General features: G+C 53.0%; 109 protein-coding genes, 2 pseudogenes and 1 other annotated feature. Of the genes and pseudogenes, 63 read left to right on the top strand and 48 right to left on the bottom strand.

Translation table 11 applies throughout. The annotated features are described in order from the left end of the window. Positions 1-79 precede the first annotated feature (79 nt). The 7 genes from SBO83_RS18830 (at position 80) to SBO83_RS18800 (ending at position 7,879) form a co-directional block, all read left to right on the top strand. Positions 80-949, top strand: a complete 870-nt coding sequence (locus tag SBO83_RS18830; RefSeq protein ID WP_396132620.1) for a LysR substrate-binding domain-containing protein — start codon at positions 80-82, stop codon at positions 947-949. 86 nt (positions 950-1,035) lie between these two features. Beyond that, a complete protein-coding gene (locus SBO83_RS18825; protein ID WP_396132552.1) occupies positions 1,036-1,713 on the top strand; it encodes an epimerase in 678 nt (225 codons plus the stop codon). Positions 1,714-2,183: 470 nt separating this feature from the next. Further along, positions 2,184-2,429, top strand: a complete 246-nt coding sequence (locus tag SBO83_RS18820; RefSeq protein WP_396132551.1) for a hypothetical protein — start codon at positions 2,184-2,186, stop codon at positions 2,427-2,429. A 330-nt stretch (positions 2,430-2,759) separates the two neighbouring features. Further along, positions 2,760-5,465, top strand: a complete 2,706-nt coding sequence (mgtA, locus tag SBO83_RS18815; RefSeq protein ID WP_396132550.1) for a magnesium-translocating P-type ATPase — start codon at positions 2,760-2,762, stop codon at positions 5,463-5,465. 98 nt (positions 5,466-5,563) lie between these two features. Further along, complete coding sequence (locus SBO83_RS18810) at positions 5,564-5,818, top strand: hypothetical protein (protein ID WP_185687983.1); 255 nt, start codon at positions 5,564-5,566, stop codon at positions 5,816-5,818. 17 nt (positions 5,819-5,835) lie between these two features. After that, on the top strand, positions 5,836-7,488 hold the full coding sequence (locus tag SBO83_RS18805; RefSeq protein WP_396132619.1) for a Na/Pi symporter: 1,653 nt from the start codon (positions 5,836-5,838) through the stop codon (positions 7,486-7,488). Between the two features lie 43 nt (positions 7,489-7,531). Next, positions 7,532-7,879 carry a DUF2493 domain-containing protein gene (locus SBO83_RS18800; RefSeq protein ID WP_396132549.1) on the top strand — a complete coding sequence of 116 codons (348 nt, stop codon included), beginning with the start codon at positions 7,532-7,534 and terminating at the stop codon, positions 7,877-7,879. Here SBO83_RS18800 and arsC read toward each other — a convergent pair. The 3 genes from arsC to SBO83_RS18785 all read right to left on the bottom strand — a co-directional run bounded on the left by arsC (position 7,854) and on the right by SBO83_RS18785 (position 10,002). After that, positions 7,854-8,285: an arsenate reductase (glutaredoxin) gene (gene arsC, locus SBO83_RS18795; protein ID WP_396132548.1), complete on the bottom strand. Its 432-nt coding sequence runs from the start codon at positions 8,283-8,285 to the stop codon at positions 7,854-7,856. The genes SBO83_RS18800 and arsC overlap by 26 nt on opposite strands. A gap of 11 nt (positions 8,286-8,296) precedes the next feature. Continuing rightward, entirely contained in the window at positions 8,297-9,580 is a 1,284-nt protein-coding gene (locus tag SBO83_RS18790) for an arsenite/antimonite efflux transporter (protein ID WP_396132547.1), read from the bottom strand. Between the two features lie 83 nt (positions 9,581-9,663). Then, positions 9,664-10,002, bottom strand: coding sequence for a metalloregulator ArsR/SmtB family transcription factor (locus SBO83_RS18785; protein WP_396132546.1), 339 nt, complete (start codon positions 10,000-10,002; stop codon positions 9,664-9,666). Positions 10,003-10,193: 191 nt separating this feature from the next. Here SBO83_RS18785 and SBO83_RS18780 point away from each other — a divergent pair, with 191 nt between their 5' ends. Next, the gene (locus SBO83_RS18780) at positions 10,194-10,643 is read left to right on the top strand and encodes an MEKHLA domain-containing protein (RefSeq protein ID WP_396132545.1); all 450 of its coding nucleotides are present in this window, start codon (positions 10,194-10,196) and stop codon (positions 10,641-10,643) included. A gap of 89 nt (positions 10,644-10,732) precedes the next feature. On the opposite strand, the gene SBO83_RS18775 is transcribed toward SBO83_RS18780, so the two are convergent. Continuing rightward, complete coding sequence (locus tag SBO83_RS18775; protein WP_396132544.1) at positions 10,733-10,987, bottom strand: type II toxin-antitoxin system ParD family antitoxin; 255 nt, start codon at positions 10,985-10,987, stop codon at positions 10,733-10,735. Between the two features lie 270 nt (positions 10,988-11,257). On the opposite strand from SBO83_RS18775, the gene fhuE reads away from it, so the two are divergent. Both fhuE and SBO83_RS18765 read left to right on the top strand, forming a co-directional pair. Continuing rightward, a complete protein-coding gene (gene fhuE, locus SBO83_RS18770; protein ID WP_396132618.1) occupies positions 11,258-13,324 on the top strand; it encodes a ferric-rhodotorulic acid/ferric-coprogen receptor FhuE in 2,067 nt (688 codons plus the stop codon). Positions 13,325-13,641: 317 nt separating this feature from the next. Further along, a complete protein-coding gene (locus tag SBO83_RS18765; RefSeq protein WP_396132543.1) occupies positions 13,642-14,811 on the top strand; it encodes a cupin domain-containing protein in 1,170 nt (389 codons plus the stop codon). A 59-nt stretch (positions 14,812-14,870) separates the two neighbouring features. Here the strand turns inward: SBO83_RS18765 and SBO83_RS18760 are convergent, their stop codons facing one another. Next, on the bottom strand, positions 14,871-15,791 hold the full coding sequence (locus tag SBO83_RS18760; RefSeq protein ID WP_396132542.1) for a LysR substrate-binding domain-containing protein: 921 nt from the start codon (positions 15,789-15,791) through the stop codon (positions 14,871-14,873). A 124-nt stretch (positions 15,792-15,915) separates the two neighbouring features. On the opposite strand from SBO83_RS18760, the gene SBO83_RS18755 reads away from it, so the two are divergent. Then, a complete protein-coding gene (locus SBO83_RS18755) occupies positions 15,916-16,845 on the top strand; it encodes an alpha/beta fold hydrolase (protein ID WP_396132541.1) in 930 nt (309 codons plus the stop codon). A 36-nt stretch (positions 16,846-16,881) separates the two neighbouring features. Here SBO83_RS18755 and SBO83_RS18750 read toward each other — a convergent pair whose 3' ends face one another. Beyond that, positions 16,882-17,586: a DUF2461 domain-containing protein gene (locus SBO83_RS18750; protein WP_100936742.1), complete on the bottom strand. Its 705-nt coding sequence runs from the start codon at positions 17,584-17,586 to the stop codon at positions 16,882-16,884. 221 nt (positions 17,587-17,807) lie between these two features. Between SBO83_RS18750 and SBO83_RS18745 the strand changes: the two genes are divergently transcribed. Further along, complete coding sequence (locus SBO83_RS18745) at positions 17,808-18,725, top strand: EamA family transporter (protein WP_396132540.1); 918 nt, start codon at positions 17,808-17,810, stop codon at positions 18,723-18,725. A gap of 58 nt (positions 18,726-18,783) precedes the next feature. On the opposite strand, the gene SBO83_RS18740 is transcribed toward SBO83_RS18745, so the two are convergent. Continuing rightward, positions 18,784-19,167: a tautomerase family protein gene (locus SBO83_RS18740; RefSeq protein WP_396132539.1), complete on the bottom strand. Its 384-nt coding sequence runs from the start codon at positions 19,165-19,167 to the stop codon at positions 18,784-18,786. A 176-nt stretch (positions 19,168-19,343) separates the two neighbouring features. Here SBO83_RS18740 and SBO83_RS18735 point away from each other — a divergent pair, with 176 nt between their 5' ends. Continuing rightward, positions 19,344-19,925 carry a TetR/AcrR family transcriptional regulator gene (locus tag SBO83_RS18735; RefSeq protein WP_100936743.1) on the top strand — a complete coding sequence of 194 codons (582 nt, stop codon included), beginning with the start codon at positions 19,344-19,346 and terminating at the stop codon, positions 19,923-19,925. Positions 19,926-19,957: 32 nt separating this feature from the next. On the opposite strand, the pseudogene SBO83_RS18730 reads toward SBO83_RS18735, so the two are convergent. Beyond that, positions 19,958-20,050 (bottom strand): annotated as a pseudogene (locus SBO83_RS18730) (ash family protein); the annotation flags it as partial. Between the two features lie 332 nt (positions 20,051-20,382). Between SBO83_RS18730 and SBO83_RS18725 the strand changes: the two are divergent. Beyond that, complete coding sequence (locus tag SBO83_RS18725; protein ID WP_396132538.1) at positions 20,383-21,282, top strand: DHH family phosphoesterase; 900 nt, start codon at positions 20,383-20,385, stop codon at positions 21,280-21,282. Here the strand turns inward: SBO83_RS18725 and SBO83_RS18720 are convergent. Beyond that, complete coding sequence (locus SBO83_RS18720) at positions 21,279-22,145, bottom strand: aldo/keto reductase family oxidoreductase (protein WP_396132537.1); 867 nt, start codon at positions 22,143-22,145, stop codon at positions 21,279-21,281. The two genes, SBO83_RS18725 and SBO83_RS18720, sit on opposite strands and share 4 nt — an antisense overlap. Before the next feature lie 75 nt (positions 22,146-22,220). Here SBO83_RS18720 and SBO83_RS18715 point away from each other — a divergent pair, with 75 nt between their 5' ends. From SBO83_RS18715 to umuC, 3 genes are all read left to right on the top strand, one after another. Continuing rightward, entirely contained in the window at positions 22,221-22,874 is a 654-nt protein-coding gene (locus tag SBO83_RS18715) for a TetR family transcriptional regulator (protein ID WP_396132536.1), read from the top strand. Between the two features lie 142 nt (positions 22,875-23,016). Beyond that, a complete protein-coding gene (gene umuD, locus SBO83_RS18710; RefSeq protein ID WP_396132535.1) occupies positions 23,017-23,451 on the top strand; it encodes a translesion error-prone DNA polymerase V autoproteolytic subunit in 435 nt (144 codons plus the stop codon). Next, on the top strand, positions 23,435-24,700 hold the full coding sequence (umuC, locus tag SBO83_RS18705; protein ID WP_396132534.1) for a translesion error-prone DNA polymerase V subunit UmuC: 1,266 nt from the start codon (positions 23,435-23,437) through the stop codon (positions 24,698-24,700). Before umuD ends, umuC begins: the two co-directional genes overlap by 17 nt. Before the next feature lie 268 nt (positions 24,701-24,968). On the opposite strand, the gene SBO83_RS18700 is transcribed toward umuC, so the two are convergent. After that, positions 24,969-25,970, bottom strand: coding sequence for an AraC family transcriptional regulator (locus tag SBO83_RS18700; RefSeq protein ID WP_396132533.1), 1,002 nt, complete (start codon positions 25,968-25,970; stop codon positions 24,969-24,971). Between the two features lie 60 nt (positions 25,971-26,030). On the opposite strand from SBO83_RS18700, the gene SBO83_RS18695 reads away from it, so the two are divergent. Further along, on the top strand, positions 26,031-27,218 hold the full coding sequence (locus SBO83_RS18695) for an MFS transporter (protein WP_396132532.1): 1,188 nt from the start codon (positions 26,031-26,033) through the stop codon (positions 27,216-27,218). 76 nt (positions 27,219-27,294) lie between these two features. Here the strand turns inward: SBO83_RS18695 and SBO83_RS18690 are convergent, their stop codons facing one another. From SBO83_RS18690 to rluF, 3 genes are all read right to left on the bottom strand, one after another. Continuing rightward, positions 27,295-27,477, bottom strand: coding sequence for a hypothetical protein (locus SBO83_RS18690; RefSeq protein WP_396132531.1), 183 nt, complete (start codon positions 27,475-27,477; stop codon positions 27,295-27,297). Positions 27,478-27,556: 79 nt separating this feature from the next. Then, positions 27,557-29,734, bottom strand: a complete 2,178-nt coding sequence (katG, locus tag SBO83_RS18685) for a catalase/peroxidase HPI (RefSeq protein WP_396132530.1) — start codon at positions 29,732-29,734, stop codon at positions 27,557-27,559. Between the two features lie 656 nt (positions 29,735-30,390). Further along, positions 30,391-31,260 carry a 23S rRNA pseudouridine(2604) synthase RluF gene (gene rluF / locus SBO83_RS18680; RefSeq protein WP_396132529.1) on the bottom strand — a complete coding sequence of 290 codons (870 nt, stop codon included), beginning with the start codon at positions 31,258-31,260 and terminating at the stop codon, positions 30,391-30,393. A gap of 243 nt (positions 31,261-31,503) precedes the next feature. Here rluF and SBO83_RS18675 point away from each other — a divergent pair, with 243 nt between their 5' ends. From SBO83_RS18675 to SBO83_RS18665, 3 genes are read left to right on the top strand one after another with little or no spacing between them, the layout of a single operon-like run. Beyond that, the gene (locus SBO83_RS18675) at positions 31,504-32,082 is read left to right on the top strand and encodes an NAD(P)H-dependent oxidoreductase (RefSeq protein WP_396132528.1); all 579 of its coding nucleotides are present in this window, start codon (positions 31,504-31,506) and stop codon (positions 32,080-32,082) included. Positions 32,083-32,085: 3 nt separating this feature from the next. Further along, a complete protein-coding gene (locus SBO83_RS18670; RefSeq protein ID WP_154147579.1) occupies positions 32,086-32,241 on the top strand; it encodes a XapX domain-containing protein in 156 nt (51 codons plus the stop codon). A 3-nt stretch (positions 32,242-32,244) separates the two neighbouring features. Next, complete coding sequence (locus SBO83_RS18665; protein WP_396132527.1) at positions 32,245-32,805, top strand: NAD(P)H-dependent oxidoreductase; 561 nt, start codon at positions 32,245-32,247, stop codon at positions 32,803-32,805. Positions 32,806-32,807: 2 nt separating this feature from the next. On the opposite strand, the gene SBO83_RS18660 is transcribed toward SBO83_RS18665, so the two are convergent. Continuing rightward, complete coding sequence (locus tag SBO83_RS18660; protein WP_396132525.1) at positions 32,808-33,599, bottom strand: AraC family transcriptional regulator; 792 nt, start codon at positions 33,597-33,599, stop codon at positions 32,808-32,810. Positions 33,600-33,738: 139 nt separating this feature from the next. Then, positions 33,739-34,206 (bottom strand): hypothetical protein, encoded by a 468-nt coding sequence (locus SBO83_RS18655; RefSeq protein WP_353501772.1) that lies wholly within the window; start codon positions 34,204-34,206, stop codon positions 33,739-33,741. Positions 34,207-34,351: 145 nt separating this feature from the next. Here SBO83_RS18655 and SBO83_RS18650 point away from each other — a divergent pair, with 145 nt between their 5' ends. Beyond that, positions 34,352-34,747: a GNAT family N-acetyltransferase gene (locus SBO83_RS18650; RefSeq protein ID WP_185687947.1), complete on the top strand. Its 396-nt coding sequence runs from the start codon at positions 34,352-34,354 to the stop codon at positions 34,745-34,747. Between the two features lie 54 nt (positions 34,748-34,801). Here the strand turns inward: SBO83_RS18650 and SBO83_RS18645 are convergent, their stop codons facing one another. The 3 genes from SBO83_RS18645 to budA form a co-directional block, all read right to left on the bottom strand. Further along, positions 34,802-35,200: a RidA family protein gene (locus tag SBO83_RS18645; RefSeq protein WP_396132524.1), complete on the bottom strand. Its 399-nt coding sequence runs from the start codon at positions 35,198-35,200 to the stop codon at positions 34,802-34,804. 195 nt (positions 35,201-35,395) lie between these two features. Continuing rightward, entirely contained in the window at positions 35,396-37,072 is a 1,677-nt protein-coding gene (gene alsS / locus SBO83_RS18640) for an acetolactate synthase AlsS (RefSeq protein WP_396132523.1), read from the bottom strand. Positions 37,073-37,102: 30 nt separating this feature from the next. Beyond that, on the bottom strand, positions 37,103-37,906 hold the full coding sequence (budA, locus tag SBO83_RS18635; RefSeq protein WP_353501775.1) for an acetolactate decarboxylase: 804 nt from the start codon (positions 37,904-37,906) through the stop codon (positions 37,103-37,105). Between the two features lie 104 nt (positions 37,907-38,010). Between budA and SBO83_RS18630 the strand changes: the two genes are divergently transcribed. Beyond that, positions 38,011-38,892 carry a LysR substrate-binding domain-containing protein gene (locus tag SBO83_RS18630; protein WP_396132522.1) on the top strand — a complete coding sequence of 294 codons (882 nt, stop codon included), beginning with the start codon at positions 38,011-38,013 and terminating at the stop codon, positions 38,890-38,892. Between the two features lie 4 nt (positions 38,893-38,896). Here SBO83_RS18630 and SBO83_RS18625 read toward each other — a convergent pair whose 3' ends face one another. From SBO83_RS18625 to SBO83_RS18600, 6 genes are all read right to left on the bottom strand, one after another. Next, on the bottom strand, positions 38,897-39,793 hold the full coding sequence (locus tag SBO83_RS18625; protein WP_396132521.1) for an oxidoreductase: 897 nt from the start codon (positions 39,791-39,793) through the stop codon (positions 38,897-38,899). 303 nt (positions 39,794-40,096) lie between these two features. Next, positions 40,097-40,711, bottom strand: a complete 615-nt coding sequence (locus SBO83_RS18620) for an ATP-dependent Clp protease proteolytic subunit (protein ID WP_396132519.1) — start codon at positions 40,709-40,711, stop codon at positions 40,097-40,099. A gap of 24 nt (positions 40,712-40,735) precedes the next feature. Further along, positions 40,736-41,065: an SRPBCC family protein gene (locus tag SBO83_RS18615; RefSeq protein ID WP_396132518.1), complete on the bottom strand. Its 330-nt coding sequence runs from the start codon at positions 41,063-41,065 to the stop codon at positions 40,736-40,738. Further along, a complete protein-coding gene (locus tag SBO83_RS18610) occupies positions 41,065-41,376 on the bottom strand; it encodes an ArsR/SmtB family transcription factor (RefSeq protein ID WP_353501781.1) in 312 nt (103 codons plus the stop codon). The genes SBO83_RS18615 and SBO83_RS18610 overlap by 1 nt, the downstream gene beginning before the upstream one ends. A gap of 38 nt (positions 41,377-41,414) precedes the next feature. Continuing rightward, positions 41,415-41,798, bottom strand: a complete 384-nt coding sequence (locus tag SBO83_RS18605; RefSeq protein WP_396132517.1) for a tautomerase family protein — start codon at positions 41,796-41,798, stop codon at positions 41,415-41,417. Positions 41,799-41,801: 3 nt separating this feature from the next. Continuing rightward, positions 41,802-42,104 carry a carboxymuconolactone decarboxylase family protein gene (locus SBO83_RS18600; protein ID WP_396132516.1) on the bottom strand — a complete coding sequence of 101 codons (303 nt, stop codon included), beginning with the start codon at positions 42,102-42,104 and terminating at the stop codon, positions 41,802-41,804. A 101-nt stretch (positions 42,105-42,205) separates the two neighbouring features. Between SBO83_RS18600 and SBO83_RS18595 the strand changes: the two genes are divergently transcribed. Further along, positions 42,206-43,087 carry a LysR substrate-binding domain-containing protein gene (locus SBO83_RS18595; protein ID WP_396132515.1) on the top strand — a complete coding sequence of 294 codons (882 nt, stop codon included), beginning with the start codon at positions 42,206-42,208 and terminating at the stop codon, positions 43,085-43,087. Position 43,088: 1 nt separating this feature from the next. Here SBO83_RS18595 and SBO83_RS18590 read toward each other — a convergent pair whose 3' ends face one another. Beyond that, the gene (locus SBO83_RS18590; RefSeq protein WP_396132514.1) at positions 43,089-43,760 is read right to left on the bottom strand and encodes a DUF1345 domain-containing protein; all 672 of its coding nucleotides are present in this window, start codon (positions 43,758-43,760) and stop codon (positions 43,089-43,091) included. A 337-nt stretch (positions 43,761-44,097) separates the two neighbouring features. Between SBO83_RS18590 and SBO83_RS18585 the strand changes: the two genes are divergently transcribed. From SBO83_RS18585 to SBO83_RS18575, 3 genes are read left to right on the top strand one after another with little or no spacing between them, the layout of a single operon-like run. Beyond that, positions 44,098-44,892 carry an IclR family transcriptional regulator domain-containing protein gene (locus tag SBO83_RS18585; RefSeq protein ID WP_396132513.1) on the top strand — a complete coding sequence of 265 codons (795 nt, stop codon included), beginning with the start codon at positions 44,098-44,100 and terminating at the stop codon, positions 44,890-44,892. After that, on the top strand, positions 44,885-46,297 hold the full coding sequence (locus tag SBO83_RS18580) for a YfcC family protein (RefSeq protein ID WP_396132511.1): 1,413 nt from the start codon (positions 44,885-44,887) through the stop codon (positions 46,295-46,297). Before SBO83_RS18585 ends, SBO83_RS18580 begins: the two co-directional genes overlap by 8 nt. Before the next feature lie 19 nt (positions 46,298-46,316). Further along, positions 46,317-48,176, top strand: a complete 1,860-nt coding sequence (locus SBO83_RS18575) for a CocE/NonD family hydrolase (RefSeq protein WP_396132510.1) — start codon at positions 46,317-46,319, stop codon at positions 48,174-48,176. A 58-nt stretch (positions 48,177-48,234) separates the two neighbouring features. Here the strand turns inward: SBO83_RS18575 and SBO83_RS18570 are convergent, their stop codons facing one another. Next, positions 48,235-49,383: a NupC/NupG family nucleoside CNT transporter gene (locus SBO83_RS18570; RefSeq protein ID WP_353501789.1), complete on the bottom strand. Its 1,149-nt coding sequence runs from the start codon at positions 49,381-49,383 to the stop codon at positions 48,235-48,237. 315 nt (positions 49,384-49,698) lie between these two features. On the opposite strand from SBO83_RS18570, the gene SBO83_RS18565 reads away from it, so the two are divergent. Together SBO83_RS18565 and SBO83_RS18560 are read left to right on the top strand one after the other, a co-directional pair. Then, positions 49,699-50,007, top strand: coding sequence for an antibiotic biosynthesis monooxygenase (locus SBO83_RS18565; RefSeq protein WP_396132509.1), 309 nt, complete (start codon positions 49,699-49,701; stop codon positions 50,005-50,007). Then, positions 50,004-51,005, top strand: a complete 1,002-nt coding sequence (locus tag SBO83_RS18560) for a Gfo/Idh/MocA family oxidoreductase (protein WP_396132508.1) — start codon at positions 50,004-50,006, stop codon at positions 51,003-51,005. Before SBO83_RS18565 ends, SBO83_RS18560 begins: the two co-directional genes overlap by 4 nt. A gap of 57 nt (positions 51,006-51,062) precedes the next feature. Here SBO83_RS18560 and SBO83_RS18555 read toward each other — a convergent pair whose 3' ends face one another. Further along, a complete protein-coding gene (locus tag SBO83_RS18555; RefSeq protein ID WP_396132507.1) occupies positions 51,063-52,058 on the bottom strand; it encodes a helix-turn-helix domain-containing protein in 996 nt (331 codons plus the stop codon). A 125-nt stretch (positions 52,059-52,183) separates the two neighbouring features. Here SBO83_RS18555 and SBO83_RS18550 point away from each other — a divergent pair, with 125 nt between their 5' ends. The 7 genes from SBO83_RS18550 (at position 52,184) to SBO83_RS18520 (ending at position 61,326) form a co-directional block, all read left to right on the top strand. Then, positions 52,184-53,686, top strand: coding sequence for an MFS transporter (locus tag SBO83_RS18550; protein ID WP_396132506.1), 1,503 nt, complete (start codon positions 52,184-52,186; stop codon positions 53,684-53,686). 267 nt (positions 53,687-53,953) lie between these two features. Then, positions 53,954-55,855 carry a PTS beta-glucoside transporter subunit IIABC gene (gene bglF / locus SBO83_RS18545; protein ID WP_396132505.1) on the top strand — a complete coding sequence of 634 codons (1,902 nt, stop codon included), beginning with the start codon at positions 53,954-53,956 and terminating at the stop codon, positions 55,853-55,855. Between the two features lie 15 nt (positions 55,856-55,870). Further along, a complete protein-coding gene (locus tag SBO83_RS18540) occupies positions 55,871-57,268 on the top strand; it encodes a 6-phospho-beta-glucosidase (RefSeq protein ID WP_396132504.1) in 1,398 nt (465 codons plus the stop codon). Between the two features lie 153 nt (positions 57,269-57,421). Continuing rightward, positions 57,422-58,273: a transcriptional antiterminator BglG gene (bglG, locus tag SBO83_RS18535; protein WP_396132503.1), complete on the top strand. Its 852-nt coding sequence runs from the start codon at positions 57,422-57,424 to the stop codon at positions 58,271-58,273. A gap of 394 nt (positions 58,274-58,667) precedes the next feature. After that, entirely contained in the window at positions 58,668-60,149 is a 1,482-nt protein-coding gene (gene ansP, locus SBO83_RS18530; RefSeq protein ID WP_396132502.1) for an L-asparagine permease, read from the top strand. A gap of 164 nt (positions 60,150-60,313) precedes the next feature. Beyond that, positions 60,314-60,511: a hypothetical protein gene (locus tag SBO83_RS18525; protein ID WP_353501797.1), complete on the top strand. Its 198-nt coding sequence runs from the start codon at positions 60,314-60,316 to the stop codon at positions 60,509-60,511. After that, a complete protein-coding gene (locus tag SBO83_RS18520) occupies positions 60,511-61,326 on the top strand; it encodes a hypothetical protein (RefSeq protein ID WP_396132501.1) in 816 nt (271 codons plus the stop codon). The genes SBO83_RS18525 and SBO83_RS18520 overlap by 1 nt, the downstream gene beginning before the upstream one ends. 16 nt (positions 61,327-61,342) lie before the next feature. On the opposite strand, the gene SBO83_RS18515 is transcribed toward SBO83_RS18520, so the two are convergent. The 3 genes from SBO83_RS18515 to SBO83_RS18505 all read right to left on the bottom strand — a co-directional run bounded on the left by SBO83_RS18515 (position 61,343) and on the right by SBO83_RS18505 (position 63,934). Beyond that, a complete protein-coding gene (locus tag SBO83_RS18515; RefSeq protein WP_396132500.1) occupies positions 61,343-62,032 on the bottom strand; it encodes a fumarylacetoacetate hydrolase family protein in 690 nt (229 codons plus the stop codon). 110 nt (positions 62,033-62,142) lie between these two features. Then, on the bottom strand, positions 62,143-63,048 hold the full coding sequence (locus SBO83_RS18510; protein ID WP_396132499.1) for a helix-turn-helix domain-containing protein: 906 nt from the start codon (positions 63,046-63,048) through the stop codon (positions 62,143-62,145). A gap of 94 nt (positions 63,049-63,142) precedes the next feature. Continuing rightward, on the bottom strand, positions 63,143-63,934 hold the full coding sequence (locus SBO83_RS18505; protein WP_353501801.1) for an SDR family NAD(P)-dependent oxidoreductase: 792 nt from the start codon (positions 63,932-63,934) through the stop codon (positions 63,143-63,145). Between the two features lie 165 nt (positions 63,935-64,099). Here SBO83_RS18505 and SBO83_RS18500 point away from each other — a divergent pair, with 165 nt between their 5' ends. After that, positions 64,100-64,549 carry a winged helix-turn-helix transcriptional regulator gene (locus SBO83_RS18500; protein ID WP_185687911.1) on the top strand — a complete coding sequence of 150 codons (450 nt, stop codon included), beginning with the start codon at positions 64,100-64,102 and terminating at the stop codon, positions 64,547-64,549. A 6-nt stretch (positions 64,550-64,555) separates the two neighbouring features. Here the strand turns inward: SBO83_RS18500 and SBO83_RS18495 are convergent, their stop codons facing one another. The 5 genes from SBO83_RS18495 to SBO83_RS18475 are packed head-to-tail and all read right to left on the bottom strand — an operon-like array spanning position 64,556 to position 71,614. Then, positions 64,556-66,583 carry a CocE/NonD family hydrolase gene (locus SBO83_RS18495; RefSeq protein ID WP_396132497.1) on the bottom strand — a complete coding sequence of 676 codons (2,028 nt, stop codon included), beginning with the start codon at positions 66,581-66,583 and terminating at the stop codon, positions 64,556-64,558. Next, positions 66,580-68,232, bottom strand: coding sequence for a nickel ABC transporter ATP-binding protein NikE (locus SBO83_RS18490; protein ID WP_396132496.1), 1,653 nt, complete (start codon positions 68,230-68,232; stop codon positions 66,580-66,582). Before SBO83_RS18490 ends, SBO83_RS18495 begins: the two co-directional genes overlap by 4 nt. After that, on the bottom strand, positions 68,229-69,071 hold the full coding sequence (locus tag SBO83_RS18485; RefSeq protein ID WP_353501804.1) for an ABC transporter permease: 843 nt from the start codon (positions 69,069-69,071) through the stop codon (positions 68,229-68,231). Before SBO83_RS18485 ends, SBO83_RS18490 begins: the two co-directional genes overlap by 4 nt. Positions 69,072-69,083: 12 nt before the next feature. Then, positions 69,084-70,031 carry an ABC transporter permease gene (locus SBO83_RS18480; RefSeq protein ID WP_034789813.1) on the bottom strand — a complete coding sequence of 316 codons (948 nt, stop codon included), beginning with the start codon at positions 70,029-70,031 and terminating at the stop codon, positions 69,084-69,086. Beyond that, positions 70,031-71,614, bottom strand: a complete 1,584-nt coding sequence (locus SBO83_RS18475; RefSeq protein WP_396132495.1) for an ABC transporter substrate-binding protein — start codon at positions 71,612-71,614, stop codon at positions 70,031-70,033. The genes SBO83_RS18480 and SBO83_RS18475 overlap by 1 nt, the downstream gene beginning before the upstream one ends. A gap of 328 nt (positions 71,615-71,942) precedes the next feature. On the opposite strand from SBO83_RS18475, the gene SBO83_RS18470 reads away from it, so the two are divergent. Next, a complete protein-coding gene (locus SBO83_RS18470) occupies positions 71,943-72,218 on the top strand; it encodes a CBU_0592 family membrane protein (protein WP_353501806.1) in 276 nt (91 codons plus the stop codon). Positions 72,219-72,293: 75 nt separating this feature from the next. On the opposite strand, the gene SBO83_RS18465 is transcribed toward SBO83_RS18470, so the two are convergent. Beyond that, the gene (locus tag SBO83_RS18465) at positions 72,294-73,187 is read right to left on the bottom strand and encodes a LysR substrate-binding domain-containing protein (RefSeq protein WP_396132494.1); all 894 of its coding nucleotides are present in this window, start codon (positions 73,185-73,187) and stop codon (positions 72,294-72,296) included. Positions 73,188-73,217: 30 nt separating this feature from the next. Next, positions 73,218-74,636 (bottom strand): aminotransferase class I/II-fold pyridoxal phosphate-dependent enzyme, encoded by a 1,419-nt coding sequence (locus SBO83_RS18460; RefSeq protein ID WP_396132493.1) that lies wholly within the window; start codon positions 74,634-74,636, stop codon positions 73,218-73,220. A 166-nt stretch (positions 74,637-74,802) separates the two neighbouring features. On the opposite strand from SBO83_RS18460, the gene SBO83_RS18455 reads away from it, so the two are divergent. Next, a complete protein-coding gene (locus SBO83_RS18455) occupies positions 74,803-75,075 on the top strand; it encodes a DUF1127 domain-containing protein (protein ID WP_396132492.1) in 273 nt (90 codons plus the stop codon). A gap of 159 nt (positions 75,076-75,234) precedes the next feature. On the opposite strand, the gene metG is transcribed toward SBO83_RS18455, so the two are convergent. After that, the gene (gene metG / locus SBO83_RS18450) at positions 75,235-77,268 is read right to left on the bottom strand and encodes a methionine--tRNA ligase (RefSeq protein WP_353501810.1); all 2,034 of its coding nucleotides are present in this window, start codon (positions 77,266-77,268) and stop codon (positions 75,235-75,237) included. A 185-nt stretch (positions 77,269-77,453) separates the two neighbouring features. Here metG and apbC point away from each other — a divergent pair, with 185 nt between their 5' ends. The 4 genes from apbC to asmA all read left to right on the top strand — a co-directional run bounded on the left by apbC (position 77,454) and on the right by asmA (position 81,865). Beyond that, on the top strand, positions 77,454-78,551 hold the full coding sequence (gene apbC, locus SBO83_RS18445) for an iron-sulfur cluster carrier protein ApbC (RefSeq protein ID WP_353501811.1): 1,098 nt from the start codon (positions 77,454-77,456) through the stop codon (positions 78,549-78,551). A gap of 146 nt (positions 78,552-78,697) precedes the next feature. After that, entirely contained in the window at positions 78,698-79,339 is a 642-nt protein-coding gene (gene udk, locus SBO83_RS18440) for a uridine kinase (protein WP_353501812.1), read from the top strand. A 54-nt stretch (positions 79,340-79,393) separates the two neighbouring features. Then, a complete protein-coding gene (dcd, locus tag SBO83_RS18435) occupies positions 79,394-79,975 on the top strand; it encodes a dCTP deaminase (RefSeq protein ID WP_034789874.1) in 582 nt (193 codons plus the stop codon). 48 nt (positions 79,976-80,023) lie between these two features. Further along, positions 80,024-81,865: an outer membrane assembly protein AsmA gene (gene asmA / locus SBO83_RS18430; protein ID WP_396132491.1), complete on the top strand. Its 1,842-nt coding sequence runs from the start codon at positions 80,024-80,026 to the stop codon at positions 81,863-81,865. Between the two features lie 76 nt (positions 81,866-81,941). Here asmA and SBO83_RS18425 read toward each other — a convergent pair whose 3' ends face one another. Then, positions 81,942-83,525, bottom strand: coding sequence for a TerC family protein (locus SBO83_RS18425; RefSeq protein ID WP_396132490.1), 1,584 nt, complete (start codon positions 83,523-83,525; stop codon positions 81,942-81,944). A 449-nt stretch (positions 83,526-83,974) separates the two neighbouring features. Here SBO83_RS18425 and galU point away from each other — a divergent pair, with 449 nt between their 5' ends. The 13 genes and pseudogenes from galU (at position 83,975) to wzzB (ending at position 98,466) form a co-directional block, all read left to right on the top strand. Beyond that, positions 83,975-84,862 carry a UTP--glucose-1-phosphate uridylyltransferase GalU gene (gene galU, locus SBO83_RS18420; RefSeq protein WP_353501815.1) on the top strand — a complete coding sequence of 296 codons (888 nt, stop codon included), beginning with the start codon at positions 83,975-83,977 and terminating at the stop codon, positions 84,860-84,862. 520 nt (positions 84,863-85,382) lie between these two features. Then, on the top strand, positions 85,383-86,408 hold the full coding sequence (wecA, locus tag SBO83_RS18415; protein WP_396132489.1) for a UDP-N-acetylglucosamine--undecaprenyl-phosphate N-acetylglucosaminephosphotransferase: 1,026 nt from the start codon (positions 85,383-85,385) through the stop codon (positions 86,406-86,408). A gap of 122 nt (positions 86,409-86,530) precedes the next feature. Next, positions 86,531-87,616, top strand: a complete 1,086-nt coding sequence (rfbB, locus tag SBO83_RS18410) for a dTDP-glucose 4,6-dehydratase (protein WP_396132488.1) — start codon at positions 86,531-86,533, stop codon at positions 87,614-87,616. Next, positions 87,616-88,515, top strand: coding sequence for a dTDP-4-dehydrorhamnose reductase (gene rfbD, locus SBO83_RS18405; protein WP_396132487.1), 900 nt, complete (start codon positions 87,616-87,618; stop codon positions 88,513-88,515). The genes rfbB and rfbD overlap by 1 nt, the downstream gene beginning before the upstream one ends. A 52-nt stretch (positions 88,516-88,567) precedes the next feature. Beyond that, the gene (gene rfbA / locus SBO83_RS18400; protein WP_396132486.1) at positions 88,568-89,446 is read left to right on the top strand and encodes a glucose-1-phosphate thymidylyltransferase RfbA; all 879 of its coding nucleotides are present in this window, start codon (positions 88,568-88,570) and stop codon (positions 89,444-89,446) included. Between the two features lie 3 nt (positions 89,447-89,449). Beyond that, positions 89,450-89,980 (top strand): annotated as a pseudogene (gene rfbC / locus SBO83_RS18395) (dTDP-4-dehydrorhamnose 3,5-epimerase); the annotation flags it as partial. Positions 89,981-90,071: 91 nt separating this feature from the next. Beyond that, positions 90,072-91,301, top strand: a complete 1,230-nt coding sequence (locus SBO83_RS18390; protein ID WP_396132485.1) for an oligosaccharide flippase family protein — start codon at positions 90,072-90,074, stop codon at positions 91,299-91,301. Beyond that, positions 91,288-92,430, top strand: coding sequence for an oligosaccharide repeat unit polymerase (locus tag SBO83_RS18385; RefSeq protein WP_396132484.1), 1,143 nt, complete (start codon positions 91,288-91,290; stop codon positions 92,428-92,430). The genes SBO83_RS18390 and SBO83_RS18385 overlap by 14 nt, the downstream gene beginning before the upstream one ends. Then, the gene (locus tag SBO83_RS18380; RefSeq protein ID WP_396132483.1) at positions 92,427-93,515 is read left to right on the top strand and encodes a glycoside hydrolase family 99-like domain-containing protein; all 1,089 of its coding nucleotides are present in this window, start codon (positions 92,427-92,429) and stop codon (positions 93,513-93,515) included. The genes SBO83_RS18385 and SBO83_RS18380 overlap by 4 nt, the downstream gene beginning before the upstream one ends. Before the next feature lie 5 nt (positions 93,516-93,520). Next, positions 93,521-94,396 (top strand): rhamnosyltransferase, encoded by an 876-nt coding sequence (locus tag SBO83_RS18375; protein ID WP_396132482.1) that lies wholly within the window; start codon positions 93,521-93,523, stop codon positions 94,394-94,396. A gap of 97 nt (positions 94,397-94,493) precedes the next feature. Then, entirely contained in the window at positions 94,494-95,582 is a 1,089-nt protein-coding gene (locus tag SBO83_RS18370) for a glycosyltransferase (protein ID WP_396132481.1), read from the top strand. Between the two features lie 229 nt (positions 95,583-95,811). Beyond that, complete coding sequence (gene gndA, locus SBO83_RS18365; RefSeq protein WP_396132480.1) at positions 95,812-97,221, top strand: NADP-dependent phosphogluconate dehydrogenase; 1,410 nt, start codon at positions 95,812-95,814, stop codon at positions 97,219-97,221. Between the two features lie 252 nt (positions 97,222-97,473). Then, the gene (wzzB, locus tag SBO83_RS18360) at positions 97,474-98,466 is read left to right on the top strand and encodes an LPS O-antigen chain length determinant protein WzzB (RefSeq protein ID WP_396132479.1); all 993 of its coding nucleotides are present in this window, start codon (positions 97,474-97,476) and stop codon (positions 98,464-98,466) included. A 64-nt stretch (positions 98,467-98,530) separates the two neighbouring features. On the opposite strand, the gene hisIE is transcribed toward wzzB, so the two are convergent. The 9 genes from hisIE to hisL all read right to left on the bottom strand — a co-directional run bounded on the left by hisIE (position 98,531) and on the right by hisL (position 105,903). Continuing rightward, positions 98,531-99,172, bottom strand: a complete 642-nt coding sequence (gene hisIE / locus SBO83_RS18355) for a bifunctional phosphoribosyl-AMP cyclohydrolase/phosphoribosyl-ATP diphosphatase HisIE (RefSeq protein ID WP_396132478.1) — start codon at positions 99,170-99,172, stop codon at positions 98,531-98,533. Beyond that, a complete protein-coding gene (hisF, locus tag SBO83_RS18350; protein ID WP_396132477.1) occupies positions 99,169-99,942 on the bottom strand; it encodes an imidazole glycerol phosphate synthase subunit HisF in 774 nt (257 codons plus the stop codon). The genes hisIE and hisF overlap by 4 nt, the downstream gene beginning before the upstream one ends. After that, entirely contained in the window at positions 99,924-100,661 is a 738-nt protein-coding gene (gene hisA / locus SBO83_RS18345; protein ID WP_396132476.1) for a 1-(5-phosphoribosyl)-5-[(5-phosphoribosylamino)methylideneamino]imidazole-4-carboxamide isomerase, read from the bottom strand. Before hisA ends, hisF begins: the two co-directional genes overlap by 19 nt. A 5-nt stretch (positions 100,662-100,666) precedes the next feature. Then, positions 100,667-101,257 carry an imidazole glycerol phosphate synthase subunit HisH gene (hisH, locus tag SBO83_RS18340; protein WP_034789911.1) on the bottom strand — a complete coding sequence of 197 codons (591 nt, stop codon included), beginning with the start codon at positions 101,255-101,257 and terminating at the stop codon, positions 100,667-100,669. Beyond that, positions 101,257-102,339: a bifunctional histidinol-phosphatase/imidazoleglycerol-phosphate dehydratase HisB gene (gene hisB, locus SBO83_RS18335; protein ID WP_396132475.1), complete on the bottom strand. Its 1,083-nt coding sequence runs from the start codon at positions 102,337-102,339 to the stop codon at positions 101,257-101,259. Before hisB ends, hisH begins: the two co-directional genes overlap by 1 nt. After that, positions 102,336-103,472: a histidinol-phosphate transaminase gene (gene hisC, locus SBO83_RS18330; protein ID WP_396132474.1), complete on the bottom strand. Its 1,137-nt coding sequence runs from the start codon at positions 103,470-103,472 to the stop codon at positions 102,336-102,338. The genes hisB and hisC overlap by 4 nt, the downstream gene beginning before the upstream one ends. Further along, positions 103,469-104,785, bottom strand: a complete 1,317-nt coding sequence (hisD, locus tag SBO83_RS18325; RefSeq protein ID WP_396132473.1) for a histidinol dehydrogenase — start codon at positions 104,783-104,785, stop codon at positions 103,469-103,471. The genes hisC and hisD overlap by 4 nt, the downstream gene beginning before the upstream one ends. Before the next feature lie 4 nt (positions 104,786-104,789). Further along, the gene (gene hisG, locus SBO83_RS18320; protein WP_353501837.1) at positions 104,790-105,689 is read right to left on the bottom strand and encodes an ATP phosphoribosyltransferase; all 900 of its coding nucleotides are present in this window, start codon (positions 105,687-105,689) and stop codon (positions 104,790-104,792) included. A gap of 68 nt (positions 105,690-105,757) precedes the next feature. Continuing rightward, positions 105,758-105,880 (bottom strand) — a sequence feature (His leader region). Next, entirely contained in the window at positions 105,856-105,903 is a 48-nt protein-coding gene (gene hisL / locus SBO83_RS18315) for a his operon leader peptide (RefSeq protein WP_128124630.1), read from the bottom strand. (Overlaps the previous feature by 25 nt.) Positions 105,904-106,253: 350 nt before the next feature. Between hisL and SBO83_RS18310 the strand changes: the two genes are divergently transcribed. The 7 genes from SBO83_RS18310 (at position 106,254) to cheW (ending at position 114,243) form a co-directional block, all read left to right on the top strand. After that, positions 106,254-107,084: an SDR family oxidoreductase gene (locus tag SBO83_RS18310; RefSeq protein WP_353501838.1), complete on the top strand. Its 831-nt coding sequence runs from the start codon at positions 106,254-106,256 to the stop codon at positions 107,082-107,084. A 1,313-nt stretch (positions 107,085-108,397) separates the two neighbouring features. Then, entirely contained in the window at positions 108,398-108,742 is a 345-nt protein-coding gene (flhD, locus tag SBO83_RS18305) for a flagellar transcriptional regulator FlhD (protein ID WP_353501839.1), read from the top strand. A 2-nt stretch (positions 108,743-108,744) separates the two neighbouring features. After that, positions 108,745-109,374 carry a flagellar transcriptional regulator FlhC gene (flhC, locus tag SBO83_RS18300; protein WP_396132472.1) on the top strand — a complete coding sequence of 210 codons (630 nt, stop codon included), beginning with the start codon at positions 108,745-108,747 and terminating at the stop codon, positions 109,372-109,374. A 197-nt stretch (positions 109,375-109,571) separates the two neighbouring features. Beyond that, complete coding sequence (gene motA / locus SBO83_RS18295; protein WP_353501841.1) at positions 109,572-110,459, top strand: flagellar motor stator protein MotA; 888 nt, start codon at positions 109,572-109,574, stop codon at positions 110,457-110,459. Next, positions 110,456-111,631, top strand: coding sequence for a flagellar motor protein MotB (gene motB, locus SBO83_RS18290; protein ID WP_353501842.1), 1,176 nt, complete (start codon positions 110,456-110,458; stop codon positions 111,629-111,631). The genes motA and motB overlap by 4 nt, the downstream gene beginning before the upstream one ends. A 10-nt stretch (positions 111,632-111,641) precedes the next feature. Beyond that, positions 111,642-113,669, top strand: a complete 2,028-nt coding sequence (gene cheA / locus SBO83_RS18285; RefSeq protein ID WP_396132617.1) for a chemotaxis protein CheA — start codon at positions 111,642-111,644, stop codon at positions 113,667-113,669. A gap of 76 nt (positions 113,670-113,745) precedes the next feature. Further along, positions 113,746-114,243: a chemotaxis protein CheW gene (cheW, locus tag SBO83_RS18280; protein ID WP_034789926.1), complete on the top strand. Its 498-nt coding sequence runs from the start codon at positions 113,746-113,748 to the stop codon at positions 114,241-114,243. Positions 114,244-114,390: the final 147 nt, after the last annotated feature.

Genomic DNA, 114,390 nt, shown 5'->3' with positions numbered 1-114,390 from the left:
ATAAGTTTTATCCATTCGCCATCTTCTCACAAGCGACAAGAATTTCAGGGAGCCTAAAGGAAAACTTATGCCACACGCCATGCGCAACCGACTACCATTAAACGCCTTACGAGCCTTCGAGTCTTCTGCACGTCATTTAAGTTTCACCCGCGCCGGGTTGGAACTGTGCGTGACACAGGCCGCCATCAGCCAGCAGGTCAGAAGTCTCGAAGAGCAGTTGGGCATCGTGCTGTTCCGCCGTCTGCCACGGGGATTAGATTTGACTGAGGAAGGTCAGGCGCTGTTTCCCGTTCTCAGTGACGCCTTTGAGCGCATCAGCGCGGTGCTGCATCAGTTTGAGGACGGCCATTTTCACGAGGTGCTCACCGTGGCGGTGGTCGGCACCTTTGCCGTAGGCTGGCTAATGCCCCGGCTGGCCTCATTCCGCGAAGCTCATCCGTTTATCGATCTGCGCATTCTGACCAACAATAACGTTGTGAATCTGGCCTCTGACGGCATGGATTTAGCCATCCGTTTCGGCAATGGCCAGTGGCCGATGACGCAAAATCTTAAGTTGCTGGACGCGCCGCTGACCGTGCTCTGTACCCCTGAGATTGCCCGCCAGTTGCAGACGCCAGAGGACCTGAAACGCCATCCGCTGATGCGCACTTATCGCAAGGATGAGTGGGATCAGTGGCTCAGCGCCGCGCAAATCACGCCGTGGCGCATTGGCGGCCCGGTATTTGACTCCTCGCGGCTAATGGTGGAAAGCGCCATTCACTGCGGCGGCGCGGTGCTGGTTCCAGCCAACATGTTTAGTCGCGAAGTGCAGAGCGGCCAGCTGGTGCAGCCATTCCCGTTAGAAGTAGATCTTGGCAGTTATTGGCTGACCCAGCTTAAATCGCGCGCCAAAACCCCGGCGATTAAAAGCTTTGAGAACTGGCTGATACAGCAGGTGGCGGCGGGCTAAGCCACGATTAGCCACTCACAACGCACCTGAGATCTCAGTATGCTGGGTCATCATCGCCATACCGGCGACATTAAGGACATCGCGTAATGAAAATTATCATCTTTGGAGCTTCAGGCATGGTCGGGCAGGGCGTATTGCGCGAATGCCTGCTGGCGGCGGATGTCGAGCAAGTCACCACCGTCGGGCGCAGCCGCTTAAAAGAAACAAACCCCAAGCTGCGCCAGGTGGTGCTGCCAGACCTGCTGCAACCTGAAACGCTGGATGAAAGCGAATGGCAGGGCTTTAATGCCTGCTTCTTCTGCCTCGGGATCTCCGCCTCGGGCCTGAGCGAAGTGCAGTATCGCCGCCAAACTTATGACCTGACGCTGGGTATCGCCAAAAAGCTGGCGCAGCACTCGCCAAATCTGACCTTTACTTATGTCTCAGGCACCGGGACCGACAGCAGCGAGAAGGGCCGTGTAATGTGGGCACGGGTGAAAGGCAAAACCGAGAATGACCTGCAAAAGCTGCCGTTCGCTAGCGTCTATTTATTCCGCCCTGGGGTGATTGTGCCGCTGCACGGTATTGAGTCGAAAACCGCCAGTTATCGGGCGTTTTATCGCTGGACCAAGCCCGTCTTGGCGCTGTTCCGCCAGTTATTCCCCAATCGCTTAGTGACCACGGAGAGCCTCGGCAACGCCATGCTGAACGCGGCGCGGGGAGCTAAAGGCCGCTATGTGATTGAAGCTAAACAGATCAATGCGCTGGCCAAGGCTCCGCGCTAATAGTCCGTTTTCTCTGCTTAACCCTCGCGCGGGGACTGAACCGCGCGGGAAAACGCCGGACCAGCGGAGAAGGGGGATGAGTTCGCCAAGGGGGAAATCGCCGTGGCTAATAATCATCTGAGTGAAATGTAATGTAATAACCTTTCTATTTGAGTTTAATGTTTTCCAGCAATGAGGTCGCGAATATCACCAGAATATAAACAAACCTATTTATTATTACTTTGCGGGTTGACAATATTATGGCTCATGGGTAGATTGCACGGGCCGGAAGTTGAGGCCTTTCCTAACTTAACATAAGAGAATAATGGACACTGTATCTAGTCACTTGCCGAATGACGCTTTCTTAGCGGTTCGGAATAATAAACATGAAATTGATTGTGATCATTTCATCGTTCGGGTGTGCCTCGCCAGAGCTTAGTCTCTTGTGTCTTAGCACCTCAACCTGAAGTATCACGGTCCCGAGGTGTGTTATGAACTTCAAAATGACCCTTTTCCCTGATGTCAAAGCACTGACATCCACTTTGCGCGTTCGCCCGTCCCGCGATCGGACTTTGGCTGCGCGTAAAAAACATTCCAATTCGATTTTTTCAAACAAAATCAATGAATTGAATCAGCGTGTTACTAATTGGCGCGTCAGTCCTGTCACCGGCCAGCTGGAGCAACGCTGCACCTTTTCTGATACCGAAGACCCACAAAGTCGGACCTTCTCTGCCTGATATCACCCCTGGCGGTGTTGCGGCGTCGTGGCGTTAATCCCTGAGCGGATTAAGGCTTAACGCGTCACGCAATCTGTCACCGAGGTGCCATCAGTTATTATTTGCGTATTTTTTGATTGCCTGAGTTTATTTAAATATTCAGGCCGGCGAAGCTATGCGTAAATAAATAAAACCAAAATGTTTTACTCCGTTCATTAATTGAATGGCGGGAACGCTTGCGCAAAATTAATTAAAAACCGATCGCATAAACGATACGGACTATTTCCGGCTGCCTGCAACTCTGCTTATGCCGTGAAGAGTTCCCTATTGTCTGGCGACAGGAGCACTACCATGACTGTAGAACACAAAACCCGGGATAAAAAAAATCCGAAGGCCAACGCGCTGTCAATGCGTGCCGCCCAGGAAGCCAAAAATGGCGTGGCGACCACGCTGATTAACATGGGAGCCACCAAAGAGGGGCTGCTGCACGCCAACGCGGCGTCGCGACTGGAAAAAGATGGCTATAACGAAGTGGCGCACGATAAGCCGCCTCACGCGCTAGTGCAGTTGATCAAGGCGTTTAACAACCCGTTTATTTACATCCTGTTAGCCCTTGCCAGCATCAGCTTCTTTACCGATTACTGGCTGCCAACCCACAGCGGCGATGAGGGGGATTTGACTACCGTTATCATCATCGGCGCGATGGTTAGCCTTAGCGGATTACTGCGTTTTTGGCAGGAGCATCGCTCGGCAAAATCCGCCGAAGCGTTGAAAGCGATGGTCAGAACCACCGCCACCGTGTTGCGTCGCGACAGCGTCAGCAAGCCGGGCAAGCTGTGTGAAATCCCAATGCGCGAACTGGTGGTAGGGGACATCGTGCAGCTCTATGCTGGGGACATGATCCCCGCCGACGTGCGGCTGATTGAGTCTCGTGACCTGTTTATCAGCCAGGCGGTGTTAACCGGCGAAGCCTTGCCGGTGGAGAAGTACGACACGTTGGGCGACGTGGCGCAGAAGTCAGCCAGCGAAGTGGCAATGGATAATGACAGCCTGCTGGATATGCCGAACATCTGCTTCATGGGTACGAACGTGGTCAGCGGCACGGCGCAGGCGGTGGTGGTAGCGACCGGGCCGCGAACCTACTTTGGTTCACTGGCGAAAGCCATCGTCGGCACCCGCGTGCAAACCGCCTTTGACCGTGGCGTGAACAGCGTGAGCTGGCTGCTGATCCGCTTCATGCTGGTGATGGTGCCGGTGGTGTTCATGATTAACGGCCTGATGAAGGGAGAGTGGTGGGACGCGCTGCTGTTCGCGCTGGCGGTGGCGGTCGGCCTGACGCCAGAAATGCTGCCGATGATTGTTAGTGCCAACCTCGCCAAAGGCGCGGTGGCGATGGCGAAACGCAAAGTGGTAGTTAAGCGTCTGAATTCCATCCAGAACTTAGGCGCAATGGACGTGCTTTGCACCGACAAAACCGGCACGCTGACTCAGGATAAAATCATTCTCGAGCACCACATTGATACCGCCGGGCAGAAGAATGAGTCAGTGCTGTCACTGGCGTGGCTGAACAGCCATCACCAGAGCGGCATTAAGAACCTGATGGATCAGGCGGTGATCTACTTCTCCGAAAACGAGGCGAACTTCGTCAAACCGGAGGGGTATAGCAAGGTTGACGAGATGCCGTTCGACTTTATCCGCCGCCGCCTGTCGATCGTGGTGAAGGATAAACAGGCTAATCACCTGCTGGTGTGCAAAGGCGCGGTGGAAGAGATGTTGAGCATTTCGACCCACATGCATGAAAACGGCAAAGTCGTGGAGCTGGATCAAACGCGTCGCGATGAGCTGCTGGCGATGGCCAACGACTACAACAAAGACGGTTTCCGCGTGCTGGTGGTAGCCACCCGCGACATTAAAAAGGGTGATACCAAGCCTCAGTACAGCACGGCAGATGAGCACGACCTGATTATTCGCGGGTTCCTGACCTTCCTGGATCCGCCGAAAGAGACCGCAGGCCCGGCCATTGCCGCACTGCAAAATATCGGCGTGGCGGTGAAAGTGCTGACCGGGGATAACGCGATTGTCACTACGCGCATCTGCCGTCAGGTGGGGCTGGAGCCGGGCGAGCCGGTGCTCGGTCCGCAGTTGGAGCATCTGGATGACGCCACGCTGCAAATTTTAGTGGAAGAGCGCACGGTGTTTGCCAAGCTGACGCCGTTGCAAAAATCGCGGGTGTTGAAAGCCTTGCAAGCTAACGGCCACACCGTCGGTTTCCTCGGCGATGGGATTAACGATGCCCCGGCGCTGCGCGACGCCGACGTGGGGATTTCCGTCGACAGCGGCACGGATATCGCCAAAGAGTCTGCCGATATCATCCTGCTGGAAAAGAGCCTGATGGTGTTGGAGGAGGGGGTACTCAAGGGGCGCGAGACCTTCGGCAACATCATGAAGTACCTGAACATGACCGCCAGCTCCAACTTCGGCAACGTATTTTCGGTGCTGGTGGCCAGTGCGTTTATTCCGTTCCTGCCGATGATGGCGATTCAGTTGCTGCTGCAAAACCTTATGTACGATATTTCACAACTTGCTCTGCCTTGGGACAAAATTGATAAGGAGTTCCTGAAAAAACCGCGTAAGTGGGACGCGAAAAACATCGGCCGCTTTATGGTATGGATTGGTCCAACCTCGTCGATTTTCGACATGACTACCTTCGCGCTGATGTGGTTTGTGTTTAGCGCCAATAGTGAACATATGCAGACGCTGTTCCAGTCCGGCTGGTTTGTCGAAGGACTGCTGTCACAGACCCTGGTGGTGCATATGCTGCGTACCCAGAAGATCCCGTTCATTCAGAGCACGGCGGCGCTGCCGGTACTGTTAATGACCGGCATGGTGATGGCGATTGGTATCTATGTGCCGTTCTCGCCGTTGGGGCCATTGGTCGGGCTGCAGGCACTGCCGTGGCAGTACTTCCCATGGTTGGCAGGCACCTTACTGGCCTACTGCTGCGTGGCGCAGGGCATGAAAACCATTTATATCCGTCGCTTCAAACAGTGGCATTAAGATTGAACAGAAATAATCTTTATTGATGTGACCTCAAACGGGTGTCGTCTAATCACGGCACTCGTTTGAATAAAGGAAAAGAGTTATAGGAAGTTACCATGAAACACGCTTATTTAATTAGACCTAAGCGTGGCGTTATTTTGCTGATTAAAAATAAGATCATCATTTTGGTGGTGTTATTTTTAATGAAAATAACCCGCATCCTGCGCGTTAATTCTCTGAAGTGGTACAGCAAGGAGAAAATAAGTTATACCCAAACTAAAACTGTTTTAGATTTCGCCAGCGCTATTAATCGAATTTCGATCAGGTTACTGCGTTTTACCAAAGCACCATCCCTGAATAAGGGGGAATAATTATGTTCGGAACTACTCTGTCTGGAACCACCCTGTTAATTAACCTGGCTGGCGCCATTGCCCTACTGTTGTGGGGCAGCCATATGATTTCCACCGCGCTACAGCGCGGATTCGGCACCCAACTGCGTCACTGGATGGGCCGCCATTTGAGCAACCGCTGGATGGCGCTGCTGTCCGGCATCGGCATCACCGGCATTCTGCAAAGCAGCACCGCCGTGAGCCTGATGGCAACCTCCTTTACCGCTGCCGGGACGCTAAGCCTTTCCCCCGCGCTAGCGGTGATGCTTGGTGCCAATATTGGCTCCACGCTGGTGGTGCAACTGATGAGTTTCAACACCGCGATTGCTATCCCGCTGCTGATGCTGGGGGGCTTTGTGGTGTTCAAAATGCGCGACCACTCCAGCTTTGAAAGTGCGGGCTGCGCCATGATCGGGCTGGGTTTGATGCTGCTGGCGCTCAGCCTGTTGGGCAGCACGCTTGAGCATATTGAGTCGACTCCGGTGTTTCACGCCGTGATGCAAGGGCTACAGGGCGATACCCTGATTGCCCTGATGGTCGCCATCATTTTGACTCTGATTTGCCACTCGAGCGTGGCGGTGATTTTGCTGATTGCCTCGCTGGCCACTACCGGAGTGATGAATCAAGAAACCGCGCTGGTGCTGGTGTTGGGTGCCAATATCGGCGGCGCCTTGCCACCGGTGTTGAGCGCCGGTACGCCGGTAGCTCGCCGCCTGCCGATTGGCAATCTGCTGGTTCGGGTATTGGGCAGTCTGGTGGCGTTACTGCTGTTGCCGCTGCTGGCCGACGGCGCGAGAAGCCTGGCGCTCACCACGCCGCAGCTGGTGGTGTGGTTCCACACGGCATTTAGCGTGGTGCTGGCGCTGGTGTTTATCGGGCTGATTTCCCCACTGGCGCAGGTACTGGAGGCGCTGTTCCCGGAAGAAGAGCGCGTTGGCGATCCGGGTATGCCGATGTATCTCGACGAAGCCGGGCTGGACGTCGCCTACCTCGGGCTGTCTAACTCGGTGCGGGAATCACTGCGGGTAGCGGACATGCTGACCATTATGCTCGACCGGCTGTTCGTGCTGTTCCAGCATCTTGAGCAGGGCGTCGCCGACGAAATTCGTCAAGTCGATCAGTCGCTTGATCTGCTCAGCGCGGCGGTTCGCGCCTATCTGGCGGATCTCGGGCAGGACGGTTTGAGTGACTCGGATGCCGACCGCGCGCAGGAGATCCTGATGTTCGTGATCAACTTCGAGCACGCTGGCGACATTCTTTCCAGTAATCTGACCCAGCTGGCGACCCGCCGTTCGCGCCGTGGCGAGCAGTTCAGTGAGTTCGAGCTGAACAACATTCGGCTGCTGCACTGGGAAGTGCTCACCAGTTTACGGCTGGCGGTGACGGCGTTTCTGGGGGAAGACCTCTCGGCGGCGCATCAGTTGGTGGCGCGCAAAGAGTCGATTCGTCAGTTGGAGGCATCGGCCAGCCGTGAGCATTTTAAAAAGTTGCGGGAGGATAAAAATGCCTGGGCGGAATCTGGAGATATATTCCAGCGCGTATTACGTGATTATCGTCGCGTGCATCATCATATCGCCGCAATTGCTTATCCCGTTATTGAACGTTTAGGCAATGACAATATTCTGATCAGTGAAAACAGACCTGAAATTTAACCAAGATAATAACAACAACCTATTTATATAAAGGTGAAGAAGGATGAGAGTATTAATTTGTGCCGGTCGGTTTTATGCCGATATGCATTCCGTCACGCGGGTACTGGATTTATATCATCAGTCGGTGGCGATTTCGGTGGTTATTCACGGCGGCCACCAATCGCTGGGCGGGGTAATAGAGGGCTGGGCGAGGGAAAACAGTGCTCACGTGGTGCGTTATCCGGCCAACTGGTCACTGTATGGTAAATATGCCGAAATCCGCCGCAACCTCTTTATGCTTGAGGATAGCCAACCGGAGTTGCTGCTGGCTTTCCCCGGCGGAGAAGACACGGCGGAGTGTATCAAGCTGGCGAAAAACGCCGGAATTAAAGTGATTGAGGTGGAGATTTAGGGGCGACCACCTCGCCATCTTCTTTGATAAATGGCTCGGGCAGCGGGTGCGGCAGGATAGCCAGCACCTGCTCCGACGGCCTGCAAAGCCGCGTGCCCAGCGGGGCGACCACAATAGGGCGATTAATTAAAATCGGCGCGGCCAGCATGAAATCAATCAACTGGTCGTCGCTGAACTTATCCTCGGCCAGCCCTAACTCGGCATAAGGCTCAACATTCTTACGCAGCAGCGCGCGGGGAGTAATGCCCATCGCGGCGATCAGCTGTACCAATTCATTGCGCGACGGCGGCGTATCGAGATACAAAATTATCTCGGGTTCAGTGCCGGTAGCGCGGATCATCGCGAGCGTGTTGCGCGAGGTGCCGCAGGCCGGGTTGTGATAAATCTTTACAGTCGATTTCGTCATAACATTTTTCCTTAGAAAGAGAGGCGTAAGGCCAATGCGGAGAGTGTCACCAGTAATACCGGCAGGGTCATAACGATGCCGACGCGGAAGTAGTATCCCCAGCCGATCTTGATGCCTTTTTGACTCAAAACGTGCAGCCAGAGCAGAGTTGCCAGGCTGCCAATCGGGGTAATTTTCGGCCCTAAATCGCTGCCAATCACGTTGGCGTAAATCATGGCTTGTTTGATCACGCCGCTGGCGGTGCTGGCGTCAATGGACAGCGCGCCGACCAGCACCGTCGGCATGTTATTCATTACCGAAGAGAGCAAGGCGGTGAGGAAACCGGTGCCCAGCGTGGCGGCCCACAGACCGTGTTCGGCAAAGCGATTGAGCAGGGCAGAAAGCATGTCGGTCAGCCCCGCGTTGCGCAGCCCATAGACCACCAGATACATGCCCAGCGAAAACACCACTATCTGCCACGGCGCGCCGCGCAGCACTTTACCGGTATCAATAACGCGTTGTTGTTTAGCCACCGCCCACAGTAACAGTGCGCCAACCGCCGCCACCGCGCTGACCGGCACGCCCAGCGGCTCAAGCCCAAAGAAGCCGACTAACAGCAGAACCAGCACCAACCAGCCAGTTTTGAAGGTCCTCGGGTCGCGAATGGCCAAGCGCGGTTGTTGCAGTTTGCCAAGGTCATAACTAGCTGGGATATCGCGGCGAAAGAACAGGTGTAGCATCACCAGCGTGGCGACTATCGAGGCGATATTCACCGGCACCATCACCGCCGCGTACTCGTTAAAGCCGAGTTTGAAGAAGTCGGCGGAGACGATATTCACCAGATTGGAGACAATCAGCGGCAGGCTGGCGGTATCGGCAATAAAGCCCGCCGCCATCACAAAGGCCAGCGTGGCTCCCCGGCTGAAGCCCAGCGCCAGCAGCATGGCAATCACGATAGGGGTTAAGATCAGCGCCGCGCCGTCGTTGGCAAACAGCGCCGCCACCACCGCGCCGAGCAGCAGGATGTAAGTGAACAACCAGCGGCCTTTGCCGCCTCCCCACCGCGCCACGTGCAGCGCTGCCCATTCAAAAAAGCCCGACTCATCAAGTAGCAGGCTGATGATGATCACCGCGATAAACGTCGCGGTGGCGTTCCACACGATATTCCACACCACCGGCACATCACTGAGTTGCACTGCCCCCGAAACCAGCGCCAACGCCGCGCCGAGCAGGGCGCTCCAGCCGATACCCAAGCCTTTGGGCTGCCAAATCACCAATATTAGGGTGAGAACAAAGATTGCCACCGCCAAAATCATACTGCCTCCACTAGGGTTTATATATGTAATTTCATATATGTTTAAATAAATTTTTTCTGCGCATGGGCAGATGAAAAGGTCAATTATTCCGTCGGGACGGCGCAGTTCTGCGCGGCGCGCAGGGCCAGTTGGGCAATGTGCTGCTGTTGGCTCATCAGGGCCTGATCGATAATGGCGGCGGCCCACGCCGGCATGTGTGGCGACAGGCGATAATGCACCCATTTCCCACTGCGCCGGTCTTGCAATAGGCCGCTTTCACGAAGCATAGCCAGATGTCGTGAGATTTTGGGTTGCGAGAGTTCAAGGGCGGCAGTCAGTTCACATACGCAGAGTTCGCCCGCCTGTTTCAACAACAAAATAATGGTCAAACGGGTGTCATCTGACATATTTTTAAACAGCTGTAGCGCGGTAAGTGATGACATGCTCATGCCTTTAGTTGCAAACCATAACGGCAGCATAGCGCTGAAAACACATTCAGTAAAGCATATGTGTTTATGACTGAGGAGGTTCACCCCCAACGGGAACTTTTTTCCTTTTGCCGTCACAAAGCTTAATTAGACTCTATTTCGAGCTTAACTCATATTTCGACAGGTTGAATTTTAGGGGGGTGAACATGGTGTTGTCCGACGATTTAGAAAATCTAAAAAAAATCGATACATGCTACAAACAGCTGACGGGGCAGGGATTGTTCTGCCCAGAGGAGGTGGAAGATCGCTACCAGTGGCTGCATAACGAAGCGCCGTACAGCATTCTGGCCCACGGCCGCGGGCCGGACCCGGTGTTCTTCTATGCCAACCAGTGCGCGCTAGACTGCTTCAAATACAGCCCCGAAGAGATGGTGCAACTGCCGTCCCGTCTCAGCGCAGGGCCGATGGATCGCGCCGAGCGTCAGCTGCTATTAGACACCGTAACCCGCGACGGTATCGCCAAGAACTATCAGGGGCCGCGAGTGGATAAATTCGGCGAGACGTTCATCATTTATGACGGTGAAGTGTGGCAGTTAGGCTTCAACACGGACGATGTGTGGGGTCAGGCCGCGCTGTTTTGGCCATTTCCCCGCTAATAATATCGTCAAAGTGGCCCCATTTTTGCGCCAAGGCTGAGTTTAAGTCGCGCACATCAAAGCTCCGTGGTGGTTTAAGCGGGGCTTTTTTATTGTTTATCAGCCTTTCCCTTCATTCTTTTTAAGAATGCATCTTTGTCCCACACCTCGGGTTCTCCACTGCTCAATCCTTCGGCCAGCAGATCGCGCAGGGTTTGCAGACGAGATTCTGCTTGTTTCTCGCGGAGCAGCCGCAGCGCGTCGCGTAATACTTCACTTTGCGTTCGGTAATCGCCTGATTTAACGAGGCTGTCGATGAATTCCCGCAACTCATCCCCAACGTCAACGGTCATGATTCTTGGCATAAAACCCCCTGTAAGATTATGTCTTACACGTGTCTAGGTCTTTTTAAAGCCTGTCGCTAGTGGATATTTAGAGCCTTGTTGGGCTTAGGATTTTTAGTGTGTTTAATTGATTTACTGATCAAAACGCAATGCGTATGATTCTCATTCTTTTTATTGTTTGGGGTTTGCGCAGTGAAAATAAAAAATACAAAGGTAGGAATAAAGACCTCTGGCGGACGCTTTTCTCTCTCCGTGATGGCGGTTTTTGTGGCTTCATCATACCAAGGGGTGATGGCAGAACAGGTAGCGCCGACGAAGGCGGCGGATGACACTGTGGTGGTTAGCGCCACCGCCCCCGCGCAGGGTGAGGCGGGCGTGCAGGATTACAGCGTGCCGGTGACTACCGCAGGCACCAAGATGCTACTGGTGCCGCGCGATATTCCTCAGTCGGTGAGCATTATCAGCAAGCAGCGCATGGCGGACCAAAACCTGCAAACCTTGGGTGACGTGCTCAACAACACCGTGGGCATTACCGCCAGCAACATCGACTCAGACCGTTCGACCTACTACTCGCGCGGCTTCTTCATTAATAACTTCCTGTTTGACGATATCCCAACCACCCTCAGCCCGGTGTGGAACTTCGGCGACGGCGGCTCAGATACGGCAATTTATGATCGAATCGAAGTGGTGCGCGGCGCAACCGGCCTGCTGACCGGCGCGGGCAATCCGTCGGCGGCGGTGAACATGGTGCGTAAGCATGCCGACAGCAAAGAGTTTCAAGGCTCCGTGACCGGCAGCTACGGCAGCTGGGACAAGCAGCGCATCGTTGGCGATTTCTCCGCGCCACTGACTGAATCGGGCAGGGTTCGCGGCCGCGTCATTGCTGGCTATCAGGATAACGACACCTGGCTGGACCGATATCACTACCGGAAAAAATTCCTCTACGCCGTAGTGGATGCCGACCTGACGGACTCCACCCAGCTCTCTCTCGGCTACGACTACCAGCAAAACGACACCACCAACCCAACCTGGGGCGGTATTCCAACCTGGTATAGCGACGGCAGCCGCACCCATTTTGACCGCAGCTTTAACGCCGCGCCTGACTGGGCTTATTCCGATATCGAGTCAAAAAAGGTGTTCGCCAACCTGACGCAAAAGTTTGATAACGGCTGGCAGGCGCGCCTCAACGGCACTCATGCTGAAACCGATTTCGATACCAAAATGATGTACGGCTCAGGCTACCCAGATAAGCAGACGGGCGCGGGCGTGATGGGCTACGGCGGCTGGAACATCGGTACCCGTAAAGTGGATTCGGTGGATGCCTTCGCCAACGGGCCGTTCGAGCTGCTGGGGCGTGAGCACCAGCTGATGGTCGGCACCAGTTACAGCCGCCAGCGCAATCAGTATCGCAATACTCAGGCGACGCTGAGTGAAGCAGATATTGGCAATTATAATAACTGGAATGGTCACACCGGCGATCCGCAGTGGAGTGACTGGGCCGATCTTTCCAATGATACTATTCGCCAGAAGTCGGCCTATACCGCCGCGCGCTTCTCGCTGGCTGACCCGCTGTCGCTGATCGTTGGCGCACGTTACACCGACTGGCGCGCCGACGGCACCACGGCCACCAGCTATAAAACCGACGTCACCCCATACGCGGGCGTGGTGTATGACATTGACGATACCTGGTCGGCCTACGCCAGCTACACCTCGATTTTCCAGCCGCAGACCCAGCGCGATAGCAACAAAAACTACCTCGATCCGATTCAAGGCAAAAACTACGAAGCAGGCGTGAAAGGTGACTGGAACAACAGCCGCCTGACGGCGTCCATCGCGGTGTTCCGCATCGAGCAGGATAATCTGGCGCAGGAAGACGGCACTTATATTCCGGGCACCACCGAATCGGCTTACCACGCGGTTAACGGTACGGTGAGTAAAGGCGTGGAGTTTGAGGTCAACGGCGCAATGACCGACAACCTGCAAATGACCTTCGGCGGCTCGCGCTTTGTTGCCAGCGATAATAATGGTAATGCGATTAACTCAGACTTGCCGCGCACCACCCTTAAGCTATTTACCCGCTATCAACTGCCGATGCTGCCGGACCTGAGCGTCGGCGGTGGCGTGAACTGGCAAAACACCACCTTCCAGTATGCTGATGGCCCGCAGGGCAATATGCGCGCCGAGCAGGGGAGTTATGCGCTGGTCAACCTGTTTAGCCGTTATCAGGTAACGCGCCAGCTCTCCGTGCAGGCCAACGTCAATAACCTGTTCGACAAAGAGTATTACGACTACCTCTCGTCTTACGCGGTTTATGGCGCGCCGCGCAGTGTCTCCGTTACGCTCGGATATACTTTCTAACCTATTAATATTGAGAATTAATCTCAGTGAGTAAACTAGCGATATATAATTTAATATATATCGCTAGGTTTTAATTCTCATTCTCATGTTTAGTCTGGTAAATATGAAGGCGGGCTTAGGTGATTGCCTGCTTTTTTAATGTGATATAAATCCAAAAAAATAGTTGCCACCCGAAACTGATAGTTGTTATTTGATCGCTATTTATCAACGGTTTATCGTTGTAACTTTTTAGTCATAAAACAACAAAATGTAATAAACAAAATACCAATAAATAATTAAATTCTGTTTATGCTTTGTATTCTTTAAGGAGAATATAAATGCTTACACGTCGTGATATGTTGAAGATGTCTGCCGCTGGCGCGGCGACAGTCAGCCTGGCCAGTGCCATGATGAATACTGCCTCTGCGGATGAAAACCGTAATATCGTTCCGCCAACCTCTTTTGTACCGAAAAAAGATGCCAAAGGACTTTATAAATATAAATTTTCCGACAGTGAAAAACGCTCTCTGCCCGGTGGCTGGGCGCGTGAAGCGACGGTAAAACAATTCCCTATTTCTGAAGGTATTGCCGGGGTAGATATGACCCTCGAAGCGGGCGCAGTGCGTGAATTGCACTGGCACGCCATTGCCGCTGAATGGGCGTATATGATCTCCGGTAAAGCGCGGATCACCATTATTGACCCGGAAGGCACGTCAGAAGTGGCTGACTTCGGCGAAGGCGATGTATGGTATTTCCCGAAAGGCTACGGCCATTCCATTCAGGCATTGGAAGGCGGCGCGCACTTTATTCTGACTTTCGATAATGGCCATTTCTCCGAATTCGGTACTTTCAGTATTACCGACTGGATTGCCCACATGCCGAAAGAAGTCTTGGCGAAAAGCACTAACATGCCGTCGTCTATTTTCTCTAAAGCCAAGCAGGGCGAGGCCTATATTGTCGCTGGCCGCGTACCGCCGGCACTGCCACTGCCGCACGACAACGGCGGCAGAGATGACTCCAAGCTGAAGCACCACTACCCGTTGTTAAGCGAGCCACCGTTCTTTGAAAGTGAGGACGGCAGCGTTCACATCGTCTCTTCCAAAGAGTTCCCAGTTTCGACCACCATGACCGGCGTGATTGAAATTATGAAGCCGGGCGCGGTGCGCGAACTGCACTGGCACCCGAACGCCAACGAGTGGCAATACTACATTTCAGGCAAAGGACGCATGACCGTCTTCGGCTCACACGGCCACGCGCAAACCGAAGAGTTCGTCGCCACCGACGTCGGCTATGTGCCACAGGGCTTTGGTCACTATATCGAGAACACCGGTGACGAAGACCTGAAAGTGCTGGTGGTGCTGGATAACGGCATCTATCAGGATATTTCCCTGTCCGACTGGCTGGCGAAAACCCCGTCTTACGTGCTGGCGCAAAACTTCGATACCACCGAAGAAGAGTGGAATTCTCGCCCGGCGGAGAAGTTAGTTATCTCCAAAGGCGCGAAATAATCCGCCCGACTCGCCATCTCCCACTGCCGCCTCGTGCGGCAGTTTTTTTATACAACAGTTTATAAATTTGGAAGATGCCAAGGCACGCCGTCGGCCCAGCGCTCTACCAGCAAATCAATAAACCCGCGAATGCGCGGCGAGAGGTGCTGCTTGCTCGGGTAGAGCAGGCGGATAGGCTCCGGATCCATGTTGAAGGCCGTCAGCAGCGGCACCAGTCGGCCCGCTTTAATGTCTTCAGCAGTCAGATAAGTCGGCAGATTAATAATGCCGAATCCCGCCAGCGCCGACTCGCGCATCGCCTCCGAGCTATCAATATTCAACCTTCCGGGGCAGTCAAAACTGTAAATTCCCTCTGGCGTTTTAAACTTCCAGTCGCGGCGACGCATCACGCCCGACAGAAACAGATTGTCGTGGTTGAACAGGTCTTCCGGGCGCTGTGGAATGCCTTTGCGTTGCAGGTACTCCGGCGAGGCGCAGGTCACCACCTGCAGCCAGCCGATGGTGCGCGACAGCAGCCGCGAGTCGTCGCGCTCATCGCCAATGCGAATGGCAATGTCGTAACCTTCCTCAATGATATCGACATAGCGGTCGGAGAAGGAGACGTCAGCCTGCAGCTCGGGCCACTGGCGCAGGTATTCGCCGACCAGCGGCAGAATGTGGCGCTGACCAAACGACAGCGAGGAGGTGAGCTTTAACCTGCCGGTCGGCACCACCCGGCGCAGCGCCATGGTGCTGTCCACTTCCTCCAGATCTTCTAAAATCTGCCGACAGCGCTCATACATAATTCGGCCTTCGTCGGTCAGGCTCAGGCTACGGGTAGTGCGATTCAACAGCCGCACGCCGAGCCGGGTTTCTAAACGCACGATACTCTTGCCGACGGCCGAACGGGTCAGCCCCAGAGTGACCGCCGCGCGGGTATAAGTTCCTGCTCTGACCGCAGCCACAAAGGCGGCGATATCATTGATACTGTTCAGCTCCACGCTGTTCTCCCAGCCGCGATTTGTGGCTATTTGCTTCCCCAAGTGGGGAAACACATTCCCCAATGTTTTCTATAGCATCCCTTTCTGTCGTGAATCAACGCTAATCACATTAAGAGGAAAGATCATGCTGAATCAAAAAACACAGGCCGCGCTGGCGGAAAGTAACCAGATTTTATCGGCGCTTGGGCCAGTGCTTAGGGGCGACAACTCGGCGTCGGATATCCATCAGGTGCGCGCGGCTTATAATGCTATGCAGGCCAAACAGCCGCACCCCGAGGATGTCAGCCTGACGCCGGTAAATATGGGCGGCGTGCCGGGCTTGCTCATCACGCCGGACGAACTGAAAACCGACGCGGTGGTGATGTATATTCACGGCGGCGGATATCTGGTCGGTTCCCCAGAAGGCTATGTGGGAATTGGTGGCAACTATGCCCAGCTGGTGGGGGCGCGGGTCTATCTGCCGGACTATCGGTTGGCGCCTGAACACCCATTCCCTGCGCCGATTGATGACGTGCTTCGCGCCTATGAATGGCTGCTAGAGCAGGGCCTTGAGGGGGACAGCATCGTGCTGGCCGGTGAGTCGGCGGGCGGCGCGATGGTGGTCAGCGTGATGGTGGCGGCGCGCAACAAGGGGCTGGCGCTACCTGCCGGAGGTGTGGCGATCTCCCCTTGGGCTAACCTTGAACACACTGGCGCGTCAATGTTCAACCGCGATGGCTATGACCCGGCCTGTAGCCGTGAAAGCCTGAACCTGCTGGCCCGCAGCTTCTTGGGAGACGCCTTGCCAAACCATCCGATGGCGTCGCCGGTTTTTGCCGACGTCACCGAGTTGCCGCCGATCATGATTCAGATTGGTGAAAACGAAGTGATGCTCAGTGACGCCATGCGTCTGGCGACGCACCTTGGCGACCATCGGGTGCGTGTCACGCTGGAGGTGTGGCCGGGCATGTTCCACGCCTGGCATTTTTACGCCACCATTTTGCCCGAGGCAATGCAGGCCATGACCAACTCCGCGCACTTTATCGAGCAAGTGTTGCAAGACGCCGCGCACTAAATCGCCCGCCTAACCAGTCAGCCTCGCTGGCTGGTTTTACTCATCAAACTGCATCTGATTCTTCTTCATGCCTTCAATCTTCATCAGCATATCGTACAGCGGTGCCAGCTTGTGGAAGTCTTGGCTGAGCTGGCTTGCCAGCTTGCCGGAGAACAGCGGCTCCATATCCTGATGATGGCTAATCAGCGCGAAGGACTTTTTGTTGTACCAAGTGGCGATTTCAGCCGGCTGATCCTTCACCAGCGGGCGCTTGTAGCTGTCACCTTCCACCGTGAAATGCGACGGAATGCGGCGCGCCAGCTTGAGAAACTCCTCGGGTTTTTGATTCAACTGCTGGCGGAACAGGTCCATGGTGACGCGCGTCGCGCTGTAGTAGCCCAGCCCGTAGCGCCACCAGTCAGGACCCAGTTCGAAGAAGTAAGTCGGGGCGTCGGTCCAGTTCTTGCGCGAACGCTTAAACGACAGCCACATATTGCTGCGGTAAATCGACTTATCGTTGGAGAAGCGGGTGTCGCGGTGCATTCTCGACAGGGTTTTACCAATCGACGGGCGCACTTCGAACAGCTCGTCAATCACCAGCATATCTTGACTTAGATCCGATACCAGATGGCGAAACGGGCTGAGTACGTTCTCTTGATATACCTCGCGATGCTCTTCAAACCACTCTTTATTGTTGTTCTGGCTGAGTTGCAGCAGGAAGGTCAAACCCTGCTGATTGAAACCGGAAAACGCGCCCATGATCGTCCCTCGTGGTTAACTGTCGCAGCCTGTGCGTTTACACAGGCTGTTCATACACCCAGTATTACTGAAGACGGCGGCAGATTAAAGCAGCAATCAAAAGTGTCTCCCTATTATTTGTGCAAAGTGTGTCTATATTTGTGTCGCGCGGCGTGGAAAATGGTGGCCGGAGCAGTTCAATCACCTTTTAAAATTTTAATAAAAATCAGCGGGGCAGTCTGGGAATGGGAAGTCAAACGGCAGGGGTAGAGCATCGCGGCGGGGCCGAGGGCGCAGAGGGAAAACGCGCAACGCAGGGTTGGATTAACGGTTTCTTGGGCATGGTGATTTTTAGCGGATCGCTGCCCGCCACGCGGGTGGCGGTGCTGGAGTTCGACCCGCTATTTTTAACTGCGATTCGCGCCCTGATTGCCGGAGTGCTGGGCGCCGCCATGCTGCTATTGACGGCGCAAAAGCGCCCGCAGAAGCAAGACATTATTCCATTGATGCTGGTGGCACTCGGCGTAGTGATTGGCTTCCCGCTGCTCACCGCGCTGGCTTTGCAGCACACCACCTCGGCGCACTCGCTGGTGTATATCGGCCTGCTGCCTCTGGCGACCGCCTGCTTTGGCGTGTTGCGCGGCGGCGAGCGTCCGCGCCCGGCATTTTGGGCTTTTTCAGTGTTGGGAAGCCTGCTGGTGGCGGCTTTCGCCCTCAGCCAAGGCTCGGGCAGTTCGTGGCTGGGTGACCTGTTTATGCTGGCCGCCGTGGTGCTGTGTGGGCTGGGCTATGCCGAAGGCGCGGTCCTGACGCGCAAGCTGGGCGGCTGGCAAGTGATCTGCTGGGCGCTAGTGATTTCTCTGCCGGTAGCTTTGGCGCTGGCGTGGTACGCCGCACCCGCAAGCTGGCCGGTCGCCAGCCCGCAGGCGTGGGCTTCCCTCGGCTATGTGTCGATTTTCAGCATGCTGATTGGCTTTATCTTCTGGTATCGCGGCCTGTCGATGGGCGGGATCGCCGCCGTCGGCCAGCTCCAGCTGCTCCAGCCTTTCTTCGGGCTGGCGCTGGCAGGGTGGCTGCTGCAAGAGACCATTCAACCCTCAATGATCGCCGTCATGGCCGGGGTTCTGGCCTGCGTATTTGGCGCGAAACGCTTCTCGCGTTAAGCCTTTCATACGCCATGACACATCTGTCGTCATGGCGTTTTCACTATTTCTTCCTCTGTTACTCGACGTACTGTGCGATGCCGTTGCCGAACGACCAGTTCTCTTTCTTCACTTCAACCAGACTGATAAACACGTCGCCTTTCGGGATGCTTAACTGCTGCGCAAGCTGGTCGGCAATGGTCTTGTAGAGCGCCTTTTTCTGGTCGACAGTTCGGCCTTCATTGAGGGTGATTTGAATGATCACCGTCTGGTCCGTGCGCTGAATGCCCAGATATTCCGGGTCATAGACGAAGTGATCCCGCGCGTGCTCGTTCAAGATTTGGAAGTTGTCCTTGTCCGGCACATTAATGGCGGTGCGCATCGCCTGATAGATTATCTTGCCAATTTTCCCGATATAGCTGCTATCGGCGTTTTTGATGATATCAACGCGTACGATCGGCATGGTCAGTCTCCAGTTTTATAGGGGAAGGGTTGAGTGCTCTACTGCTTGAAGAATAAATTACGACTATAATTTATTTTTGACAAGGGAAATTTAATCCGCCACCAGCCGTAGAGCAATGGCGCAAATTGTAATATGATGCATATCATCTATTGCCAAGTTTAGCAGGAGTCTGTCCTATGCCACGGGTATCTAAAGCCGAAACCGAGCGCAACCGCGCGCTGATCGAGGAAGTCTCCTCAAGGCTGTTTCGCGAGCAGGGGCTGAAAGTCAGCGTCGCCGACGTGATGTCCGCTGCCGGGCTGACCCACGGCGGCTTTTACGGCCATTTCAAATCCAAAGATGAGCTGATCGCCATTGCCTGCGCCAACGCTTTCGACACGGCGGTACACAACTGGCAAGAAGAAGCGGCGTCCGGCGAGACGCTAGCCGAAAAACAGAAAGCGCTGGTGGAGCACTATCTCTCATCGTCCAATATCAAGAACATGGGCGACGGCTGCCCGCTGGCTTCGCTGGCGAGCGATGTGGCGCGGGAAGATGAAGATAAGCCGGTGCGCGAGGCGTTTCATCAGGGCACTGAGAAGCTGGTAGAGATTTTTGCCGCCGGGGAGAGCAACCACGCGAAGGCGCTGGCGGCGGTGTCGACCATGGTCGGCGCGTTGATCCTAGCCCGCGCTAACAGCGGCTACTCGGTGGCGGATGATTTTATCTCGGTGGCGAAAGCGCAGCTGTTAGCTGAGATTAAAAACGCCGAGTCCTAAAATTTAGCTGCCACCTAAGCTGCGAAAGTTTTGGTGGTAGCCCAGACAGGGTTCGCAGTACCGGCAAACAAGGATACCGGCCAACCCGAAGGTTGCCCTGCCTGAGCCACCATAGATATGGTCGCAACATGGCGTGTTGCGAGAACAATAGGCGAACAAAAGCATTAAAACTCAGTGTTATACCACTAAGTGATCCTCATAAGTTAACCTGGCTGCGAAACCCGACTGCGGATTTTGCCGCAGCGGGGCAACTATAGTTAAGTCAGAAGCCTTAACCAAGCGGCTAAATTCTATTCTGCGGCATGCTTTCCAAGAAAATTGTCTATATTGCAAAGGGTTACATTGAGCGGATGAATGATTAGGGCGGCGAGCCTCTACCCGTGGGGGATTATTGCCTGCGCCAGCTCAGGGTCTGCTACTCTTTCGCCATTGCCTCCGCACACTCAAAGGACGATTTATGATTTCGGTTTTTGGTCATCTCAACCCCGACAGCGATACGATTTGCAGCGCCCTGGTGACGGCCGACTGGCTCAACGCCTTGGGGAAACCCGCGCAGGCTTTTCGCCTTGGCGAGCTAACGCCAGAAACCCTTTATATCCTGAAGCAGGCCAACAGGGCCGCGCCGTCGCTGTTAGTGGAGGATTTAACAGACAAACCCGTGTGGCTGGTGGACTTTACCGAGTTCGAGCAGGGGCCAGTGTCGCTGCCCGCCAGCAACATTCTTGGCATTATTGATCACCATCGCCTTGGCACGGTAATGACCAAGAACCCGCCGGATATCTGGGTTCGCGCGGTGGGCTGCTGTGGCACCATCATCTGGCAGATTATGACTCGAGAGTGTGAAATGGCCGTGAGCCCGAGCCAGGCGACGCTGCTGTTGGGGGCGATTCTGAGTGATACCGTGGGGCTGACGTCGCCAACCACCACGGCGCAGGATCAGCAGGCGGTAAAAGCCCTGCTGGCAATTAACGGGTTGAATTATAAGGATTTCCTCGATGGCTTGCTGGCGGCGAAAACCGATATCAGCGGCAAAACGGCTGCGGAATTACTGCAAAAAGACGCCAAAAATTACACCATTAACGGTGTGTCACTGCTGTTGGCGCAAATTGAAGTGAGCGCCTTCGCCGCCGTGACGCCGCTCTTGCCGCAGCTGCTCGAAGAGATAGAGCGCGAGCGGCAGGCCAGGGGATTGGACATCGTGGTGCTGATCCTGACCGACATTTCCCTGCGCAACTCGACGCTCTACTTCTCTCACAACGCTATTATGCCGCAGGGCGCTTGCTCGCTGCCGGGGGCAATGAGCCGCAAAAAAGAGATCCTGCCTTATATCACTGACTTACTGACTAAGGCCCGTTAGCCCGCCAGCTGGTTCAGTTTATCCATCGCGGCCTGTGGAATAACCAGCCCGGCGGCGGCGAGGTTGTGCTGCAAATGGCTCACCGACGAGGTGCCGGGGATCAGCAAAATGTTTGGCGAACGGCGCAACAGCCACGCCAGCGCCACTTGGATGGTTGAGGCATTCAGCTCATCCGCCACCTGCTGCAAACCCGCTGACTGCAAGGGGTTGAAGCCGCCGAGCGGGAAGAACGGCACATAAGCGATGCCTTGCTCTGCCAGTTCGTCAATCAGCGCGTCGTCCTTACGATGCGCCAAATTGTACATATTCTGCACGCAGACAATCGGCGCGATGCTGCGCGCTTCGGCGACCTGTTTCGCGGTGACATTACTCACCCCAATGTGGCGTATCAGCCCCTGATGCTGTAGCTCGGCCAGCGCGTTCAACTGTTCTTCTATCAAACCTTCCGTGGGTTGGTGAGCATTAAACATAATGCGCAGGTTAACCACGTCGAGCACGTCCAGTTGCAGATTGCGTAAATTATCATGCACCGCCGAGGTCAACTCCTGCGCCGAATAGGCCTTCAGCCATGAGCCGTCGCTGCCACGCTTCGCGCCCACTTTAGTGACAATCGTCAGGTCATCGGAATAAGGATGCAGCGCCTCGCGCACCAGCTGATTGGTGATGTGCGGGCCATAAAAGTCACTGGTATCAATGTGATTCACGCCAGATGCCACGGCCTCGCGCAGCACGGCCAGCGCCGCCTGTTTATCTTTTGGCGGGCCGAACACGCCCGGACCGGCGAGCTGCATGGTGCCGTAGCCCAGACGTTTTACACTGCGCGTGCCAAGGTTAAATGTGCGGCTGTTATCGATGCTCGTCATAGTTGTCTTCTTGCTTTCGCTGAGTAGGGGAAGTACAAGTATATGAATCATCCTTCAGGTTTAGAATTCGCATTTATGAACACACCTCCTAAGACGCTCAGGCCCCGTAAATCGCCAGTTCAGGCCAGATCGGCTGCCACCGTTGCGGCTTTACACACGGCAACCATTCAGGTTTTAACTCAAGAGGGTTTAGCGCGCTGCAACACCACCCGGGTTGCCGAGCGCGCTGGCATGTCGGTGGGCAGCGTTTACCAGTATTACCCCAACCGCGATGCGCTTTTGGCGACGGTGCTGGCTCATCATTTGGAGAGGGTGGCGACGGCGGTTGAAGAGGTGTGCGCCGCCTGTCAGGGCCAGCCGGTGGATGTCATGGCGGCAAGGCTGGTGAAGGCATTTTTAGCGGCAAAACTGCATGACACCGAGGAGTCAAAGGCGCTGTATCGCGTGGCGGCGGAGCGCGACGGCGCGCGCGTGGTGGCTATTGTGCATCGGCGGATGTCGGCGGCGGTTTCAACCATGCTGGTGAGCGCGACGGACGCCCAGTTTAAAGACCCAGATGTCACTGCAGCCATTGCCCTAGGTGCGCTGGCAGGCCCGGTGCGCGCTTTGCTGGAGGGGCTTTCTTCCCCCGAGTTTGACCAGCATCTGCTCGAGCAGCTGACTTTGCTGCTACAGGGTTATTTTCGGCGCGGCGGGGCGATTGCGCCTGACTCGCTTACCTCTTGTTGACCCGTTTATCACGAAATTTATCTTTTTAGCCGGATCAAGGTGATAGCTGTCCGCACCGTTCTATTCCCACGATGGGCATTGATCTAAGACTTTTCTCGAATATACTGTATATAAATACAGTTATTAGTGCAGGGTAAGAGAGATGCTTTATAAACTCGCAGAACGGCAGCAAGAGACAGAGTTCCCTTTGTATTTAAACAAGGTTTCGGCTGGCTTCCCCAGCCCGGCTCAGGATTATGTTGAAAAAGGGATCGATCTGGTGGCACATCTTATAGCCCATCCCTCTTCGACCTACGTGCTGCGCGTGTCAGGAGACTCCATGCGCGACGCGGCGATCATTGATGGTTCGATGTTGCTGGTGGATTTCAGCCTGAAGCCTGCGCATAACGACATTGTTGTCGCCAGCCTCGACGGAGAGTTTACGGTCAAAAGGCTAATGCTCACGCCACGTCCCCATTTGCGGGCGGAAAACCCGGCCTATGCACCCATCCCCCTCGACGATCGCCAAGATGTGGAAATCGTCGGCGTAGTCACCACCGTTATCAGCACGATGCATCGCAATGTACGCCCTCGCTGATGTGAACTCGTTTTATTCGAGTTGCGAAATCGCCTGGCGGCCTGATTTACAGGGCAAGCCAGTGGTGGTGCTTTCTAATAACGATGGCTGCGTGATTGCGCTGTCGGCGGAAGCCAAAAAGCTGAAAATTCCGATGGGTGCGCCTTACTTCAAGCAAAAAGCCTTTTTCCAGCAGCACGGCGTGGTGGTTTTCAGCAGTAATTACGAACTCTACGCAGATATGAGCAATAGGGTGATGGAGACGCTGCGGGGTTTATGCCCACGGATTGAGGTGTATAGCATCGACGAAGCCTTTCTCGATCTCAGTCCATTGCCTGCCGATATAAATTTTGAAAGCTTTGGCCGGGAAATCAGGGACACGATAAAACGCCACACGCGGTTGACGGTCGGAGTGGGGATTGCGCCCACCAAGACGCTGGCGAAGCTGGCAAATTACGCCGCCAAAAAGTGGACCAAAGCCGTGGGGGTGATTGATCTTTCTGACCCCATTCGCCAGCGCAATCTGATGTTCCATATTCCGGTGGGAGAGGTGTGGGGAATTGGGCGGCGGCTCTCGAAAACGCTGTGTAATGCCGGGATCGAGACGGCGCTGCAACTGGCCGAATGCGACCTTGCGTACATCAGGAAAAACTTCAGCGTGGTGATGGAGCGCACGGTGCGCGAATTGCGCGGTGAACCCTGCCTGGGGTTTGACGAGCTTGCGCCCGCCAAGCAAGAGATTGTCTGTTCGCGCTCTTTCGGCACGCGGATCAGTGATTATCAGGATATGCGCGAAGCCATCTGCTTTTACGCTACCCGCGCCGCCGAAAAGCTTCGCGGCGAACATCAGTTTTGCCGACAAATCTCGGTGTTTATCAAGACCAGCCCTTTCTCCGAAGGGGAGATTTACTATGGCAATATGATTAGCACCCAGCTGATGACGCCGACGCAGGATACCCGCGACATCATCTCTGCCGCCATACTCTGTCTGGATCAGGTCTGGCGCGAAGGGCATCGCTATCAAAAAGCGGGCGTCATGCTGGGGGACTTCTTCAGTCAGGGCGTGACTCAGTTGTATTTATTCGATGAACGCGCGCCGCGCGTTAATAGCGACGCGCTAATGGCAGCGTGTGATGACATTAATCAAAAGCATAAAGGCACGCTGTGGTTTGCCGGGCAGGGCGTTGAGAGAAGCTGGCAGATGAAGCGCGATATGCTGTCACCTGCGTGGACCACGCGGCTGAAAGATGTACCTATTGCTAAGGCATGATGTCGGAATGACAGTTCCGACTTCAGTGCTAAAAAGCACTGAATAGTCAAAGAGATACTGTTTATCCTGTGTCATTTTGACGTATTTAAAATAAGGCTCCTAAAATCAATGAAATAAACATTAGCACGCTAGTTGCTTTCCCTATACCAACAAGTCCCTTAATGATTGAAAGGTAAAGAAGATGGCGATACTGGGAAATACGCGATTTTCACGGCACAGAGTACAAAACCCTGCGAGGCAGCAGAGGGTAGGGGCAAACCCTCTGGCGTCACTCGCTGAAAAGCTGCCGACTGGCACCGGGGGATTGTCCTGTGATGCGTTTGAACGCCCGGCTGAACGCCGCCTGCGAGGTATAGCCCAGACGCTGAGCCACGGTTTCTATCGACAACCTTTCTTGAGTCAGTAGCTGATTAGCCAGCCGCATTCTCAATTCTGCCACATAGCGCAGCGGCGGCACGCCGATAGTGTCGCTAAAGCGTCCGGCGAACACCGAGCGCGAAGTATGGGATTCCGCCGCCAGTTCGGCCACGGTCCAGTCTCGGCCCGGTTGCCGATGCAGCGCCAATATAGCGCGTGCCAGCCGGGGATCGCGCAGTGCCGCCACCAACCCCGACGCGTTATCACACCCGCACTCGACCCAGCCGCGCACCATCATCGCCGCGACCACGTCTGCCAGACTCGCCAGAATGCCCGCAAAGCCAATGCGTCCGGCACAAATCTCGCGCTTCATCGCGTCAAGCATCGGCACTAAGTCGGGATAACGCGCCCCCGTGACGTCAGCCACCATGATGTCCGGCATCAGTTTGCCCAGACTCTGCATGCCGCCAAGGTCAAACTCCATGCAGCCATAGAACAGTACGGCGCTTGGGATAGGATGGGTGCTCGGGCAGGTGTTCACGCCGCTGACATTATCGCCGAGCGGAGCCGCGGCGAGGGTGTCGATGCCCTGCACCGGCAGGTCAGGGGCGGAGAGCAACTGATGAGCACTGCCCTGCGGCAGCAATACCGCATTACCCGCAGACAGCCGGTGCAGGGTGCCGTCGTGAGTGCGCAGGAAGGCCGATCCCACGGCCAAAAAGTGGAAATAGGCATGGCCCGGCCGGCTTTCAAACGCCAGACCAAAATCAGGCCCGGTTTGAATGCGGCGATATCGCACGCCGCGCAGGCGCATGCCGGTCAGCAGCTCGCTTATCAGATCCGACGACAGCGCAAATTGTTCGTGTTCCGTCATTTCAGGTGTTTTGGTCAAAGATTCAGGAGTGACCATCATAGATCATCCTAAGCCTTCTCCCTAGAATTTCGCTCTACGATTCTTTAAGGGAAGTTTTCCATGAGTAATAACCGTTGTGATGCCGTAGCGGCAGGCCAGATTGAACCCGCCTCCGCTGCGTGGGTGGCCGTGTTTTCACTGGCGATGGGGGTGTTTGGGCTATTAACGGCGGAGTACCTTCCCGCCAGCTTGTTGACGCCGATGGCCGCTGACCTTGGCGTTTCTGAGGCGCTGGCCGGGCAGGCCGTCACCGTGACCGCCGTCGTGGCGCTGTTTGCCGGGCTGTTGGTGCCACGGCTGACGCGCACCTTAGATCGCCGCGTGGTACTGCTGAGTTTCACCCTGCTGATGATTGTCTCCAACCTGCTGGTGGCCTTATCGTCAAGCCTGACAATTGTTTTAATCATGCGCATCCTGCTGGGGATTGCGCTCGGAGGGTTCTGGAGTATGGCGGCGGCGGTTGCCATGCGTCTGGTCCCGCAAAAACGGGTGCCGCGCGCGCTGTCGATTATCTTCAGCGGCATTGCGGTGGGCACGGTCGTCGCCGTCCCACTCGGAAGTTACCTCGGCGGGCTGTATGGCTGGCGCAGTGCGTTTGTGGCCGCCGCCGCCGTGGGCGCAATCACGCTGGTTTTCCAGTGGTGCACCTTGCCACAGATGGCGGCGCGAAAACTGCTGAAAACCGCGTCAGTGCTGGCGTTGCTTCGCCGGCCCGGTATCTGCATTGGCATGTTTGGCTGCGTGCTGGCCCATACCGGGCAGTACGCGTTGTTTACCTATATTCGACCTGCCTTAGAAAGCGTGGTGCAAATAGATGTCGACGGTTTGGCACTGATGCTGCTCGGCTTCGGTATTGCCAACTTTGCCGGCACGCTGTTGGCCGGGTGGGTGATGGAACGCAGCCTGCGGGCTACGTTGGTCATCATGCCGTCGCTGGTGGGCATTGCCGCGTTGGCGATGGTTTCTCTGCCGGTTCAGACCACGGGCCTGATGCTGCTAGTGGCACTGTGGGGGCTGGCTTTCGGCGGAATCCCCGTCGCCTGGTCAAACTGGGTGGCGCGATCCTTACCCGATCAGGCCGAAAGTGCAGGGGGTATGGTGGTTGCGGCAGTGCAATCCTCCATCGCCGCAGGCGCGGCTTTGGGCGGGCTGGTGTTTGGATTTAGCGGCGTCAGCGGGGTCTTTGTGGTTTCTGGTCTGGTAATGTTGTTGGCCGCGCTGGTGATTGCATTACGGGTAAAAGGCTAGGGGGAGAAGTGCGCAAAGGGGGCAAAGGGGGCAATAGGGAGTGGCGTGGCCGGGCAGCACGGTGTCACGCAGAGACTTAATCCCTCACCAAATGCTGAAATTCGGCCTTCTTCAGCCCGGTGATGGCTTCAATATCTTGTAAGGAGAGGCCCAGCTGAGAAAGGCTGGTGATCCTCTGATGATCCAGCGAGTGGGAACAGATAACGCGAAGCTCGCCATGGTTGCCGTGGGGATTGAAGTCCAGTTGTTCTGCGGGCATGGTCACTCCTTCTCTATCGTTGTGTCATCGTTATGGTCGTAAAAAAAGGGGGATGGCGACATCCCCCGATTAACAACAACTAGATATCGAATCTGTCCAGATGCATCACTTTGCTCCAGGCGGCAACAAAGTCTTTCACAAACTTCTCTTTGGCGTCGGCGCTGGCGTAAACCTCGGCAATTGCACGCAAAACGGAGTTAGAGCCGAAAACAAGATCCGCGCGGGTGGCGGTAAATTTCACCTCGCCGGTCACGCGATCGCGGCCTTCAAAAAGCTGTTTCGCGCCATCAATGGCTTTCCACTCATTACGCATGTCGAGCAGATGAGTAAAGAAGTCAGCATTAAGTTCCCCCACGTTATGGGTGAAAATCCCGTGACGGCTGCCGTCAAAGTTGGCACCCAAGGCTCTTAACCCACCCACTAACACGGTGAGTTCAGTGACGGTCAGGGTCAGCTGCTGGGCTTTATCAATCAGCAGGTTTTCCGTCGCGCCGTGCAGGGTGTTTTGCAGGTAGTTGCGGAAGCCGTCTGCCTTAGGTTCGAGCAGGTTGAAAGATTCCACATCCGTTTGCTCCTGACGCGCATCGACGCGGCCTGCGACAAACGGCACTTCGATGCTCACGCCTGCGGCTTTCGCAGCTTGCTCCACGCCCACAATACCCGCCAGCACGATGATGTCGGCCAGAGAGGCTTTGTGGAACTGCTGCTGAATGCCTTCCAGCGTTGGTAACACGCGAGCCGCCGTGGCGTTAACTTCCCACTCGCGCTGTGGCAGCAGCGCGAGGCGCGCGCCGTTGGCTCCACCGCGTTTATCACCACCACGGAAGGTAGAAGCAGAAGCCCATGCCACCGAGGTCAGTTCGCTAACGGTCAGACCAGAATCAGCAATCTTCTCTTTCAGGAAGGCGATATCGCCGCTGGTTGGCTGATAGGTGGCTTCCGGCAGTGGATCTTGCCAAATCAGGTTTTCAGCCGGGACTTCAGGCCCGATGTAGCGCGCCTTTGGCCCCATATCGCGGTGAGTCAGCTTGTACCAAGCGCGGGCAAAGGCTTCGTTGAAGGTCTGCGGATCGTTGAGGAAGCGACGGGAGATCTTCTCAAACTCAGGGTCGAAGCGCAGCGTCAGGTCGGTAACGAGCATGGTCGGCTTGTGTTTTTTCGACGTATCAAAGGCGTTAGGAATGATGTCTGGGGCATCCACGGCTTCGAACTGGATCGCGCCCGCCGGGCTGCGGGTCTGCACCCATTCGTATTTGAACAGGTTCTCGAAGAAGTAGTTGCTCCACTGGGTCGGGGTCTGGGTCCAGGTCACTTCCAGACCGGAGGAGATAGCATCCGCGCCGGAGCCTGAGCCATAGCTGCTGTTCCAGCCGAAGCCTTGGGCTTCGATCGGGGCGGATTCCGGGTCAACGCCAACATGGTCGGCGGAGCTGGCACCGTGGGTTTTACCCAGCGTGTGACCACCGGCAATTAGGGCCACGGTCTCTTCGTCGTCCATCCCCATATTGCCGAAGGTGGCGCGAATAGCCGAAGCTGCGGAAGCCGGGTCGCCGCTGTGCTCCGGGCCTTCCGGGTTAACGTAGATCAGGCCCATTTCGGTAGCACCTAGTGCGCCCTGGGCCAGTGATTCTGGGTGACGATGCTCAAGCCAGGTCTTCTCGCCGCCCCAGTTGATATCCTGATCTGGCTCCCAAACGTCTTCACGCCCGGCACCAAAACCAAAGGTGCGAAAACCTGAATTTTCCAGCGCGACGTTACCCGCCAGAATATACAGGTCGGCCCAAGAGATTTTCTGGCCATACTTCTGTTTTACCGGCCACAGCAGGCGGCGTGCTTTGTCGAGGCTTACGTTGTCTGGCCAAGAGTTGAGGGGAGCGAAACGTTGCTGACCGCGACCCGAGCCGCCGCGACCGTCAACAGAACGGTAGGTACCTGCGCTATGCCACGCCATGCGAATGAACAGCCCGATATAGCTACCCCAGTCGGCTGGCCACCAAACCTGAGAGTCGGTTAATAGGGTTTTGATATCGGCTTTAAGCGCGTAGTAGTCAAGCTTTTGGAACTCCTTCCGGTAATTAAAATCTTCACCTAAAGGATTAGAACGGTCGGAGTGCTGATTTAAAATGTCGACTCTTAACTGGCTTGGCCACCAGTCTCTATTATTTGTCCCGCCGCCAGCAGTTTCATTAGGCTTCGCTTGATGAAACGGACATTTACCGGGAGATGACTCGCTCTTGTTATCAATTAATTCGCTCACTTGCATACCCTCTTTATGGATGTTTCATCATTAAGATAGCCAAGGAGATGATTAAGCGATAGCCGCATTATTCTATGGATTTGATAGTTCTTTCCAACCATTAGGAATAGTGATTTCGCCAATGTTTGTAGGGTGGGATACACAAGAATTTAATGTTTCAAAAATTTTATTAAAAACACCAAAAGCTTTATGTGTTTTACAACTGAGCTATTCTATTTGGGGTTAGGAATTTAGGTATGAACTCAAAGCTTAGCGAGGCCTAAGCCTTGCTGCGCGCAAGTTTGGCAAGATTTTTCCTTGTGTTGTGTAGTGGTTTTCCCAAGAGTGTAAGCTGCTATTGCGCATATTTTTCCGCCGCATAGTATGAAGATCTAGCGCCAATACGGAGTTTCAAGGATGAACGCTGAAAGGGTTCAGGGGCCTTCAGGGAATAACAAAGGAATAAATCAAATGACCTCTTTATGGACATTTATTTCATTAGGATTTTTGTTTGTTAATTTGAGTATCTACTCATTGCATTCAATTCCAATGACAGAAATGCTCTCTATTTTTAATTTATTCTTTTTTTAAAGAACAGATGATTAACTGACTTCGCCCGCCAGAGCGGCGGGCAGAGAGTGGGAAAGTGAGCAGTGAGAAATGAAAATGAAAAGGGCTTAACGGCCCTTTTTCTTGCGCCCCGGTTGGGCAAATCGCTTGCGGGAGGCCGCGTTGCCGTCGGGTTTTTCGGCCACTTTAGGCTTGCTGACAGTCGGTTTTTTGGCCGCTGGCTTGGACTGAGATTTCTTCGCCGGTTTATCTTCTGAAGAAGAGTTTTCAATCAGCTTGAACAACTCGATCAGCTCGTCGTCGGTCAGGTCACGCCATTCGCCCAGCGGAATTCCCTTCAGATTGACGTTCATGATCCGCGTGCGCTCAAGCTTGGTGACTTCATAACCAAAGTGTTTACACATGCGACGGATCTGGCGGTTAAGCCCCTGAACCAGCGTAATGCGGAAGACAAAAGGGGCTTCCTGCTTCACTTTGCATTTCTTGGTCACGGTGCCGAGCATCGGCACACCGGCGCTCATGCCCTGAATGAATTCGTCGGTCACCGGCTTATTCACGGTCACCACGTACTCTTTCTCATGATTGTTGCCAGCACGCAGAATTTTGTTGACCAGATCCCCGTGGTTAGTCAGGAAAATCAGCCCCTGCGAGTCTTTGTCCAGACGGCCAATCGGGAAGACGCGCTTGCTGTGATTGACGAAATCACTGATGTTGTCGCGCTCGCCTTCTTCCATGGTAGTGATAATGCCCACCGGCTTATTCAGCGCGATCAGCACTAAATCTTCTTCATCGCGCGGCTCGATAAGCTGACCATTAACCTTCACGACGTCACCGGCAAATACCTGAGCGCCAACGGCGGCGCGCTTACCGTTGATAAAAACGTTGCCTTGCTCAATGTAGCGATCGGCGTCACGGCGAGAACAGATGCCGCTCTCGCTAATGTATTTGTTAAGACGAATAGATGAGTTAGTCAGCATGGTTTCTCCGTAAAACGCGGACTATACATTATGCGAGTTAGCTTGCGAAGCCTGTTTGCGGCGAATCGTGCAGGGGATCAACGGGTTGAAATGGCGCGCAAAGCTACCTTGATGAGGTAATAGGCAGACGATTGGCAATCAGGAAAAACACATTGGCGGATTGGCGAAAGAAACTAGTATTTATTGCTTATAAACTTCAGTCATCAACTTACCATCTGGGTAGATGCCTTGACCGGAGTGAACATGAACACAACTTTGAAAGTGGCGGGGATTGCCGGAAGTCTGCGCGCAGGCTCTTTTTCTCACATGATTATGAATACGCTGGCGGAACAACTGCCCGCAGGCAGCTCGCTGCACAATATCGATATCGGCGCACTGCCGCATTACAACGAAGATCTTGAGCGCCACGCCTTGCCGGAATCCGTGGTGAATGCCCGCGCGACGGTCAGTGAGTCCAACGCGGTATTTATCGTCACGCCGGAGTTTAACCACGGTATGCCGGGCGTGCTGAAAAACACCCTGGACTGGCTCTCGCGCCCGGCTTTTAACAGCCCGATGCTGCACAAATACGTGTTCTTTATTACTCACTCGCCGGGCGCGCTGGGCGGCGTGCGGGCGCAATATCAGCTACGCGAAACCTTGGCATCCATGCACTGTAACTTTGTGCCGATGGGTGAAATTGCCATCCCGCACATTGGTGAAAAGGTGCAGGATAATCGCCTGACGGACCCGCGCAGCGTGGAGTTTATCCGTCAGCAAATGGCGCGGTTTATCGACAAAGCGCAGGCCGCGTCGGCCCAGTTAAATCAGGCTTGGGGCTAAGTGATGCAGATGCTGCTGGCGCTCGGCGCGGGCCTGTTTGTCGGCCTGCTGTTCTCATGGCTGCGCGTGCCTTTGCCTGCACCGCCCACGCTAACCGGCATTATCGGCGCGTTCGGGGTGTTTATGGGCAGCGTGCTTTTTCGGCTCATCGTAAGGTAATCAATGAAAATACAGATCGTTATTGGCAGTGTTCGACAAGGCCGTATTGGCCCGCAAATCGCCCAGTGGGTTCAGGACAGCCTGATGGCAGAAGGTGAGGAGTGCAGCGCAGAAATTATCGACTTGGCGCAGTGGCCGCTGCCGATGGACGACGAGCCGCTTATGCCTTCTTCCGGCCAGTATCTTCAGCCGCATACGCTGCGCTGGAGTGAGAAAATTAGCCAAGGGCAGATGATGGTTTTTGTCTTCCCGCAATACAATTGGGGCTATCCGGCGGCGCTGAAAAACGCCATTGACCACCTTTATCATGAGTGGAAAGGCAAACCAGCCCTGATGGTCAGCTACGCCAATCGCGGCGGCGGCAAGGCCGCGGCTCAGTTAAAGCAGGTGTTGGAAGGCATTCACATGCAGCCGCTGAGTACGGGCATTGAGATCAAACTCTCCGAGCTGGAGTTTGCCGAGGATGGCGCAATTGCTCAGGCGGCTGAAGGGTTGAGTCCCTATCTTCCACGGCTGGTTGACGCGCTAAAAGAGGCACTTTCACTCACTCACGCAAGCCGTTAACTCTAGGCCTCTTCCGACGGTTCGCGCATCGAAGACATATAGCGTCGCGGCGGCACGCCCAGCACGCGGGTGAACAGGGTGGTGAAGCTGCTGGCGCTGGAATAGCCCAGCTCCAGCGCGGTGGCGGTGATGGTGTGGCCGCGGGCCAGCTTATCGATAGAGGTCACCAGGCGCATATGCTCGCGCCAGCGGCGGAAGGTCATCCCCGTCTCGGCGACAAACAGCCGGGAGAGGGTGCGTTCGCTGCTGTTAACCCGCGCCGCCAGAGCCTCAATGCTCAAATCTGACCCCGGCTCCTGATGCAAAATAGCAATCGCCCTGCGCAAGCGTCGGTCCTGCCCGTGAGGCACAAACAGGCCGGGCGTGGCGACGGGGCGCACTAGCTGTAACACCATCAGTTCGGCAATCAGCCCCAACGATTGCGCGACGTGCTCCGCGCTTTTCTCCTGCTCATCCTCCAGCCTTACTGCCTCGCGGGCCAGTTCGCGCAGCAAATCAGATACCGCCAAAGCCCGACACTCGGCGGGCAGGCGCTGGGCAATCTGCGGCGGGAAGTTAACATTTATCAGCGAGGACGTTTCACTGTAAGACGCGGCGTGCGGCGTCTGTGGTGGCACCCATACGGCAAGCCCCGGCGGGGCCAGCCACCAACCTTTATCCGCCGTGACGCGCATTGTCCCGCCCAGCACCACCGTCAATTGCCCGCTATGGTGTTGATGCGTCGGCACACCGCCACCGGCAGGATGGACAATTAAACGGGCACTAAGAGGTAATGAGGATGGGGTGGTGGGCATAGTGGATTCGGTGGGCTAATGAGTTAGCTACTAATAATAGCGCGATCATCAACAAAAACTACCTTGTCCATAAAGGGCACATTGAAGAGGGGAAGTGCCTGCGCCTGATACCTTAATATCAGGCGCGAGGAAGTGCGGGTTAAGCCTGCGGGTCCTGCGTGATGTCGGTGATTTTAGGGCCTTGCGGGTCCTGAGGTTGTGGCTCGGCCACGGCCTGTTTGGTCGGCGGGGTGCTTAGCTCGGAGAAGGCTGGCTTGGAGGTGGCAACCGAGTAACCGACATACTTCTCATCATCCGGCGACGTGGTGACTTCTACCGATGGAATGGTCACGCGGCCAATCAGCGAACGGGCATAGCCGCCCACTTGGTGCTTACCGGCTGGCAGGTGGACTTCCATGCTTTCACCAATCGCCAGTGCACCGGCATCGCTGCCGTCTACGGTGACAAATACTTTGGTGCCATCGTCAGTTTTAGCCGGAACGTGGGTCACGGTGACGCGCGTCGGGCCTGAGGTAAAGTCAGGTGCTGGCTCGGCTGGGGCGTGTTTTGCACAACCGGTAAGCGCAAAAGCAGCCGCAACGGCGGCGAGGGTGAAACGATGAATCATAGCGCGGCATTTTCCTCTAAGGATTTTGTGATCTGAGTAGCAATATACCCGATCGGGAGAAAGAGATGAATGCAGCGACGGGGAACTCGGAGGATTCTATTGTCAGCAATAATGAATGGCGACTTACTTATCAGGAGAACATGAGATGCAATTGATTGAAACCACCCCACCGGCAGAGGATTTTTGCCGTTTGCGCCAGATTGCCGGGTTATCCCCAAGGCCCTTCGAGGGCGTGGTGAGAGCACTTCCCGCCAGCCTTTATGGGGTACATATTGTGGTGGCGGGGAAAATTGTCGGTATGGGCCGAGTGGTGGGAGATGGCGCGATTAACTTTGAAATCGTGGACATTGCGGTCGACCCAGAGCAGCAGGGCAAAGGATATGGCCGCCTCATCATGGAGAGCATTATGGCCTATTTGCAAAAAACGGCTTCGGCCGGAGCCTATGTCAGCCTGATGGCCGACGTGCCAGAACTGTATGAAAAGTTTGGTTTTAAACTGACGCGACCGGCCAGTGAAGGGATGTATATCAGTTGGAAATAAGGGGAGAGCCAGACCCTACGGACTGATTTCCCCTTCTATTCACTTCTAAAGCGCTCAAGTCGGGCGCTTCACCGCGATGCATTTCACTTCAACCAGTAAGCCCGGATGAGCCAACTCGGTGACGCCGATGCAGGTCCATGCGCATTTCCCGCGAGGGAAAAGACGGTCTTTGACCCGGCGGAAAACGTCCATATGTTGTTTCATATCAACGTGATAAGTTGTCATCTCCACCACGTCGTCGAAGGTGCATCCCGCCTGTTCCAGCACGGTACGCAGGTTCTCCCAGCAGGCGGTGAACTGTGTTTCAGGATCGCTGATCACTTGCAAATCTGCCGTACGGCCAACCTGACCAGCGCAATAAAGGGTATTGCCGACCAGCACCGCCGGGGCGTAACCGGCTCTCTCTGCTAACGCTTGCATCGCCGGGGGCGTGATGATTTGTCTGTCTGACACGACGGAAATCTCCTAATTAGGATAGAAATTTACATGGGCAAATGCCCATCGCCTGAGGATTATCATACCTTTAGCAGGAGGAGATAGGGAGAGAGGCGGATTGTCATAAAGAGCTAAAGTAGCCTGCTAAGGAATACCGAAAAGGGGGAAATAACGCCCTTGTTGAAAAGGGCGTTTGGGGCAGTGCACGCTTCGCTAGAACATTTCACCCATATTTAATTGCCCCATCAGCAGGGCGTTGTCGCTGTAATCCACCGGCACGGCGACCACCGCCGGGCCTTGCACGTCCATGGCGGCGCGCAGGGTGCTTTCCAGCGTGTCGGACGAAGTGACGGCAAAACCCTTAGCGCCGAAGGCTTCGGCATAGGCTTTAAAGTCTATCGGGCCGAATTTTACGCCGGAGGTGCGCTGGTATTTCTTCTCTTCCTGAATCGCCACCATGTTATAGCAATCATCCACCCAGATGATGTGCAGCAGATTCACGCCGAGCCGCACCGCTGTTTCCAGCTCCATGCTCGACTGCATAAAGCCGCCATCGCCGGACACCGACACCACTTTGCGGCCGGGTTCTACCAGCGCCGCGCCAATCGCCCACGGCAGCGCCACGCCCATGGTCTGTTGGCCGTTGGAAATCAACACCTGCCGCGCCCGGAAGCTATACAGATAGCGGGCGATCCAGATGTGGAAACTGCCCATATCCACGCACAGGGTGACGTCGCTATTGACGATATCCTGCATCGCGCGCACTAAACGCAGCGGATGAATGGCGAACTGGTTCAGGCTGCGGCCTTTCTGCGCCAGCAGTTCGCGCTGCTGGCGGCGGTCATCGAGGATCGAAAGTGTCTCGGTACTGAGGGTAAACTGCTGGTGGACCTGCTCGGTCAGCAGGTCCAGCGTGTCGGCGATGTCGCCCACCAGTTCAACATCCGGCGTGTAGTCGCTGTCCGTCTCGGCAGGCACCACGTCGATATGCACCAGCTCCGCCGTGCCGTTACTCCACTGCGCCGGTTCATACTCCACCGGGCTGTAGCCGACGGTGATCACCAGATCAGCATTGCGCAGCAGGCGGTCACCGGCCTGATTGTTGAACAAGCCGACGCGTCCGGCAAAACGATGGAAGTGCGCCTGTTCAATCACGCCCGCCGCCTGATAGGTGCTGGTGACCGGCAGGTCGCTTTTGTTGAGGAAGCGGCGAATGGCTTGTGCATTGCGCGGCTGGCTAGCCATCAGGCCGAGCAGCAGCACCGGACGCTTGGCTTTCTTCAGGCAGGCGGAGACTTGGCGGATCGCGTCGTGCGGCGCGCTGCCGAGAGTTGGCGGCTGTGAACTCAGCAAACGGCCCTGCGCCGGTTCATTGATAATGTCCATTGGCAGGCTGATAAAGGAAGCGCCGGGGCGGCCAAATTCGGCGGCGCGAAAGCCGTTCGCCAGCACTTCGGACAGGGCAGATGACGAAGTCACTTCAGCGGCGAATTTGGTCACCGGACGGAACATCGACACCGTGTCCATGGTCTGGTGCACCTGTTTCACATGGTCGGCGCGTTTGACCGCGCCGCCAATGGCCACCAGCGGATCACCTTCTGAAGTGGCGGTCGCCACGCCGGTGATCAGGTTTGAGCAGCCGGGCCCCGAGGTGACCAGCGCCACGCCTGCTTTGCTGGTCAGGCGGCCGACGGCCCCGGCCATAAAGGCGGCGTTAGCCTCGTGGCGCACCGGAATGGTCACGATCGAGGAGTCAACCAGCGAGTCAAAGACCCGGTCGATTTTCGCGCCGGGAATACCAAACACGTGCTTCACGCCCTGCTGTTCAAGCTGGGCTACCACCAAATCCGCGCCACAGTTCCACGCATTTTTGCTGTCTGAATTTTTCATAATTACTGCTCCTGAGTGGATGTTGTGGGATTAGCTTTCAACCGAGCGTATTGCGTCATCAAGGTTTTCGGGGCTGAGATCGGCCTGCATAAAGTCACTGTCTGTCGGGAAGTCGATCAGCAATTTGTCTACCGTGCCGAAGGTTAAGACGCCGCTTTCCAACTGGTAATCCAGCACGTGGCCGCCGCTGCTGCGTTCGCGATTAATAAAGTGTTCGTGGTAACCGGCGACGTTAATGCCTTGCATATATTCCGGCGTGAGGAAGCCAATCAGCACCCCTTCGGAATTCTCAATATGGAAGGTCGGCTGGGCCTCAATGGCTTCCAGCATCGGCTTGTACGGACGGTGCTGTTCCGGCACGGTGCGGGTGTCCACGCGGCTAAACACGCCGTCAATGCGCAGGGCGCAGAAGGTGTTATTGCTGGCAATCACTTCATCAATGATCTGGTGAATTTCATCGCGGCTATGGGGCTTGTCGAGGTGATATTCATTAGTCGGGTTGAAGAATGTCATCACGGCAAACGGGGTTTTCTGATCAGGCTGCGCCCGTCGCGCCGTACCGTCGCCGCGCAGCTGGAAGATGTTGCTGTTGAAGGCGATCAGCTCGCCGTCAAGATGGTTGAAAGTGCCGAGGCCGAAATCGCCATGTTTCAGCAGGTCAGCCATGGTGGTGTTGCCTTCATAAACCCCGCTCAGCAGGGCGCTCATCATTGAGGACTGGTAGATAACGCGCTCAGGATGCTGCTGCTGGAGTTGCAGGGCACTACGCGTGATATCCGCCACGCAAGAGCAGTCGCTGTGGTCATCGTGGCGGTGAAGTTTGTGGGCTGTCATGGTGTCGCTCCGGTTGAAATTGGTTAGCGTTGTTAACTAAAGGTTGACTCCATTCAGCAGGGAGTTCCAATATGATGGAATGTTCACTTTGAGACGTTTTTGATATGGAACTTCGTCATCTGCGTTATTTCGTGACAGTGGCTGAAACCGGGAATTTCACCCGCGCAGCCGAGCAACTTGGGATCTCTCAGCCGCCGCTTAGCCAGCAAATACAACGGCTTGAGCATGAAATTGGCGCGCCGCTGCTGCGGCGATTAACACGCAGTATTGAGCTGACCGAGGCGGGGAAGACCCTGTATGACGACGCGGTAAACATCCTCAAGCTGACCGATGTGGCGCTGGAAAGGGCGCGCAGCGTGGCGCGAGGTGTTAGCGGAACGTTACGCATTGGTTTTGCCAGCTCCACGGCGTTTAACCCGCAGGTGTTTGCGCTGCTGCATCGTTTTCGAGACAGCTACCCGGCAATGGAGCTGTTGCCGCAGGAGAAGGAGATGTCGGCGCTGATGACCGCGCTGGCGGACGGCGCGATTGACGTGGCGTTTATTCGCTTGCCTTGTGAGCGCAGCAAAGATTTTGCCACGCGGGTGATTGATTTCGAGCAGATGGTGGTGGCTTTGCCGCACGCCCATCCGCTGGCGCAGGGGGCGGATATCAGCCTTGAATCGCTGAAAGATGAAACCCTGATCACCTTCCCACGCGACATCTCGCCGAGCCTGTATGACTCAGTGATTGCCGCCTGCAATGAAGCCGGGTTTACGCCGAAGCTGGGCCAGCAGTCACCACAGGTGACCTCGGCGATCAGTATGGTAGCGACCGGGTTTGGTTACGCGGTGGTGCCCGCGTCGCTGGCGAAAATCGACGACGAGAATGTCAGATTTCTGCCATTAAACGGCCCGCCGTTGACCACGCAGGTGGCGCTGGCGTGGCGACGCAATGACAACGGCAAAGCGGTGCTGCGCTTTCTTAAACTGTTGGAAAACAGATAGTTTATCAGCCCGGCCCGTCGCTGCCGGCGGCCAACAGCGGCACCACTAAGTCGCTGATTGGCGTGGCAATGCTGTGTTTGCGGCCATAGCGCTGCACCACGCCGTTGCGGATATCCCATTCAAGCTGCCGTCCCGCTTGCCGGTCGGCAAGAATCGATGTGCCCAAGTCGGCGGGGGCTTGATGGAAGCCCGCGATGATCTGCTGTGGGACATCATCCCCCAGCGCGGCTCCTTCGGCCCGCGCCACGAGCAGGCATTCGCGCAGGTAGGCCAGCGACAGGTCGGTGATATCGCCGCGAGAGAACATCCCCGCTCGGCGGCCGGTCAACACCATCAGCCCGGCGACGGCGTTCTGCAACAGCTTGCGCCACGCCACCGAAATAAAATCGGCCTCGACTTCAACTGAACACCTCGTCCCCTCGAGTGCCTGAATAACACGCTGAGCGGCGGGCACGTCGGGCAGAGTGAGGCGCGGCTTACTGCGCAGCCATACGGAAGCATCTGGTTCGCGCTGGGCGGGGAACCATACCACCGAAGGCAGCACTGGCCCTCCGGCAAGATAAGGGGAAAGCAGGGTTTGCTGTTCAACACCGTTTTGCAGGGCGCAGACCACCGTTTGCGGGCCGCAGAGCGCCGCCAGCCATAGGGCGATATCGGCAATCTGCGTGGTCTTCACCGCCACGAAAACTAAATCATAGGGCTGACTCGCTTGTGGAACATCCACCTTTACCGGCCCCGGCACGCGGATCTCGCCGCCGTCGAAGCGCAGCTCAAGGTGCGGATGGGGCGTGCGGCCATAAATCGCCGGAGTACGCTCGACTTCGTGCATCACGGCGGCGATAGTGGTGCCAATTGCCCCGGGGCCAATCAGCGCAATGCGGGGGGAATCAAAGCTGTTCATGATTATCTTCCTGCCTGTTAGGTGACTGCGGTTTAACGCCTGCCAACATAATAAACATCTTACATGACAGTTTCCCATGCCTATTTTGGCCCAATATGACTGCTTTTGGTGACGTCGGTGACTGGCTGAAAAGCGCGGCGAGCCGCACAATCCATCCCACACATCGTGGCAGGAAATTCCTTCTGCCGGGACATGATTAGGATGAAATTCAATGAATATAGGGTCCTGGATAGGTTACTAACGCGCTAAGACCTTCGCTGACCAATATCATTTTTGTCTTACACGAAACCCTGCAAAAAGAGCCTAAAGCACATTCTCCGCAGGCATCCTGTGATGCAGCACCCGGTCAATCAATCCCCATTCGGCCGCCTGCTCGGCGGTCATAAAGTTGTCGCGATCCAGCGCTCGTTCGACCTCATCGGTGGTGCGCCCGCAGTGTTCGGCATAAAGCTTAATCATCAAGCTTTTGGTTCGCTGCATGTTCTGCGCGTGGATGAAAATATCCGTGGCTTGCCCCTGAAATCCGCCCGACGGCTGATGTACCACCACGGAGGCATTTGGCAAGGCGAGGCGATGCCCCGGCTCTCCGGCCATCAGTAAGAATGACCCCATCGACCCCGCCGTGCCCATGCACAGCGTGTGCACCGGTGCCTGAATAAAGCGCATGGTGTCGTAAATCGCCAATCCGCTGGTCACTGACCCGCCGGGGGAATTGATGTAGAGATTAATCGGCCGCTGAGGGTTTTCTGCCTCTAAAAACAGCATTTGCGCGCAGATTAAAATCGCCATGCCGTCATTTACTTCGCCATTGAGAAAGATGATCCTTTCACGCAGCAGACGCGAATAGATGTCGAAAGAGCGCTCGCCGGTACTGGATTGCTCCACCACCATCGGGATAAGTTGCATCGCGTCTGGCATAAAATCTCCAAAGTTTACATGTGGTTAGGCGGCGCACATCAGCAGGGCGTCGGCATCGTTGGCGGCAGTTCTGACATCATCTAGGGTGTGAACAATCTTCAGCACGCTGCCGTCGCCGTGGTCGGGCCGAATCTGAAACAGCACCGTGCTTTCGAGGTACGGCGGCTGGTCGTCGCGCATGCGCAAACGTAGCTCTTGGTTGGGCGTGGCGCTCAGTGGTTCGGCGCTGGCGAGCAGGCTATTCGGCAGCCACTGCTGGCGCAAAGTGGGGGTGCTGATGGCCCGCCAGACCTTCTCCGGCGGGGCGTCGAGCCGGTATTCCAGCTCAAGCCGTGGGGGCGATTTTTGCGTCATTATTCCATGTCCTTCAACAAAGTTTTAAGACTGTCGATACGCTCTGGCCAGAAGGCGCGGTACTTCGCCAGCCATTGCGCGATAAGGGCGACGCCATCCGGGTCGACGTCGTAATTCACAAATCTTCCCTGTTTTTCTTCGCGGATCAGATGGGCGTTACGCAGCACCGCCAGATGCTGCGACATGGCGGACTGGCTGATGGTCAAACCTTCGCGCAGGGCGCTGGCATTCATGCTGCCCGCCACCAGTTTGTCGAAGATGGCGCGGCGGGTGGGGTCCGCCAGCGCTTTAAAGATGTCATTTTCATTCATATAAACACATTAGTAGATACTTATGTGTTGTGCAAGTTTTAGGCCGAGGCTATTTTTCCTTCAGCAAAACACCAGTCATCGAGGCTATTGAATTGCACCGTCACCATCACGTCTGACGGGCTGATTGCCAGGGCCGCAACTAGCCTGTCGGTCAGCAGCTGGTAGAATTCGGCTTTCTGCGCGTTGCTGCGCGGCTTGCCGCCAAGAATTGAAAACAGCAGAAAACGCGGGGTCCGGCCCTGCGCCAGATAGTGCGGGTCATACACCAGTTCGCCCGGCGCTTTGGGTTCTAGCACCTGAAAACGGTCATCGGCGGGGACGGCAAAGGCATCCACCAATGTCTGATGCAAAATCGCGGAAACCTGTGTTATTTGCTCCGCGTCGTAGCTGGCTTGGTGAAAGGTAATGCGCGAAATCGGCATAGATTACTCCTGCGGCAAGCATTCAAGGGCGGCCACGGCGGCGGGCCATCCGGCGTAAAACGCCAAATGGGTGAACAGTTCGACCATCTCTTTGCGCTCGACGCCGTTGCTCAGCGCAAAATCAATATGCCAGGGGATCTGCCCGCTGCGGCCAAGGGCGGTGAGCGTCGCCAGCGTGACCAGACTGCGGTCGCGGGGTGATAAATCCGGGCGTTGCCAGATATCACCAAACAGCACGTCGCGGGTGAGTTCGGACAGTTTTGGGGCAACCCGTTGCAGGGTTTCTCGATTTAAAGGCTGGGACATGGGTAACTCCTGATAAGTGGTGACAGGAGGATTGTTGCTCGGGTATAAGGTTTATAAAATCGAAATATTTGCAATAAAATGTCCATAAAATCGGGAGTATTATGACGCCTATTACCTCAACGCTGGACCTCGACGCACTGCGCAGTTTTGTGGTGGGAATTGAGTGCGGCAGCTTTGCGCAGGCCGCCGCGCGCCTGCACCGATCCACCTCGGCGGTGAGCGTACACGTCAAAAAGCTCGAGCAGCAGTGTCAGGCGCAACTGGTGAAAAAGCAGGGGCGTCACTTGGTGCTGACACCCAGCGGTGAGCGGCTGATGGGCTACGCCAAACGACTTTTGGCGGTCAATGATGAAGCCCTGATGTCGCTGCGCGGTGCGTTATTGCAGGGCAGCGTGCAGCTCGGCTTGCAGGAGGATTTTGGTGAAAGCTTAATTCCGCCGGTGCTCGGGCAGTTCGCCAAAGCCCACGACGGCGTGCAGGTGACGGCGCATATCGCCCGCAATCAGGTGCTGATAGAAGCGACGGAAAGCGGCGAGATGGATTTGGCGCTGATCTGGTGCCAGCAGCCGCCACACAATGCGTTTATGCCGTTGAAAAGATTGCCGCTGCGCTGGATCTCCACCCCGGATTTCCCTCTCAGCGACTTTATCCAGCGCGGCGATCCGGTGCCGCTGGTGATGTTCGACTCACCGTGCCTGTTCCGCAAATGCGCTACCGACGCGCTGGACGCCGCAGGCATTGCCTGGCGGGTGGCCTTTGTCAGCCAGAGCCTGGGCGGGATATGGGCGGCAGTGAATGCCGGGCTGGGGATCACCGTGCGCTCGGCCATTGGCGTGCCGCACTCGCTGACGTCAAACCTCAGCGCCCAACTGCCCGCGCTGCCTTCCATGGGCATCGGTCTGATCCAGCGCCAGCCGAAGCCCCCGGCAGTGGTGGAACAACTAAAGCAACTGCTATTACTAGAGCTGGAGCGGCAGCTGTGAGCTAGCTCATTAACCCCGCCGCAACGTTTACCGACAGCCCCAGCACCGCCAGATTAAACACAAACGCCAGCACCGATTGAATCAGGGTAATGCGCCTGACCTCGGTGTTGCCGGTGGCGACATCGGCGGTCTGGCAGGCCACCGCCAGCGTGAAAGAGAAGTAGAGGAAGTCCCAATATTCCGGCTTGTCGATTTTATCCGGGAACAGCAGCGCCTTGTGGGACCCCGCGCCGCGCCGGTAATAGAGATGGGCGTAATGCATCGAAAAGGCGGTCGGCAGCAGCGACCAGGAGACAATTAGCGTGGTCACGGTAAGAATTAAATGGAAGGATTTCGCCGTGCCGGAGAGCTGTTTTACCGTGCTCAGCTCCATAAAAATCACCAGCATACTCACCAGACAGGTGATGCTCACCAGCGTCAGCACCTGCGTGGCGCTCTCATCCTGCGACTGCGCCACTTCGCGAATTCGCTCGGGCTTAGCGGTCATCATCTGTACCCAAATCAAAATTAGGTAGAGCCACGCCAGCACATTCCAGCTGACCATTAACCGTTCAAAAACAGACAGATGTACCGAAAATAGTGGCAATAAAAAGTAGCACGCTACTCCCGCGATAATGGCGCAGAGCAGGCGCGGGCGGTTATGAACATAGTGCTTTATGGGGAAGAGGGACATGGCGCGGCAAAACCTCAGGTTAATCAGTTAAGTTAACTGTAGCCGTGAAATGGTTTTCTCACCTTAGGCCCACTCCGGATCGCAAAGATCGAAAAAGATAACAAATTGTTAAAAATCTTCGCGTAGAACAAAATCCAGTCATCTCGCCTGTCATTGCCTCTCTCTGCCAAAGTAAAAACTGTCCATTTTTTATCTGCTGCTATTAAACACCATCCCCAGTCGCTTTGCGCCAAATGCCCCTGCCTTGTCAGCGCACAAGAAACATGCAAGTCTGCATTTCATCCTAAAATGAAACATCGGTTCATCTAGTGAACCGATTGATAATAAAGGAAATTTAATGACGGAATTCAATGTGGCTAGCGTGGATAGCGCGCTGCGTTTGCTTAACCTGCTAGCGGAAAATCCGGGGCTAGGGCTGAGTGCGATCGCCCGCAAAAGCGGCCTCACCAAGTCTCGGACCTATCGCCTATTGTGCACGCTGGAAAACCAGTTTTTTGTCCAACGCTCCGGGGAACCGGTGACTTACCGGCTGGGGCATCAGCTGCTGGTGCTGGGCGTCAATGCCCGTCGGCAGATTAACCTGACGGAAATCGCCGAGCCGGTGCTCGACCAGCTCAGCCAGCAGTTGAATGAAAACCTGCAAATTCGTCTGCGCGAAGGGAGTGAAATCGTGCAGATCGCCGTGCGCACCTCGCGGCAAGTGCTGCAAGTGCGCAGCGCGGTGGGCAACCGCCGCAAGCTGGGGGCCGGGGCCTCCGGTAAGTTGCTGCTGGCCTATGCGCCGGAAGAGCTGCGGGATGAATTTTTGCAGCAGTCGCCGCAGCCGGAGGCTCTCCGCGCCTTATTAGCCGACATCCGTCAGCGGCAGCTCTGCTGTTCACAGGGCGAATTAACCACGGGCGTCTGGGCGTTCGCCGTGCCGGTTTTTAATAATCACAATCGCTGCGCGGCCTCCCTCAGTCTTAGCGCCCCCGCCGGTCGGGCGGAACAATATCAGCAGCCGATGATTGAGGCGCTGCATCGCGCCGCGGCGCAGATCTCACACCAGTTGGGCAGCCCGGCCTATGGCTCGCTGCCGCTGGCTCCACTCCTCGCTTCCTATCATGACAATAAGGCGGAAATTGATGGCTGATCTCTCAAAAGAGGCCGCAGCGGCGAACTCGCCAATGCGCCAGATGAATCCAACTTTGGTACTGCTGTTTATCGTGCTTCTGGCAGTGGTGATGACTTGGGTACTGGATTCCGGCCAATTTCAGCATGAAGGCAAAAAAGTGCTGCCCGGCACCTATCAGGTGATCGACAAAAGCTTCTCGCTGGGGCAAGTGGTGGGGCTTGGCGCTGCCGACAATGGTGCGCAGGCCCAGCCCGCCAGCCTGATTGACGGCTTTCTGGCGATCCCGGCTGGCATCATCAAGCAGGCCAGCCTGATTGTCATGGTGCTGTTCATCGGCGGCATGTTTGGCATTTTGAACGAGGCGGGGGCGATCTCGGCGTCGCTCGAAAGGCTGCTCAGCGTCACTAAAGGCAATATCTACCTGCTGGTGCCTTTCCTGATGATTGCCTTCTCGGCGGGTAGCACCTTTATGGGGCTAGCCAAGGAGTATCTGCTGGTGATCCCCATTGTGGTGGCGCTGATGAATCGCCTCGGGCTGCCGAATATTCTGGGGCTGGCTATTGTGGCGATCGCAGTAAAAGTCGGCTATTTGGCGTCGATCACCAACCCTTACGCACTCTCCATCGCCCAGCCGCTGGTCGGCCTGCAAATTTTTAGCGGCCTGAGCATGCGCGTCTTCTCTTACTGCGTGTTTATGTTTTTTGGCGTGCTGTACGTGCTGTGGGCCATTCGCAAACACGGCAAGCTGAAGGACGCCACGGTGGCGTTTTCCGCCACGCGCCTCTCTTCGCGCCACACCCTGATGATGCTAACCCTGACGGTGGGCATCGCTTTCATGGTGTACGCCGCCAACCAGTGGCAGTGGAAAAATGCCCAGTTGGCCTCTTACTATCTGTTTATGAGCATGATTTTCGCTGCGATGAGTGGCTTAGGGGCCAGCGCCTCGGCCGACGCCTTTGTCAGCGGCATGAAGAAAGTGCTGATTGCCGGATTGCTGATTGGGCTGGCGACGGCGGTGGAAATCGTCCTCAGCCAAGGCAAGGTGATGGACACCCTGATTAACGATCTGGTGCAGCTGGTGGGGCAGCACGGCGCCTATGTCTCGGCTTACGGCATGTTTATTTGCCAGCTGCTGCTCGACATCGTGATCCCTTCAACCTCTGGGCAGGCCGCCGTGACCATGCCAATCCTCGGGCCGCTCGGCCAGCTTTCCGGCGTCGCGCCGCAAACGACCGTGCTGGCGTTCTTATTCGGTAATGGGCTGACCAACATGATCACCCCAACTTCCAGCGGGCTGCTGATTTTCCTCGCCTCGGCGCAGGTGGGCTGGACCCAGTGGGCGAAATTTATCCTGCCGCTGTTTCTCTTCTTCATGCTGTTGAGTATCGCCATGCTGACCTTTGCCGTTTCGATTGGCTATTAATGAAAACAAGGAGCGTTTTGTGAACAGAAGTCAGTCTGAAGTGGTCAGGCAGGGGATGGTGCGTTTGGCAGATTGCCGGGTGGCGATGCGCGACGGTACTCGTCTGTCGACCGATGTCTATCTGCCGGATGCGCCGATTGCGCCCTTGCCAGTGGTCATCGAGCGCACGCCCTATGACAAGCGCGGGCAGTCGCGCTCGGAGGTGAATCGCGACGGTACGCAGATATCGCGCGAAGCCATGGCGCTGGCGCTGGTCCGGCGTGGCTACGCGGTGGTGTTTCAAGATTGTCGCGGCCGCTACGGCTCGGAGGGAATTTTTACCAAATACACTTCGGAAGGGCCGGACGGCGTCGACACGCTGGCGTGGATCCTCCAGCAGTCTTGGTGTAATGGGCAGATTGGCAGCATGGGGTTATCTTATGCCGCCCACACCCAGATGGCGATGGCCTGCCTTAACCCGCCGGGGCTGAAAACCATGGTGCTGGACTCCGGCGGGTTCAGCAATGCCTATCGCTGCGGCATTCGTCAGGGGGGCGCGTTTGAACTAAAACAGGCCACCTGGGCCTACAAACAGGCAAAAGAAAGCCCCGAGGCGCAGCAAAATCCGCTGATCCTTCAGGCTCTTGAGGAGGAAAATATCCGCGACTGGTTTGCCGCCATGCCGTGGACGCCGGGCCATTCGCCGCTGCGCCACGTGCCGGAGTATGAGGCTTATCTGTTCGAGCAGTGGTCGCAGGGCACCTTCGGGCCATACTGGCAGCAAAACGGTATTTATGCCGAGGGGAGCTATGAGCACATCCCGGATATGCCGGTGCTGTTTATGTCGAGCTGGTATGACGCCTACGTCAGTTCCACGCTAGATAACTTTAATGCATTTTGCCGTGGGAAAACCGCGCCGCAGCGCCTGATCATGGGGCCGTGGCTGCACGGCGATCGTAATGTGACTTATAGCGGCAACGTGGAGTTTGGCGAGGCGGCGGCCTTTGACGCCAATGTGGAGACTGACTGGCTGAGTTGTCGAATCGACTGGTTCGACCGTTGGCTCAAACCGGCTGAAGCCCAGCCGCAGGGCCATCAGGTTACTGTTTTCGCCATGGGCGGCGGCAGTGGCAAGAAAGATGACAATGGGCGACTCATTCACGGCGGCCAGTGGCTGCACGATGTGCAATGGCCGCTGGCGGAGAGTCAAAAACAGGTGCTGTATCTGCATGCCGACCACAGCCTGCTGTCGCAGCCGCCGGAGAGCGCGCAGGGCGAATTGCGCTATCTGGCCGACCCGCGCCACCCGGTGCCGACCCTCGGCGGGGCGCTGACCTCCGGCCTGCCGGTGTTTGCGGGGGGCGCTTTTGACCAGCGGGAAACGCCGGAGTTCTTCGGCAGCCGGGGAGACAATCTGCCGCTCAGCGCCCGCTCTGACATTGTGGTGTTTGAAACTGGGCCGCTGACTGAAGACCTGCTGGTGGCGGGGGAGATCCGCGTTCACCTGTGGGTAGCCAGTGACGCGCCAGACACCGATTTCACCGCCAAACTGGTGGATATCTACCCGCCCTCGGAGGACTACCCGCAGGGCTATGCGATGAATATTACCGACGGGATCATTCGCTGCCGTTATCGCAACGGCTGGGAGCAGGAGCAGATGCTGACGCCGGGCGAGGTGGTGGAAGTGATCATTGAGCCTTTCGCCACTTGTAACCTGTTCCGCGCTGGCCATCGCCTGCGATTGGATATCGCCAGCAGCAACTTCCCGCATTTTGACTGCAACCCCAATAGCGGTGAGCCGGAGGGGCAGGCGCGATTAAAACGGGTGGCGACCAATAGCGTATTTGTTGGCGCAGGGAGAGCCTCAAGGCTGGAGCTGACGGTGAAGAAAGTGAATTAAAGCGGGAGGAGAAGCAAGGTGCAGCCGCGATGGCTGCACCCTGAGAGTTCGCGGGGGATTAACGGTAAACCAGACCCACGATTGAAGCAGACAGCAGGCTCACCAGCGTTGCGCCAACCAGCAGGCGGAAGGCGGCGCGAGCTACCATGTTACCCTGAACTTCTTCGATACTTTTTACGGCACCGGCGATGATGCCGACGGTAGAAATGTTAGCGAAGGAGACCAGGAACACCGACAGAATCGCCACGGTGCGGGGTTCCAAATGGGCAATCAGGTCTTTCATCTGCAGCATGGCAACGAATTCGTTAGCCACGATTTTGGTGCCCATGATGCTGCCAGCGGTCAGTGAGTCTTGGCTCACGATGCCGGTCAACCACGCCACAGGGTAGAACAGATAGCCAATGATGTCCTGGAAGCTCTTACCGAAGCCGCCGAGGAAGATGGCGTTAACCATCGCCAGCAGGGCGTTAAAGCCAACCAGCATCGCGGCAACGATCATCGCCATTTTGAAACCGGCCATGATGTACTCGCCCAGCATTTCTACGAAGCTGTGTTTTGGCACGTTCAGTTTCGGCATTTGATTATCGGCTTCGTCAGAATACGGGTTAACCACCTGCAACACGGCGAAGGTCGAAAGCATATTCAGGATAAGCGACAGCATCACGTAACGCGGTTCCAACAGGGTCATATAAGAACCCACAATAGACATGGAAACGGTAGAGATCGCGGTTGCCGATAATGTATACATGCGGCGTTCATTAAGGTGCGGAACAATATCTTTAATAGCGATGAAGTTTTCTGATTGCCCGACTAATAAAGAACTCACGGCATTAAAGGATTCCAGACGCGGCATTCCATTAATTTTGGATAAGAGATAGCCGATGCCTTTAATCATTAATGGCAGAATACGTAAATGCTGGAGAATACCAATCAGCGCGGAAATAAAGATGATTGGGCATAATACGAATAAGAAGAAGCTAAACTGGTTGTCATTCACCAGACCGCCAAATACAAAGTCTGTACCGACGCGAGCGTAGCTCATCAAGTTAGTAAACACGCCAGATAGCCCAGAGATCAAGTACACACCAGCCTGGCTGTATAACAGCACCCATGCCAGTACGATTTCAATCACCAGAATTTGCACTACAAACCGCAATTTAACACCGCGTTTGTTGTAGCTTATCAGCCAGCCGATACCGAATATCATTATAAGGCTCAGAAGGAAATGCAATATATTTGACGCCATAAAGGCTCCAATGAGTGTGAGTGGTGTTTTAAAGCGCGCACTATAGCAGCAACGTCACAAAACTCACCTGATTTTTTCATAATGTTTGTCATGAGCAATCGATTGCGTTCAAAAAAGGAACAAACAGACTCTGTTACTTTAAATAATGCCCTGAAGTGGTGAGAATTTTATTAATTCGCACTATTTTGGTGAGCTGATTTTTATTATAAAGAGCCGCGTTACCCGTATCTCGCTCTTTGCATTACCTGCCAATCTTTATCAAACCCCGGGGAAAATATGTTTACACAAGGACATTTTGTTAACGCTGAGATCCGCATCAAAGAAGAAGTGGATATTAACCTGGCCCTTGCCGCTATTGAGCAATTTTGCGCCGACATGAATAGCGAGGCCGGCTGTTCATTCGCCATGGCATTGCAGGATAAACAGGACTCGCGGCGCATCATTCTCTGGGAACGCTATGAAGATGAAGCCGCGTCGCAGCGCCATTTCGACGAGGCCCATACACAGCGCTTTATCCATTCCGGTCTGACTGAGTTTGTACAGGCCACCCTGTGCCAATTGCCGGTCAAGGAGCCAGTCGCATGAGCCACACTAAAACGTTGAACTGGGGCCTGCTGGGTACCAGCTTTATCTCCGGCATTATGGCCGAAGCCATTGAAAAGCATGAAGGGTCGACCCTTTACGCCGTAGCGGGGCGTTCACCCAATGGGCTGGAGGAGTTTTTAAAACAGCACCCGACGCCAACTCAGTATGACAACTACGACGCACTGATTAACGATCCCGCCGTGGACGTGGTGTATATCGGCCTGCCAAACCATATTCACCATGAATATGTGATTAAAGCCGCCAACGCAGGTAAAGCCATTCTGTGTGAAAAATCGCTGTCAGTGACCATGGCGGACACCGACGCCGCCCTTGCCGCTGTGGAAAGCAACGGGGTGTTCTTCCTCGAAGGCTTGATGTACTTAACCCATCCTTTCGCCAGCAAAATTGCCGAAGTGATTGCCAGCGGCGAGCTGGGCGAGGTGCGTTCCATCAACGCCAGCTACTGCGCGTCGATTGCCCAGTTTGTCAATCCGGGTAGCAAAGGGGCTATCTACAACCTCGGCTGCTACCCGGCGTCGCTGATTCATTTAGTGATGCAGAGCGCCAGCGCGGATGGCACCTGCCCGACGTGGGAGCTGACGGCGCACGGCCGCCGCAATCTGGGTGACGGCAACATCGGCGAGACGGCGGCAACCATTCAGTTCGCCAACGGCGCGCTGGCGCAGCTGCACTGTGCGGAAGATTACGGTATGTTCTGGGCGTTTTCGGTCGCAGGTAGCAAAGGGCGGATGGAAATCATCTCCAACCCATGGCTGCCAGAGGCGCAGGCCAACGTGATCCGCGTTTTGCCGTATGAAGGGGAAGAGCAACGCCACGATGTGAGCGCCGACGGCGACGCCTTCCACTATCAGGTGCGCGCGGTGTGGCAGGCGCTGCAAAACGGCGAGAAAGCCTTGGCTCGTCCGGCGGTTCACCCGCAGGACTCCCGCCAAATCATGCAGTTGCTGACCGAGTGGGAAAACAAAACCGTCTGCTGATCGGCAAAAAGAATTATGATTCAGGCGCACTCCGGTGCGCCTTTTTTATGGCTGAAGCTAAATAGCTGTCCGATCGCTGAATTGCTGGCGAAAGCGCGTCGGCGTGGTGCCCAGGCGCTGGCGAAAATGGTGGCGCAGCGTTTCCACCGAGCCAAACCCGGCTTCTTCAGCCACCCGTTCAATGCTGACCGTGCTGCTCTCCAGCAGGGCGCAGGCGTTTTCAATCTTTACGCTGAGCATCCATTCCCCCGGCGTGGTGCCGGTGGCGTCGTGAAAACGGCGCAGGAAAGTGCGGCGGCTCATCCCAGCTTCGGCGGCCAGTTGTTCAATCACCAGCGGCGTGTTCATTCGGGTGCGCAGGCTGTCTAACAGCGGCGAGAGGGTTTTGCCCGGCAGAATCGACACCGGCTGGCGCAGATATTGGGCCTGATTGCCTTCGCGATGGGTTGAAGTGACCATGCGCTGGGCCGTGCGATTCGCCACCTGCGCGCCATAATCACGGCGAATCAGATACAGACAGAGATCCACGCACGCCGCGCCGCCGGACGAGGTGATCAATCTGCCTTCATCGACATAAATGACGCCGTGCTGTACCTGAACTTGTGGAAACTGCCGCGCCAGTTCCTCGGTGCTGTTCCAGTGGGCGGTGGCTTTTTTACCATCCAGCAGGCCAGTGGCGGCAAGGATAAAGCTCCCCGCACAGATAGAAACAATCCGCGAACCCTGCTGGTAGGCGCGTTGCAGTGCGGCAACCAGCTGCGGGGACGGCGCTTCATGCACGCTGCGCCAGCCGGGGATCACAATGGTTCCGGCGTCTTCCAGCAGCTCCAGCCCGCCGTCTACCGTCAGGCGCACGCCACCCTGCGCGCCAATGGTGGTGTCTTCCACCGAGGCGACGTCCAAATTATAGAGAGGCGTGCCGAGTTGGTCGTCGACGCGGCCAAAGGCCTCTATCGCCGTGCCAAACTCAAAGGTGCACAGGCACTCATAGGCCAGCAGCACCAGTCGGCGGTTAAAGGGAGCATGCGAATTGGAGGGTGTGAAAGCAGTCATGGCGGGCCTTAGATGAATAGTGGCTAAAGTTGGCACAATATTGACGATACATGGCATCCGTGCCAATTACCACCACGCCTACAATCTTCCATACTGGGCCAACTTAACGTTTGGGTAGGAAGAGTATGAGCACGCCAACAAACACTAAAAATACGCTAGCGCTGGTGGCGGTCTGCCTCGCGGCGCTGATGTCGGGGCTGGAGATCTCCAGCGTGCCGGTGATTTTACCGGTGCTGGAGCAGCAGATGCACGCCAGCTTTAAAGACCTACAGTGGATCATGAATGCCTACACGCTGGCCTGTACTTCGGTCTTAATGGCGGTGGGCACGCTGGCGGACCGTTTCGGCCGTAAGCGCGTCTTTTTGGTAAGCATCGCGGCCTTTGGCGTCACCTCGCTGATGTGCGGGCTGGCGGCCACCGCGCCCTGGCTTATTTTCGGCCGCTTCTTACAGGGGCTGAGTGGCGGGGCGATGCTGACCTGCCTGATTGCCATTCTCTCCACCCAGTTCCCACAGGGCAGAGCGCGCAGCACGGCCTTCGCCGCGTGGGGCGTAGTGTTTGGCTTTGGGCTGGGCTTCGGGCCGATTATTGGCGGCGGGCTGGTGGCGCTATTTAGCTGGCAATGGGTGTTTCTGGTACACGTGTTTATCGCCGTTGTGACACTGTTTTTAGCCTTGAATAATGTGGTGGATTCACGGGATCCGCAGGCCAAAAAGCTGGATATTGGTGGGCTTGTGACGTTGTCACTCACTGTGTTAGGCAGTATCTGGTTGATAACACAGGGAAGTAGCCTCGACTGGCAAGGCAGTTTGGTCTATGGGCTGGTGGCGCTGACCCTGCTGAGCGCGCTGCTGTTTGTCTGGATTGAGCAACGCCATCCTCACCCGATGTTTGATTTTTCGGTGTTCCGCATTCGGCCATTTTCCGGCGCACTGATGGGCTCTATTGGCATGAACTTTAGCTTCTGGCCGTTGATGATTTACCTGCCGGTCTACTATCAGGTCGGGCTGGGTTATAGCAGTCTGGCCACCGGCGTGGCGCTGCTGGCCTACACCTTGCCGACGCTGATTATGCCGCCGCTGGCCGAACGTTTAGTGGCGAAGTTCGGCGCGGCGCGCTTTATCCCGCTGGGGTTGTTCACCCTCGGGGCGAGTTTTATGTTGATGAAAATCGCTGCCGCCAACGGCTGGACGCTGCTGCCCGGCGCACTGCTGGCGGGGGCTACGCTGGGGCTGATTAACACGCCGGTGACCAATACCACTACGGGAGCGGTGCCGGGCAACCGGGCGGGGATGGCCTCGGGAATTGATATCAGCGCGCGGCTTATCACGCTGGCAATAAATATCGCGCTAATGGGCAGCCTGCTGGTGGCAGGCATCGCCGCCAGCCTGCGGGAGAATAGTGCGGTGAATATGGCCTCGGGGGAACTCTACGCGCTGGCCGAGCGAGTGGCGGCGGGGGCGGAATCCGCGACGCTCAACGCGGGCATTCAGCAGGCGCTGATTGACGGCTTCGGCAATCTGCTGCTCTACGGCGCGCTGGGCGTCTGGCTGCTGGCGCTGGCAAGTTATCTACTGTTCAACGGGCGCAAGGGCTGCCCACGCGAACTGCCGCAGTCGGTGCCTTAATTCGCCTCTGCCGGAGTGGGTGAAATATGAACCCGATCACAATTACCCGCTCCGGTTATTTTTCCCCCTTGTAACTTTGGATAGTTCGCTAGAGACTCAGGGCTAGAAAACAGGATTGTTACTGTTCATCAGGCAAAACCTAAACTTTCTGCTTCTTCACCCCCGCCGGTGCAAGAGACAGCAAGTTTAGGTTTTTTTTTGGCCTTTACTCAGGTGCTTAGCGATTCGCCTCTGCACGGCGCAACCACATCAGAACGAGATAAGATAATGGAATATAAGGTTTTAGCGGATGAAATCCTCTCAGGAGTGGGTGGACGGGAAAATGTAAAAAGCGTGGTGCACTGCGCCACTCGCTTGCGTTTCAAGCTTAAGGACAGCGGCAAGGCCAGTGCCGAAACCCTGAAACGCAACCCCGGCGTGATTATGGTGGTGGAGAGCGGCGGGCAGTTTCAGGTAGTCATTGGCAATCATGTCGGCGAGGTGTTCGACGCGCTGGCGATGAAAGGGGAAGAGTCTGGCGACATCGCCAGCAATAACGGCGTGAAAGAGAACATCTTTGCGCGCTTTATTGATGTGATTTCCGGCATTTTCACCCCGTTTATTGGCATTTTGGCAGCATCCGGTATTTTGAAAGGCTTCTTGTCGCTGGCGCTGGCTCTCGGATGGATGAGCAGCGACAGCGGCGGCTACAAGGTGTTGTTCGCCGCCAGTGATGCCTTGTTCTATTTCTTTCCGATTATCTTGGGTTATACCGCCGGGAAAAAGTTTGGCGGCAACCCCTTTATCACGATGGCAATTGGCGGCGCCATGACTCACCCGTTGATGATTGCCGCCTTTGACTCATCGCTGGCGGCCAACAGCGTGGCGCTGGATTTCTTCGGTATCCCACTGACTTTTATCAATTATAGCTCCTCGGTTATCCCAATTATTTTCGCAGCGTGGGCCTCCTGCTGGCTTGAAAAACGCATCAACCCAAGGTTGCCGAGCGCGATTCGCAACTTCTTCACCCCGCTGGTTTGTCTGGTGGTGATCGTGCCGCTGACGTTCCTGTTGATTGGGCCTACGGCCACCTGGGCGAGCCAGCAACTGGCTAACGGATATCAATATATTCATGGCGTTAGCCCGCTGGTTGCCGGTCTGTTCGTCGGCGCGTTTTGGCAGGTTTGCGTGATTTTCGGCCTGCACTGGGGGCTGGTGCCGATGATGATCAACAATCTCAGCGTGCTGGGCCACGACACCCTGATGCCGCTGGTGCTGCCCGCCGTGATGGGGCAAGCCGGGGCCACGCTGGGTGTGCTGCTGCGCACCCAAGATCTTAAACTCAGGGGCATCGCGGGTTCGGCATTTAGCGCCAGTTTGTTTGGGATCACCGAACCGGCGGTGTATGGCGTGACCCTGCCGCTGCGCCGTCCCTTTATCTTTGGCTGCATCGGCGGCGCAATCGGTGCCGCCGTGCTGGGCTTCTACCACAGCACCACATACTCCTTCGGCATTCCCAGCGTGTTCACCTTCGCGCAGATGATCCCCCCGACGGGCTTTGACAGTTCAGTGACGGCGGCGCTGGTCGGTGCCGGTTTCGCTTTCGCCTTCGCCGCCGTGGCAACCTGGCTGTTTGGGCTGTCCGCCAAGGCAGCGCCGCCAGCCAAAGAGAGCAGTGAAGCCGCGACTCCGGCTTCACCGGCAACCTCCGTCACATCTTCCCCGGTGCGCAGCAAAGAAGCTCTTTTTAGCCCGCTGGCGGGCCACTGTATTGCGCTCAGCGAGGTGAAGGATGCCACTTTTGCCAGCGGCATGTTGGGCAAGGGGACGGCGGTTATTCCACAGACTGGGCGAGTCGTTGCACCCTGCGACGGCACGCTGGTGTCGCTTTTCCGCACGCATCACGCCTTAGGGATTCAGAGCCGCGATGGCGCGGAAATACTCATTCACGTCGGCATTGATACGGTGAAACTCGATGGCCGTTTCTTCAGCCCGCGCGTGCAGGTGAATGACGAGGTAAAGCAGGGAGACTTGCTGCTCGAGTTCGATTTACAGGCCATCGCCGACGCGGGATATGACCTGACGACGCCGATAATTATCAGCAACAGCGATGATTATCTGGACGTTATTGCTTCAGCCATCGGCCAGCAGGTGGCGGAGCAAAGCCCACTATTGTCACTTTTACGCTAATCAAAGGAGAGACCAATGACTCAACGTTTTCCAGACGGGTTTTTATGGGGCGGGGCCGTAGCCGCAAATCAGGTGGAAGGAGCCTATTTGGCGGATGGCAAAGGGCTGTCCACCTCGGACCTCCAGCCGCAAGGGATCTTCGGCGAGATAAAGCAGCGCGTGCCGGGTGATTTTGGCATCAAAGACAAGGCCATTGATTTTTACCATCGCTTCCCCGAAGACATCAAACTGTTCGCCGAAATGGGCTTCACCGTGCTGCGCACTTCGATTGCCTGGACGCGTATCTTCCCGCAGGGAGATGAAACGCAGCCCAATGAAGCCGGATTGGCGTTCTACGATCGGCTGTTTGATGAGATGAAAAAGTACGGTATCACGCCCCTTGTGACGTTGTCACACTATGAAATGCCCTATGGTTTGGTAGCCAACTACGGCGGCTGGGGCAACCGTAAAACTATAGATTTCTTCGAGAATTACGCCCGAACGGTGTTCAAACGCTATCAGCATAAAGTGAAGCATTGGCTGACATTCAACGAAATTAACATGTCGCTGCACGCGCCCTTTACCGGCGTCGGGCTGGCGGCGGAGAGCAGCAAGCAGGCGATTTATCAGGCAATCCATCATCAGCTGGTGGCCAGCGCCCGCGCGGTGAAAGCCTGTCATGAGATTGTTGCCGGTGGCCAAGTCGGCAATATGCTGCTGGGCGGCATGCTGTATCCCCTGAGCTGCAAGCCTGCCGACGTGCTTGAAACCCAGCAGCAGAACCGCGACTGGCTGTTCTTTGGCGATGTGCAGGTGCGCGGTTATTACCCGGCTTACATGAAACGTTTCTTCAAACAGCATCAGATTGAGCTGGAGATCACCCCTGAGGATATCGCGACGCTGAAGCAGACAGTGGATTTCATCTCCTTCAGTTATTACATGACCGGCTGTGTCACCACCGACCCCGAGCAGAATCAGGCGGCGCGCGCCAATATTCTCAATATGGTGCCCAATCCGCACCTCGCTAGCTCTGAGTGGGGCTGGCAGATTGACCCGGTCGGTCTGCGCTACTTGATGAATGAGTTGTACGATCGCTACCAAAAACCGCTGTTTATCGTCGAAAACGGGCTGGGCGCGCGCGATCAAGTTGAAGCCGACGGCAGCATCAACGACGACTATCGTATTCAATACATCAATGACCATCTGGTGCAGGTGCGCGAAGCCATCGCCGACGGCGTGGAAGTGATGGGTTACACCAGCTGGGGACCTATCGATCTGGTGAGCGCTTCTAAGGCGGAATTCTCCAAACGCTACGGTTTTATTTACGTGGATTGCGACGATCAGGGCAAGGGGACGCTGGAACGCCGCCGCAAGAAAAGCTTCTACTGGTATGCCGATATTATTAAAAACCACGGTGCCACGCTAAAAGCCTAACCCGCGATCCTTATCACGTTTGCGCCGCGCTCAGATTGAGAGGATGGCGAAAACTGGTAAAGTTCAGTTCTGGATTGTTACTGCTTTGGCAGGCAAAACCTGATCACTTCTCTGCGGAAGGGGTCAGGTTTTTTTGTTTTTCAGGGGAAGGCAATGGAAATCACCAAAATACTCAATAATAACGTGGTGTTAGTGCTCGACCCACAGCATCGGGAACAGGTCGTGATGGGCCGGGGATTGGCGTTTCAGAAGCAGGTTGGCGATCGGGTTGACGATAGCAAAGTGGAAAAAGTCTTTGCGCTGCAAAGCGATCAACTGGTGGCGCGGCTCTCGGAATTGCTGAGCCACATTCCCATGGAGGTGATGACCACCTGCGACCAGATCATCCAGCTTGCCAGCCAGCGATTGGGGAAATTGCAGGAGAATCTCTATGTTGCGCTAACCGATCACTGCTATTTCGCGCTGGAACGGCAGAGGCAGGGCGTGCCTCTGAGCAACGCGCTGCTGTGGGAAACCCGGCGGCTCTACCCGAAGGAGTACGCGCTGGGCGTCGAGGCGTTAGCGATTATTGCCAGTCGGCTGGGCGTCAGGCTGCCGGACGACGAGGCGGGATTTATCGCGCTGCACCTGGTCAACGGGCAGCTGGATGGCGAGATGTCGCAGGTGAAACAGATCACCAAGGTGATGCAGGAGATCCTAAACATAGTGAAATATCAGCTAAGGCTGGAGTATGACCAGGAGGCGCTGAGCTACCACCGTTTTGTCACTCACCTGAAGTTTTTCGCCCAGCGAATGTTCAGCCACGCGCAGGTGCCCGACGACGATGTCGCGCTCTATGTCGCGGTTAAAAAGAGCTATCCGCAGGCTTGGGGCTGTGCTGAGAAGATCAGTCTCTTCCTCGCCGCCACCTATCAGCGCGCGTTGAGCAAGGAAGAGATGATGTACCTTTCCATCAACATCGAAAGGGTGCGCAAAGAAAGTGGTGGAACCAAAACCGCCGAGTGACAACTCATAAAGCATAAAGGCCCGCCAGCGCGGGCTTTTTTGTCTAGTGACACCAGTAGCGGCCAGAATAAGCCATTATCAATCGGCTATTTTTGCGGCATTTATACCTAGGACTCTTCTTAATAATCCATCCATAAGGCGATTTTCCTCACACTTAGAGATAGGTTTTTTTTGCCTCAAATGCACAATACAGGTAGCATCCACCGCCGTTAATACTCTCAATCCAGCACTCCACAGCAGGGTTGGCTGCTGCTTTCACGTAAGTCAGTTCACCGAGTATTTTCAGTTAGGCTAAAAATAATAGAGCGGAACACACCGCGTAAGCGTCAACATCTGCAACCGTTTGCCTGTTGGGAGAATTCAGGCTGCGGGCATTTTTGGAGAACAGGAAAGAATGCGATTACATAGAAAGTCCGCTGAGGCGAAACAGGCCGCTAAGCGACGTTGGTTGGATTCACACGAAGACGGATATCACAAGAGTATGGGCAATCGTCAGGTTCAGATGATTGCCATTGGTGGTTCTATCGGTACCGGTTTATTCCTAGGTGCAGGTGCGCGCTTACAAATGGCGGGTCCGGCACTGGCAATTGTCTACGCGGTCTGCGGTATTTTCTCTTTCTTCATCCTGCGCGCACTGGGCGAATTGGTTTTACACCGTCCAACCAGCGGCAGCTTCGTTTCCTACGCCCGCGAGTTCTTAGGCGAAAAAGCCTCCTACGTGGCGGGCTGGATGTACTTCCTCAACTGGGCAATGACCGGCATCGTGGATATCACCGCCGTGGCGCTCTATATGCACTATTGGGGCACCTTCGGTGATGTACCTCAGTGGATGTTCGCCCTTGGCGCACTGGCCATCGTTGGCACCATGAACATGATTGGCGTGAAGTGGTTCGCCGAAATGGAATTCTGGTTTGCGCTGATCAAAGTGGCGGCCATCGCGCTGTTCCTGATTGTCGGCGTGGTGGTGCTGGGCACCGGCAAAGAAGTGGCGGGCGGCTCAACCGGCCTGCACCTGATCACCGAAAACGGCGGCATCTTCCCGCACGGCTTGCTGCCTGCCTTAGTGCTGGTGCAGGGCGTGGTCTTCGCCTTCGCCGCCATCGAACTGGTCGGCACGGCGGCGGGTGAAACTAAAGATCCTGAAACCATTCTGCCGAAAGCCATTAACAGCGTTATCTGGCGTATCGCACTGTTCTACGTCGGTTCCGTGGTGCTGTTGGTGCTGCTGCTGCCGTGGAATGCCTATCAGGCAGGCCAAAGCCCGTTCGTGACCTTCTTCAGCAAGCTGGGCGTGCCTTACATCGGCACCATCATGAATATCGTGGTTCTGACCGCAGCGCTGTCGAGCCTCAACTCCGGCCTGTACTCTACTGGTCGTATCCTGCGTTCCCTGTCGATGGGCGGCTCCGCGCCGAAGTTCATGTCTAAAATGAACGCCCAGCAGGTGCCTTACGCCGGGATCCTGGTGACCGTGGCAATCTACATCATCGGCGTGGTGCTGAACTACTACGTGCCGTCGCAGGTGTTTGAAATCGTGCTGAACGTCGCGTCACTGGGTATTCTTAGCTCTTGGGCATTCATCATCGTTTGCCAGATGAAGCTGCGTAAAGCCATCAAAGAAGGTAAAGCGAAAGAGGTGTCTTTCAGAATGCCTTGGGCGCCGGTGACCTCTTGGCTGACCTTAGCCTTTCTGGCGGGCGTACTGGTTCTGATGGCCTTCGACTACCCGAACGGCACTTACACCGTCGCCACTATTCCTGTGCTGATTCTTCTGCTGGTGCTGGGCTGGTTTGGGCTGCGCAACCGCGCCAAAGAAGTCAAAGCCGAACAGGCCGCGCACGAAGAAGCCCACCACGCCGGCGAAGCGAATAGCTAATTCCTTTTTCCACTGACCGAGCAAACTCAGGAGCACAGCATCACGCTGTGCTCTTTTTTTACCTGTAAGCCCAACCAGTAACTAATCCGAAAACCCCCGCCATACCGAGCTTTGCCGCCTTTCTTGACTACACTCTACCTTTCTTAAACCAAAATGGAGGCAATATGCTGAAAATCGTCATGCGAATATTTTCCAGTCCTGAGCAATTTTTAGGGCTGTTTAGTGCGAATGACATTCAGGAAACTATCGAGGAGGGTGAGCGTATTCTGATTGATGAAAACGGCATCGCGTCTGTGAATCCTGCCAACGAGCAGGTGCAGCAGGACTTCACCCGTCACGTCAAAAAGATGAGCGTACTTTAATGGCAACAGCAGTATTTATGGTTTTAATGGTGTGCGGCTACTGGTACACCACGCGCAACGTTTCCACGCGCTTTAAACTCAAACGCACCTTTGGCTGGGATGTCTATTTCCTGGTCGCACTGTACGGCTGCATTTTCGTTTTGCAGGGCGTAATAGTGATTGCGTTGGTTTATCTGCTGCTGTGGGGCATTTCCATTGGTATTAACCATTTGCCGGAGATGCGGGCGATTCCCGAGCACGTGCATTACCACCGCGACTTCATTAACTGGAGTTTCCTGGGTATTCAGGCGCCCGTGGTGATTATGCTTTGCGTGTCGGTGATGCTCTGTTTGATCCGCACCACCTGGTCGCCGGGACTTAGGCTGAACACCGCCGGGCGCAGGCAGCTTTATAAGCAGTTGACCAGCGCCAACGGCGTCGAAGGGATTTTGTATCAGTGCATGGAACAGGGCGACATGGTGTATATCACCCTGAACTCGCATCGGGTGTATATCGGCATGGTGCATACTGCGCGCTGTGAAACCTCGTCGTCGGATAACGTTGTGGTTATCCCGATGATCAGTGGTTACCGCGACCGCAATACCCAGCAGTTGGTGGTGGAGCATAACTATGCAGCTTACTACCAGAAGCACTGGATAACCCCGGTGTCTGAGCCGAATAACGCGTTGAATTTCCGCAAGGTGATTTTACTCAATCAGATTGAGTCGTTGTCGCTGTTCGACCCGGCCACGGCCTGTGGATTTGAGAAGTTGGCACCCATCGTGGAGCGCACTATAGAGGAGAAAGCGCCCGGTGACCGGACGCCTTTGATTTAGCAACAAGCTAGCCTCATCAGACGATGGTGAAGCTGAACGTCCCGATGTTTTTGATACCGCCAGTCACCACATCGCCACGTTTGATTTCACCTACGCCTGCCGGGGTCCCTGTGAAAATCAGGTCGCCGGGTTGCAGTTCAACCGCCTCAGACAGCAGGCTGATCACTTCCGGCACTTTCCAGATTTGCTCACTCAGATGGCCGTTCTGGCGCTCTTCGCCATTGACGTTCAACCAGATAATTCCTTTCACCGGATGCCCCACCTTACTGACCGGCAGCAGCGGGTTAGTCGGCGCTGAGGCGTCAAAGCCTTTGGCTAAATCCCAAGGACGTCCCGCCTTTTTCGCCACGGATTGCAGGTCGCGACGGGTTAAATCGACACCCACCGTGTAGCCCCACACGTGGTCCAGCGCGTTGTCCACGGCGATATTTTTGCCGCCAGCGCCAATCGCCACGACTAACTCCACTTCATAATGCAGCAGCTCAGTCTGTGACGGATAAGGCACGTTGCCGCTGGCTGGGATCACCGCATCCGCCGGTTTACTGAAGAAGAAAGGCAGTTCACGATCAGGATCGTGGCCCATTTCGCGGGTGTGCGCGGCATAGTTCTGGCCGACGCAGTAAACGCGGCGTAATGGGAAGCGTGCCTCTTCACCTTCAATCGCCAGAGAAGGCGTGGTGGCAGGGGGAAATACGTAAGCAGTCATATTGTCTTCCTTCGGTTTATGGCGATGTCTGAGTTACAGTGTCGCGTAAAACCGCCAAGTTGAAACTGGACAGATCCATGCTGTTTTTGGACAAAAAGAGGATATCGGCGTTAGAACTCAGTCGGCGACTGGCGGAACTTGCCCGGCGGCACGCCGTGGGCCTGGCGAAAGCGCCGCGAGAAGTAGGCGTCGTCAGTGTAGCCGCATTGGCGGGCTATCTCGGCAATGCTGTCACTACTGGTGGTGAGCTTCATACGCGCCAGACGCATTCGCCGCTCCAGCACCAGTTCGGAGAAGGTTTTGCCGATAGTTTTGCGCAGCAGGTGGGTCAAATAGTTGGGCGAAATAAAGGCCGCCGCGGCGGCATCGGTGAGGTTCAGCTGTGGGTCAGCCAGCTGGCGGCGGATATAGCGCAAGGTGCGGTTGAGCGCCGCCTGCTGCCCGCGTTTCTCGGCGTTACGCGCCGCCATCTCTTGCAGCGGCTGCTGATAGCGATGACACACCAGCCCGAGCAGTTGCAGAAGGTAGCCGCGCAGGCGCAGCTCATCGCCAAACTCCCGCTGGCGGTCGCACTGGCGCATCTTCTCCAGCAGCAAGGTTATCTCGGCAAAATCCTCTTCGGACATCACAAAGTCGAGATACTCCTGAAAGCGAAACGGCGCTAATTCCGGCACGTCAGCCAGCGGAATGTCGTCTAAATCCAGCGTGTCCATGGCGGTATTGCGCAGCAAAAAGAGCGCAGAAATGTTGATCACCATCGAGCGGCCATCCTCGGGATGAGGAATGAAATGCAGGCGGTGCGGCTGAATAAAAGCAATCGTGCGATAGGTAAAGGGGCGAATGGCGCCGCCGATGTGCTGGACGCTATCCGTGCCGCAGTTGAGCTGGATCTGGAAGTAGTCATGTCGGTGTGGCTGCATTAACGCCGGGCGTTCAGACTGATCGCGGATATAAAAGTCAGGGCGGTCGCTGCGCTGCGACATTCCATAAGTCACGTTGGTGGCGGGGGCTGGCATACTTCACATGTCCGAATGACGTTAACGGAATGTTATATTTGCAAAGAGTAAAGCGGATGACCAGCGAATTTGTTCGCCAGCCATCCTGCGGCTGTTAGCGAGTGTAACGGGCGCCCGGCGTGGAGTGGGCGAAGTTGGTCAGCAGGCCAATACGCGTCGCTTCATGGTCAGTCCACAGCTTTTCATCCTGCAGCGGCGGGATAGTAACTTTCTCTTTAAGGTCAAAGCCGACCAGCGCGGCGTCAACCAAATCAGCCACTTCCATCACCCCTTGCAGGTCGTCCACGTTCTGACCCGCGTGGTCCCAAATCTCAGTTCGCGTCGCGGCTGGCAGCACGGCCTGCACGTACAGACCTTGCTGTTCCAGCTCGCTTTGCAGCGTCTGTGAGAAGGTCAGCACAAAGGATTTCGAGGCGGTATACACCGCTTTATTCAGCTCAGGGGCGAAGGCCATCACCGATGAAATGTTAATGATCGCGCCATCTTTGTGCTTCAGCAGGCCGTCCAGCGCCACGCGTGACAGACGAGCCACCGAGGTGACATTCAGGCGAATCAGATGATCAATCGACTCAACGTCGGTCGAGCCAAATCCGCCCGGCGTGGTGGAACCCGCGTTATTGACCAGCAGAGAAATCTCCGGGTGTTGGCGGATGAAATCTTCCACGCGCAGCAGGTCGTTATGCTCAGTCAAATCGGCGGCGATGATCTCTACCTGAGTGCCTGCCGCGCGCAGCGGCTGCGCCACATTTTCCATGCGTTTGGCATTTCGGGCGACCAGCACCAGGTCATAGCCGCGTTTCGCCAGGCGATCGGCGTAAACCGCACCAATGCCGGTGGAAGCGCCGGTGATTAAAGCAACAGGTTTATGTTGAGTAGATTGCGACATTTGGGTGTTCCTTTTCAGTGTTTGGGTTGGTTTAATTATTAAACTAGGTGCATTTGTACGGCAGGTGGTTTTATAATGCAACCAGATTTTTAAACAGGGCACATTTTGCTACTCGGCCCTGTTCATAGAGAACAGTTTGCAGAGAACAGCTAAGAGAGAACGGCAATGAAAAGAACCCGAATGGATGACAGCGTCTGCCCGGCCACGCGTTCGCTGGATTTGATTGGCGACTGGTGGACCTTGCTTATCGTGCGCGATGCGATGATTGGCTTAACGCGCTTTAGCGAGTTTCAGCGCAGCCTTGGCGCGGCGAAGAACATCCTCAGCACGCGGCTAAAGTCGATGGTGGCTGAAGGGATTTTGCGTATTGAACCCGCCGCCGACGGATCGGCGTATCAGGACTATGTGCTGACGGAGAAGGGTAAAGCGCTGCGCCCGATCATGGTGGCGTTAAGCCAGTGGGGAAGCAAATACCTGTTTGACGAGAACGAACCTTTCACCGAAATGGTGGATAAAGAAACCCGCCAACCTTTGCAAACCATAGAACTGCGTTCACAAGATGGGCGGGTTTTAAGCTATGACGAGATCACGGCCATTCAGCCGCAGAAAAAATAACCCGCGTTAGCGAGGAATACGCTCGTGCCAGTACTTGGTGAACTCTTCTTCACCATTCAGGCTGACCACCATATCGCCGCTGACGATGAAATGGGTCAGGTCGCTGCGCATCTCTAAAGTGATCACCGCCTCAATCTGCCAGCCCTCGCGGCCAATTTTCATGGTCTGGGTGAGCAGATAGCGCGCCGACAATGGGTCAGCATTGCCGACCACCAGCTCGCGGCGCAGGTTGTGATCCACCGTGGTATCAATGTCGTCGAAACGATAAACCCCTTCACCAAACACGCCGCCTTCGCCATTGGTTACGCTGGTCCACTCATCGGTCAGGAAATCGTAACTGATGGAACGATCCACACGGCCTTGGGTCAGCACGGTTTGCGGCGTCGGCGCGGCGCTTTGCGGCTCTTTGATGGGGCCGTCAATCACCAGCGGCTGGTGGCACACCGGCAGTGAAAGCTGGGCGCTGTGCAGGTCGAGGGTCAGGGTGGCGGCTTCCGGCATTGGCCAAATCATCGGCCAATAGGTGGTGGCCAGCGACACCCGCAGACGGTGGCCGACTTCGAAACGATGGGCAATGCCGTCCAACTGTACCGGTACCCGCACTTTCTGCCCCGGCACCAGCGGCACAGATTTATCATGCCCCTGTAAGTGACTCAGATTCAGCCAGCCGTGGGTTACGCGATTGACCGCGCCCTCTGGCGAGACGTCCGACAGCCGCACGTAGAGCATGGCGGCCGGTTTATCACTGCTTAGCTCGACGGTGAACTGCGGGAAGCCGAAGATAGACAGCGGCTCGGCCAGCGGCTGGCCGTCAAAGATTTCGGCATTGCCGTCATCCACCCGCTGGTCCGGCGGCGTTTCACCCAGCACGCCCGCGCCCATCCATTCACCGGCCATCAGGCCGTGGTTCTGCGGCGAGCAGATGGAAATCACGCCGGCTTCTGCGTCCGGGTGAGCATTCAACTGCCCGCGCGTCAGCCAGCGAGGCTCATGAGTCACATTGCTGGCGGTGCCTTTATCGAAACCGACCCACTGGCCTTTGCTTACCGGCCGCTGGGCCGACGGCGGCTGGCTGTCTTGCAGCCAGGCTTGCACCATCGGGCCGTCCATCGCGGCGTTTTGTTCGCCTTTCAGCCAGTGATCCCACCACTGCACCGCCTCTTGCAAGAAGCCAATCGCCGGTTCCGGCGTGCCGTCCTGCGGGTAAATATGCGCCCAAGGGCCAATAATGGCGCGGCGCGGCACCTGTAGGTTGTCCATCAGGCGGAACACCGCGTTGCTATAGGCATCTGCCCAACCGCCAATGGCTAACACCGGGCATTGAATCGCCGACCAGTCCTCGCAGACGGAACCGTGCTGCCAGTAGCGATCGCGCAGCGGGTGTTCCATCCACAATGCCGGGAAGAACGGCATGTTTTCGAGGCGATTGAGCCACTCGTTGTACCAGCCTTCGCCGACCAGCGCCGGGTCCGAAGGGCGGCTCTGGTAAGCCAGCATGATGCCGCCCCACCAGAGATTGTCATTGAGCAGGCAGCCGCCTTTGTAATGAATATCATCGGCATAGCGGTCGTCGGTGGAGCATACGGTGATCACCGCTTTTAGCGCTGCCGGGCGACGGGCCGCCACCTGCAGGCCGTTAAAGCCGCCCCAGGATTTCCCCATCATGCCGACATTGCCGCTGCACCACGCCTGCTGGGTGATCCACTCAATCACTTCTAGCGCGTCGTCCTGCTCTTGCAACAAATATTCATCCGCCAACAGCCCGTCGGACTCGCCGCTGCCGCGCATATCCACGCGCACCACGGCGTAGCCATTACCGGCGAAATAGCCGTGCATCGGCTCGTCGCGGGTGCGCGTTCCGTCGCGTTTGCGGTAGGGGATGTATTCCAAAATGGCCGGAACCGGCTGGTCCGCCGCGCTGTCCGGCAGCCATAAACGGGCGGCGAGGCGGGTGCCGTCGCTCAGTTTGATCCACAGATGCTCGATGGTGGTCACCGAATGCGGGAACTCAGTAATAATGCGTTTTGTGGTCATAGTGCGCCTGTCAAAGATGTCTTGTCGGAAGAAGAGGAGGAACGCAGCGCCAGCACGTCGTCCAGCCAGTCGGTGCGCATTTCCGGCACCGAGGTCAGCAGTTTTTCAGTGTACGGGTGCATCGGCGGGCTGAACACCACGCGGGTGTCACCGCTGGCAACAATGTTGCCCTGATACATCACCGCCACCTGATGGGCAATGCGCTTCACCGTGCCGAGGTCATGGGTGATAAACAGGTAGGAAAGCCCCAACTGCTCTTGCAGGCGGCGCAGCAGGTTGAGTACCTCTTCGGCCACCAGCGGGTCGAGCGCCGAAGTGGCTTCATCGCAGATAATCAGCTCCGGCTGGGCCGCCAGCGCGCGGGCGATACAGACGCGCTGCTTCTGGCCGCCGGACAGCTCGCCCGGGTATCGGTCAATCAGCTTCAGCGGCAGTTCGGTCAGGGTCAGCAGCTCTTCCACCTTGGCGCGCACTTCGCGTTTACTCAGGCCGAAGTAGAACGCCACCGGGCGGCCAATCAGCTCAAGAATGGTCTGGCGCGGGTTGAGCGCGACGTCCGGCAACTGATAAATCATCTGAATCCGGCGCAGTGTCTCTTTTTCACGCTGTTGGTAAAGTGGCGAGAGGGTGACGCCGTCGAACTCGACGCTGCCTTGGGTATCTGGCAGCAGGCCGACCAGCGCGCGGGCGAGGGTACTTTTGCCACTGCCCGACTCACCAATCACCGCCAGCGTTTTGCCTCGGGCCAGTTGCAGGTTGACGTCATTGACCACTTTCTTGCCGTTGTAGCCGGTACTCAGCTGTTTGATGGTCAGCAAGGCGGCTGGTGTTTCCGGCTGGGCGGCGGTCACGGTTTCCGCCGCGTGTTCGCGCTCGGCCACCAAGCGGCGGGTGTAATCCTCTTTTGGCGAGTTGAGGATCTGCACCGTGGTGCCGGTTTCCACTTCTTTGCCGTGGCGCAGCACCATGATGCGGTCCGCCAGCTGGGCCACCACCGCGAGGTCGTGTGTGATGTACAGCGCGGCGGTGTTGAACTCGCGCACCAGCTTGCGCAGCATCACCAGCACTTCAATCTGGGTGGTAACGTCCAGCGCGGTGGTGGGTTCATCCATCACCAGCAAGTCGGGCTTGCAGGACATGGCCATTGCCGCCATCGCGCGCTGCAACTGGCCGCCGGAAAGCTGGTGCGGATAGCGTTTGCCAATATTTTCCGGATCCGGCAGGTCCAGCGAGCGGAACAGGGTAATGGCCCACTGGCGGCTCTCTTCTTTACTCATCAAGCCGTGGCGAATCGGCCCTTCGCACACCTGTTTTTCAATGGTCAGCGCCGGGTTAAAGGCCGCCGCCGCGCTCTGTGCCACATAGGCCACGCGGCGGCCGCGCCACTGGCGTTTGACTCGCGAGGGTTGGGAAACAATATCGGTGCCATCGACAATCACTTCGCCGCCGCTGATCCGGCAGCCCTGTCGCGCATAGCCCAGCGCGGCTAAGCCAATGGTGGATTTCCCCGCGCCAGATTCGCCAATCAGCCCGAGGATTTCGCCTTTCGACAGAGTGAGGGAGATGTCCTGCACCAGCGGCGAGCCGTCGAGGGTTTCGATGCGCAGCCCGCGCATTTCGAGGATCAGGTCTTGCTTGTTGTCCGTCATGCTTCTTCTCCGTGCGGCAGGCTGTTGCGGGCCAGTAGCCAGTCAACCACCAAATTGACGCCAATGGTCAGCAGCGCGATGGCCGCGGCCGGGTAGAGCGGCGCGAACTGACCGAAGTTAATCGCCTGCGCGTTGTCGCGCACCATGCTGCCCCAGTCGGCGTAAGGCGGCTGAATGCCCAAGCCGAGGAAGCTCAGTCCGGCGATAAACAGGAAGGTGAAGCAGAAACGCATGCCGAACTCGGCCAGCAGCGGCGGCATGGCGTTGGGCAGAATTTCTTTGGTTAGCACCCAGCGCAGACCTTCACCGCGCAGACGAGCCGCTTCGACATACTCTTGGCAAACAATGGCTTGCGCCACCAAACGCGCCAAACGGAAAACCCGGGTGGCGTCGAGCAGGGCGATAGTCAGCACCAGAACCGGAATGGAGGTGCCCATCACGGACAGTACCATCAGGGCGAAAATCAGCACGGGAATCGACATCACGGTATCGACAATGCGCGACAGCACCACGTCCACCCATTTGCCATAAATCGCCGCCGCGAAGCCGCTAATAATGCCAATAATGAATGACGCAATGGTGATGGTCAGCGCGATGGCGATAGTGGTGCGAGCGCCAAACAGAATGCGTGAAAGCATGTCGCGCCCCAAACTGTCGGTGCCGAACGGCGTGGCCGCCGAGGGTAATAGCCAGATGTCACCCACCTGTTCGGTTTCGCTGTGCGGCGCGATCCACGGGGCGAAAATCGCCGCCAGCAGATTGACCGCGATAATCACGATGCCAATCCACGCTGACAGCGGGATGTTGCTGATAAATGAAGCTTTATGCGAATGATTCATGTTGCTCCTGCCTTAGCGCGCGTGGCGTAAACGTGGGTTACACCAAATCGCCAGCAAATCAGCGGTGGTATTGAGGAAGATGTAGGTGCCGCCAAACAGCAGGCCGCAGGCCTGAACCACCGGCAGGTCGCGCTTGGTCACGGCGTCAACCATGTACTGGCCGATACCCGGATAGACAAACACCACTTCCACCAGAATCACCCCCACCACCAGATAGGCAAGGTTAAAGGCGACGACGTTAATGATTGGCGCGAGGGCGTTGGGCAGGGCGTGGGACACCACAATCCGCCAGCGCGACACGCCTTTCAGCACCGCGCTCTCAATGTACGGGCTGGACATCACCGCCGTCACCGAGGCGCGGGTCATGCGCAACATGTGTGCCAGCACCACCAGCGTCAGCGTCAGCATCGGCAGGGTGCAGACGTAGAGTCGGTCGACGAACGAGGAGCTAGGGTCGACCATCGCCAGGCTGGGGAACCACGTCAGGCGAATGGCGAAGGCGATCACCAGCACGTAGCCCACGAAGAACTCCGGCACCGAAATGCTGATGAGCGTCAGGGTATTGGCCAGTCGGTCGAAGATTGAGCCGCGCCAAATGGCGGACGCAATCCCCAAGCCGACGGCCAGCGGGATGGCGATAATGGCCGCGTAACCGGCCAAAAATAGGGTATTCCCCAGACGCGGCAGCAGCTCGTTGCCGATAGGTCTGCCATTCGCCAAAGAGTTACCTAAATCGCCGTGCAGAATGCCCACCAGCCAGTGCAGATAGCGCAGCACGGCCGGCTCGTCCAACCCCAGTTGCAGGCGCAGCGCCGCCACGGTTTCCGGCGTGGCGCTCTGGCCAAGGATGGCGGTTGCCACATCCCCCGGTAGCATTTCAGTTCCCACAAAAATCAGCAGTGAAACCAGCCAAAGCGTGCCTACCCCAAGCAGCACGCGTTGTAAAATCTTCTTCTTCATCATGCCTCCAGCCAGACGCGCTCGGCCAGACGACCACCCATGAAGTTGAACATCGGATGCGGTTTAATTCCGCCGACTTTTTTGTTGGCGGCGTCAAGATAGTCGCCAAACAGAGGGATCATCGCGCCGCCGTTGTCGCGGACAATGCTTTGCAATTCGCCATAGATTTCAGCGCGCTTGCCGTCGTCCAGCAGGGAGCGGGCTTGCAGCAGCAGGGCGTCGAACTTCTCATCTTTCCAATGGGTGTCGTTCCATTTCGCCGTGGACTGGTACGCCGTGGAGAACATCTGGTCCGCCGTCGGGCGGCCACCCCAGTAGCCCATGCTGAATGGCGCTTTCATCCACACGTCGTCCCAGTAGCTGTCAGCGGGCTGGCGCTTGATGCTGACCTGAATGCCGCTTTTCTGGGCTTCACCTTGGAACAGGGCAGCGGCGTCGAGGGCACCGGCAAAGGCGGCGTCGGAGGAGGATAGCTCTAGCTTGAGGTCAGTTAGCCCGGCCTTTTTCAGATAGAAGGCGGATTTATCAGGGTCGTAGACACGCTGCTCAAGGCTGTGGTTGAAGAAGCGATCGGTTTTCGGGATGGGGTGGTCGTTGCCGAGTGAACCGTAGCCGCGCAGCACCGTGTCGAGGATCTTCTGCCGGTCAATGCCGTGTTTAATCGCCATGCGCACGTCGTTGTTATTGAACGGCGCGACGCTACAGTCCATCAGGAAGGTGAAGTGCTGGCCGCCGGAGGAGCGCACGATGTTCAGCGCCGGGCTGCGTTTGAGGAAATCGACGGTTTTGAAATCGACGCGGTTAATGGCGTGAACCTGCCCGGAAATCAAGGCGTTGGTGCGCGCGGTTGGGTCATTGATGACAATGACTTCTACGGCATCCACAAAGGCGCGGTCTTTCTTCCAGTAGTTCGGGTTGCGTTTAAACAGCGAGCGCACGCCCGGCTCGTATTGGTCAAACACAAAGCCGCCGGTGCCAATCGGGTGTGACCAGTCGGTAAAGCCGTTCGGCACCACCAGCAAGTGATAGTCAGCCAGCAGGTATGGCAGGTCGGCGTTGCCGCTCTCCAGCGTGATAGCTATTTGGTTGTCGCCCTGTTTGGTCAAGCCGGTGATTGGCGAGAGCTGAGTTTTGATGGCGCTTTTGGTCTTATCGCCGCGATGCAAATTGATGGAGTAAATAATGTCGTCGGCATCGAGTTTCTTGCCATTATGGAATGTCACGCCGTCTTGCAGAGTGAAAATCCATTCGGTCGCACCCGGTTTGGCTTCCCAACTGGCGAAGAGTTCAGGAATGGCTTTGTTATTTTCATCTATTTCGACTAAGCCGTTCATCAGCATATATGCCTGATTTAACGGAACCCAGTCGCTGAATAATGTGGGATCTAAAGAATCGCTGGTGTTACCGCCTGACATTCCCAATTTTAATACGCCACCTTTTTTCGGCTCGGCTGCAAAAGCAGACAGGGGGGAAAGACCATAGGCGGTGGTAATACCCACAGCAGCAGCGCTGGTAATAAAACCGCGGCGGCTGAGTTTTGCATCCTGCATTAATTGCGTCAAAGCGGAATTTTTATCTTTCATCTAATTATCTCCGGGGTGGCGAAAACCTGTTATCTCCAGGCTCTTGCATCTTGTCTCAAGGTTGGCCGCGTTCATTCGCCTGAAACACTTACGCAGGTAAGCTAACCGGGGTTTGTTCGCATGCTGCCTTGATTCAACGCGAAGGGCATAGGGGATAGGCGCAGGTGAAAAAAGGAATAATTTATATTTATTGCTTAGTGATTTATATCAAAACACTCTGATGAATTTGCATGAGAATTTATCATGAGAGTATGCGAAAAATGCGCGGCAGAACACCCTGAAACGTTTTATTTTGCCTGTATCTGAATTCGGCGAAGGGAAATAACCGTTGGACTTCCATACCCTGATTGGCTTAATAGGCGTCTTCTGCTACCTGCTGGCTTATGCGCTGGTTCAAATGCGCAAACTAGCAGTAGATGCTGATATTTATGCCTGGCTTAATATTATTGGCGGCACCTTTGGTCTCTACTCCCTGAGCCATGATTTTAATTTGGCGTCTTGTATTTCCCAGTCATGCTGGTTGTTGTTTACCTTAATTGGGATGCGAGCGGCGCGGAAACGCCGTTATTTAGAGAAGAATAAAATTCCAGAAATTGAGATTTAAAACGCAGTTAAGAATTTTGGTAAAATTAATGAAAATTTTGGTTTTTAAATTCAATGCTTTGACTAGAAAAACCATTCACTGGCTTTGCAAAAGCCATTCGATCACCCGTCGAATGACGGGCCTCAAATACCTGTCTTGCGGCGTCAAAATATAACATTTGCCGTCAGCGGCCAGCTTGCCCGGATGGGCATGGACCAGCTGTCCGTTATCGACATAATCCTGCACTAAGCCTTCCCAACCGAGCAAAATTCCGTCGCCGAGCACGGCGGCTTGCACCAGAAACGGGTAGTTGTTGGCTCGCCACGTCTGCCTTGGGGCGAAATGGTGCACGTCCTGCGAGGTAAACCAGTCGCGCCAGCCGGTCCATTCGCGCTGGGGATCGTCTTGAATTAACAGCGTGTGATTGAGTAATTCGGCGGCGTCGGGGTCGGCGGGAAGCTGGCGTAAAAACACAGGTGAGCACATCGGATAACAGACTTCGTCGAACAGCGGCACGGCGTGATAGCCCGCGGGCGGGGTGCGCAGGTAGAAAATCGCCAGATCAAACTCTGAAGATTTAAGATCAGAGAAGCTGTCCGAAATCTTCATGCGGATCTGCAAATCCGGCATCAATCCGCGCAGAGCCGAAAGGCGCGATGAGAGCCAAAGGCTGCCCATCGCGCTGGTGCAGGCCAGCGTCACCTGCGGCAGGCCGCTCCAGCCCATCACTTCGGCGGTGGATTGTGAAATATCACCCAACAGCTTTCGCACCTGCTCGGCGTAAATCTCCCCGCGAGGCGTCAACGTCACCTTGCGCTGGCTACGCTGAAACAGCTTGCAGCCCAGCATCTCTTCTAACTGCAAGATTTGCCGACTGATGGCGCTTTGCGTCAGATTTAACTCATCCGCCGCGCGTGAAAAACTGCAATAACGTGCAACACATTCAAAAGCCACCAAGGTGTTTAGGGGTGGTAAAGGTTCAATCTGCACGTCTTTATTCTCTCCAGTAGAGAGGCAGAATCAAAGTTCTGCCATCATTTCAGTAATGGTCTGCCCAATGTGCTGCATGGCCTGCTCATAAGCCTCGGTTAGTGGCTGAGCATAGTTGATTCGCAGGCAGTTGCGATACTTGCCTGATGCAGAAAATATCGACCCGATCGCAATTTGCACTTTGTGGGCTTCCAGCAGGCGATTGAGCCGCTGAGCGTCGAGGCGCTCATCGAGTTCAATCCACAGCATAAAGCCCCCCTGCGGACGACTGACTCCCACGCCGCACGGGAAGTATTTACTCACCCAGCAGGTCATGGTGCAGAGGTTACGCTGGTACTGATTGCGCATTCTGCGCAGGTGTTGCAGGTAATGCCCCTGTTTGATGAAGTCGGTCAGGGCGATTTGCGGCAGGGTGGAGGTCGCGCCGGTGCTGATAAACTTCATATGTAAGGCACGATTGTGGTAACGCCCCGGAGCCAGCCAGCCGACGCGCAGGCCGGGTGCCAGGGTTTTGGAGAAGGAGCTGCACAGCAACACGCGTCCATCTTCATCAAAAGAGGTGATGGTCGCCGGGCGGGGATATTGATAGGCCAAATCGCCATACACGTCATCTTCAATAATGGCGATGTCATAGCACTGTGCCAGCCGTAGCAGCGCCTTTTTCCGCTCGTCGGGCATGTTGTAACCCAGCGGGTTATTACAGTTTGGCGTGAGCTGAATGGCTTTAATCGGCCACTGCTCAAGGGCCATTTCCAATGCTTCAATACTGATGCCGGTCACCGGGTCAGTGGGGATCTCCAGCGCCTTCATGCCGTAGCCTTTGAGAGTCTGCATCGCGCCGTGGAAGCTCGGAGAGTCAACCGCCACGATATCGCCGACGTCGCAAACTGAGCGAATCGCAATGGAGAGGGCCTCGTGGCAGCCGGTGGTGATCAGAATATTGCTGGCGTCCATGTGGCTGCCGCTATCAATCATCAAGCGGGCGATTTGCTCACGTAACTCCAGCGCGCCATAAATAGTGTCGTATTTCAGCGCCAGCAGGTTTTCATGCTGTCCGGCGCGGGACATCGCTCGGTTCAGGGGGCGCAGAGTCGGGGCGGTGACATCCGGCGAGCCGCGCCCCAGCTGGATAAAGTCGGGCTTATCCAGCTGGGTTATCTGTTCGAGCACCTGATCCCACTGGCTGATATCCACCGGGCGCTGGGTCGGGCGACAGACGGCGGGCAGTGCCGCCAGTGGCCGGGCGGAGGTGACGAAATAGCCTGATTTCGGCCGCGCCTCGACCAGCAGTTTCTCTTCCAGCATGCGATACGCCTGCTGAACCGTACTGATGCTCACGCCATGTTCACTGCTCAGGATACGCACCGAAGGCAGGCGCTCCCCCGCAGGATACAGGCCTTGCTCGATGCGTTCGCTCAGCACATTGGCGAGATTTTCATAGCGATTCACTTTTTATTCCCCACTTGTTGAAAATAAAACCAGTACAGATGTGTTTAATCTAGCCCATAAACTGTCATTCATTCCACTGCTGTATGGTTTAAATATCGATTATCTGAATCTGTAATGTATTTCGCGCTCATTGCATTCTATGGCGACAGGGTAAATAGGGGATGTGATGATGAAAAACGTGAATAAAGAACGCCAATACTGTGAGTCTGATTGCGCCGTGGGCGCGGGTCCGGTAGTCAGCAAAGCCATCGACGAGGCTCCCGCCAGAGCCGATAGCTGGATGGCCAGAACAGTACAGTTTGTGATGATGTGGAATGAGAAACGCATTCAGCGAAACATTCTGAACGGGCTGACAGATTGCCAGTTGAAAGACATTGGTTTAAGTAAGGCGGATATTGAGAAAGAGCACGGGAGGGTATGGCCGACATGGCCGAAGTGAGAATAGGGGTGAGATTTGCCGCATTGAGCTTTGAATTAAACCACTCCTCATCCAGCCTTCTTCTCTGAAATGAGAAGGAGCAGAATAGAACGCCACCCATAAAAAACCGGTGAGGATCGCTCCTCACCGGTTAGGTATTTGCCCAAAACCCAGACGGGTTTATTTCACCTGCATGCCCGGCTGTGCGCCAGAGTCAGGGCTGAGCAGGAAGATCTCTTTGCCGCCAGGGCCTGCCGCCATCACCATGCCTTCGGACACGCCGAAACGCATTTTGCGCGGGGCAAGGTTGGCGACCATGATGGTCAAACGGCCTTCCAACAGCTTTGGATCTGGGTAAGCGGAGCGAATGCCAGAGAAAATCTGGCGCGATTCGCCGCCCAAATCTAACTGCAGGCGCAGCAGCTTGTCAGAGCCTTCTACGAAATCAGCACTTTTAATCAGCGCAATACGCATATCCACTTTCGCGAAATCATCAAAAGTGATGGTTTCTTGAATCGGCGCGTCAGCCAGCGGGCCGGTGACGGTTTTGGATTTCTCTGCGGCGATATCTTCTTTCGAGGCATCCACCATGGCGCTCACTTTATCCAGCTCAATACGATTGAACAGGGCTTTGAACGGGCTGACTTTGTGTGACAGCAGCGGCTGAGCGATGCCGTCCCAGGTCAGTTCAGCATTGAGGAAGGCCTCAGCGCGTTCAGTCAGCGATGGCAGTACTGGTTTTAGATAAGTCATCAGCACGCGGAACAGGTTGATACCCATGGAGCAGATCGATTGCAGGTCGGCATCGCGGCCTTCTTGCTTCGCCACAACCCAAGGCGCCTGCTCGTCAACATAGCGGTTTGCCAAGTCGGCGAGGGCCATAATTTCGCGAATGGCGCGGCTTGACTCACGGCTGGCGTAAGCTTCGGCAATGCTTTCGGCGGCATCAACGAAGGTTTTGTACAGCGCTTCATCAGCCAGTTTGTCAGAGAGAACGCCGTCGAAACGCTTATTAATGAAGCCCGCGTTGCGAGAAGCCAGATTGACCACTTTGTTGACGATGTCAGCATTTACGCGCTGCACGAAATCTTCCAGATTCAGGTCGATATCGTCGATACGCGAAGAGAGTTTGGCCGCGTAGTAATAACGCAGGCAGTCGGCGTCCAGATGGTTCAGATAAGTGCCGGCCTTAATAAAGGTGCCGCGAGACTTAGACATCTTCGCGCCATTGACCGTGACGTAGCCGTGAACGAACAGGTTGGTTGGCTTGCGGAAATCACTGCCTTCCAGCATGGCTGGCCAGAACAGGCTGTGGAAATAAACGATATCTTTACCGATGAAGTGGTACAGCTCGGTGGTGGAATCTTTTTTCCAAAACTCGTCGAAGCTCAGGTCTGGGCGACGATCGCACAGGTTTTTGAAGGAACCCATGTAGCCAATTGGCGCGTCCAGCCAGACGTAGAAGTATTTGCCCGGCGCATTAGGGATTTCAAAGCCGAAGTAAGGGGCGTCGCGGCTGATGTCCCACTGTTGCAGGCCAGACTCGAACCACTCTTGCATCTTGTTCGCCACTTGCTCTTGCAGCGCGCCGGAGCGGGTCCAGGCTTGCAGCATGGCGCTGAATTCAGGCAGGTCGAAGAAGAAGTGCTCGGAATCACGCAGTTCTGGCGTCGCGCCGGAGACCACGGATTTTGGCTCGATAAGCTCTGTCGGGCTGTAGGTAGCGCCACAGACTTCGCAGTTATCGCCATACTGGTCCGGAGATTTACACTTCGGACAGGTGCCTTTAACGAAACGGTCCGGCAGGAACATGCCTTTTTCCGGGTCGTACAGTTGGGAAATGGTGCGATTCTTGATGAAGCCGTTTTCTTTCAGGCGACCATAGATAAGCTCGGACAACACGCGGTTCTCGTCGCTGTGCGTCGAGTGGTAGTTGTCATAGCTGATACCGAAGCCTGCGAAATCTTTTTGATGCTCCTGGCTCATTTCGGCGATCATCTGCTCCGGTTCAATTCCGAGCTGCTGAGCTTTCAGCATGATCGGCGTACCGTGCGCATCGTCAGCACAAATGAAGTGAACTTCGTGGCCGCGCATTCGCTGGTAACGGACCCAGACGTCAGCCTGGATGTGCTCGAGCATGTGTCCGAGGTGAATAGATCCGTTGGCGTACGGAAGTGCACAGGTTACCAAAATTTTTTTCGCGACTTGAGCCATAGTAAGAGCTTGCTTTCTTTAGTTGAAATCAGGGGTATTGATGTTAACCGAAACGGCCTCCCTGCGTAAACAAGCCGTACACCCTGATCGACAAGAGCCTCGCGCGGTTACTGAATTCAGCGGGTTTTGAGTATATGCTACGTAAAATATCAATGTCGTTTAATAACATGCTTCAAGGAGCCGGGATGACATCTCAATCCCCCGAGGGGCTACGCGCCCTGGTGGCCAGCGTACTGTCCACTTTTACTCATTCCACCCTGCAAAAAGATTTAGTGTCGATCAAAGCCGTGCACCACTGCGCGTTGATGGACGGCGTGCTGCATCTCGATTTAACTCTGCCTTTCGTCTGGCAGAGCGGCTTTGATGCGCTGAAAGAGCAAACCAGCGCTGAACTGCTGCGCGTGACCGGGGCGAAAGCGATTGAATGGCGGCTGCGTCATGACGTCGCCACGCTGCGCCGCGCCAACGATCAGCCGGGCATCAAAGGTGTGCGTAACATTATTGCTGTCAGCTCCGGCAAGGGCGGGGTGGGGAAATCCACCACGGCGGTAAACGTCGCGCTGGCGCTGGCGGCCGAAGGCGGCAAAGTGGGCATCCTCGATGCGGATATTTATGGTCCGTCGGTGCCTAACATGCTGGGTACCGAGTCCGAACGCCCAACCTCGCCTGACGGCGTGCATATGGCACCGATCATGGCTCACGGGCTGGCGACTAATTCCATTGGTTATCTGGTGACGGATGACAATGCCATGGTATGGCGCGGCCCGATGGCCAGCAAAGCGCTGATGCAGATGTTGCAAGATACCCTGTGGCCGGATTTGGATTATCTGGTGATTGACCTGCCGCCGGGTACTGGCGACATCCAGCTGACCCTGTCGCAGAATATCCCTGTAACGGGCGCCGTGGTGGTGACCACGCCGCAGGACATCGCGCTGCTCGACGCCATGAAAGGCATTGTGATGTTCGAGAAAGTGAAAGTGCCGGTGCTGGGCATTATCGAAAACATGAGCATGCACATTTGTAGCCAGTGCGGGCATCATGAGCCCATTTTCGGCACCGGTGGTGCAGAAAAGCTGGCAGAGAAATATCGCTGCGAACTCTTGGCCCAAATGCCGCTGCACATTTCACTGCGCGAAGACTTGGATCGCGGCGAGCCGACGGTGGTCTCCAACCCCCAGAGCGAATTTACCTTAATGTATCGTCAGTTAGCTGCGCGCATCGCTGCTCAGCTCTATTGGCGAGGGGATGCTATCCCGACAGAAATCGCCTTCAGGGCGGTTTAACGTCCAAAGTCTGCTAATAATTGCCCGATGCCAGAGTTTACCGTCCTAAATGCTGGCATCGGCAAGGTGTTGTACCTATAATTGGCGCGATCAAAGCACCGTCCCCGTGCTTGCCCTTCAAACTTCCAAATCAGGTCTTTAATTTTATGTCTGACAAGCACCATCAGTGTGTCATCGTAGGTATCGCTGGCGCATCTGCCTCTGGAAAAAGCCTCATTGCCAGTACCTTATATCGTGAACTTCGTGATCAGGTGGGTGATGAACACATCGGGGTTATTCCAGAAGATTGCTACTATAAAGACCAAAGCCACATGACCATGGAGGAGCGGGTTAAAACCAACTATGACCATCCCAGCGCCATGGACCACAATTTATTGTTCCAACACCTGCAGAGCCTAAAAGCAGGGCATGCTATTGAGTTGCCGAGCTACAGCTTTATCGAACACACCCGCCTGGGTGAAACGGTGACCCTGAAGCCCAAGAAAGTGATCATTTTAGAGGGCATTCTGCTGCTGACCGATGTCCGTTTACGTCAAGAGATGAACTTCTCGATTTTCGTCGACACGCCGCTGGACATCTGCCTAATGCGCCGTATGAAGCGCGACGTCAACGAGCGTGGTCGTTCGATGGATTCCGTCATGGCGCAGTATCAGAAAACGGTTCGCCCAATGTTCCTGCAATTCATTGAACCTTCTAAACAATATGCAGATATCATCGTCCCTCGTGGCGGTAAAAACCGAATTGCAATTGATATTCTTAAAGCGAAAATTAGTCAGTTCTTCAATTAATGGCCAAGGTTTCACCAGACCATTTTCAGCAGTAACAACACGGAGAGAGAAACGATGAGACTGTGCGATCGAGACATCGAAGCCTGGCTGGACAGCGGAAAGTTAGCGATTTCCCCGCGCCCTCCCATCGAACGAATCAACGGGGCAACGGTTGATGTCCGGCTGGGAAATGGATTCCGCGTCTTTTTAGGGCATAACGCTGGTTTTATCGATCTTAGTGGCCCGAAAGATGAAGTCAGCGCCGCGCTGGATAAAGTCATGAGTGACGAAATCGTTTTGCCAGAAGGCGAGGCGTTTTTCCTGCATCCCGGCGAGCTGGCGCTGGCCGTGACTTTCGAAACCGTTTCTATTCCCGATGACTTAGTTGGCTGGTTGGATGGACGTTCTTCACTTGCTCGACTAGGGTTGATGGTTCACGTAACGGCTCATCGTATCGATCCGGGCTGGAAAGGCCGAATCGTGCTGGAGTTCTATAATTCAGGTAAGTTGCCTCTGGCATTGCGTCCGGGCATGCTCATCGGCGCGCTGAGTTTCGAGCCGCTTTCTGGCCCCGCTGCTCGTCCTTATAACAGCCGCCAGGATGCGAAATATCGCGACCAGCAGAGTGCAGTTGCAAGCCGTATCGACAAAGACTGATTCAGGTCTTTACCCGAGTTGCTGTGGGTAAAAGGGCAAGAGGAAGGCATGAGAAGACTACTGACAACGCTGGTTATATTGCTGGTGGTGATTATTGCAGGAATGACCTCGCTGGTATTTTTAATTAATCCCAACGATTTCCGCCAGTACATGGTAGACCGTGTCGAGCAGAAAAGTGGTTATCAACTGGCGATTCGCGGTGATTTACGCTGGCACGTTTGGCCTCAGTTAAGCATTATCGCCGGCCAAACGTCGCTGACTGCGCCGGGTGCGAAAGCGCCGGTGGTCACTGCGGAAAACATGCGTCTTGATGTCAAACTCTGGCCTTTGCTTTCCCATCAGTTAGCCGTGCGCGAAGTTATGTTGAAAAACGCGGTGGTGCGATTAACACCGGACAGCGAAGCCGACGTGCCGGATGCTCCTGTAGCCCCGACATCAACGGTTCAGCCTCCTTCTGAATTAGAAGCTGGCTGGAAATTTGATATTGATAAAATCAGCGTGGCGGACAGCCTGCTGATTTGGCAGCGCGGTGAGAACGACCAAATTAATGTGCGCGACATTAATATGCAGCTTGAGCAAAATGCGCATCGTCAGGCAACCCTTGAGCTTTCCAGCCGCATTAATCGTAATCAGCGCGATCTCGCCTTCTCCATGTCTGCCGACCTGGATATGCAAAAGTATCCGCAAGAGTTCTCCGCCGATATTAATAAATTTAGCTATCAGCTGAGTGGCGCGGATATTCCGGCGAAAGGTTTGCAGGGTTCAGGAACCATGCAGGCAAACTATCATCGCGACACGCAGCGCCTGACCCTCAGCCAGCTAGCATTGACGGCCAATGATAATCAGTTGAGCGGCAACGCGGCGGCGACCCTGTCCGATACCGGCGATTATCAGGTTAACCTGGATGCCGCCAAGCTGGACCTTGACGCTTTATCAGGCTGGCAGCCGAAAACGCCGGATCAAACGTCTCAGGCGGCTCGCGCCGTGACTTCTGCGCCGGTTATCGCGCGCAATGTTAGCGACCAGCCGAATAACTTCAGTATTCTCAACAGCTTTAACGCAAATGTCGCGCTGAAGGTGGCCGATCTCACTTATCGCGGCCTGAAAATTCAAGACTTCCAGCTGTTGGCTACTAATCAGCAGGGTAAAGTTAATCTGCAAACCCTGAGTGGCAAAATGGCATCGGGCGATTTCTCTCTGCCAGGCAGTATGGATGTCACCGGCAAGCTGGCGAAAATCAACCTGCAGCCGATTGTGAATAACATCGAACTGGGTCAGTTGCTGGTCGCTTACGACCTGCCTGAAGCGCTCACGGGGAAATTCACCCTGCGCGGCGCGGTCAATGGCAGCGGTTTATCGTCGTATGATTTCAGCCATAACTGGGCGGGTAAAATGCATATGTCGATGGACGATGCGCGCCTTAACGGCATGAATATTCAGCAATTAGTGCAACAAGCGATTGCCCGTAACAACAACAGCGTGCAGGGTCTGGAACGCTATGACCATTACACGCAGATACAGTCGCTGCAGGCAGAGGGTGTGCTGAGCAAGGGGACGCTGACGCTATCCAATCTGATGGCTGAGTCTGAAATGTTAAATGCCAAAGGCGATGGCAAGATTAACTTTGCTGATAAGCAGTGTGATTTGACGCTTGGTGTGCGGGTGACTGGCGGCTGGAAAGGTAACAATAATCTTATTCAGCGATTGCAAAATACCGACGTGCCTTTGCGAGTCTATGGCCCTTGGTCGCAGTTGAACTATCAGCTGCAGGTAGATCAGATCCTGCGCAACCAGTTACAAGATGAAGCTAAAAGCGCTATCCAAAATTGGATTGATAAAAACAAGAACGCCAAAGAAAACAAAGAGCTGAAATCCATTATCAATAAGTAATTGAAGGGATAACAAGCTAGCAAAACGTAAAAGGGCCTCATGATGAGGCCCTTTTTGTATTTAAAATTCGCAGGAATTAGACCTCGTAATCATCACTATTGGGTGGAGCAAGGGGTGTGACCCTGACTTTTAATATGCGATGACTATTCACTTCCAGAATTTCAAACTGATAATCACCAATAGTCAGTTTGGCACCCTCCTGTGGAACCACTTGAGCGTGTTCCATCAGCAATCCGGCCAGAGTGTGGTAGTCGCGCTTTTCTTCCATAGAGAGGGGAATGTGCATCACGACGTCTTCTAATGGCATGGAACCACTCACCACCCAGCTACCGTCTTCGCGTTGCTCAATATCATCATCTGCGTCTGCGGTTTCATGGTTCTCCGGCAGATTACCGGCAATGGTTTCCATCACGTCAGTCAGCGTCACCACACCCTCAACGGAACCAAACTCATCGACAACAAAGGCAAAGTGGGTTTTCGCCAGGCGGAACTGTTCTAACGCTTTTAGCAGGGAGAGTTGCTCCGGGAAGATGAGCGGCTGGCGAATCAGCGCCTTAAGGTCTAACTCGTTTTGCAGCAACTGCTGCTTGAGCAGGTCAATAACATGCACCACGCCAAGAGGCTCGTCGGTGGAACTGTCTTCAGTGACCAGAATGCGGGTGTGCTGATTGTCGGCTATTTGCTGGGTTAATACGTCGACGGGGTCATTCAACTCGAGGTTATCAACGTCGTGGCGGGAGGTCATGATACTGCTGACGCTACGCTGGGCGAGCCCAAGAACGCGCTCAATCATATGGCGTTCTTGCTGATTAAATATTTCGTTGCCCTCGATATCTGAAATCATGTTGGAAGAGTGTGTGTCGAGTTCTGCTTCTTCATGCTTACCGCGCAACACCCGCAGTACGGTATCAGCCGTCCTTTCTCGCAAAGAGCGGCTGGATGAGAGAAATCGTCGCCGGTTGAACTGCGCCAGTTGATTCAGGGCCTCAATCATCACCGAGAAGCCAATCGCCGCGTAGAGGTAGCCTTTCGGGATATAGAATCCGAAGCCCTCGGCAACCAGACTAAAACCAATCATCAGCAGGAAGCTCAGGCACAGAATGACGATAGTGGGGTGAGCATTGACAAAACGGGTTAGAGGCCGGCTGGCGAGCAGCATCAGTAGGATGGCGATACACACCGCCGCCATCATCACTGCCAGGTTATCAACCATGCCGACGGCGGTGATCACCGAGTCGAGGGAGAATATCGCGTCGAGCACCACAATTTGCGCGACGACTGCCCAGAACTTCGCCCCGGAACGCTGCGCGCTATGTTCTTCATCCTTGCCTTCTAGCCGTTCGTTAAGCTCCATCGTGGCTTTAAACAGCAGGAAAATCCCACCCAGCAGCATGATGATGTCGCGAGCGCTAAACGAATGAGAGAACAGGTTGACCAAGGGGCGGGTGAGGGTAGCCAGCCAAGATATGGACGCCAGCAGCAGTAAACGCATTACCAGCGCCAGCAGCAGGCCCGTCACGCGCGCCCTGTCACGCTGCCGCTTAGGCAGTTTATCCGCCAGAATGGCAATAAATATCAGGTTATCAATGCCTAAAACAATTTCCAGAATGACCAGTGTAGCGAGCCCGGCCCAAATTGACGGATCGACGATCCATTCCATAGCTATTTTTTACCTTTAGGTTTAATGACGTGAGTTACATGTGAATGATGGGTGGCATGGCGTGAAAACTCAACTTTTCCCAACCTGCGGAGTAGGGCGAGTATCATCCATCAGGTTACTGCAGAGGCAGAGTACGTTGATATAAGGTTTATGAATGGCTCATAAATCATCAAGAATCGGTTAGAAAAAACGCGAACGAGGGAAACATTCTTAAAATTCAGCGTTTCGCTTACCGTTTGGGAAAGCTTACTGGTATCGTATCACCAAGTTAAAAATCGGTGTTTATTAGCTTTATGTGCTCCCCCGTTAAGGTTTGAAGGTCTATACTAGTGGGATCACGTGGAACGACACAGAATTGCTAAACGGTTTCAGTGCAGTGAGCTAGATGAGTGCTAATATTCTGACTGGCTGAACTTCCAAACTATTGGTTTCAAGGAGTATCCTTTACAATGTTAAAAGCTGTTATCCCTGTTGCCGGTCTTGGCACACGCATGCTGCCAGCAACCAAAGCGATTCCCAAAGAGATGTTGCCGATCGTAGACAAGCCTCTTATCCAGTACATTGTGAACGAATGTGCCGCTGCGGGTATTAAAGAAATCATCTTGGTTACACATTCTTCCAAGAATGCGATCGAAAACCACTTCGATACCTCTTTTGAATTGGAGAGCATGCTCGAGTCGCGCGTTAAGCGCCAGCTGCTGGAAGAAGTTCAGTCAATCTGCCCGAAAGGCGTGACTATCATGAACGTGCGTCAGGGGCAGTCAAAAGGCCTGGGCCACGCTGTGTTGTGTGCAAAACCACTGATCGGCAATTCTCCTTTCGCCGTCATTCTGCCAGACGTTCTGATGGATGACTCAACAAGCGATCTGCGTAAAGACAACCTTGCAGCCATGCTGCGTCGCTTCGAAGAAACCGGTAACAGCCAGGTTATGGTTGAAGAAGTGCCGGAAGAAGATGTGTCTAAATACGGTATCGTTGACTGTAACGGCGTTGAAGTTGAGCCAGGCGAAAGCGCACCAATGACCGCAATCGTCGAAAAACCCGATCAGAAAGATGCCCCATCTAATCTGGCAGTAGTAGGGCGTTATGTCTTCTCCGAAGATTTGTGGCCACTGCTGGCAGTCACCCCTTATGGCGCGGGCAACGAAATTCAGCTGACCGACGCTATCGCATTGCTCATGAAGAAGAAAACGGTAGAAGCTTTCACCATGACTGGCCGTTCACATGACTGTGGCGACAAGCTGGGTTATATGAAAGCCTTCGTTGAGTATGGCATCCGCCATCCTTCGCAGGGCGCAGCATTTGAGACTTGGTTGAAAGAGTTTACCGCTAAGTAATCACTGGTCTCACATAATATTCAAAGCACCATATACATGGTGCTTTTTCATTCAGTATCTATGATTATTTTCACTAAAAGAGACGCCTACTAATAGCCTAATTGTGTGATATTTAGGATAATTGCGACTTGCTATAAGTGATGTTAAGGGTAAAATTCTTACCGCAAGTTTACTTTTCAGATATTCAGTTTCATTTGTACAAGATTTTAGATACAGCAGGACTTCGACATTTAATCATGGTGTTATGAGCAAGTGCATTGGTAGCTTAAGAGCCAAGGGCGGTAGCGTGCCTAGTGTTTCTCTTTGATTAACAAGTATACGCAGGCGTCTAAAGGGTTGGATAACAGCTACATTTAAGACAATGAAAATACATTCAATAATTTGAATATTTCATTTATTACTGGCTGAAAAATGGATTTAGTCAGAACTCCCGTTAATGGATTTTATGAAATCATAATGTTTCGGGTTTTTAAAAAATGAAGTAGTTCCAATTACAAATCAGATTTAACATGGTGCAGTCATGCAAGAATATATCATCATATTTTTCAGCGCGTTAGCCACGTTGTTTGTTGCACGAAAAGTAGCACGAAGGGTGGGGTTGGTCGATAAGCCTAATGCAAGAAAACATCATGATGGACATATACCATTAGTGGGTGGGGTCTCAATATATATATCCATTTGGGTGCTTTTTTTACTGCAGCCTTCTTGGTTTCCAAATTTTATTGTGTACATTATTTGTTCAAGCATGCTTCTTATAGTAGGTGTATTAGATGATCGTTTTGATTTGCCAGTAAGGCCAAGACTTTTACTACAAGTCATAGTTGCAATAATTATGATGTATAGCGGGCTTTATTTGGCTACGTTAGGAAATATATTTTTTGGATATGAAATAAGGCTAGGATTTATTGGGTATTTTATTACTGTTTTAGCTGTAATAAGTGCTATTAATGCATTTAATATGGTTGACGGGATTGATGGACTACTTGGTGCTTTATCTTGTGTCAGCTTTGCATCTCTGGGAATTGTATTTTATCTACATGGTAGAACGGAACTTGCAGAATGGTGTATTTGTTTGATGATCGCCTGCATTCCTTATATTTTATTAAATCTTGGTGTGCCTTGGGGCCGCAAATTCAAAGTATTTATGGGGGATGCGGGAAGTACCCTTATAGGATTTACCATGATCTGGCTACTTGTTGTTGCTACACAAGGTCCAGATGCTGTTATCCACCCAGTAACAGCGTTATGGCTGATTTCTGTACCTCTAATGGATATGGTAAGAGTGATGATATCTCGGATGAGGAGAGGAGATAGCCCTTTTAAACCCGATCGTGAGCATCTACATCACATATTATTGAAATATGGTTTCAAGCATTCGACAGCATTAATAATAGTCCTGGCTATTTCTATAGGTTTCTCAGGTGTTGGTATTGTTGCAAACCAGATTAATGCATCTCAGCTTGGTATTTTAGCATTGTTTGTCATGTGTTTCGTGGTATTCGTATTGTCAATTAATAAGCTGTCAAGAAAATCAAAGTGTGAATGAACCAATTGTAAATAATCATTATTAAAGTGTTATTAAAAATCATTTCATTGTTGTTATCACTGAAATGATATTAAAACCTTCTGAGCCATAGAATAGTTATAAATTAAAGAGAGATAATATAGGTGAAAATTCTAGTTACCGGCGGTGCCGGCTTCATTGGTTCGGCTGTTGTGCGCCATATCCTAAACAACACTAATGATAGTGTAATCAATGTTGATAAGTTGACCTATGCAGGAAATCTTGAATCGTTGGGTGAAGCGGCTAAAAGTGAGCGTTATTCGTTTGTTAAAGCCGATATTTGTGACAAAGATGCTATTGCGAAGGTTTTAACACAACATCAGCCAGATGCCATCATGCACTTAGCGGCTGAAAGTCATGTTGACCGTTCTATAACTGGGCCAGCAGAATTCATTGGTACTAACATTGTTGGAACTTATACTCTACTAGAGGCGTGCCGTGCTTATTGGTCAACGTTGGAAGCGGCGCGTAAATCTTTATTCCGTTTTCATCATATCTCAACGGATGAAGTGTATGGTGATTTACCTCATCCAGATGAGTGTGAAAGCACTGATGCATTACCATTATTTACCGAAAAAACACCGTATTCCCCTAGCAGCCCTTATTCTGCGTCTAAAGCATCTAGTGACCATTTAGTCCGTGCTTGGCAGCGTACGTACGGTTTGCCTTGCATTGTCACAAACTGTTCAAATAATTATGGTCCATATCATTTCCCTGAAAAGCTGATTCCTTTAGTCATTCTCAATGCGTTGGAAGGTAAAAGCCTACCTATCTACGGTAAAGGCGATCAAATACGCGATTGGCTCTATGTTGAAGACCATGCCCGTGCGCTTTATGCCGTGGTGACTGAAGGTAAAATTGGTGAGACTTATAATATTGGCGGCCACAACGAGAAGAAAAATCTTGATGTCGTGCTGACTATTTGTGACATCTTGGATGAAATTGTTCCTAAAGAACAATCTTATCGAGAACAAATAACCTATGTCGCTGATAGACCTGGGCATGATCGTCGTTATGCAATCGACGCCGATAAAATAAGCAAAGAACTAGGTTGGACACCAATTGAAACTTTTGAAAGCGGTATCCGTAAAACGGTTGAATGGTATTTGACCAATAGTGTTTGGGTTGAAAACGTCAAAAGTGGATCTTATCAGTCTTGGATTGAGCAGAATTATTCGGAGCGTAAATAATGAATATCCTGCTTTTCGGAAAAACAGGGCAAGTCGGTTGGGAACTGCAACGTGCCCTTGCGCCTCTAGGTAATGTGATTGCTGTAGATTTTCGCTCTGAAGAGTATTGCGGAGATTTCAGCAACCCAGAAGGCATTGCCCAAACTGTTCGACTAATTAAACCCGATATTATTGTTAATGCCGCTGCTCATACTGCAGTTGACAAAGCCGAAAGTGAACAAGAGTATGCTCAACTTTTAAATGCAACTTCAGTTGAGGCTATAGCTAAAGAAGCCGCATCAATTGGCGCATGGCTAATTCACTATTCAACTGACTATGTATTCCCCGGCGATGGTGATATACCCTGGAAAGAGGAGGATGCGACAAGACCTCTTAATATTTATGGAGAAACTAAACGAGCTGGCGAAATAGCTATTCAGCAATATTGTCCAAAGCATTTGATTTTTCGTACAAGCTGGGTGTATGCAGGTAAAGGTAATAATTTTGCTAAAACAATTTTGCGTTTGGCAAAAGATAGAGAAGAGTTATCTGTCATCAATGACCAATACGGTGCGCCTACTAGCGCCGAATTATTAGCAGATTGCACTGCCCATGCAATAATAACCGCACTTCGTGAGCCAAAAGTTGCTGGACTCTACCACTTAGTTGCATCAGGAACGACGACCTGGTTCGATTTCGCCAATGTAGTAATTTCACAAGCCAAAAAAGCTGGCTTAGAATTAGCTGTGAAAAAAACGAATCCAGTCCCTAGCTCTGCTTATAATACGGCTGCTCGCCGTCCACATAATTCAAGATTAAATACTAGTAAATTCCAAAATACATTTGGACTTACACTCCCAACTTGGGAGTCAGGCTTGTATCGTATGCTGGATGAATATTTTTCAGTTACAAAATCTTAAAATCCATAAAAGTTCTGAATAAAGTGCATTAACAAACATTGAGAAATAAATTATGACTTCACGTAAAGGTATTATCTTGGCAGGCGGTTCGGGCACTAGACTATATCCGGTAACTATGGCCGTAAGTAAACAGTTATTGCCAATTTACGACAAACCTATGATCTATTATCCAATCTGCACATTAATGCTAGCAGGGATAAAAGATATTCTAATTATCAGTACCCCACAAGATACACCTCGCTTCGAGCAACTTTTAGGTGATGGTAGCCAATGGGGAATAAATCTTCAGTATAAAATTCAGGAAAGTCCTGACGGGCTTGCTCAGGCGTTTGTAATTGGGGAAGATTTTATTGGTAATAACGATTGTGCTTTAGTTCTTGGGGATAATATTTTTTACGGCCATGATTTACAAAAGCAGCTAGAAAATGCTGTTGCACAAAAGTCGGGAGCCACTGTTTTTGCATACCATGTACATGATCCAGAACGTTATGGGGTTGTAGAGTTTGATAAACAGGGCAAAGCGATTTCTTTGGAAGAAAAGCCATTAGACCCAAAAAGTAATTACGCAGTAACCGGCCTGTATTTCTATGATAATAGTGTAGTCGAAATGGCGAAAAGCCTAAGGCCTTCTCCGCGTGGAGAATATGAAATAACTGACATAAACCGTATCTATCTTGAACAAGGGAGATTGTCCGTTGCGATGATGGGGCGCGGATATGCTTGGTTAGATACTGGGACGCATCAGAGTCTTATTGAAGCAAGTAATTTTATTCAGACCATTGAATTACGCCAAGGCCTTAAAGTTGCCTGTCCTGAAGAAATTGCATTTCGGAAGGGGTTTATTGATGCTGAGCAAATCAAAAAATTAGCTGCACCACTATCTAAGAATGATTATGGTCAATATTTACTGAAAATGGTTAAAGGTCATTAAATTATGAATGCTATAAATACAGATATTCCAGATGTCATAATTTTTGAACCGAAGGTATTTGGGGATGAACGAGGTTTCTTCTTTGAAAGCTTTAATATGAAGGTATTCCAAGAAGCGACAGGTCGAAATGTTGAGTTTGTACAAGATAACCATTCCAAATCAATTAAAGGTGTCTTGCGTGGTCTGCATTACCAACTCTCACCACATGCACAAGGAAAGTTAGTCAGATGTATCGCTGGTGAAGTTTTTGACGTGGCCGTAGATATAAGAAAATCATCACCTACTTACGGAAAATGGGTGGGAGTTAATCTCTCTGCTGAAAATAAACGACAGCTATGGATTCCTGAAGGTTTTGCACATGGCTTCATTACGTTAAGTGATCATGCTGAATTCGCCTACAAAGCAACCAGCTATTATAACCCTAAAGTCGAGCGAAGCATTTTGTGGTCGGATCCAGACCTAAATATTTCATGGCCCTTAGACGGTATAAAAGAGATCTGTGTTTCAGCTAAAGATCAAGCTGCTGCCTTATTTACGAACTCAGAGGAGTAATATATTAAGTTATGGCGAGGTTACAATTTCACAAATCTCGCCCCGTTGATATTAAAATGAGAATGTATAATAAGTGAAAAAAAATATTATCTTACTTTTTCTTGTTCAAGCATCGAATTATTTATTCCCACTGATTTCTTTGCCCTATTTGATGCGAATTCTCGGTGCTGAACATTTTGGTATCATGGCCATGACACAGGCATGGGTGCAGTATATGGTACTCTTTGTTGATTATGGTTTTAATTTTAGTGCAACACGACTTATCTCTATCAATCGTCATGATAAGAATAAAGTAAATAGAATATATACTGTCACTATAGTTTCAAAGGTATTATTGGCGACAACATCATTACTATTATTTTGCTTGCTGGGGCGTTTTTTTGTTGATGAAGAATTTTATAGTCTGACATTATGGGGAGCAGGTGCGGTTATAGGTACAGTATTATTTCCGGTATGGTTATTTCAGGGACTTGAAAAAATGCAAGGAATAGCAATTTTTACAGTTGTGGCTAAAGCTATATCGATATTATTGATTTTTATTCTTGTTAAAAATTCGAATGATATAAAATATGCTGTTTTCTGCCAATCGCTTGGTGTATTAGTATCAGGTTTTATCGCATGTATTTATATTAAACAATGTAAGATGGCCAGCTTTACATCATTTAAGATTAAAGATGTAAAAGAAACACTTGTGCTAGGATTCGATTTATTTATTTCTAATATAGCAATGAGTTTTTATACGACATTAAATATTCTTGTTGTTGGGGTTCTTGGCGGGCCTACGCTTGCAGGTTATTTCGCAGCAGCTGATAAAATACGTACAGCAGCTCAAGGTCTACTTACTCCTGTTCAGCAAGCAATGTTTCCTAGAGTAAGTGCCCTAGTACATGAGGGCAAAACATTAAATAATATTATGCAACTCTATGGAAAGAAATTTATACTCTTTGGGCTGACTATATCAATAGCGACCGCAATTTTAGGCTATCCGCTTTCACAGCTTTATTACGGTGAGAATTATCATATTTCCTCTCTAATTTTGTTGATAATGTCCCCAATCCCATTTGTTGTCGCGATAGGGATAGTATATGGCCAGTGGTGGTTAATACCGAATGATCAAACAAAGATAATCAGGCACACTTATATAGCTCTTAGCTTTATTCATGTGCTAATTGCGGTGATTTTTATGCACATCACACCAACTTATGGTGTTGCAATAAGTGTAATTATCACTGAGTCTGTTGTTTCATTTATCTTCATCAAAAAATCCTATAAAATAATGGAGAAATGTAATGAATCGAGTTAAGTCTCCATCATTTTTCCTTTTTTTATACATCTTTTTTTCTTTATTTCTTTGGCTTTGTCAGGATGGTATTAATTACCAAATTGGGTATGGTTTTTTTGTTCTTATCTTAGCTTATTGCTATTTTTTCTTGGGTGTGTATTTAGGCAAAAAGAAAAGAGTTAGTGAGTATACAACTTATAAAAGAAAGATTAATATTAGAAGTCTACTCCTATTTCTTCTATTCATAGATGTTCTTATTGTTATAAACTTATTATTCTCCTTCTGGGGGATAATAAACCAAGGTGGTTCATTATTACAGTATAGAACAAGCATATTTATAGGCGATACGATAAAAGTATATTATGGTGATTTTGCAGCTTATTTATTTATTTATGCTACCATAATACCTCTTCTTGGCATTAGCTTTGGCCTTTATGAGAAAATAACGCATAATAGATCAAAGCTACTAATCATTTCATTTTTACTGCTTTTCTGTAAAGAAGGTGTTTTATTTTCAAGATATTATATTTTTTCGGCTGTGCTTTCTGCAATATTGATGCTGTATTGTTATGATAAAAAAATGACTCTAAAAAAGGTAATGACTGTTTCACTTTTGTTCATCTCAGCAATGGTTGCTGCATTTGCGCTCAGAGGTGCTGATGGTTTGTTGAACAATATTGGGAATGCTTTGAACTACCTTATTGCAGGATACTCATTATTCACAAACGCTCTAGATTCAAATGATATTTCGCTACTTGGGAAACTATCTAGCCCTTTATCTCTCTTAGGAGTTGTGGGTGCCAAATTATATGATAGCACTCCATTCTTTGATAAAATTCAACAGTTTGTATATCTGGGTAATGCGGGTTTCTTTAATGCGTTTTATACAGCGTTATTGATACCCTATTTGTTTACTGGCGCGATTGGATTGATGCTCATTAGCCTTTTATTTGGCTATTTAATATCATTAAATGATAAAAGATTCATAGTGAGGAGTGGGTTCATTCCATTCAATTTGTTATTTTCATATTTATTATTATTCTTCTCGCACCAATTCTTACCTGTCCAGTTGTCTTTTTTCTGGGAATATACAATCTTATCTTTAGTAATATATTTTTTGATGTCAGCCTTAAACATGGAGATTAAATGAAAACATTGGCATACTATCTTCCTCAGTTTCATGAAGTTGAGGAAAATAATAACTGGTGGGGTAAGGGGTTTACTGAGTGGACGAATGTCAAAAAAGCGAAACCACTATTTAAAAACCATTATCAACCTAGAGTGCCTCTAAATAAAAATTATTATAATTTATTAGATAAAGACACTCTAATCTGGCAGGCTGACATTGCTAAAAAACATCATGTTGATGGTTTTTGTTTTTATCATTATTGGTTCAATGGAAGACAATTACTAGAGAAGCCAGCTCAAATACTTCTACAAAATAAAGATATTGATTTACCCTTTATTTTTTCTTGGGCAAATGAGCCGTGGACTAGAAGTTGGGACGGCAGTCATCGTGATGTTATAATGCCACAAGAATATGGTGATGAAAAAGATTGGCTTGAGCACTTCAACTACCTTAAGCCTTTCTTTGAAGATGCACGTTACATTAAACATAATGGTAAACCCATTTTCCTCATTTATCGCTCTGCTAGCTTTGATCGTTGTGAGGAGTGGATTGCCTACTGGCGAAAACTTGCCAGTGAAACATCGTTTAAAGATATCCATTTTGTCTCTACATTGACCTCCTTTAAACGTGACGAACGTGTGCTCGATTTTGATGCTTCGGTTAATTTTGAACCAATGTGTACTTTTGAACATTTCACTGGAAATGTGAGACCTTTCATTCGAAAAGTATTAGGCAGAATTAGGCGTGAAGCAAACCAGAAACTTAACTGTTGCTATGTCGAACAAAAACTTTCATATCAGTTTATTTGGAATCAAATTCTGAAAAAGGAATTTAATTCAACATGCTACTCTGGCGCTTTTGTTGATTGGGATAACTCACCAAGGAAAAAAACAAAATCATTAGTTATGATCGGCAGTACTCCGGCAGTTTTCAAAGAGAATTTCGATAAGCTTTATTTGAAATCTAAATCAAGTGGAGTCCCATATCTATTTGTGAATGCTTGGAACGAATGGGCTGAGGGTACATATTTGGAGCCGGATGAACATAACGGCTATCAGTATCTTGAGGCTATAAGAGACGTCGTTGAAAAGTATGAGGATAACTGAAATTTATGAATGTTATTTCCTCCGTTACAGTTACGTATAATCCTGAAATTGATTGTTTAGAACGTCAATTACAGTCTCTTAAAGGGCAGTGTGAGTTCTCAATTATCGTAGACAATGGTTCGGCTAACTTTAGTGAAATCGAAATACTTACACAAAAATATGGCCTTGTTTTAATAAGACTTGCCCAAAATATGGGCTTGTCTTATGCGCAGAATCTTGGTGTAAATAAAGCAATAGATTCTGGTGCAAACTATTTATTATTACTAGATCAAGACAGCATTCTCTCGCAGAGATTTACAGAGAAAATGCTTCTTATATATGAAAAACATAAACTGGGCATTTTGGGTCCTTCATTCTATGACCCTGCAACTAATGAACATTACCCTGGTACTAATTATCAGGGACCTTTTATAAAAAGAGAAAAAATAGAAGAGGTAACTGATGTTACTTTTATTATAGCATCTGGATCGTTTTTCTCTTCTGATGTATTTAAAAAAATAGGCCCAATGGAAGAAAAGCTTTTTGTGGACTATATCGATGTTGAGTGGTCACTTCGGGCTAAAAAAATGGGTTACCGTGTCGCAATGACAAATGTGACAGACATGGCACATACCATAGGAGATTCTCGACTTAATATATTTGGAAGGAAAATTTCTGTACATAGTCCACTTAGGCGGTACTTCTTGGTAAGAAATAGTTTTTTCATGATCCGACTTCCGTATATTCCAGTTGGCTATAAAATTAGAGAAGTGATATTTAATGTTTTAAGATCTATAATATCATTAATATTAAGTAAAAATAAATTTAAAACCTTGAAGATGATCTTCTGGGGGCTTAATGATGGTATTAAAGGTAAGTTTGGGCCATACACCCACGGTTGAGATTTGATGTTTGTTTTATATTAAATTCAAATTTTATTTAAATGAATTTTTTATCTCAGGCATAAATTAAACCTTTCCTAATTTAATTGGCAAAAAAATGAAAATTTTACATATCCAACTTCTGCCATTGCTAAGTGGTGTCCAGCGTGTTTCATTAAATGAAATGACTGCTATGAAATCAAATTTCGATTACAGTTTGATTTGTGCTTCACCCGGTCCATTGACGCAAAAGTTAGATGAAAATGGTATTAAATCATATTTAATACCTGAGCTTTGCCGTGAAATAAATTTTTCGAAAGATATTAAAGCTTTCTCCAAAATATTTAGATTAATTAAAAAAGAACAGTTTGATGTCGTTCATACTCACTCATCCAAAACCGGTGTATTAGGGCGCCTTGCAGCAAAATTGGCTGGGGTGAAGAAGGTAGTTCACACGGTTCATGGTTTTTCATTTCCTGCCGCGCAGTCTAAGCCATCTTATTTGCTTTATTTTTTTTTAGAATGGTTTGCTAAGTTCTTCACTGACGTCTTGATAGTTTTGAATCAAACTGACGCCGATATTGCAATAAAGAAGTTAGGATATGATAAAAAAAAGGTCTTTATTGTTCCAAATGGCGTCGATATAGCACACTTCAAGCCAGTTACAAAAAGTTTTGATAATGGAAAATTAAATATTATCATGGTCGGTAGGCTTTGGCGTCAGAAGGATCCTGAAACATTGCTAAGAGCCGCTATCTCTGTATTGAAAAATAACTATAATATTAGTTTGACATTCGTTGGAGATGGTGAGTTAAAGAATAATATGCAGACGGCTTCTATTGATTATCAAGATTCAATAAAATTTAATGGCTGGTGTGATAATATTTCTGAATTGCTAAGTGAAAGTGATTTGTTCGTTTTGCCTTCGCTTTGGGAAGGTATGCCTTTGGCTATTTTAGAGGCACTAAGTTGTGGGGTTGCTTGTGCTGTATCTGACATCCCTGGTAACAATGATCTTATTAGTAATGATTTTAATGGTTACTTATTCCCTGCTGGTGATGATAAGGAATTAGCCAATATAATTATTAACTATATTAACAACCCAAGTAAGTTAAGTGTTCACTCAATTAATGCCCGTCAGTTTATAGAAAGTGGCTATTCATTAAACGTTCGAAATGAGAAAATAAAAGATATTTATTTTAAATAAAACCAAATAATCAGAGCATTATCTTGATTATAAGTTGGTTTTTACAATGTTATTCCAGTCTTTTTTTCTTCACAATTTGTGTGTTTCTAGGTTAGCTTTTTCCTATTATAAATATCGTCAACCTTATTTACCAAAGACTACACATTTCCAGTAAACCTGAGTTAACATCAGAGTTACAATTAGTACGGCGTTGAAGTCGTAGTAACCATCCAAAAGATAGGAGTTTGTAATGTCCAAACAGCAGATCGGCGTTGTCGGCATGGCGGTAATGGGACGTAACCTTGCGCTAAATATCGAAAGCCGTGGTTATTCTGTGTCTATTTTCAACCGTTCCGGAGACAAAACCGACGAGGTTATTGCTGAAAATCCGGGTAAAAACCTTGTTCCTCACTATAGCGTCGAAGAGTTTGTTGACTCGTTGGAAAAGCCGCGTCGTATCCTGCTGATGGTGAAAGCGGGCGAAGCAACAGACAAAACCATTGCTTCACTGACTCCGCACCTTGATAAGGGCGACATCCTGATCGATGGCGGCAACACCTACTATAAAGACACTATTCGCCGTAACCGTGAACTGTCTGAGCAAGGTTTCAACTTCATCGGTACCGGCGTTTCCGGCGGTGAAGAGGGCGCATTGAAAGGCCCATCGATCATGCCTGGTGGTCAGAAAGAAGCTTACGCCCTGGTTGCTCCGATCCTTGAGCAAATTGCTGCTCGTGCTGAAGATGGCGACGCTTGTGTGGCTTACATCGGTGCTGATGGTGCAGGTCACTACGTGAAGATGGTTCACAACGGTATCGAATATGGCGACATGCAGCTGATTGCTGAAGCTTATTCTCTGTTGAAGCAGTCTCTGGGCTTGACCAACGAAGAGCTGGCTAGCACCTTCGTTGAGTGGAACAAAGGTGAGTTGAGCAGCTACCTGATCGACATCACAAAAGATATCTTCACCAAGAAAGACGAAGAAGGTACATATCTGGTAGATGTGATTCTGGACGAAGCAGCTAACAAAGGTACCGGTAAGTGGACCAGCCAGAGCTCTCTGGATCTGGGTGAACCACTGACTCTTATCACTGAATCTGTATTCGCTCGTTATTTGTCTTCCCTGAAAGATCAGCGCGTTGCGGCTTCCAAAGTACTGACTGGCCCAACCGTTAAACCTTTCGCTGGCGAGAAAGCAGAGTTTATCGAGAAAATCCGTCGTGCTCTATACCTGGGTAAAATCGTCTCTTACGCTCAAGGCTTCTCACAGCTGAAAGCGGCTTCTGACGAAAATAACTGGGATCTGAACTACGGTGAAATCGCTAAGATCTTCCGCGCTGGTTGTATTATCCGCGCTCAGTTCTTGCAGAAAATCACTGATGCTTACGCAGAAAACGCGTCAATCGCTAACCTTCTGTTGGCTCCGTACTTCAAAAATATTGCTGACGAATACCAGCAAGCGCTGCGTGACGTAGTCTCTTATGCAGTTCAGAACGGCATCCCGACTCCGACATTCTCTGCTGCGATCAACTACTATGACAGCTACCGTTCTGCGGTTCTGCCAGCTAACCTGATCCAGGCACAGCGTGACTATTTCGGTGCGCATACATATAAACGCACTGATAAAGACGGCGTGTTCCACACAGAGTGGTTGGATTAGGAATAACGTTCTATTTAGTATTTGATTAAAAAACGACCCTCATTAAGGGTCGTTTTGATTATTACGTCTATTAACTTTTGATATGAACAATGATTAGCAGTATGCGCTTGCCTATGCTATATGTCGTGATACATGCTTTTCGGTCCAATCTGAACAAAATGCTTGATTTTCAATTAGGTGTTTTCATTTTATCTTGACTATAATGGGTCAACAGATTTCATTCTAAGTGTATGCAAATTTTTTAGGAAAATCATGAATCAAGACGATAATAATTTAAAAGTGAACCATTCTGGCAGGTCAAATGAGGACTTTGATTTAATTGATGTCTTAATCCAGCTGAAAAATGGTAAATTCACAATTATTACTTTTGTTTTTATTGCTTTAGCTTTAGCCGTTATATACACATTTGTAGCGAAGGAAAAATGGACTTCAGAAGCAATTGTAACAATTCCAGATTCAGGGCAAATTGCAAACTATAATAACGCAATGAATGTCCTATATAGCCAGAATTTAAGTAATGCACCTACCGTTGCAGATATACAAGGGCGCTTCTTTGGTCGTTTTAACTCGGCAATTTCTGCTCTTTCTGAGCAATTAGATAACCAAGAGAACCCTGAGAAATTGACTATTGCTCCAGTCTCAAAAGATGGGCCAATTCCTCTTAAGATTACCTATACGTCGAAAACGGCTGGCGAAGCACAAAAAACCTTGACGACCTACATTCAGCAAATCAATAAGCGTGTTGTGACTGAAATGGATGATGATTTACAAGCAAACATCAATTTTAAAATTGATGACTTGAAAGATGCATTGTCTACTAAAGAAAAAGTTGCTCAAGAGAAGAAAAATAAACGTCTCGATGTACTTAATCAGGCATTAATCATTGCTGAGCAATCGAACATCAAAAATACTTTAGTGCAGCAGGCTGAAAATCTTTCTGAAGATACATTGTTCGTTCTGGGTAGTAATGCGCTTTCTTCAACGATTAAAAATGAAGCAACGCGTCCACTTCCTTTGGATGATACTTATTATAATGACAGGCAATCTTTATTAGCGATTACAGATTTAAAATCCAAACCTAGCGTTACTTATGCTTTACGGTATGTGATGAAGCCAAATTTACCAATTCATAGGGATAGTCCGAAAAAAGGTCTCGTAATAATACTCGGCGGGCTAATCGGATTAATATTGGGTTCAGTTGTTGTCATTGTGGGTAACGTCTTTAAAAATTACACACCTAGATAAAAATGCATATTAAAAAGGCCGGTTTATTTAATAAACCGGCCTTTTTTTTAAAAAAATCACTAAATTACTTCTTATGCCTCTGTCGCAAATTCTCAATCACCGTGCTCAGGTTCAAATCTTGATCCTGTAATAGCACTAACAAGTGGTACACCAAATCAGAGGCTTCGTTAGTAAGTTCGAAACGGTCATTGACCGTGGCGGCGAGGGCAGTTTCGACGCCTTCTTCACCGACTTTTTGCGCGATGCGCTTAGTACCGCTGGCGTAGAGTTTGGCGGTATACGAACTCTCCGGGTCAGCGTTTTTGCGCGAAGCCAACAGTTCTTCCAGTTGGAACAGGAAGCCCCAGTCGGTGGCGGCAGGATGGAAGCAGGTATTGTTGCCTTTGTGACAGGTCGGGCCGATAGGGTTGACCAGCGCCAGTAGGGTGTCGTTGTCACAGTCGGGATAGATGCTGACCAGATTGAGGAAGTTGCCCGAACTTTCGCCTTTGGTCCACAAACGCTGTTTGGTTCGAGAATAGAAAGTGACTTTGCCCGAATCCTGAGTCACCGTCAGCGCCTCATGATTCATGTAGCCCATCATCAATACTTCACCGGATACCGCGTGTTGGACAACAACAGGAATCAGATTATCGACTTTTTCCCAGTCCAGCTGGGCAATCTGCTCTTCACTTAAACGCGTGTTATTCAAAGTTTCATTACTCACAAGCGGATCTCCACGCCATTTTCGGCCAGATAGCTCTTCAGCTCGCCGATATTAATTATTTGTTTGTGGAACACGGATGCCGCCAGTGCGCCATCAACGTTGGCTTGTAAAAATGCATCGAGGAAGTGCTGTGGCGTGCCCGCACCGCCTGACGCGATCAGAGGAACGCGGCAAACGTTGCGAATCAACTGCAACTGCTGCAAATCATAGCCATTGCGCACGCCATCCTGATTCATCATGTTCAGCACAATTTCACCCGCGCCGCGTTCCTGAACTTCTTTCACCCAATCTTGAGTCTGCCAGGTGGTGACTTTGGTGCGCGCCTCGTCGCCGGTAAACTGGTGAACCTGATAGCTACCGGTTTCAGCGTCATGCCAAGTGTCGATGCCAACCACAATGCACTGCACGCCAAAGCGATCCGCCAAGCGGGTGATGAGCGTCGGGTCGGCCAGTGCAGGGGAGTTGATGGAAATCTTATCCGCGCCGAACTGTAAAATCTGCGCCGCGTCTTCTGCACTTTTAATCCCGCCCGCCACGCAGAAAGGAATGTCGATCACTTCCGCCACGCTCGATACCCAGCTTTTATCCACCACGCGCCCGTCGGAAGAGGCGGTAATATCATAAAACACTAACTCGTCGGCGCCTTCTTCCGCATAGCGTTTTGCCAGCGGCACGATGTCGCCGATGATTTCGTGATTGCGGAACTGCACGCCTTTGACTACCTGACCGTTTTTAACATCCAGGCAGGGGATTATCCGTTTTGCCAGCATGAAATTGCCTCCGTCACGCTAAATTTGCCGTCGAGCAGTGCGCGCCCGACAATCACGCCTGTTACGCCGCTATCGCGCAGTTGGGCGATATCATCCAAATTACCAATGCCGCCTGATGCCTGAAATGCCACTTGTGGATAACGCGCCGTGACTTCTCGATACAGCTCCACGTTCGAGCCGGCGAGGGTGCCGTCACGGGAGATATCCGTGCACAGCACGTGCTTGAGGCCGAAAGGCAGATACTGCTCGACCACTTGTTCTAAGGTGGCGTTGGAGTTCTCCTGCCAGCCGCTGATGGCCACGCATTTCGTGCCGTGCTCATCAATACGCACGTCCAGCGCCAAGACCAGCGCGTCAGCGCCAAAACGGCTAAACCAGCCTTGAACTGTCTCAGGATCTTTTACCGCCGTTGAGCCGATAACCACGCGGGTTGCGCCTGCAGATAACAGCGCTTCGACATCCTGCTCGGTGCGAATGCCGCCGCCGACTTGCACGGGCACGCTAACGCCAGCCAGCAGTTTTTTTAGCAGCGGGATTTGGCGGGCCGCCGGGTCTTTCGCGCCGGTCAAATCCACCAAGTGCAGCACTTCGGCACCCTGTTGCTGATAATCTTGCAATCGTGGCAGCGGGGCGCTGCCGTAATCACGTTGCTGACCATAATCGCCCTGATGCAAACGCACCACGCTGCCATCAATTAAATCTAAAGCGGGAATAATCATGGTGCTTACATCTCCAGAAAGTTTTTCAACAACTGTGCGCCTGCTGCACCGGAACGCTCGGGGTGGAATTGCACGCCGAAGAAATTATCTTTTTGCACGGCGGCGGTGAACGCCTCGCCATAAAGCGTCTGCGCGATGGTGTTCTCGCAGATTGGCATCGCGTAGCCGTGGACGAAATAGAAGTAAGCGTTCTCGTCGATGCCACGGAACAAGTGGCTGTCAGCGTTGGCAATCACCTGATTCCAGCCCATGTGCGGCAGAGGCAAACCTAAGTCCTGCATGCGTTGCACTGGCGTATCAATGATGCCAAGCGTCGCCACGCCGCCGCTCTCATCACTGCCGGAACCGAGCAGTTGCATGCCAAGGCATATGCCCAGTACAGGCTGAGTACAAGCCTTGATTAAGTCGATCAGCTCGCGCTGCTCAAGCTGCTCCATCGCAGCCTGAACTGTGCCGACGCCGGGCAAAAACAGCTTGTCGGCGTGCAGCACAATCTCCGGGTCACGGCTGACCTGCGGCTCATAGCCCAGACGCTGCACGGCGTATTTGACAGAAGAGAGGTTGGCACAGCCGGTATCAAGGATAACGACGTTCATCAAAGCACTCCTTTCGAGCTCGGCAAGGTGTTGCCGTCAACGCGGATCGCCTGACGCAATGTGCGGCCAAAGGCTTTGAACAAGCTTTCCACGCGGTGGTGATCGTTTTTGCCCTTGGTGCGCAGGTGCAGGGTACAGGCCATGGCGTAAGAGAGTGAGCGGAAGAAATGCTCGACCATCTCGGTGCTCAGGTCGCCTACGCGCTGATAGTTGAACTCGGCTTTGTATTCGAGGTGTGGGCGACCAGAAATGTCTAGCGCGCAGCGAGCCAAGCACTCGTCCATTGGCAGCACGAAACCGAAACGGCCAATGCCACGTTTATCACCCAGCGCCTTGTTCAAGGCTTCACCGAGTGCCAGCGCGGTATCTTCAACCGTGTGGTGGTCGTCAATATATAAGTCACCTTTAACTTCAATGTTCATGCGGAAGCCGCCGTGGGTGGCGATCTGATCCAGCATGTGGTCGAAGAAGCCGACGCCGGTGCGAATTTTGCTGTCGCCTTCGCGGTCCAGCCAGACATCTACGTCAATGGCGGTTTCGCGCGTCACGCGGTTAACCTGGGCGTGGCGGTCGCGTTTGGTCAGCTGTTCAGCAATCGCTGGCCAGTTGAGCGTATCGCGCTGGTAACGTAAGCCAGCAATGCCCATATTGGCCGCCAGCTGCAGGTCCGTATCACGGTCACCAATCACATAGCTGTTAATGACGTCCATCACGCCGCTGTCCAGATAACCCTTCACCAGCTCGGTTTTCGGCTTACGGCACGCGCAGTGGTCAGCAGGCAAGTGCGGGCAAATCAGCACTTCGTCAAACACAATGCCTTGTGAAGTGAGGATCTGCATCATCAGGTTGTGAGGCGGGTCGAAGGTTTCTTGTGGGAAGCTCGCCGTACCTAAACCATCCTGATTGGTGATCATCACCAGTTTGAAGCCTGCGCCTTGCAGGGCCAGCAGAGCGGGAATCACTCCCGGTTCCAGCGCCAACTTATCCAGACGGTCTACCTGAAAATCTTCAGGCGGCTCGGAAATCAGCGTACCGTCGCGGTCAATGAATAAGATCTTTTGTACTAACGGGCTCTGGCTCACATAGGCTCCTTGCTTGGGGCAAATTCATTATTAGTGGTTACTGCCGTCTGGCCTGCGCCGGGCAGTGGGCGCAGCGCGTCGATGACTCGCTGGCACTCGGCACGGGTGCCTACGGTAATGCGTAAGCAGCCGGAAAGACCCGGTTGTTTATTCTGATCACGTAAGATAATGCCCTGATCCCACAATGTTTTAAAGATCTGGCTGGAAGCAGTGAAGCGAGCCAGCACGTAGTTGGTTTCGCTGGTAAATACCTGTTCTACGCAGTCGCACTGATTTAATTGGTCGATCAGCCAGCCACGGGTTTCACTGATTTCTGATACCCGCGCACGCATAACCGCCAAGCCTTCATCACTCAGCGCCTGTGCGGCAATGTCGGCGACCGGCGTTGCTAATGGGTAAGGCGCGATCACTTTCATTAATAGAGCAATCAGTTCGCTGCTGGCTAAGGTGAAGCCACAGCGCAGTCCGGCCAAAGCAAAGGCTTTGGAGAGGGTGCGCAGCACGGCGAGGTGCGGATACTCTTGCAGCCAGCCGGCGACCGAGGCCTGCGGGCAGAACTCAATATACGCTTCATCTATAGCAACAATCGCCTTGCCGCGCGTGAATTCCAGCACGGCTCGCAAATCATCGGGATTGATCAGGTTGCCGGTCGGGTTGTTTGGGCTACAGATATAGACCAGCTTTACGCCGTCGAGCGCCGCCTCTATGGCAGGCAGGTTCAGTGACCAGTCTTCATTGGCGTCAATCGTGCGACCTTCCACGCCGATAGTCTCGGCGCTGACGCTGTACATGCCGTAAGTAGGCGGGCAATAAAGGATGGCGTCTTTGCCCGGCTCGCAAAATGCGCGGATCAGCAACTCAATGCCTTCGTCGGCGCCACGGCTGACGATAACCTGACTGGCATCCAGACCGGCGTAGGCCGCGTAGCGCTCCACCACCAGCTTCGGCTGGCATTCCGGGTAGCGGTTGAAAGTCTGTGCGGTGAGTTCGAACTGCGGAGCCAGCGGGTATTCATTGGCATTTAACCAGACATCGCCATTGCCACCCAGACGACGAGCTGACTGATAAGGTGTCAGCTCGCGAACGTTTTTACGGGCCAGCGCCTGAACGCTGAGATTGCTTTTATCACTCATTGTCCTTGCTCCTTCAGCGCATTGACGCGCAGGGTTACAGCATTTTTGTGAGCAGTCAGTTGTTCAGCCTGCGCCAGCGTTTCAATGGTGGTCGCCAGACCCAGCAAGCCCTGCGGCGTAAGCTGTTGTACCGTCATGCGTTTCTGGAAATCCGCCAGTCCGAGGCTTGAGTAAGTGGCGGTATACCCATAGGTCGGCAGCACGTGGTTGGTGCCCGAGGCGTAGTCTCCGGCAGATTCCGGTGACCAGTCACCGAGAAACACCGAGCCCGCGCTGGTGATGCTGTCTACCAAGGCTTCCGGCTCGCGGGTTTGTAAAATCAGGTGCTCCGGGCCGTAAGCGTTACTGATTTCAATACACTGCGCTAAGTCTTTCGCCACGATCAGGCGGCTGCTTTCCAGCGCCTGGCGGGCGATCTCTTTGCGCGAAAGCAGGGCAAGCTGACGCTCAACGGCTTCGGCGACGGCTTTCGCCATCTCAAGGCTTGGCGTCAGCAACACCACCTGTGAGTCCGGGCCGTGTTCTGCTTGCGACAACAGGTCAGAAGCCACGAAGTCAGGCGTTGCGCCACTGTCGGCAATCACCAGTACTTCGGAAGGTCCGGCTGGCATATCAATCGCCGCGCCATTGAGGCTTTGGCTAACCTGACGTTTGGCTTCGGTGACATAGGCATTGCCCGGCCCGAAGATCTTAGCCACTTTCGGCACGCTTTCTGTCCCGAAGGCCAGAGCCGCGATGGCCTGCGCGCCGCCGAGTTGGTAAACCTCGCTCACGCCGCACAGCTTGGCGGCATATAAGATTTCATCGGCAATGGGCGGCGGCGAGCAGAGCGTCACGCGCTGGCAGCCTGCGATTGCGGCTGGCGTCGCCAACATTAATACGGTGGAAACCAACGGCGCAGAGCCGCCAGGAATATACAGGCCTACCGACTGAATCGGACGAGTCAGCTGCTGGCAGCGCACCCCCGGCTGGGTTTCAATATCGACCACCGCCAGTTTTTGCGCTTCGTGGAAGGTGGTGATATTGCGTACCGCGTGCGCCATCGCCTGTTTCACGTCGTCGCCAAGGCGAGCCGAGGCGTCTTCGATTTGCCGGGCGGTGACGCGAATGTCGGCGACATCGGTTTTATCGAATTTGGCGCAATACTCGCGTAAGGCGCTGTCGCCCTCGTTGCGAACGCGGCTAAGGATCTCGCTGACTGACTCGGTGATTCGGTCAGAGGCGGAGATCGCCGGACGAGTCAGCAAATCGCGACGCTGCTCTTCGCTACACTGCTGCCAGTCAATAGGGGTGCTGAACGCGGTTGGCTGCATGGTCTTACTCCATCATTTTTTCGATTGGTAAGACCAGAATGGAGCTGGCGCCGAGGGCTTTCAGCTTTTCCATGGTTTCCCAGAACAGGGTTTCACTGCTGACCATGTGCATCGCCACGCGCTGCTGGTCGCCCGCCAGAGGCAGAATAGTAGGGCGCTCGGCACCTGGCAGCAGGCTGATGATTTCGTCCAAACGCTCGCTTGGCGCGTGCAACATAATGTATTTGGATTCGCGAGCCTGAATTACGCCCTGAATGCGGGTCATCAGGCGGTCGATCAGCAGCTGTTTCTCTTGCGGCATTTCGCCGTCGCGCTGAATCAAACAGGCTTTCGAACGGTAAATGACTTCCACTTCGCGCAGGCCGTTGGCTTCTAAGGTTGCGCCGGTAGAGACCAAGTCACAAATGGCGTCGGCCAGACCGGCGCGCGGTGCCACTTCGACAGAGCCGTTCAGCAGGCAGGATTTAAACTCTACGCCTTGCTTGTCGAGGTATTGTTTAAGGATGTGTGGGTAAGAGGTGGCGATACGGGCATTTTGCAGGCTTTGCGGGCCGGTGTAGTCGCAGTCCAGTGGGGTTGCCAATGAGAGGCGGCAGCCGCCGAAGTCCAGACGTCGCAGGGTGAAGTAACGCGGGTCTTCGCCCTGGGCGCGGCGGTTCAGCAGCTCTTCTTCCAACACGTTTTCGCCGATAATGCCTAAATCCACCACGCCGTCCATCACCAGCCCTGGGATATCGTCATCGCGCACGCGCAGGATATCGATCGGCATATTCTCTGCGAAAGCAATCAGGCGTTGCTCTTGCAGGTTAATTTTGATCCCACAGCGTGCCAGCAGTTCGCGTGAATCGTCGCTCAGGCGACCTGACTTCTGCATTGCTATCCGTAAACGTGATTTATCCAACATAAAAACCTCGACCTTATAAGTATTTAATTTTGTTGTGTTTGCTTAATTCTTTCTGAAGGGGGAGGGGTAAAAAAAAACCCTCGGAAGTCAATCTTCCGAGGGCTCTCTTTAGGTTCTGCGCCACTGGAAGATCTAAACAGTCTCCCAGCACCAAACGCCTGAAAGACTAGTCAGGGTGATGGTGATGATGGTGGTTGAACAGAACGTTAGTCATGAGTCTTTCTCTTATTGGTGGTGCTTAGTGTTTTAACTGCGTCGTCAATGCCATTAAAGGTATCATTCACAGCGCGTATCAATTCTTATGTCAATAAAACTAAACTATGAGGTAGCCGCGACGCAACCTTTTTTTAGGAAGATAAATTTTTCTTATCACCAGCGCTACTTTCATCTAAAACGTGAATGATCGCGTAGGAGAACCAGTCTGTAACATTTATAAGAAAAAGCTGACAGCTTCCGACATTGCCTGAACGAATGAACAGGCATAAATTGTTAAACTAAGTGGGATGAGAACTTTTCGGCCTTGATCATGCAGGAACGCATGGCGCGAACAGAATGGAGTAATAAATGAAAAAAGTCGCAATAGTGGGGTTGGGGTGGTTAGGTATGCCACTCGCAATGTCTCTGGCCATGAAAGGGTACGAGGTTGTCGGCAGTAAGACCACGCCGGACGGCGTCGACGCCGCGCGCATGTGTGGTATCAACTGTTTTCCTCTGGTCTTTAAGCCGGAGATGGAGTGTGAAGCGGCCGACCTGGACGTGCTATTAAATGTCGACGCGCTGATCATCACCTTGCCGGCGCGCCGGACGGTGGAGGGCAGTGAGCTCTATTTTCAGGCGGTTCAGCAGCTGGTGGACAGCGCGCTGGCGTACAATGTTGGCCGCATCATCTTTACTAGCTCGACATCTGTCTATGGTGATGGCACGGGAACCATGCGCGAGAACTCGCCGCTGCGTCCGGTAACGCCAAGCGGCAGAGTGCTTGAGGAGCTGGAAAACTGGTTCCATCGCTTGCCTAATACCTCGGTTGATGTACTTAGACTGGCGGGGCTGGTGGGCGCGGATCGTCATCCGGGACGCTTCCTTGCCGGCAAGACCGACGTACAGGGCGGGGACGATGGCGTCAACTTGGTCCATCAGGATGATGTTATTCAGGCCATCACTCTTCTGCTTGGCTTGCCGAAGGGCGGACATACTTATAATTTGTGCGCGCCGGTGCATACCCAAAAACGTCATTTCTATCCTGCCTTTGCTCGCCAGCTTGGGCTTACGGAACCGCAGTTTGCTGAAGTTGCTGAAGGGCAACCGAGCGGCAAGCTGATCGACGGCAGTCTCATCTGCAAAGAGTTGGGCTTCGAGTATCAGTACCCAGATCCTGAAATGATGCCGGTTAGCTAATCCGCCGCAAGCTAATCAATCGGAAAACCCTCTTAAAAGCAGAGGGTTTTTTTTGGGGTTATAAATAAAGAATGCCGATTAATAAGCGTAAATAAGGTGATAAAACTTAGCTGTTAACGTTTTCAGTTGAGCTTTTAATTATTTATTGATCAATATTGGAGGGTTTTAATAACTCTTTAGATGACCAATTTGTGATGGATATTTTAATTCTTCTTTACTATTACTCTGCGAAATAAATTTTCACCGCCCTTAGCTACGCTTCTGCTAGCACTTTTTGGACCTAAAATCCCACGCCTTATGTTGCTCTAATAATAAAAATCCTAAGACCGGTCCTAGCTTTTACTCTTTACTGGCATAAACCCCCTTGTGCATTTGGCGCTAAAGTTTTTGTCTTCGGTGCCGATACCTCTCTTGCCCCTACATTGGGCCACTCACTTTACCGTCACTTCTGTATCCTCCCTGAGGGCAGAAGGTTTTCTGCTGCAAAAATTATTTGTTACACACCTTGACTTTATGCGCTTATAAAGCCGTACTTACTGACGCAATCCCCTCGTTTAGCCCAGAATTACCCTGAAAAACCTTCCTAAACAGCACTCAATCTAGCCATTTTTGAATAAAAAGTTATTTTTCAGTCAATATGGATTTATGGCTAATACAGGTCTTATATGTAGATTATAAATCTAAATAAAATGTGTTAATCATGTTTTTGTATGGTTAGTTTCGCTTTAATCAGAAGTTGTACAAAATGATCTAAAAATGAATGAAAAAACGGGGCTGAGAAGGGATTTTAAGACGCATTTTTACTTTTGGTTAAATTTTGAGCTGATTTTTTACCCAAATCACTCTTTTTGGATAAAAATAAGTTTTATTATTGTGATCTGTGTCACACTTTATCCAAAATTCGCTGAGGCCTAGATTGTATGTGCTAATGATTCGGGGTTACATTTGCGTCGTATTAAGATTAATCCTAATAATGTATGTAAAAGCGTTTCACTGAATGACACGCAATCACAGCAACGGACCCTGCCGAAAAGCCACAACTGATAAATTATTAAATTTAATTAGCCGTGAAATTGTCACACTTATAGTTTGCATCAGGAACTACTTTGTATTGGCGGTGAATATAAAACCGCGAGATAAACCTGTTTTGTCCTCGCAAACATTTCTTTGAAAAAATGAAATGTGATGTTCATCGTCCAATGAGCCAATTGTTTTGATAGTAAAAAAATACTCTGTCGGACTAAAAAACCAAGCAGTGATTATATCTATCAACCAGTTATGAATTCATAGCTGACGGTATGGGGTAAACAAGCATGTCAGAATTGCTTAAACATATTTATGACATCAATCTGTCATATTTGCTGTTAGCACAGCGGTTAATAAACGACGAAAAGGCTTCCGCGATGTTCCGATTGGGGATCGACGATGTCATGGCTGACGCGTTAGCTGGCCTGACTTTGCCGCAAATGGTGAAGTTAGCTGAAACGAATCAGTTGCTGTGCCAGTTTCGTTTCGACGACAGCAAGACGATTGAGCGTTTGACGCAAGAGTCGCGAGTGGATGATTTACAGCAAATCCACACAGGTATTCTGTTGTCTAGCCATTTGCTGAAAGGGCTTTCAGCTAAAGACAGCAGCGCCTCTAAGAAAAGGGCATAACTATGTCCCTGATAAAAGCACCATCGACACCGAGAGAGGCTTCGGCCAGACCCGTCGAAAAAAGTATTGTTCAGGAAGCGCGGGATATTCAGTTAGCGATGGAATTGATTTCGCTGGGTGCCCGTTTACAGATGCTGGAAAGCGAAACGCAGCTTAGCCGTGGTCGGTTAATTAAACTCTACAAAGAGCTGCGTGGTAGTCCTCCACCGAAAGGGATGTTGCCGTTCTCCACCGACTGGTTCATGACGTGGGAACAAAACATTCACTCCTCTATGTTCTACAACGCCTATACCTTCTTGATGAAGAGCGGGCATTGCAATGGCGTTGAGGCGGTTATCAAGGCATATCGTCTGTATCTGGAGCAGTGTCCAGAGCAGCCGGGTGAAGCGCCGATTTTGGCCCTGACCCGTGCGTGGACATTGGTTCGATTTGTTGACAGCGGCATGCTGCAACTCTCTTCTTGCAACTGCTGCGATGGTTCTTTTATTACCCATGCACATCAGCCACGTCACGGTTTTGTGTGCAGTCTTTGCCAACCACCTTCACGAGCAGTAAAAAAACGTAAACTTTCCCCGGAAGCTGCCGATAGTACATCTCAAGAGCTGGACGAAAAGGTCAAGCGCGCAGTTTGAGATGATGTGGGCAGCAGAGTGCGACAGGTAACGTGATGATAAAGAGTGGTGAAATGCCACTCTTTACAATACCTCCCCAACATCCCCGATCGTTTTTTTGTTGTCTCCTGACGATACAAAAACCTCAATTCTCTCCTCAAGCGCGCTTTCCCTGGTCTGGCCTATACCCAAAAGCCACATCGAATTAAGGAATTATCGTGCTAGTACTCATCGGTTACATCGTGGTCCTGGGCTCAGTCTTTGGCGGCTTCATGCTGGTTGGCGGCGAGCTGGGCGCGCTTTATCAGCCCGCAGAACTGCTGATCATCGGCGGCGCCGGTATTGGTGCGTTTCTAGTTGGTAACAACGGCAAAGCCATTAAATCAACGCTTCGCGCACTGCCGAAACTGTTCCGTGCATCGCGTTACAGCAAGGCGCTGTATATGGATCTGATGGCGCTGCTCTATCGTTTACTCGCCAAATCGCGCCAACAGGGGATGCTATCGCTGGAAAACGACATCGATAATCCGCAGGAAAGCGACATTTTCACTAATTATCCGCGCATTCTTGCCGATAAACATTTGGTGGAATTTCTCACTGACTATTTACGACTGATGGTCAGCGGCAACATGAATGCTTTTGAAATCGAAGCGTTGATGGATGAAGAGATTGAAACCTACGAGCAAGAGAGCGAAGTGCCCGCCAATAGTCTAGCGCTGGTGGGAGATTCACTCCCGGCATTCGGCATCGTGGCCGCGGTCATGGGGATTGTTCATACCCTGGCTGCCGCAGACCGTCCGGCTGCAGAACTGGGGGCTTTGATTGCCCATGCGATGGTCGGCACCTTCCTCGGTATTTTGCTGGCCTACGGCTTTGTCTCCCCGCTGGCAGCAGTGTTGCGTCAGAAATGTGCTGAGAACACCAAGATGATGCAGTGCATCAAAGTGACTTTGCTTTCAAGCCTGAATGGCTATGCGCCGCAGATTGCCGTCGAGTTTGGTCGTAAAACGCTTTACACCTCCGAGCGTCCTTCATTCGTCGAACTCGAAGATCACGTTCGTCAGGTCAAATCGCCTAACAAGCAAGCGGAAGAAGAAAACGTATGAAGCATCAGAGTCATCCCATCGTTGTGGTGCGCAGGAAAAAGGCCAAGCACGGCGGCGGGCATCACGGCGGGTCGTGGAAGATTGCTTATGCCGACTTTATGACGGCGATGATGGCATTCTTCCTGGTGATGTGGCTTATCTCCATTTCCAGCCCGAAAGAGCTGGTGCAGATTGCTGAATACTTCCGTACACCATTGGCCGTAGCCATTACCAATGGTCCGCGCAGCAGTGACGCCACCAGCCCGATTCCGGGCGGCGGGGATGACCCAACCCAGCAGGATGGCGAAGTGCATAAGATGATCCAGTCGCAGGGCGACCAGCGTGAAATCGGTGATTTGCAGCGCCTGCAAGAGAAGCTAGAGCAGATGCTGATTTCCGATCCGCGTCTGAAAGATTTGCGCCCGCACCTGATGATTAACCTCACGGAGCAGGGGCTGCGTATCCAGATTATCGATAGCCAGAACCGCCCGATGTTCCAACTGGGCAGCGCCACGGTAGAGCCTTATATGCGCTATATCTTGCGGGCGATTGCTCCGGTGCTGGATGATTTTCCCAACAAGATAAGCCTCGCCGGTCATACCGATGATATGCCGTACGCCATGGGCGAACGCGGCTACAGCAACTGGGAACTGTCGACCGATCGCGCCAACGCCTCGCGCCGTGAATTAACCGCCGGTGGCCTGAGCGAAGGCAAAGTGCTGCGCGTGATGGGCATGGGTTCCACCATGCAGCTGAAAGACCATCCGTCCGGCGACGCGATTAACCGTCGCATCAGTATTTTAGTGCTGAATAAACATGCCGAAGAGGCCATCGAGCGCGAAAACAGCGAGGGTGAAGCCGTCACCATTAGCGACGCGGGCGAATTGAAAAAGATGGTTCCGGGCAGTGACACTCAGGCTCCGGCCCCGGTTGAGCCACCAAGCGCCAAGGCGTCATCGGCTTTCGCGCCGCACCTGACATCCAAGGAACCGCCAACAGAATCAACAACACCACCAACATCAGGGCAATCTTTACCGACGCAGCCCTCACAAGAACAACAACAACCCAAGAGTGAGACGGTGACTCCGGAAAGTTCTTCTTCGTCTAACAGACCAACCACGGCGATCCCTGCCGCGGCGGACGTTACGGCGCAACCGGCATCATCGGCAAGCCGCGATTCACAGCAGAGGTGATCACGTGAGCATGGATATTAGTGATTTTTACCAAACGTTTTTCGATGAAGCAGACGAACTGCTGGCGGATATGGAGCAACACCTGTTGCTGCTTGACCCCCAGACGCCTGATATCGAGCAGCTCAACGCGATTTTCCGCGCGGCGCACTCGATTAAAGGCGGGGCCGCCACCTTTGGATTCTCAGTTCTGCAGGAAACCACCCATTTATTGGAAAACCTGCTCGACGGTGCACGACGCGCAGAAATGAGCCTGAGCACTGACATCATCAACCTGTTTTTGGAAACGAAAGACATTATGCAGGAGCAACTGGACGCCTATAAATCCTCTCAGGACCCTGATGCTGAAAGCTTCGAATACATCTGCGCCGCGCTGCGCCAACTGGCGCTTGAAGCTCAAGCACAGCAGCAGGGCGCCCCGACGGTCGACCTCCACGTTGTGACGGAGTCAGCGGCGGTGAACACTGCGCCGACGGCGGCCTCGAGCGGCGGTTTACGCATTCTGCTTTCTGGCTTGAAAGAAGCCGAAGTGCCGCTGATGCTGGAAGAGCTGGGCAATCTTGGCGAGGTGCATGATGCTGTGCAAACAGCAAACAGTGTCGAAGCGACCCTCAACACCACGCTGAGCGAAGACGACATTAGCGCCGTGCTTTGCTTTGTTATCGAACCTGAACAAATCAGCTTTAGCCAGCCCGCCGCCAATGACGTCGAGCCGGCCGTTGCTGAACCACAGGCCGTGGCCGCGCAACCTGTCGCGCCAATTGAGGAAGCCGCGCCGCGCGCGGCACCCGCTCTGGCTGTCGTGCCTGACTCGACGCCACAGGCGAAAGCGCGCGCGCCAAAAGCCGCTGAATCAACCAGCATCCGCGTGGCGGTTGAGAAGGTGGATCAGCTGATTAACTTAGTCGGCGAACTGGTGATCACCCAGTCGATGCTGGCCCAGCGTTCTGACCTGTTGGACCCGGTGGCCCACAGCGATTTGCTCAACAGTATGGGGCAGTTGGAGCGCAACGCGCGTGACCTGCAAGAGTCGGTGATGTCCATTCGTATGATGCCGATGGAGTACGTTTTCAGCCGCTTCCCGCGTCTGGTCCGTGACCTTGCCAGCAAGCTGAACAAGCAGATTGAATTGACGCTGCTCGGCAGTTCGACCGAGCTGGACAAGAGCCTGATCGAAAGAATCATCGACCCATTAACCCACCTGGTGCGTAACAGTCTGGACCACGGCGTGGAGTCTCCCGACGTGCGTATCGCCAACGGCAAGCATCCGACGGGCAATCTGACCCTTTCCGCAGAACATCAGGGCGGGAATATCTGCATTGAAGTGGTAGATGACGGTGCGGGTCTGAACCGCGAGAAGATTTTGGCCAAAGCCGCGTCGCAGGGGATGAACGTCAATGACAATATGAGTGATGAAGAAGTCGGGATGCTTATCTTCGCGCCAGGCTTCTCGACTGCGGAAAAAGTGACTGACGTTTCAGGCCGTGGCGTGGGCATGGACGTGGTGAAACGAAATATCCAGGAGATGGGCGGTCACGTTGAAATCCATTCTCAACAGGGTAAAGGCACCACAATCCGCATCCTGCTGCCGCTGACGCTGGCGATTCTGGACGGTATGTCCGTCAAAGTCGGCGAAGAGGTGTTTATCCTGCCATTAAACGCGGTGATGGAATCTCTGCAACCTTTGGCTGAAGACTTACATCCGCTGGCCGGTGGCGAGCGCGTTCTGCAAGTGCGTGGCGAATATCTGCCGCTGGTCGAGTTGTACAACGTGTTTGACGTGACCGGGGCGAAAACCGAGGCGACGCAGGCCATCGTGGTGATCCTGCAAAGTGCCGGACGCCGCTACGCGCTGCTGGTGGATCAGTTGATCGGTCAGCATCAAGTGGTGGTGAAAAACCTCGAGAGTAACTATCGCAAAGTACCGGGGATTTCCGCCGCGACCATTTTGGGCGACGGCAGCGTGGCGCTGATTGTTGATGTATCAGCCCTGCAGGCGCTTAACCGTGACAAACGTGCCGTCGACTCGGCCGTTGCATAAAAATTTAAAACGAAAAAGCCCTCACTGGTGACGCCGGTGAGGCTCAATTTTAGCCGAACGATGAAGGGTGAATAACATGGCCGGACTTGCAACCGTGACAAAAATGGCAGGTGAAACGGTAGGACAGGAATTCCTGATTTTTACGCTGGGTGATGAAGAATACGGTATCGATATTCTTAAAGTGCAGGAGATCCGTGGTTACGATCAGGTAACGCGTATCGCCAACACGCCAGCATTCATCAAGGGCGTCACCAACCTGCGCGGCGTCATCGTTCCAATTATCGACCTGCGGGTGAAGTTCGCCCAGCAGAACGTTGAATATAATGAAAACACCGTGGTTATCGTTCTGAACTTCGAAAACCGGGTAGTGGGTATTGTGGTTGACGGCGTGTCTGACGTGCTCTCTCTGACTCAGGAGCAAATTCGCCCTGCGCCAGAGTTCGCGGTAACGCTTTCTACCGAATACTTAACCGGCCTTGGTTCACTGGGCGATCGGATGTTGATTTTGGTCGACATCGAGAAGTTGCTGAGCAGCGAAGAAATGGCACTGGTAGAAAGTGTGGCAAAAGCTTGATTTTGCCATTGGGGGCTGTGAGCCCCCAATCCCCCGTTTTGGTTTTTCATTTCAAAGTTAAATCTAAATTCAAATTCAAATTCAAATTCAAGGTCGTGGGCGTCGGCCCACACCGACCAAGGGAGGCGTAAACGCGCCTCCCTTGGA

It is taken from the genome of Ewingella allii (genome assembly GCF_044430645.1).
In the GTDB taxonomy this organism is placed as follows: Bacteria; Pseudomonadota; Gammaproteobacteria; order Enterobacterales; family Enterobacteriaceae; genus Ewingella; species Ewingella allii.
This window is presented reverse-complemented; position numbering and strand designations above follow the sequence as displayed.

Excerpts from the sequence above, each read along its gene's own strand:
- SBO83_RS18830 (WP_396132620.1), top strand. The coding sequence starts at position 80 with ATGCGCAACCGACTACCATTAAACGCCTTACGAGCCTTCGAGTCTTCT.
- SBO83_RS18825 (WP_396132552.1), top strand. The coding sequence starts at position 1,036 with ATGAAAATTATCATCTTTGGAGCTTCAGGCATGGTCGGGCAGGGCGTA.
- SBO83_RS18820 (WP_396132551.1), top strand. The coding sequence starts at position 2,184 with ATGAACTTCAAAATGACCCTTTTCCCTGATGTCAAAGCACTGACATCC.
- mgtA (WP_396132550.1), top strand. The coding sequence starts at position 2,760 with ATGACTGTAGAACACAAAACCCGGGATAAAAAAAATCCGAAGGCCAAC.
- SBO83_RS18810 (WP_185687983.1), top strand. The coding sequence starts at position 5,564 with ATGAAACACGCTTATTTAATTAGACCTAAGCGTGGCGTTATTTTGCTG.
- SBO83_RS18800 (WP_396132549.1), top strand. The coding sequence starts at position 7,532 with ATGAGAGTATTAATTTGTGCCGGTCGGTTTTATGCCGATATGCATTCC.
- arsC (WP_396132548.1), bottom strand. The coding sequence starts at position 8,285 with ATGACGAAATCGACTGTAAAGATTTATCACAACCCGGCCTGCGGCACC.
- SBO83_RS18790 (WP_396132547.1), bottom strand. The coding sequence starts at position 9,580 with ATGATTTTGGCGGTGGCAATCTTTGTTCTCACCCTAATATTGGTGATT.
- SBO83_RS18785 (WP_396132546.1), bottom strand. The coding sequence starts at position 10,002 with ATGTCATCACTTACCGCGCTACAGCTGTTTAAAAATATGTCAGATGAC.
- SBO83_RS18780 (WP_396132545.1), top strand. The coding sequence starts at position 10,194 with ATGGTGTTGTCCGACGATTTAGAAAATCTAAAAAAAATCGATACATGC.
- SBO83_RS18775 (WP_396132544.1), bottom strand. The coding sequence starts at position 10,987 with ATGCCAAGAATCATGACCGTTGACGTTGGGGATGAGTTGCGGGAATTC.
- fhuE (WP_396132618.1), top strand. The coding sequence starts at position 11,258 with ATGGCAGAACAGGTAGCGCCGACGAAGGCGGCGGATGACACTGTGGTG.
- SBO83_RS18765 (WP_396132543.1), top strand. The coding sequence starts at position 13,642 with ATGCTTACACGTCGTGATATGTTGAAGATGTCTGCCGCTGGCGCGGCG.
- SBO83_RS18755 (WP_396132541.1), top strand. The coding sequence starts at position 15,916 with ATGCTGAATCAAAAAACACAGGCCGCGCTGGCGGAAAGTAACCAGATT.
- SBO83_RS18745 (WP_396132540.1), top strand. The coding sequence starts at position 17,808 with ATGGGAAGTCAAACGGCAGGGGTAGAGCATCGCGGCGGGGCCGAGGGC.
- SBO83_RS18740 (WP_396132539.1), bottom strand. The coding sequence starts at position 19,167 with ATGCCGATCGTACGCGTTGATATCATCAAAAACGCCGATAGCAGCTAT.
- SBO83_RS18735 (WP_100936743.1), top strand. The coding sequence starts at position 19,344 with ATGCCACGGGTATCTAAAGCCGAAACCGAGCGCAACCGCGCGCTGATC.
- SBO83_RS18725 (WP_396132538.1), top strand. The coding sequence starts at position 20,383 with ATGATTTCGGTTTTTGGTCATCTCAACCCCGACAGCGATACGATTTGC.
- SBO83_RS18720 (WP_396132537.1), bottom strand. The coding sequence starts at position 22,145 with ATGACGAGCATCGATAACAGCCGCACATTTAACCTTGGCACGCGCAGT.
- SBO83_RS18715 (WP_396132536.1), top strand. The coding sequence starts at position 22,221 with ATGAACACACCTCCTAAGACGCTCAGGCCCCGTAAATCGCCAGTTCAG.
- umuD (WP_396132535.1), top strand. The coding sequence starts at position 23,017 with ATGCTTTATAAACTCGCAGAACGGCAGCAAGAGACAGAGTTCCCTTTG.
- umuC (WP_396132534.1), top strand. The coding sequence starts at position 23,435 with ATGTACGCCCTCGCTGATGTGAACTCGTTTTATTCGAGTTGCGAAATC.
- SBO83_RS18700 (WP_396132533.1), bottom strand. The coding sequence starts at position 25,970 with ATGATGGTCACTCCTGAATCTTTGACCAAAACACCTGAAATGACGGAA.
- SBO83_RS18695 (WP_396132532.1), top strand. The coding sequence starts at position 26,031 with ATGAGTAATAACCGTTGTGATGCCGTAGCGGCAGGCCAGATTGAACCC.
- SBO83_RS18690 (WP_396132531.1), bottom strand. The coding sequence starts at position 27,477 with ATGCCCGCAGAACAACTGGACTTCAATCCCCACGGCAACCATGGCGAG.
- rluF (WP_396132529.1), bottom strand. The coding sequence starts at position 31,260 with ATGCTGACTAACTCATCTATTCGTCTTAACAAATACATTAGCGAGAGC.
- SBO83_RS18675 (WP_396132528.1), top strand. The coding sequence starts at position 31,504 with ATGAACACAACTTTGAAAGTGGCGGGGATTGCCGGAAGTCTGCGCGCA.
- SBO83_RS18670 (WP_154147579.1), top strand. The coding sequence starts at position 32,086 with ATGCAGATGCTGCTGGCGCTCGGCGCGGGCCTGTTTGTCGGCCTGCTG.
- SBO83_RS18665 (WP_396132527.1), top strand. The coding sequence starts at position 32,245 with ATGAAAATACAGATCGTTATTGGCAGTGTTCGACAAGGCCGTATTGGC.
- SBO83_RS18660 (WP_396132525.1), bottom strand. The coding sequence starts at position 33,599 with ATGCCCACCACCCCATCCTCATTACCTCTTAGTGCCCGTTTAATTGTC.
- SBO83_RS18655 (WP_353501772.1), bottom strand. The coding sequence starts at position 34,206 with ATGATTCATCGTTTCACCCTCGCCGCCGTTGCGGCTGCTTTTGCGCTT.
- SBO83_RS18650 (WP_185687947.1), top strand. The coding sequence starts at position 34,352 with ATGCAATTGATTGAAACCACCCCACCGGCAGAGGATTTTTGCCGTTTG.
- alsS (WP_396132523.1), bottom strand. The coding sequence starts at position 37,072 with ATGAAAAATTCAGACAGCAAAAATGCGTGGAACTGTGGCGCGGATTTG.
- budA (WP_353501775.1), bottom strand. The coding sequence starts at position 37,906 with ATGACAGCCCACAAACTTCACCGCCACGATGACCACAGCGACTGCTCT.
- SBO83_RS18630 (WP_396132522.1), top strand. The coding sequence starts at position 38,011 with ATGGAACTTCGTCATCTGCGTTATTTCGTGACAGTGGCTGAAACCGGG.
- SBO83_RS18625 (WP_396132521.1), bottom strand. The coding sequence starts at position 39,793 with ATGAACAGCTTTGATTCCCCCCGCATTGCGCTGATTGGCCCCGGGGCA.
- SBO83_RS18620 (WP_396132519.1), bottom strand. The coding sequence starts at position 40,711 with ATGCCAGACGCGATGCAACTTATCCCGATGGTGGTGGAGCAATCCAGT.
- SBO83_RS18615 (WP_396132518.1), bottom strand. The coding sequence starts at position 41,065 with ATGACGCAAAAATCGCCCCCACGGCTTGAGCTGGAATACCGGCTCGAC.
- SBO83_RS18610 (WP_353501781.1), bottom strand. The coding sequence starts at position 41,376 with ATGAATGAAAATGACATCTTTAAAGCGCTGGCGGACCCCACCCGCCGC.
- SBO83_RS18605 (WP_396132517.1), bottom strand. The coding sequence starts at position 41,798 with ATGCCGATTTCGCGCATTACCTTTCACCAAGCCAGCTACGACGCGGAG.
- SBO83_RS18600 (WP_396132516.1), bottom strand. The coding sequence starts at position 42,104 with ATGTCCCAGCCTTTAAATCGAGAAACCCTGCAACGGGTTGCCCCAAAA.
- SBO83_RS18595 (WP_396132515.1), top strand. The coding sequence starts at position 42,206 with ATGACGCCTATTACCTCAACGCTGGACCTCGACGCACTGCGCAGTTTT.
- SBO83_RS18590 (WP_396132514.1), bottom strand. The coding sequence starts at position 43,760 with ATGTCCCTCTTCCCCATAAAGCACTATGTTCATAACCGCCCGCGCCTG.
- SBO83_RS18585 (WP_396132513.1), top strand. The coding sequence starts at position 44,098 with ATGACGGAATTCAATGTGGCTAGCGTGGATAGCGCGCTGCGTTTGCTT.
- SBO83_RS18580 (WP_396132511.1), top strand. The coding sequence starts at position 44,885 with ATGGCTGATCTCTCAAAAGAGGCCGCAGCGGCGAACTCGCCAATGCGC.
- SBO83_RS18570 (WP_353501789.1), bottom strand. The coding sequence starts at position 49,383 with ATGATATTCGGTATCGGCTGGCTGATAAGCTACAACAAACGCGGTGTT.
- SBO83_RS18565 (WP_396132509.1), top strand. The coding sequence starts at position 49,699 with ATGTTTACACAAGGACATTTTGTTAACGCTGAGATCCGCATCAAAGAA.
- SBO83_RS18560 (WP_396132508.1), top strand. The coding sequence starts at position 50,004 with ATGAGCCACACTAAAACGTTGAACTGGGGCCTGCTGGGTACCAGCTTT.
- SBO83_RS18555 (WP_396132507.1), bottom strand. The coding sequence starts at position 52,058 with ATGACTGCTTTCACACCCTCCAATTCGCATGCTCCCTTTAACCGCCGA.
- SBO83_RS18550 (WP_396132506.1), top strand. The coding sequence starts at position 52,184 with ATGAGCACGCCAACAAACACTAAAAATACGCTAGCGCTGGTGGCGGTC.
- bglF (WP_396132505.1), top strand. The coding sequence starts at position 53,954 with ATGGAATATAAGGTTTTAGCGGATGAAATCCTCTCAGGAGTGGGTGGA.
- SBO83_RS18540 (WP_396132504.1), top strand. The coding sequence starts at position 55,871 with ATGACTCAACGTTTTCCAGACGGGTTTTTATGGGGCGGGGCCGTAGCC.
- bglG (WP_396132503.1), top strand. The coding sequence starts at position 57,422 with ATGGAAATCACCAAAATACTCAATAATAACGTGGTGTTAGTGCTCGAC.
- ansP (WP_396132502.1), top strand. The coding sequence starts at position 58,668 with ATGCGATTACATAGAAAGTCCGCTGAGGCGAAACAGGCCGCTAAGCGA.
- SBO83_RS18525 (WP_353501797.1), top strand. The coding sequence starts at position 60,314 with ATGCTGAAAATCGTCATGCGAATATTTTCCAGTCCTGAGCAATTTTTA.
- SBO83_RS18520 (WP_396132501.1), top strand. The coding sequence starts at position 60,511 with ATGGCAACAGCAGTATTTATGGTTTTAATGGTGTGCGGCTACTGGTAC.
- SBO83_RS18515 (WP_396132500.1), bottom strand. The coding sequence starts at position 62,032 with ATGACTGCTTACGTATTTCCCCCTGCCACCACGCCTTCTCTGGCGATT.
- SBO83_RS18510 (WP_396132499.1), bottom strand. The coding sequence starts at position 63,048 with ATGCCAGCCCCCGCCACCAACGTGACTTATGGAATGTCGCAGCGCAGC.
- SBO83_RS18505 (WP_353501801.1), bottom strand. The coding sequence starts at position 63,934 with ATGTCGCAATCTACTCAACATAAACCTGTTGCTTTAATCACCGGCGCT.
- SBO83_RS18500 (WP_185687911.1), top strand. The coding sequence starts at position 64,100 with ATGAAAAGAACCCGAATGGATGACAGCGTCTGCCCGGCCACGCGTTCG.
- SBO83_RS18495 (WP_396132497.1), bottom strand. The coding sequence starts at position 66,583 with ATGACCACAAAACGCATTATTACTGAGTTCCCGCATTCGGTGACCACC.
- SBO83_RS18490 (WP_396132496.1), bottom strand. The coding sequence starts at position 68,232 with ATGACGGACAACAAGCAAGACCTGATCCTCGAAATGCGCGGGCTGCGC.
- SBO83_RS18485 (WP_353501804.1), bottom strand. The coding sequence starts at position 69,071 with ATGAATCATTCGCATAAAGCTTCATTTATCAGCAACATCCCGCTGTCA.
- SBO83_RS18480 (WP_034789813.1), bottom strand. The coding sequence starts at position 70,031 with ATGAAGAAGAAGATTTTACAACGCGTGCTGCTTGGGGTAGGCACGCTT.
- SBO83_RS18475 (WP_396132495.1), bottom strand. The coding sequence starts at position 71,614 with ATGAAAGATAAAAATTCCGCTTTGACGCAATTAATGCAGGATGCAAAA.
- SBO83_RS18455 (WP_396132492.1), top strand. The coding sequence starts at position 74,803 with ATGATGAAAAACGTGAATAAAGAACGCCAATACTGTGAGTCTGATTGC.
- metG (WP_353501810.1), bottom strand. The coding sequence starts at position 77,268 with ATGGCTCAAGTCGCGAAAAAAATTTTGGTAACCTGTGCACTTCCGTAC.
- apbC (WP_353501811.1), top strand. The coding sequence starts at position 77,454 with ATGACATCTCAATCCCCCGAGGGGCTACGCGCCCTGGTGGCCAGCGTA.
- udk (WP_353501812.1), top strand. The coding sequence starts at position 78,698 with ATGTCTGACAAGCACCATCAGTGTGTCATCGTAGGTATCGCTGGCGCA.
- dcd (WP_034789874.1), top strand. The coding sequence starts at position 79,394 with ATGAGACTGTGCGATCGAGACATCGAAGCCTGGCTGGACAGCGGAAAG.
- asmA (WP_396132491.1), top strand. The coding sequence starts at position 80,024 with ATGAGAAGACTACTGACAACGCTGGTTATATTGCTGGTGGTGATTATT.
- SBO83_RS18425 (WP_396132490.1), bottom strand. The coding sequence starts at position 83,525 with ATGGAATGGATCGTCGATCCGTCAATTTGGGCCGGGCTCGCTACACTG.
- galU (WP_353501815.1), top strand. The coding sequence starts at position 83,975 with ATGTTAAAAGCTGTTATCCCTGTTGCCGGTCTTGGCACACGCATGCTG.
- wecA (WP_396132489.1), top strand. The coding sequence starts at position 85,383 with ATGCAAGAATATATCATCATATTTTTCAGCGCGTTAGCCACGTTGTTT.
- rfbD (WP_396132487.1), top strand. The coding sequence starts at position 87,616 with ATGAATATCCTGCTTTTCGGAAAAACAGGGCAAGTCGGTTGGGAACTG.
- rfbA (WP_396132486.1), top strand. The coding sequence starts at position 88,568 with ATGACTTCACGTAAAGGTATTATCTTGGCAGGCGGTTCGGGCACTAGA.
- SBO83_RS18385 (WP_396132484.1), top strand. The coding sequence starts at position 91,288 with ATGAATCGAGTTAAGTCTCCATCATTTTTCCTTTTTTTATACATCTTT.
- SBO83_RS18380 (WP_396132483.1), top strand. The coding sequence starts at position 92,427 with ATGAAAACATTGGCATACTATCTTCCTCAGTTTCATGAAGTTGAGGAA.
- SBO83_RS18375 (WP_396132482.1), top strand. The coding sequence starts at position 93,521 with ATGAATGTTATTTCCTCCGTTACAGTTACGTATAATCCTGAAATTGAT.
- SBO83_RS18370 (WP_396132481.1), top strand. The coding sequence starts at position 94,494 with ATGAAAATTTTACATATCCAACTTCTGCCATTGCTAAGTGGTGTCCAG.
- gndA (WP_396132480.1), top strand. The coding sequence starts at position 95,812 with ATGTCCAAACAGCAGATCGGCGTTGTCGGCATGGCGGTAATGGGACGT.
- wzzB (WP_396132479.1), top strand. The coding sequence starts at position 97,474 with ATGAATCAAGACGATAATAATTTAAAAGTGAACCATTCTGGCAGGTCA.
- hisF (WP_396132477.1), bottom strand. The coding sequence starts at position 99,942 with ATGCTGGCAAAACGGATAATCCCCTGCCTGGATGTTAAAAACGGTCAG.
- hisA (WP_396132476.1), bottom strand. The coding sequence starts at position 100,661 with ATGATTATTCCCGCTTTAGATTTAATTGATGGCAGCGTGGTGCGTTTG.
- hisH (WP_034789911.1), bottom strand. The coding sequence starts at position 101,257 with ATGAACGTCGTTATCCTTGATACCGGCTGTGCCAACCTCTCTTCTGTC.
- hisC (WP_396132474.1), bottom strand. The coding sequence starts at position 103,472 with ATGAGTGATAAAAGCAATCTCAGCGTTCAGGCGCTGGCCCGTAAAAAC.
- hisD (WP_396132473.1), bottom strand. The coding sequence starts at position 104,785 with ATGCAGCCAACCGCGTTCAGCACCCCTATTGACTGGCAGCAGTGTAGC.
- hisG (WP_353501837.1), bottom strand. The coding sequence starts at position 105,689 with ATGTTGGATAAATCACGTTTACGGATAGCAATGCAGAAGTCAGGTCGC.
- SBO83_RS18310 (WP_353501838.1), top strand. The coding sequence starts at position 106,254 with ATGAAAAAAGTCGCAATAGTGGGGTTGGGGTGGTTAGGTATGCCACTC.
- flhD (WP_353501839.1), top strand. The coding sequence starts at position 108,398 with ATGTCAGAATTGCTTAAACATATTTATGACATCAATCTGTCATATTTG.
- flhC (WP_396132472.1), top strand. The coding sequence starts at position 108,745 with ATGTCCCTGATAAAAGCACCATCGACACCGAGAGAGGCTTCGGCCAGA.
- motB (WP_353501842.1), top strand. The coding sequence starts at position 110,456 with ATGAAGCATCAGAGTCATCCCATCGTTGTGGTGCGCAGGAAAAAGGCC.
- cheA (WP_396132617.1), top strand. The coding sequence starts at position 111,642 with ATGGATATTAGTGATTTTTACCAAACGTTTTTCGATGAAGCAGACGAA.
- cheW (WP_034789926.1), top strand. The coding sequence starts at position 113,746 with ATGGCCGGACTTGCAACCGTGACAAAAATGGCAGGTGAAACGGTAGGA.